99 protein-coding genes, 1 tRNA gene and 2 riboswitches (1 of these 102 running past the window's edge) are annotated in these 115,343 nt (G+C 60.9%); of the genes, 28 read left to right on the forward strand and 72 right to left on the reverse strand.

Features of this window, described 5'->3' with window-relative positions; translation table 11 throughout:
* Positions 1 to 298: 298 nt before the first annotated feature.
* Positions 299 to 541, forward strand: coding sequence for a helix-turn-helix domain-containing protein (locus tag B5F28_RS07260; RefSeq protein WP_087294783.1), 243 nt, complete (start codon positions 299 to 301; stop codon positions 539 to 541).
* Between the two features lie 59 nt (positions 542 to 600).
* Here B5F28_RS07260 and B5F28_RS07265 read toward each other — a convergent pair whose 3' ends face one another.
* From B5F28_RS07265 to ppdK, 5 genes are all read right to left on the reverse strand, one after another.
* A complete protein-coding gene (locus tag B5F28_RS07265; protein ID WP_087294785.1) occupies positions 601 to 933 on the reverse strand; it encodes a hypothetical protein in 333 nt (110 codons plus the stop codon).
* Positions 934 to 958: 25 nt separating this feature from the next.
* Positions 959 to 2,629, reverse strand: a complete 1,671-nt coding sequence (locus B5F28_RS07270; RefSeq protein ID WP_087294787.1) for a relaxase/mobilization nuclease domain-containing protein — start codon at positions 2,627 to 2,629, stop codon at positions 959 to 961.
* A 198-nt stretch (positions 2,630 to 2,827) separates the two neighbouring features.
* Positions 2,828 to 3,181 carry a TnpV protein gene (locus B5F28_RS07275; RefSeq protein WP_087294789.1) on the reverse strand — a complete coding sequence of 118 codons (354 nt, stop codon included), beginning with the start codon at positions 3,179 to 3,181 and terminating at the stop codon, positions 2,828 to 2,830.
* Between the two features lie 13 nt (positions 3,182 to 3,194).
* Positions 3,195 to 4,070, reverse strand: coding sequence for a ParB/RepB/Spo0J family partition protein (locus B5F28_RS07280; RefSeq protein WP_087294791.1), 876 nt, complete (start codon positions 4,068 to 4,070; stop codon positions 3,195 to 3,197).
* Positions 4,071 to 4,370: 300 nt separating this feature from the next.
* On the reverse strand, positions 4,371 to 7,013 hold the full coding sequence (gene ppdK, locus B5F28_RS07285) for a pyruvate, phosphate dikinase (RefSeq protein WP_275532613.1): 2,643 nt from the start codon (positions 7,011 to 7,013) through the stop codon (positions 4,371 to 4,373).
* A gap of 322 nt (positions 7,014 to 7,335) precedes the next feature.
* Here ppdK and pth point away from each other — a divergent pair, with 322 nt between their 5' ends.
* From pth to B5F28_RS07300, 3 genes are all read left to right on the forward strand, one after another.
* Positions 7,336 to 7,926 (forward strand): aminoacyl-tRNA hydrolase, encoded by a 591-nt coding sequence (gene pth, locus B5F28_RS07290; protein WP_087294795.1) that lies wholly within the window; start codon positions 7,336 to 7,338, stop codon positions 7,924 to 7,926.
* A 61-nt stretch (positions 7,927 to 7,987) separates the two neighbouring features.
* On the forward strand, positions 7,988 to 8,989 hold the full coding sequence (locus tag B5F28_RS07295) for a WG repeat-containing protein (RefSeq protein ID WP_087294797.1): 1,002 nt from the start codon (positions 7,988 to 7,990) through the stop codon (positions 8,987 to 8,989).
* Between the two features lie 90 nt (positions 8,990 to 9,079).
* Entirely contained in the window at positions 9,080 to 10,459 is a 1,380-nt protein-coding gene (locus B5F28_RS07300) for a D-alanyl-D-alanine carboxypeptidase family protein (RefSeq protein WP_143424706.1), read from the forward strand.
* A gap of 83 nt (positions 10,460 to 10,542) precedes the next feature.
* On the opposite strand, the gene B5F28_RS07305 is transcribed toward B5F28_RS07300, so the two are convergent.
* The 5 genes from B5F28_RS07305 to B5F28_RS07325 all read right to left on the reverse strand — a co-directional run bounded on the left by B5F28_RS07305 (position 10,543) and on the right by B5F28_RS07325 (position 15,806).
* Positions 10,543 to 11,286 (reverse strand): nitroreductase family protein, encoded by a 744-nt coding sequence (locus tag B5F28_RS07305; protein ID WP_087294801.1) that lies wholly within the window; start codon positions 11,284 to 11,286, stop codon positions 10,543 to 10,545.
* Positions 11,287 to 11,393: 107 nt separating this feature from the next.
* Complete coding sequence (locus tag B5F28_RS07310; protein WP_206423058.1) at positions 11,394 to 12,668, reverse strand: ABC transporter permease; 1,275 nt, start codon at positions 12,666 to 12,668, stop codon at positions 11,394 to 11,396.
* Entirely contained in the window at positions 12,665 to 13,378 is a 714-nt protein-coding gene (locus tag B5F28_RS07315; RefSeq protein WP_087294803.1) for an ABC transporter ATP-binding protein, read from the reverse strand. The genes B5F28_RS07310 and B5F28_RS07315 overlap by 4 nt, the downstream gene beginning before the upstream one ends.
* The gene (locus B5F28_RS07320) at positions 13,375 to 14,541 is read right to left on the reverse strand and encodes an efflux RND transporter periplasmic adaptor subunit (protein WP_087294805.1); all 1,167 of its coding nucleotides are present in this window, start codon (positions 14,539 to 14,541) and stop codon (positions 13,375 to 13,377) included. The genes B5F28_RS07315 and B5F28_RS07320 overlap by 4 nt, the downstream gene beginning before the upstream one ends.
* A gap of 293 nt (positions 14,542 to 14,834) precedes the next feature.
* On the reverse strand, positions 14,835 to 15,806 hold the full coding sequence (locus B5F28_RS07325; RefSeq protein ID WP_143424707.1) for an AraC family transcriptional regulator: 972 nt from the start codon (positions 15,804 to 15,806) through the stop codon (positions 14,835 to 14,837).
* A gap of 192 nt (positions 15,807 to 15,998) precedes the next feature.
* On the opposite strand from B5F28_RS07325, the gene B5F28_RS07330 reads away from it, so the two are divergent.
* Genes B5F28_RS07330 through B5F28_RS07340 form a run of 3 tightly spaced genes read left to right on the forward strand, consistent with a single transcriptional unit; the run spans position 15,999 to position 19,143 of the window.
* On the forward strand, positions 15,999 to 17,387 hold the full coding sequence (locus B5F28_RS07330) for an MFS transporter (RefSeq protein ID WP_087294809.1): 1,389 nt from the start codon (positions 15,999 to 16,001) through the stop codon (positions 17,385 to 17,387).
* Positions 17,388 to 17,413: 26 nt separating this feature from the next.
* Complete coding sequence (locus B5F28_RS07335) at positions 17,414 to 18,274, forward strand: amidohydrolase family protein (RefSeq protein WP_087294811.1); 861 nt, start codon at positions 17,414 to 17,416, stop codon at positions 18,272 to 18,274.
* A gap of 20 nt (positions 18,275 to 18,294) precedes the next feature.
* The gene (locus B5F28_RS07340; RefSeq protein ID WP_343212748.1) at positions 18,295 to 19,143 is read left to right on the forward strand and encodes a creatininase family protein; all 849 of its coding nucleotides are present in this window, start codon (positions 18,295 to 18,297) and stop codon (positions 19,141 to 19,143) included.
* A gap of 164 nt (positions 19,144 to 19,307) precedes the next feature.
* On the opposite strand, the gene B5F28_RS07345 is transcribed toward B5F28_RS07340, so the two are convergent.
* From B5F28_RS07345 to B5F28_RS07420, 17 genes are all read right to left on the reverse strand, one after another.
* Positions 19,308 to 20,300: a helix-turn-helix transcriptional regulator gene (locus tag B5F28_RS07345; RefSeq protein WP_087294813.1), complete on the reverse strand. Its 993-nt coding sequence runs from the start codon at positions 20,298 to 20,300 to the stop codon at positions 19,308 to 19,310.
* A 3-nt stretch (positions 20,301 to 20,303) separates the two neighbouring features.
* On the reverse strand, positions 20,304 to 21,170 hold the full coding sequence (locus B5F28_RS07350; protein ID WP_087294817.1) for a prephenate dehydrogenase: 867 nt from the start codon (positions 21,168 to 21,170) through the stop codon (positions 20,304 to 20,306).
* Complete coding sequence (aroA, locus tag B5F28_RS07355; protein WP_087294819.1) at positions 21,163 to 22,437, reverse strand: 3-phosphoshikimate 1-carboxyvinyltransferase; 1,275 nt, start codon at positions 22,435 to 22,437, stop codon at positions 21,163 to 21,165. Before aroA ends, B5F28_RS07350 begins: the two co-directional genes overlap by 8 nt.
* A gap of 24 nt (positions 22,438 to 22,461) precedes the next feature.
* The gene (aroF, locus tag B5F28_RS07360; protein ID WP_087294821.1) at positions 22,462 to 23,493 is read right to left on the reverse strand and encodes a 3-deoxy-7-phosphoheptulonate synthase; all 1,032 of its coding nucleotides are present in this window, start codon (positions 23,491 to 23,493) and stop codon (positions 22,462 to 22,464) included.
* 46 nt (positions 23,494 to 23,539) lie between these two features.
* Positions 23,540 to 23,983, reverse strand: coding sequence for a type II 3-dehydroquinate dehydratase (aroQ, locus tag B5F28_RS07365; RefSeq protein ID WP_087294823.1), 444 nt, complete (start codon positions 23,981 to 23,983; stop codon positions 23,540 to 23,542).
* The gene (locus tag B5F28_RS07370) at positions 23,949 to 25,217 is read right to left on the reverse strand and encodes a shikimate kinase (protein WP_087294824.1); all 1,269 of its coding nucleotides are present in this window, start codon (positions 25,215 to 25,217) and stop codon (positions 23,949 to 23,951) included. The genes aroQ and B5F28_RS07370 overlap by 35 nt, the downstream gene beginning before the upstream one ends.
* Positions 25,202 to 26,335: a chorismate synthase gene (gene aroC / locus B5F28_RS07375; RefSeq protein ID WP_087294826.1), complete on the reverse strand. Its 1,134-nt coding sequence runs from the start codon at positions 26,333 to 26,335 to the stop codon at positions 25,202 to 25,204. The genes B5F28_RS07370 and aroC overlap by 16 nt, the downstream gene beginning before the upstream one ends.
* A 4-nt stretch (positions 26,336 to 26,339) precedes the next feature.
* On the reverse strand, positions 26,340 to 27,362 hold the full coding sequence (locus B5F28_RS07380) for a 3-dehydroquinate synthase (protein ID WP_087294828.1): 1,023 nt from the start codon (positions 27,360 to 27,362) through the stop codon (positions 26,340 to 26,342).
* Between the two features lie 29 nt (positions 27,363 to 27,391).
* Positions 27,392 to 28,456 (reverse strand): prephenate dehydratase domain-containing protein, encoded by a 1,065-nt coding sequence (locus B5F28_RS07385; protein ID WP_087294830.1) that lies wholly within the window; start codon positions 28,454 to 28,456, stop codon positions 27,392 to 27,394.
* Positions 28,457 to 28,564: 108 nt separating this feature from the next.
* Complete coding sequence (locus B5F28_RS14715; RefSeq protein ID WP_158097546.1) at positions 28,565 to 28,738, reverse strand: hypothetical protein; 174 nt, start codon at positions 28,736 to 28,738, stop codon at positions 28,565 to 28,567.
* A complete protein-coding gene (locus B5F28_RS07390) occupies positions 28,735 to 29,505 on the reverse strand; it encodes a hypothetical protein (RefSeq protein ID WP_087294834.1) in 771 nt (256 codons plus the stop codon). Before B5F28_RS07390 ends, B5F28_RS14715 begins: the two co-directional genes overlap by 4 nt.
* Before the next feature lie 4 nt (positions 29,506 to 29,509).
* The gene (locus tag B5F28_RS07395) at positions 29,510 to 30,244 is read right to left on the reverse strand and encodes a lysophospholipid acyltransferase family protein (protein ID WP_087294836.1); all 735 of its coding nucleotides are present in this window, start codon (positions 30,242 to 30,244) and stop codon (positions 29,510 to 29,512) included.
* A gap of 169 nt (positions 30,245 to 30,413) precedes the next feature.
* A complete protein-coding gene (malQ, locus tag B5F28_RS07400) occupies positions 30,414 to 31,880 on the reverse strand; it encodes a 4-alpha-glucanotransferase (RefSeq protein WP_087294838.1) in 1,467 nt (488 codons plus the stop codon).
* A 22-nt stretch (positions 31,881 to 31,902) separates the two neighbouring features.
* On the reverse strand, positions 31,903 to 32,739 hold the full coding sequence (locus tag B5F28_RS07405; protein WP_087294840.1) for a carbohydrate ABC transporter permease: 837 nt from the start codon (positions 32,737 to 32,739) through the stop codon (positions 31,903 to 31,905).
* Positions 32,739 to 33,581 (reverse strand): carbohydrate ABC transporter permease, encoded by an 843-nt coding sequence (locus B5F28_RS07410; RefSeq protein ID WP_087294842.1) that lies wholly within the window; start codon positions 33,579 to 33,581, stop codon positions 32,739 to 32,741. The genes B5F28_RS07405 and B5F28_RS07410 overlap by 1 nt, the downstream gene beginning before the upstream one ends.
* A 202-nt stretch (positions 33,582 to 33,783) precedes the next feature.
* The gene (locus B5F28_RS07415) at positions 33,784 to 35,142 is read right to left on the reverse strand and encodes an ABC transporter substrate-binding protein (protein ID WP_087294844.1); all 1,359 of its coding nucleotides are present in this window, start codon (positions 35,140 to 35,142) and stop codon (positions 33,784 to 33,786) included.
* Between the two features lie 73 nt (positions 35,143 to 35,215).
* A complete protein-coding gene (locus tag B5F28_RS07420) occupies positions 35,216 to 36,220 on the reverse strand; it encodes a LacI family DNA-binding transcriptional regulator (protein ID WP_087294846.1) in 1,005 nt (334 codons plus the stop codon).
* Positions 36,221 to 36,528: 308 nt separating this feature from the next.
* On the opposite strand from B5F28_RS07420, the gene B5F28_RS07425 reads away from it, so the two are divergent.
* Complete coding sequence (locus B5F28_RS07425; RefSeq protein ID WP_087294848.1) at positions 36,529 to 37,323, forward strand: DUF624 domain-containing protein; 795 nt, start codon at positions 36,529 to 36,531, stop codon at positions 37,321 to 37,323.
* 249 nt (positions 37,324 to 37,572) lie between these two features.
* Positions 37,573 to 38,736 (forward strand): MFS transporter, encoded by a 1,164-nt coding sequence (locus B5F28_RS07430; RefSeq protein WP_087294850.1) that lies wholly within the window; start codon positions 37,573 to 37,575, stop codon positions 38,734 to 38,736.
* Positions 38,737 to 38,820: 84 nt separating this feature from the next.
* Here B5F28_RS07430 and B5F28_RS07435 read toward each other — a convergent pair whose 3' ends face one another.
* The 7 genes from B5F28_RS07435 to gpr all read right to left on the reverse strand — a co-directional run bounded on the left by B5F28_RS07435 (position 38,821) and on the right by gpr (position 52,952).
* Positions 38,821 to 43,413: a LamG-like jellyroll fold domain-containing protein gene (locus tag B5F28_RS07435; protein WP_087294852.1), complete on the reverse strand. Its 4,593-nt coding sequence runs from the start codon at positions 43,411 to 43,413 to the stop codon at positions 38,821 to 38,823.
* Positions 43,414 to 43,733: 320 nt separating this feature from the next.
* Positions 43,734 to 45,353: an amidohydrolase gene (locus tag B5F28_RS07440; protein WP_087294854.1), complete on the reverse strand. Its 1,620-nt coding sequence runs from the start codon at positions 45,351 to 45,353 to the stop codon at positions 43,734 to 43,736.
* 73 nt (positions 45,354 to 45,426) lie between these two features.
* Positions 45,427 to 46,908: an alanine/glycine:cation symporter family protein gene (locus tag B5F28_RS07445; RefSeq protein WP_087294856.1), complete on the reverse strand. Its 1,482-nt coding sequence runs from the start codon at positions 46,906 to 46,908 to the stop codon at positions 45,427 to 45,429.
* A 134-nt stretch (positions 46,909 to 47,042) separates the two neighbouring features.
* Positions 47,043 to 47,221, reverse strand: a riboswitch (Lysine riboswitch).
* 98 nt (positions 47,222 to 47,319) lie between these two features.
* Positions 47,320 to 48,915, reverse strand: a complete 1,596-nt coding sequence (locus B5F28_RS07450) for a beta propeller repeat protein (protein ID WP_143424709.1) — start codon at positions 48,913 to 48,915, stop codon at positions 47,320 to 47,322.
* Positions 48,916 to 49,174: 259 nt separating this feature from the next.
* A complete protein-coding gene (asnS, locus tag B5F28_RS07455; protein WP_087294860.1) occupies positions 49,175 to 50,560 on the reverse strand; it encodes an asparagine--tRNA ligase in 1,386 nt (461 codons plus the stop codon).
* Positions 50,561 to 50,924: 364 nt separating this feature from the next.
* On the reverse strand, positions 50,925 to 52,076 hold the full coding sequence (gene spoIIP / locus B5F28_RS07460; RefSeq protein ID WP_087294862.1) for a stage II sporulation protein P: 1,152 nt from the start codon (positions 52,074 to 52,076) through the stop codon (positions 50,925 to 50,927).
* Between the two features lie 69 nt (positions 52,077 to 52,145).
* Positions 52,146 to 52,952: a GPR endopeptidase gene (gpr, locus tag B5F28_RS07465; protein WP_087294864.1), complete on the reverse strand. Its 807-nt coding sequence runs from the start codon at positions 52,950 to 52,952 to the stop codon at positions 52,146 to 52,148.
* A gap of 180 nt (positions 52,953 to 53,132) precedes the next feature.
* On the opposite strand from gpr, the gene rpsT reads away from it, so the two are divergent.
* On the forward strand, positions 53,133 to 53,396 hold the full coding sequence (gene rpsT / locus B5F28_RS07470) for a 30S ribosomal protein S20 (protein WP_058963370.1): 264 nt from the start codon (positions 53,133 to 53,135) through the stop codon (positions 53,394 to 53,396).
* 121 nt (positions 53,397 to 53,517) lie between these two features.
* On the opposite strand, the gene B5F28_RS14880 is transcribed toward rpsT, so the two are convergent.
* The 5 genes from B5F28_RS14880 to spoVAC all read right to left on the reverse strand — a co-directional run bounded on the left by B5F28_RS14880 (position 53,518) and on the right by spoVAC (position 59,158).
* Positions 53,518 to 55,350 (reverse strand): leucine-rich repeat domain-containing protein, encoded by a 1,833-nt coding sequence (locus tag B5F28_RS14880; RefSeq protein WP_143424710.1) that lies wholly within the window; start codon positions 55,348 to 55,350, stop codon positions 53,518 to 53,520.
* Between the two features lie 152 nt (positions 55,351 to 55,502).
* A complete protein-coding gene (locus B5F28_RS07480) occupies positions 55,503 to 57,125 on the reverse strand; it encodes a Na/Pi cotransporter family protein (protein WP_087294867.1) in 1,623 nt (540 codons plus the stop codon).
* Between the two features lie 189 nt (positions 57,126 to 57,314).
* Positions 57,315 to 57,671 (reverse strand): stage V sporulation protein AE, encoded by a 357-nt coding sequence (gene spoVAE, locus B5F28_RS07485; protein WP_087294869.1) that lies wholly within the window; start codon positions 57,669 to 57,671, stop codon positions 57,315 to 57,317.
* The gene (locus B5F28_RS07490; RefSeq protein WP_087294871.1) at positions 57,668 to 58,693 is read right to left on the reverse strand and encodes a beta-ketoacyl-[acyl-carrier-protein] synthase family protein; all 1,026 of its coding nucleotides are present in this window, start codon (positions 58,691 to 58,693) and stop codon (positions 57,668 to 57,670) included. Before B5F28_RS07490 ends, spoVAE begins: the two co-directional genes overlap by 4 nt.
* A gap of 18 nt (positions 58,694 to 58,711) precedes the next feature.
* The gene (gene spoVAC, locus B5F28_RS07495; RefSeq protein ID WP_087294874.1) at positions 58,712 to 59,158 is read right to left on the reverse strand and encodes a stage V sporulation protein AC; all 447 of its coding nucleotides are present in this window, start codon (positions 59,156 to 59,158) and stop codon (positions 58,712 to 58,714) included.
* 155 nt (positions 59,159 to 59,313) lie between these two features.
* Here spoVAC and pyrB point away from each other — a divergent pair, with 155 nt between their 5' ends.
* The 5 genes from pyrB (at position 59,314) to B5F28_RS07520 (ending at position 63,931) form a co-directional block, all read left to right on the forward strand.
* Entirely contained in the window at positions 59,314 to 60,381 is a 1,068-nt protein-coding gene (gene pyrB, locus B5F28_RS07500; protein WP_087294876.1) for an aspartate carbamoyltransferase, read from the forward strand.
* A 123-nt stretch (positions 60,382 to 60,504) separates the two neighbouring features.
* Positions 60,505 to 61,428, forward strand: coding sequence for a 50S ribosomal protein L11 methyltransferase (prmA, locus tag B5F28_RS07505; protein ID WP_087294878.1), 924 nt, complete (start codon positions 60,505 to 60,507; stop codon positions 61,426 to 61,428).
* 1 nt (position 61,429) lies between these two features.
* Entirely contained in the window at positions 61,430 to 62,152 is a 723-nt protein-coding gene (locus B5F28_RS07510) for an RsmE family RNA methyltransferase (RefSeq protein WP_087294880.1), read from the forward strand.
* Positions 62,153 to 62,185: 33 nt separating this feature from the next.
* A complete protein-coding gene (locus tag B5F28_RS07515; protein WP_087294882.1) occupies positions 62,186 to 62,887 on the forward strand; it encodes a TVP38/TMEM64 family protein in 702 nt (233 codons plus the stop codon).
* 174 nt (positions 62,888 to 63,061) lie between these two features.
* Positions 63,062 to 63,931, forward strand: coding sequence for a DegV family protein (locus tag B5F28_RS07520; protein WP_087294969.1), 870 nt, complete (start codon positions 63,062 to 63,064; stop codon positions 63,929 to 63,931).
* A 53-nt stretch (positions 63,932 to 63,984) separates the two neighbouring features.
* On the opposite strand, the gene B5F28_RS07525 is transcribed toward B5F28_RS07520, so the two are convergent.
* The 3 genes from B5F28_RS07525 to dapA form a co-directional block, all read right to left on the reverse strand.
* Positions 63,985 to 64,527: a flavodoxin family protein gene (locus tag B5F28_RS07525; protein WP_087294884.1), complete on the reverse strand. Its 543-nt coding sequence runs from the start codon at positions 64,525 to 64,527 to the stop codon at positions 63,985 to 63,987.
* Between the two features lie 86 nt (positions 64,528 to 64,613).
* Positions 64,614 to 65,306, reverse strand: coding sequence for a 2,3,4,5-tetrahydropyridine-2,6-dicarboxylate N-acetyltransferase (gene dapD, locus B5F28_RS07530; protein WP_087294886.1), 693 nt, complete (start codon positions 65,304 to 65,306; stop codon positions 64,614 to 64,616).
* A gap of 78 nt (positions 65,307 to 65,384) precedes the next feature.
* Positions 65,385 to 66,272: a 4-hydroxy-tetrahydrodipicolinate synthase gene (gene dapA / locus B5F28_RS07535; protein ID WP_087294887.1), complete on the reverse strand. Its 888-nt coding sequence runs from the start codon at positions 66,270 to 66,272 to the stop codon at positions 65,385 to 65,387.
* Positions 66,273 to 66,370: 98 nt separating this feature from the next.
* Positions 66,371 to 66,541, reverse strand: a riboswitch (Lysine riboswitch).
* Between the two features lie 136 nt (positions 66,542 to 66,677).
* Between dapA and B5F28_RS07540 the strand changes: the two genes are divergently transcribed.
* The 6 genes from B5F28_RS07540 to B5F28_RS07565 all read left to right on the forward strand — a co-directional run bounded on the left by B5F28_RS07540 (position 66,678) and on the right by B5F28_RS07565 (position 74,068).
* Positions 66,678 to 67,781: an amidohydrolase gene (locus B5F28_RS07540; protein WP_087294889.1), complete on the forward strand. Its 1,104-nt coding sequence runs from the start codon at positions 66,678 to 66,680 to the stop codon at positions 67,779 to 67,781.
* Positions 67,782 to 68,096: 315 nt separating this feature from the next.
* Positions 68,097 to 69,788 (forward strand): peptide ABC transporter substrate-binding protein, encoded by a 1,692-nt coding sequence (locus tag B5F28_RS07545; protein WP_087294891.1) that lies wholly within the window; start codon positions 68,097 to 68,099, stop codon positions 69,786 to 69,788.
* Between the two features lie 194 nt (positions 69,789 to 69,982).
* On the forward strand, positions 69,983 to 70,981 hold the full coding sequence (locus B5F28_RS07550) for an ABC transporter permease (RefSeq protein WP_087294893.1): 999 nt from the start codon (positions 69,983 to 69,985) through the stop codon (positions 70,979 to 70,981).
* Positions 70,978 to 72,042 (forward strand): ABC transporter permease, encoded by a 1,065-nt coding sequence (locus B5F28_RS07555; protein WP_087294895.1) that lies wholly within the window; start codon positions 70,978 to 70,980, stop codon positions 72,040 to 72,042. Before B5F28_RS07550 ends, B5F28_RS07555 begins: the two co-directional genes overlap by 4 nt.
* Positions 72,043 to 72,053: 11 nt before the next feature.
* Entirely contained in the window at positions 72,054 to 73,133 is a 1,080-nt protein-coding gene (locus B5F28_RS07560) for an ABC transporter ATP-binding protein (protein ID WP_087294897.1), read from the forward strand.
* 2 nt (positions 73,134 to 73,135) lie between these two features.
* Positions 73,136 to 74,068 carry an ABC transporter ATP-binding protein gene (locus tag B5F28_RS07565; RefSeq protein WP_087294899.1) on the forward strand — a complete coding sequence of 311 codons (933 nt, stop codon included), beginning with the start codon at positions 73,136 to 73,138 and terminating at the stop codon, positions 74,066 to 74,068.
* 81 nt (positions 74,069 to 74,149) lie between these two features.
* Here B5F28_RS07565 and B5F28_RS07570 read toward each other — a convergent pair whose 3' ends face one another.
* The 8 genes from B5F28_RS07570 to B5F28_RS07605 form a co-directional block, all read right to left on the reverse strand.
* A complete protein-coding gene (locus tag B5F28_RS07570) occupies positions 74,150 to 75,301 on the reverse strand; it encodes a pyridoxal phosphate-dependent aminotransferase (protein WP_087294901.1) in 1,152 nt (383 codons plus the stop codon).
* Positions 75,302 to 75,410: 109 nt separating this feature from the next.
* A complete protein-coding gene (gene ptsP, locus B5F28_RS07575; RefSeq protein WP_087294972.1) occupies positions 75,411 to 77,120 on the reverse strand; it encodes a phosphoenolpyruvate--protein phosphotransferase in 1,710 nt (569 codons plus the stop codon).
* Positions 77,121 to 77,213: 93 nt separating this feature from the next.
* A complete protein-coding gene (locus B5F28_RS07580; protein WP_087181343.1) occupies positions 77,214 to 77,477 on the reverse strand; it encodes an HPr family phosphocarrier protein in 264 nt (87 codons plus the stop codon).
* Positions 77,478 to 77,563: 86 nt separating this feature from the next.
* Positions 77,564 to 79,555 (reverse strand): PTS fructose transporter subunit IIABC, encoded by a 1,992-nt coding sequence (locus tag B5F28_RS07585; RefSeq protein WP_087294903.1) that lies wholly within the window; start codon positions 79,553 to 79,555, stop codon positions 77,564 to 77,566.
* 84 nt (positions 79,556 to 79,639) lie between these two features.
* The gene (gene pfkB, locus B5F28_RS07590) at positions 79,640 to 80,542 is read right to left on the reverse strand and encodes a 1-phosphofructokinase (protein WP_087294905.1); all 903 of its coding nucleotides are present in this window, start codon (positions 80,540 to 80,542) and stop codon (positions 79,640 to 79,642) included.
* Positions 80,539 to 81,294 carry a DeoR/GlpR family DNA-binding transcription regulator gene (locus B5F28_RS07595; protein ID WP_087294907.1) on the reverse strand — a complete coding sequence of 252 codons (756 nt, stop codon included), beginning with the start codon at positions 81,292 to 81,294 and terminating at the stop codon, positions 80,539 to 80,541. The genes pfkB and B5F28_RS07595 overlap by 4 nt, the downstream gene beginning before the upstream one ends.
* Positions 81,295 to 81,494: 200 nt before the next feature.
* Entirely contained in the window at positions 81,495 to 83,123 is a 1,629-nt protein-coding gene (ptsP, locus tag B5F28_RS07600) for a phosphoenolpyruvate--protein phosphotransferase (protein ID WP_087294909.1), read from the reverse strand.
* Complete coding sequence (locus tag B5F28_RS07605; protein ID WP_087294911.1) at positions 83,120 to 84,283, reverse strand: patatin-like phospholipase family protein; 1,164 nt, start codon at positions 84,281 to 84,283, stop codon at positions 83,120 to 83,122. Before B5F28_RS07605 ends, ptsP (B5F28_RS07600) begins: the two co-directional genes overlap by 4 nt.
* A gap of 330 nt (positions 84,284 to 84,613) precedes the next feature.
* On the opposite strand from B5F28_RS07605, the gene B5F28_RS07610 reads away from it, so the two are divergent.
* Positions 84,614 to 86,716, forward strand: a complete 2,103-nt coding sequence (locus B5F28_RS07610) for a sodium-translocating pyrophosphatase (protein ID WP_087294913.1) — start codon at positions 84,614 to 84,616, stop codon at positions 86,714 to 86,716.
* Positions 86,717 to 86,859: 143 nt separating this feature from the next.
* On the opposite strand, the gene cysK is transcribed toward B5F28_RS07610, so the two are convergent.
* Complete coding sequence (cysK, locus tag B5F28_RS07615) at positions 86,860 to 87,798, reverse strand: cysteine synthase A (protein WP_087294915.1); 939 nt, start codon at positions 87,796 to 87,798, stop codon at positions 86,860 to 86,862.
* A gap of 316 nt (positions 87,799 to 88,114) precedes the next feature.
* Here cysK and B5F28_RS07620 point away from each other — a divergent pair, with 316 nt between their 5' ends.
* Positions 88,115 to 88,816, forward strand: coding sequence for an ATP-binding protein (locus B5F28_RS07620; protein ID WP_087294917.1), 702 nt, complete (start codon positions 88,115 to 88,117; stop codon positions 88,814 to 88,816).
* 53 nt (positions 88,817 to 88,869) lie between these two features.
* Here B5F28_RS07620 and B5F28_RS07625 read toward each other — a convergent pair whose 3' ends face one another.
* From B5F28_RS07625 to B5F28_RS07635, 3 genes are read right to left on the reverse strand one after another with little or no spacing between them, the layout of a single operon-like run.
* Positions 88,870 to 89,100: a DUF1653 domain-containing protein gene (locus B5F28_RS07625; RefSeq protein ID WP_087294919.1), complete on the reverse strand. Its 231-nt coding sequence runs from the start codon at positions 89,098 to 89,100 to the stop codon at positions 88,870 to 88,872.
* Positions 89,101 to 89,105: 5 nt separating this feature from the next.
* The gene (locus tag B5F28_RS07630; protein WP_087294921.1) at positions 89,106 to 90,017 is read right to left on the reverse strand and encodes a GNAT family N-acetyltransferase; all 912 of its coding nucleotides are present in this window, start codon (positions 90,015 to 90,017) and stop codon (positions 89,106 to 89,108) included.
* Positions 90,018 to 90,044: 27 nt separating this feature from the next.
* Positions 90,045 to 90,869, reverse strand: coding sequence for an MYG1 family protein (locus tag B5F28_RS07635; protein ID WP_087294974.1), 825 nt, complete (start codon positions 90,867 to 90,869; stop codon positions 90,045 to 90,047).
* Between the two features lie 175 nt (positions 90,870 to 91,044).
* On the opposite strand from B5F28_RS07635, the gene B5F28_RS07640 reads away from it, so the two are divergent.
* From B5F28_RS07640 to B5F28_RS07650, 3 genes are all read left to right on the forward strand, one after another.
* Entirely contained in the window at positions 91,045 to 93,189 is a 2,145-nt protein-coding gene (locus B5F28_RS07640; RefSeq protein ID WP_087294923.1) for an N-acetylmuramoyl-L-alanine amidase, read from the forward strand.
* A gap of 141 nt (positions 93,190 to 93,330) precedes the next feature.
* Positions 93,331 to 93,807, forward strand: coding sequence for an RNA polymerase sigma factor (locus B5F28_RS07645; protein WP_087294925.1), 477 nt, complete (start codon positions 93,331 to 93,333; stop codon positions 93,805 to 93,807).
* Positions 93,804 to 94,820 (forward strand): DUF4179 domain-containing protein, encoded by a 1,017-nt coding sequence (locus tag B5F28_RS07650; protein WP_087294927.1) that lies wholly within the window; start codon positions 93,804 to 93,806, stop codon positions 94,818 to 94,820. Before B5F28_RS07645 ends, B5F28_RS07650 begins: the two co-directional genes overlap by 4 nt.
* 75 nt (positions 94,821 to 94,895) lie before the next feature.
* Here B5F28_RS07650 and B5F28_RS07655 read toward each other — a convergent pair whose 3' ends face one another.
* The 8 genes from B5F28_RS07655 to B5F28_RS07685 form a co-directional block, all read right to left on the reverse strand.
* Positions 94,896 to 96,746 carry a peptide ABC transporter substrate-binding protein gene (locus tag B5F28_RS07655; protein ID WP_087294929.1) on the reverse strand — a complete coding sequence of 617 codons (1,851 nt, stop codon included), beginning with the start codon at positions 96,744 to 96,746 and terminating at the stop codon, positions 94,896 to 94,898.
* Between the two features lie 16 nt (positions 96,747 to 96,762).
* Entirely contained in the window at positions 96,763 to 97,029 is a 267-nt protein-coding gene (locus tag B5F28_RS14450) for a hypothetical protein (RefSeq protein ID WP_143424711.1), read from the reverse strand.
* A 127-nt stretch (positions 97,030 to 97,156) separates the two neighbouring features.
* Positions 97,157 to 98,998, reverse strand: a complete 1,842-nt coding sequence (locus tag B5F28_RS07660; protein WP_087294931.1) for a peptide ABC transporter substrate-binding protein — start codon at positions 98,996 to 98,998, stop codon at positions 97,157 to 97,159.
* 443 nt (positions 98,999 to 99,441) lie between these two features.
* Complete coding sequence (locus tag B5F28_RS07665; RefSeq protein WP_087294933.1) at positions 99,442 to 101,115, reverse strand: peptide ABC transporter substrate-binding protein; 1,674 nt, start codon at positions 101,113 to 101,115, stop codon at positions 99,442 to 99,444.
* Positions 101,116 to 101,457: 342 nt separating this feature from the next.
* Complete coding sequence (locus B5F28_RS07670) at positions 101,458 to 102,471, reverse strand: ABC transporter ATP-binding protein (protein WP_087294935.1); 1,014 nt, start codon at positions 102,469 to 102,471, stop codon at positions 101,458 to 101,460.
* Positions 102,468 to 103,472: an ABC transporter ATP-binding protein gene (locus B5F28_RS07675; protein ID WP_087294938.1), complete on the reverse strand. Its 1,005-nt coding sequence runs from the start codon at positions 103,470 to 103,472 to the stop codon at positions 102,468 to 102,470. Before B5F28_RS07675 ends, B5F28_RS07670 begins: the two co-directional genes overlap by 4 nt.
* Positions 103,473 to 103,490: 18 nt before the next feature.
* A complete protein-coding gene (locus B5F28_RS07680) occupies positions 103,491 to 104,537 on the reverse strand; it encodes an ABC transporter permease (protein ID WP_087294976.1) in 1,047 nt (348 codons plus the stop codon).
* Between the two features lie 21 nt (positions 104,538 to 104,558).
* A complete protein-coding gene (locus tag B5F28_RS07685; RefSeq protein WP_087294940.1) occupies positions 104,559 to 105,476 on the reverse strand; it encodes an ABC transporter permease in 918 nt (305 codons plus the stop codon).
* Positions 105,477 to 106,185: 709 nt separating this feature from the next.
* On the opposite strand from B5F28_RS07685, the gene B5F28_RS07690 reads away from it, so the two are divergent.
* Positions 106,186 to 106,262 (forward strand) — tRNA-Arg (locus B5F28_RS07690).
* A 461-nt stretch (positions 106,263 to 106,723) separates the two neighbouring features.
* Positions 106,724 to 107,344 (forward strand): nuclease-related domain-containing protein, encoded by a 621-nt coding sequence (locus B5F28_RS07695; protein WP_087294942.1) that lies wholly within the window; start codon positions 106,724 to 106,726, stop codon positions 107,342 to 107,344.
* 522 nt (positions 107,345 to 107,866) lie between these two features.
* Here the strand turns inward: B5F28_RS07695 and B5F28_RS07700 are convergent.
* The 10 genes from B5F28_RS07700 to B5F28_RS07745 all read right to left on the reverse strand — a co-directional run.
* The gene (locus tag B5F28_RS07700; RefSeq protein WP_087294944.1) at positions 107,867 to 108,592 is read right to left on the reverse strand and encodes a biotin--[acetyl-CoA-carboxylase] ligase; all 726 of its coding nucleotides are present in this window, start codon (positions 108,590 to 108,592) and stop codon (positions 107,867 to 107,869) included.
* Positions 108,586 to 109,074, reverse strand: coding sequence for a YfcE family phosphodiesterase (locus tag B5F28_RS07705; RefSeq protein ID WP_087294946.1), 489 nt, complete (start codon positions 109,072 to 109,074; stop codon positions 108,586 to 108,588). The genes B5F28_RS07700 and B5F28_RS07705 overlap by 7 nt, the downstream gene beginning before the upstream one ends.
* Positions 109,071 to 109,916, reverse strand: coding sequence for a 16S rRNA (cytidine(1402)-2'-O)-methyltransferase (gene rsmI, locus B5F28_RS07710; RefSeq protein ID WP_087294948.1), 846 nt, complete (start codon positions 109,914 to 109,916; stop codon positions 109,071 to 109,073). Before rsmI ends, B5F28_RS07705 begins: the two co-directional genes overlap by 4 nt.
* A gap of 35 nt (positions 109,917 to 109,951) precedes the next feature.
* On the reverse strand, positions 109,952 to 110,656 hold the full coding sequence (locus B5F28_RS07715) for a tRNA1(Val) (adenine(37)-N6)-methyltransferase (protein ID WP_087294950.1): 705 nt from the start codon (positions 110,654 to 110,656) through the stop codon (positions 109,952 to 109,954).
* Between the two features lie 161 nt (positions 110,657 to 110,817).
* Entirely contained in the window at positions 110,818 to 110,988 is a 171-nt protein-coding gene (locus tag B5F28_RS07720) for a DUF362 domain-containing protein (RefSeq protein ID WP_058963413.1), read from the reverse strand.
* Positions 110,989 to 111,144: 156 nt separating this feature from the next.
* Positions 111,145 to 111,993, reverse strand: a complete 849-nt coding sequence (locus tag B5F28_RS07725) for a PSP1 domain-containing protein (protein ID WP_087294952.1) — start codon at positions 111,991 to 111,993, stop codon at positions 111,145 to 111,147.
* A gap of 101 nt (positions 111,994 to 112,094) precedes the next feature.
* Positions 112,095 to 112,994: a hypothetical protein gene (locus tag B5F28_RS07730; protein WP_087294954.1), complete on the reverse strand. Its 900-nt coding sequence runs from the start codon at positions 112,992 to 112,994 to the stop codon at positions 112,095 to 112,097.
* The gene (locus B5F28_RS07735; RefSeq protein ID WP_058963416.1) at positions 112,994 to 113,317 is read right to left on the reverse strand and encodes a cyclic-di-AMP receptor; all 324 of its coding nucleotides are present in this window, start codon (positions 113,315 to 113,317) and stop codon (positions 112,994 to 112,996) included. Before B5F28_RS07735 ends, B5F28_RS07730 begins: the two co-directional genes overlap by 1 nt.
* Positions 113,318 to 113,458: 141 nt before the next feature.
* Positions 113,459 to 114,109, reverse strand: a complete 651-nt coding sequence (locus B5F28_RS07740) for a rhomboid family intramembrane serine protease (RefSeq protein WP_087294955.1) — start codon at positions 114,107 to 114,109, stop codon at positions 113,459 to 113,461.
* 454 nt (positions 114,110 to 114,563) lie between these two features.
* On the reverse strand, positions 114,564 to 115,343 hold the 3' portion of the coding sequence (locus B5F28_RS07745) for a YitT family protein (protein ID WP_247643432.1). The gene runs 84 nt beyond the window's last position; the window shows 780 of its 864 coding nt (coding positions 85-864); its start codon lies beyond the right edge, outside the window — the gene reads right to left on this strand; its stop codon occupies positions 114,564 to 114,566.

Below are 115,343 nucleotides of genomic sequence, written 5' to 3' on the forward strand. Positions count from 1 at the left end.
ACTGGCTCTGGGGTTCGCCGACAAAAATTGGTTAAATACTCCCGACAAAATATGGTCGTGATCTCCCGGCGCCAACAGTAACCTTATGATTTTCAATAAGATCGACCACGGCCTGTCGGATCTGGGATTTAACGGTTTCGGGACAATCGCGATGACCGAAAAAAACGCAGATTTTCTTTTCCATACGTTCCACCTCAAATATAGGCTATGTATAGCCTAATAGTAGCACGCATAGCCTATATTTAGCAACCGGGTTGTTTATCCTATATATGACAACAATTCGGAAGGGGCAAGGCGTATGGATACAGTTACTGCCGTCCGCAACCGCATACTGGAGCTATGCGGAGAGCGTGGTATCAGTATCAATAAATTAGCGACCATCTCGGCACTGCCTCCGTCCAGTATTAAAAATATTCTGTATGGAAAGAGCCAGAATCCAAAACTGATTACCATAAAGATGATTTGCGATGGTCTGGATATTACTCTGGGAGAATTTTTCTCCACACCAGAGTTTGACGGTCTGGAACAAGAATTAAAATGACAAACAGCCCCCACCTGTGCCTCAGCACAAGTGGGGGCTGTATCTATATTACATTAAACTCAATCCAATGCTTCCGCCATAACCCAGTTAATATTCCCTCTGGCGTCCTGTTCCAGTGTGCAGCGCCAGAGGCTATTGGTGGGAACCCGGGCAAAATCGATAGCAGTGCACTTCCGGGGTGCGTAGTGCTCTTTGGCGTTGCGCCAGCAGGCAAGGCGAATCTTCTCGCCGGTGTCCTCATCAGTGAAGTAACAGAACAGGCACATCCGCTTGCCCCAGGTGCGGTAATCCAGGCGCAGAATGAAGGTCCCGGCTTTCTCGGGGCGGCTGTACTGCTCCAGATTGGCTTCCATGCGTTCTTCGTAGTTGGTCATAATTCCGTAGTAGTTCATAGGCTTTTGTCCTTTCTTTTTGGGGTTATCGTTCTTCCCGGTAAGCGGCATGTTGCCGCTCCTGGGTGTTCAACAATTCAATTCTCTCCCGCATCCGGTCTGCCCGGGGCGGGATTTTTTGTGCGGTGCGCAGCTCTTTGCGTACTGCACAGATTTTTTCGGTGAGCCGGTCTTTCTCGGTATGCAGGGCGGCACATTCTGCCTGATCGCGGCAGCGGCGCAGCCGGTTTCGACAATGGGTGCGCCGGGCCTCCAGCGTTTGCAGCTCCTCGGTTTTCTGTGCGATGAATTGCTCCACTTCCTCCCGGGTTTGCAGCGAATATCGCTCCAGCAGAAGCAGCTGGGCTTCGATCTGCTCCCAGTGGCGCAGGTCCTCCCGCATGGCCGGATGGGGCGGGCGATGGTTGGGAATCTTCTCGGGCAGTCTGCCCAGCAGGTAGCAATAGTACAGATAGGTGCGGTAGATGCCCAGCGTTTTGAGCAGGGCCTTTTTGAACTCCTCCTGCTTCCACCGGTCGTGGGGATGAACCGGGGGATAGCACCTGCGGTACCGTTCCTGCCGCGTAAAGAGAGAAGAATACACAGTATTTTCGCAGACGCGGTCAAAGAGGGCCTCTTCCGTGTACCGTTCGCCCAGAGTTTTGAAGCGAACGGCATGTGCGTCGCCGGGCATTTTGATGGTGGCGTATTTGCGGTTCGGGCTGAAATTCACCTCATAGCCCATTTTACTCAGGCGGGTGGGCAGCTCCCGGAAATGGTTGCATTCAAGGACTGCCCGGTCAATGTCCTGCCGCATCACGTTGTAACGGGTGGGTTCACCCGCCTTTTCCGCCTGAAAGAGATTCCGGGGTGTGCGGTGACGGGAGGGGTCTTCCACCACCGAAAGCCCGTGCTCCCGGCAGAGCGTATCCGACGCCTTTTGCAGCGCCCGATAGGTTTTCCGGCAATCGTTGTACCGTTTGCCGTCCACAAAGGAGACGGAGTTCAGCACGAAATGATTGTGGCAGCAATCGGTATTCAGGTGAGTGGCAACCAACACCTGAAACCGGTCGCCCCAGAGCCTGCGGGCCAGCTCCACCCCGATGGCATGGCATTCTTCCGGGGTTACTTCTCCGGGCGGAAAGCTCTGGTAGGCATGGAATGCGACGATGCCTGCTGTGTCCCCAAACTGCCGTTTGGTCAGCTCCATCTGCTGGCGGGCAATCTCGGGCAGGCAGTTCACTCCGCTCACAAACAGCTGGCGATCCTGTGTTGTTTTGGAATGGTTGGCTGCGTACTGGAGCACCTCGGCCAGATCGTCCTTTGCCGGAGCCAAGCCCGTCAGGTCCGGCATTCGGGTTTTCTCTTCGTTTTCGGCGTATCGGATGAGGGAATCCAGACGGCCCCTCACCGGCCAGATTTTGGTCACGGCCACGGGCCAGCTCTCCTTTCTGGGCAGGGTAGTGGACTGGATGGCCAGCAGAGTATTCAGCAGTTCTGCCTGCACCTGCGGGGTATTCTCCCGCTGGTAAAGCTCGGTGAGCCGGGTGAGAATCTGCTGGTATTCCAGCGGCGGAGTGTGCTGGGGTACTCGTCCGCTCAACCGCATCCGCACATAGCGGGACAGGGACAATCCGCAGGCTTTGGCGGCCTGCTCAAACCGCTGTTTTTCTTCCTGGGTCACGCGGACATTCAGCTGGATGGTTCGGTTCAGCATGTGTTTTCTCCTTTGCTAATGAAAAAGGACCGGGCGGTCTGGCCCGATCCTTTTGTGTTGTTGCGTTATTGGGTTGATCGGGGGTTACAGGGGGATTTCCCCCTGTGCAGAGCAAGGCTCTGCGGCGGCGTATGGCTTCCAAAAAGCTATACAAAGCCAGTGCTCGTTCCCCCTGTGGACAGGCGTTTTTCTGTCCGGTCATTCCAGAGCTTCCGGATAGAGAAACTCCGGCAGAATCGCCTGCTCCGCAGCGTCCCGGATCAGGTTCATCCGGCGCACCCACTCCATGGGATTTGCGCGCTTGAGAGCTTCGTCCACCTGCTGCTGGTGGGCCATCCGGGCCACACATTCCTGCACTGCCTGCCGGGCCTCTTCGTCCACCTGGGACAGGTGGCGGTTGAGCCGGTCCTCCAGCAGCAACCGGTCCAGCAGGTCGGGGCGGTGGTTTTCCAGAAACTGACGGCGCATCTCGCCGTAGCGGCCAATGGGGCGGACGGTATCGGTGGAAAGTAGGTTGGGCAGCAAATATCCGTTGACGTTTGTGTATTGCATGGTAAGACCTCCGTTATCGCTCGGGTTGATTTTTGTTGTAGCCTCGTTTGTGCTGCCAGTTGCGCAGCATAAGCAGGATGGTATTGTGCATCTGTTCCGGTGTGTAGTTGGGCGGGAAGAACTTCTTCACGTCCTCCTGATTCAGAAAGAACTTCTGCCGCTGATTGGGCTTTTCCTCGGTGAGCAGATGGTGCAGGTATTCCCGCGTCAGAGTTCCGGCCTGACTCATCTGCTTGAGGATACGGGACTGGGTGAGGGAAGGCGTAGCCTGGCAGGCATCCATTTCGTCCTTCAACAAACGCTGATCTTCTTCGGTGAGATAGGAGATCTCCACCGCCGGATTGAAGGCAATTCGACCTTCGTCCACCATCTGAAGAATAGAGGGAATGAGACAGGTCAGGCGGATATACCGCTGGACGGTTCGACCGCTTTCGTTGCTTGTTTGACCAACAATGTCTGAGGCTTCCAACTTCCCGACAAGTTGTCGGGAAGTTGCCTTTCCCTGATGCTTGATCGCCTCCATCTTCATTTTGTACGCAAAGGCTTTTTCGCTGGGCAGGATATGTTCCCGCTGGATGTTGCTGTCCACCAGAAGGATGACCGCTTCATCGTCGGTCATCGGGCGCACCAGCACCGGCAGTCGGGTAATGCCCAGCGCCTCGCAGGCAGCTTTGCGGCGATGGCCGCTCACGATCTCATAACTTCCGTTCGGCAGCGGGCGGGCCAGCAGGGGAGAGAGCACCCCGTATTCCTGAATGCTTTCCTTCAGCTGGTCCATTTCGTCGTCGGTAGCCACCCGGAACGGCTGGTTCTGAAAAGGCACCAGCACCCCAGCATCCAGCATGGTAACCACCTGAGAATCGGGGGTATTTTGTGTGGTTTCGTTCATCTGTAACACGCTCCTTTCTCTGCAAAAATGATAGGTTGCAAAGGGGGAAATGGGCCCGAAAATGTACACTGCAAAGTGGGTACATTTTTGAAAATACGGGCCGTGGCCCCTAAGCCTTGTGAAAAATGGGCAGAAAAAATCCCCCTGCGCTGTTTGTCAGCGGCAGGGGGATTGGCGTATTACAGGTATACTTCCAGGTCGATGTCATGCCATCGACTGGGCTTTACCACGCAATTTCGCGCTTTCTGGAACGCATGGGCGTCCTCAAAGTGCAGCGTCAGCTGCATGAGCCCGATCGGATTACTTCCGGGGGTTCTTGATGGCTGCCTGAGCGGCGGCCAGACGGGCGATGGGTACACGGAAGGGAGAGCAGGACACGTAGTCCAGGCCAACGCCATGGCAGAACTCCACACTGGTGGGGTCGCCGCCGTGCTCGCCGCAGATGCCCAGACCCAGCTCGGGACGGGTCTTGCGGCCCAGGGTTACAGCCATCTCAACCAGCTTGCCTACGCCGTTCTGATCCAGGTGAGCGAACGGATCGTTCTCATAGATCTTGTTGTCGTAGTAGTAGTTCAGGAACTTGCCGGCGTCGTCACGGCTGAAACCGAAGGTCATCTGGGTCAGGTCGTTGGTGCCGAAGCTGAAGAACTCGGCTTCCTTGGCGATCTCGTCCGCGGTCAGAGCGGCACGAGGAATCTCGATCATGGTGCCCACTTCGTACTTCATGTCCACACCGCCAGCCTTGATCAGCTTATCGGCGGTAGCAACCACCACGTCCTTAACGAACTTCAGCTCCTTGACCTCGCCTACCAGGGGGATCATGATGTGAGGAACGATCTTCAGACCGGTCTCACGGCTTACGTTGATGGCTGCGTTGATCACAGCGGTGGTCTGCATCTCGGCGATTTCCGGGTAGGAAACGGCCAGACGGCAGCCACGATGGCCCATCATGGGGTTGAACTCATGCAGGCTGTCGATCACGTTGTGCAGGTGCTCAACGGTGATGCCCAGATCTGCGGCCAGCTCCACGATATCCTCTTCCTTGGTGGGCAGGAACTCGTGCAGAGGCGGGTCCAGATAACGGATGGTCATGGGACGCTCGCCCAGAACCTTGTACATGGCCTCGAAGTCACCCTGCTGATAGGGCATGATCTTGGCCAGAGCCTTCTTGCGGTCCACCACGTTCTCGGCCACGATCATCTCGCGAACAGCCTTGATGCGGTCGGCCTCGAAGAACATATGCTCGGTGCGGCACAGGCCGATGCCTTCGGCGCCGAACTCCACGGCCTGCTTGGCATCGCGGGGGTTATCGGCGTTGGTGAAGACCTTCAGCTGACGGGCAGCGTCGGCCCAGCTCATGAAGCGGCCGAAGTCGCCGCTGATGGAAGCGTCAACGGTGGGCAGAGCCTTTCCGTAGATGTTACCGGTGGAGCCGTTCAAGCTGATCCAGTCGCCGCGCTTGTAGGTCACGCCGCCCAGAGTGAACTGCTGCTTGTCGTATTCCACCACGATCTCGCCGCAGCCGGATACACAGCAGGTGCCCATGCCGCGGGCCACAACGGCAGCGTGGCTGGTCATGCCGCCGCGCACGGTCAGGATGCCCTGTGCAACGGCCATGCCCTCGATGTCCTCGGGGCTGGTCTCCAGGCGAACCAGGATGACCTTCTTCATCTCGCCGCTCTCAACGGCGTTCTTGGCGTCCTCAGCGGTGAATACCACCTGGCCGCAGGCAGCGCCGGGAGAGGCAGCCAGGCCCTTGCCGATCACTTCGGCATTCTTCAGAGCCTCGGGGTCGAACTGGGGATGCAGCAGGCTGTCCAGCTGCTTGGGATCAACGCGCAGAACGGCCTCGTTCTCGTCGATCATGCCCTCGTCCACCAGATCAACGGCGATCTTCAGAGCGGCAGCGGCGGTGCGCTTGCCGTTACGGGTCTGCAGCATGTAGAGCTTGCCATCCTCGATGGTGAACTCCATGTCCTGCATATCCTTGTAGTGATTCTCCAGACGGGTAGCGATGTCCACGAACTGGGCGTAAACCTCAGGCATCTGCTCCTGCAGGTGCGCGATGGGAGAAGGCGTACGGATACCGGCCACAACGTCCTCGCCCTGAGCATTGATCAGGTACTCACCGAACAGAGCTTTCTCGCCGGTGGCGGGGTTACGGGTGAAGGCCACGCCGGTGCCGCTGTTGGGGCCGGTGTTGCCGAATACCATGGCCTGCACGTTAACGGCGGTGCCCCACTCGTAGGGGATCTCGTTCATGCGGCGGTAGACATTGGCGCGGGGGTTATCCCAGCTGCGGAACACGGCCTTGACTGCCTCGATCAGCTGAACGCGGGGATCGGTGGGGAAGTCGGTACCCATGTGGCTCTTGTACAGGCTCTTGAACTTGAAGACCAGAGCCTTCATATCGTTCTCGTCCAGCTCGGTGTCCAGCTTGACGCCCTTCTCGGCCTTCAGCTGGTCGATGATCTCCTCGAACTCGGACTTGGGCAGCTCCATAACCACGTCGCTGAACATCTGAACGAAACGGCGGTAGCTGTCGTAAGCGAAACGGGGGTTGCCGGTCTTGGCGGCCAGGCCCTCAACCACTTCGTCGTTCAGGCCCAGGTTCAGGATGGTATCCATCATACCGGGCATGGAAGCGCGGGCGCCGGAACGGACGGAAACCAGCAGGGGGTTGGCAACGTTGCCGAACTTCTTGCCGGTGATGTCTTCCATCTTGCCGATGTATTCATAGATATCGGCCATGATCTCATGGTTGATCTGACGGCCGTCTTTGTAGTACTGGGTGCAGGCTTCGGTGGAAATGGTGAAGCCCTGGGGAACAGGCATACCAGCGTTGGTCATTTCGGCCAGGTTGGCGCCTTTGCCGCCGAGGATGTCACGCATGTCGCGGTTACCCTCGCTGAACAGATAAAGGTATTTTTTCTTGTTCAAAATCTTCAACCTCCAATGGTAGCACCGGGCGGGGCAGAGCCTCGGGCGATGCCGATATTCCGTTTGTGATGAACACATTATAACAGATTCGAGAAAAAAATACCAGAACTTTTTTCAGAATTTGGAAACTTTTTGTGTCAAATCACCGTAAAATCCGACACAAAACGGTGAAAAGCGGGTTTGCGGGCATAGTAAGATTGATTCCTGCACTTGAAAATTTTAAAAAAATTGGTATGCTTATAATTGGTGTAATTTTTAGATTTTCCGGCCTCGCCCGTTTATTTGTAACGCGTTCTGTTTAAGGCCGGACCTGCGAGGTCGAACTATGTTTTTCAAAAAGCAGACCGCCGGGGCCGACTGGCTGGTGGCGGGCCTTGGCAATCCGGGCAAAAAATACGAAGGTACCCGCCACAATGTGGGCTTTGATGCCATCGATCACCTGGCCAAAGAGTGGGGCGTGAGCGTGACCAAGGCCAAGTTTGAGGGCCTCTACGGGCAGGCGGCGTTGGGCGAGGGCAAGGTGCTGCTGCTCAAGCCCCAGACCTTTATGAACCTTTCCGGCCACAGCGTACAGGCGGCGGCGGAGTTTTTCAAGATTCCGCCGGAGCATGTGATCATCCTGTGCGACGATGTGACCCAGAAGCCGGGCAAGATCCGCATCCGGCCCAGCGGCTCGGCGGGCGGCCACAACGGCCTGAAGGACATCATCGGCTGCCTGGGCACCGACGGCTTTGCCCGGGTGCGGCTGGGCGTGGGCGAAAAGCCCAGCCCGGATTATGACCTGGCCAACTGGGTGCTGGGCAAACTGGGCGGCGAGGACCGCAAGGCCTTTGAGAGCCGGTTAAACGATGTGGAAGCCGCGGTGCGGCTGATTCTGGCGGGCAAGCTGAGCGAGGCGCAGAATCGATTCAATTGAGCCAGCGGGCCCGGATTTCCGGGCCCGTTTTGTTTTTATGGAACACAAAGGAGGAAGCGGCATGAAAGCAATTTCCAGAATGGCCGCGGCCGGGCTGCTGCTGGCCTTGCTGGCCGGATGCGGCGCCGGGCAGGGCAGCTATGAATGGGCGGTGGAGCCCCGGCTGCAGGCGGACAAGATCGAGCCCCTGGCGGTGAGCGGGGGAGGAATTCTGGAGGGCAGCCTGCCAAAGGACGAGGCGCTGCTTGACCTCTGTGCCGCTCAGCAGGGCGAGCTGTGGGGCCTTGTGGACGGACGCACCGGCGAGTGGGTGGTGGAACCCAGATTTTCCCAGCGTCCCACCCTGTGCCCGGACGGGCATCTGCTGGCCACCGGTCCGGATGGCGCACTGCTTTCGGACCCGGCGCTGGACCGGCAGCTGGCGGCTTATGATCCCGAGCTTCAGACCGAGCCGGGTCACGGTGGCCTGGGCGTGGAATATGTATGGGATGCGGAGTCCGCACAGGTGCGCCGCCACAGTTGGAATGAAAGCGGGGCACAGAGCCCCGTTCTGGAGCCTGAGGAAAGCGGCGAGCTGCTCCCGGTCCGAAAAGGCGTCTGGGAATATAACGAGCTGGAGGGCGCGCAGGTGATGAAGGCCAAGCCAAAAAGCCTTTATGCCGCCGCCACGGCGGACGGAAAACTGCTCACCGACTTTGTTTACGAACAGGCCCGCCCCGGCAGCGGCGGACTGATCGCGGTGGAGAAAAAGGGCAAATGGGGGTATCTGAACGGGCAGGGCGAGCTGGTGATTCCCTGCAAATACGACGGCGTCTGGAGTCAGTCCACCGACCGGGATGTGCAGGGCAACGACAGCGCGGTCTGGCAGCGGATCTGGCCCGCGCCCTGCCTGGAAGCAGGCGTGGTGGTGCGCAAGGGCGGGGAATACGCCCTGCTGAGCAGTGAGGGCAAAACGCTCATCGGCTTTGGGTCTTATCAGGCGCTGGCTCCGGCGCCGGACGGCCTGGTCTGGGCCAAACAGGGCAACCTTTGGGGGCTGCTGCGGCCGGTTTCCGCTTCCTGAACCGATCTTTCGCAAAAACATTTGCGTGCGCAGGCCTCAAGCCGGTATAATAATCGCTGGTAAGAATTCCACAGTAAGGGAGGAAGATGGTTGAAAACCAGACTTTTGTGCGCGGTGATGCTGCTGGCGCTGGCCATCGGACTGGCAACGCCCGCCGCCGCGCAGTGGGAGCCGCCCCAGGGCGCGGCGGACAAGGCTCAGGCGGTGTATTTGTATCAGCTGGACACCGAGACTCTGGTCTATGCGAAAAACGAAGAGGAGCAGCGGGCTCCCGCCAGCCTGACCAAGCTGATGACCGCGCTGCTTCTGGTGGAGAGCGGTCCGTCCCTGGACACAGCCTTCACCATTCCCCAGGACCTGCAGCCGGAGTTCAATGAGATCCGGGCCAACTACGGCACTACGGCGGGCCTGCTCTGCGGGGAAACCGTGACACTGGAGGACCTGCTCTATGGCTGTCTTCTGCCCAGCGGCAACGACGCGGCCAGCGCCATTGCCTGGTATCTGGGAAATGGAAACGAAGCCGCATTCCTGGAACAGATGAACCAGCGGGCTGCCGAGCTGGGCTGCACCGGCACTCATTTCAGCTGCCCCCACGGGCTGGACGGCATCGCTCAGGGCAACTACAGCACCGCGCAGGATATGTTCCGGATCGCCCGGGCCTGCATGGAGAATGAAACGCTGATGGAGGTCATGTGCTCCACCGACTACTGGATGCCCCTGACCGAACTCCACACCAAGGCGGACGCCGGTGCGCCGGAGGGCAAAAGCTATCAGATCCGCAGCACTGTGGTGATGCAAAACCCGGATTCTCCCCTGTACCGGGACTACATCCGGGGCATGAAGACCGGCTTTACCGATGAGGCGGGCCGGTGCTTTGTGTCCGGCGCGCAGCAGGGCGGGGCAAGCTGGCTGCTGGTGGTGATGGGCGCGCAGGACGGCCTGGCCGAGGACGGTGTGAACTACGCCTTCCACACCACGGCCAACCTGTACGACTGGGCGCTGGAGACTCTGGCCCCCACCGCCGCCGTAAATACCGAGACCCCGGAAGTTCAGCTTCCGCTGCGCTGGTGCGCGGAAAGCGACACCGTGGGCCTGTACGCCAGGGACCCGCTGGTGGTGCTGGCCGGAACCGGTTCCAACGCGCCAGAGATTCAGATCGAGACCGTTGTCGATTCCCTGGATGCTCCAGTACAGGCCGGGCAGGTGTTGGGCCAACTGACTGTGCAGGTGAACGGCGAAATCGTCGGTTCCACCGAGCTGGTTGCCCTGCAGGATTACCAGCGCAGCTTCTGGCTCTATACCGGGGACCTGCTTCGCCCCTGGCTGCCGCTGCTGGCCGCGCTGGTGTGCGTTCTTCTGATCGCGCTGGTGCTGCTGGTTCGCGTGCTCTCCCGCCGGGCGGCAGTACGCCGCAGGCGCAAAGCCATCCGTGTGGCACCGCCTCGGAACAAGCCACCGCAAAACCAATAAATAAACGTTTCCTCTTAATAAAATGAAACGCAGACAAAAACGCCCGGATTCGATGAATGATCGAATCCGGGCATTTTGCCGTTTTACTTCAAAAAATCCTTCAGGTATTCTGCGGCGCTGCGGCTCATCTCCCGGGAGAAATCGCTGCCGTATTTGCGCTGCTCAAAGGCCCTGACCCATTGATCGAAATCAAAGGTCCCGTTGCCGCCCCGGGCGGCCCGGTCCTCCAGCGCCTGCCGGTGCTGCGCGCCGGTGAAGGCGGGGTACTGATTTTCCGCCACGATGTAATTGCGGGCAAAGCGGGCGGGCTTTTTGCGCTGCTGCTGTTGACGGGTGGGCCAGCCGATCACCAGCATGGCCGCCGGAACCACCTGGGCAGGCAGGGCCAGCTCCTGGCGTGCCTGCTCGCAGTTCTCCAGAATATCACCGATGTAGCAGCTGCCCAGCCCCAGGCTCTGGGCGGCCACCACCACGTTCTGGGCGGCGATACAGGCATCCGCCACCGCCAGCAGCAGATCGCCTGCGCCGGCGGGACGAGGCTGGCATCCCGCCTCCTGATAGACCTGGGGCCAACGGGCGCAATCTGCCAGGAAAACCAGCACCACCGGGGCGGTGGCGATGAAGGGCTGATGGTCGCACAGGTCGGCCAGCCGGGCCTTGCGCTCCGGGTCGGTGATATCCAGAATGGTATACAGCTGCTGGCAGCCTGCGGTGGGCGCCTGGAACGCTGCCTCCAGCAGCTGCTCCTTCATGGCAGAGGTAACGGGCTGATCCAGAAAGACGCGCACGCTCTTGCGGTCCTGAATGGCTTGTTGAGTGGGATTCATGGGGATGCCTCCTTTTTGCAGCGGGCCGGTGCGGCCCTGCTTTTTTCTGATTATAGCACGTTCCCACACAAAAAAACACCCGGATGGCATCCGGGTGTTTTTTCTTTTTACTCGTAGCGCAGAGCCTCGATGGGGTCCAGCTTGGCGGCCTTGTTGGCCGGGTAATAGCCGAAGAACACGCCGATGGCCATGGAGAAGCCCACCGCCACCAGCACGGTGCCCAGGTCCACCCGGGCGGGCGCGCCGATGAGGGAGGCCCCCAGGCTGCCCAGACCGAAGCCCACCAGAATACCCAGTGCGCCGCCCACCAGACAGATGACCACCGACTCCACGATGAACTGGGTACGGATGGCCCCGTTGGTGGCGCCCAGCGCCTTGCGCACGCCGATCTCCCGGGTGCGCTCGGTGATGCTCACCAGCATGATGTTCATCACACCGATGCCGCCCACCAGCAGGCTGATGCCCGCGATCACCCCGATGGCCAACGAGATGGTATCCAGCACGCTGGTGATGGAGCTCATCTCGTTCTGCAGGTTATAAGCGGTGACCAGAAACTGCTCGTTGTTTTTGTAGTAGCCTTCCTCGAAGAACCGCTCACTGCGCTGCTGGAAGGCATCCGCATCCACTCCGGCGGCGGGCACCACCTCACACCAGAAATAGCTGCCGCCGGCGATGCCGTTCATCTCGTGCAGAGTGGTGAGGGGCAGATACAGGTCGGTGGTGGTGTTTTTGTTCACGGTGGCACTGCCGCCCAGCAGCGGGCTCATGGTCTGGTAGGCATACACGCCCACGATGGCAAGCTCATGCACCGCACCGCCGGATTCCGTCACCTCGATGGTCTGGCCCAGGGCCGCCTGATCGTCGCCGCCGAACAGGTTATCCACCAGCACGTCGCTCACCAGCGCCACCTGGCGCACGCCCTCCTGATCCTTTTCGTTCAGAGCACGGCCTGCCACCAGCTCGCACTTGCCCGCGTCGAGATAGCCCTGGTTCACGCCGGTGATGTTCACCTTTGCGGTTTTTGCGCCCTGCTGGATCTTGCCGGAGCCGCCGCTCTCGGTGAGTACCACCGCCTTGATCTGCTGGGCAAAGCGCTCCTCATAGGCCTGCAGCATCTCATCGCTGAGCAGGTCGCTTTCCTGATAGCTGTAGCTGTTCGGGTAGTCGCCGTTTTCGTCCGGCCGGGGGTCCACACTCAGCTGCAGGTTGTTGCCGCCCATGGCCACCAGGCTCTCGCTCACTGAGCTGGTGAGGGAATTGCCCACGGTGACGATGGCGATCACCGACCCGATGCCGATGATAATGCCCAGCATGGTAAGCAGCGCCCGCATCTTGTTGCTGCGCAGCCCGCCCAAAGCCAGCTTGATATTTTCCCAGATCATTGCGCCATGCCCTCCTTCACCTCACCGGTAATGCGTCCGTCCCGGATGGTGATGATCCGCTCGCACTCGGCGGCCAGCTCCCGGGAATGGGTGATGAGCAGGATGGTCTTGCCCTGCTCCTTGTGCAGCTTGTGGAACAGATCCATCACCACCCGGCCGGTGGCGGAGTCCAGCGCACCGGTGGGCTCGTCTGCCAGCAGCACCGCCGGGTCGTTTGCCATTGCCCGGGCAATGGCCACCCGCTGCTTCTGGCCGCCGGAAAGCTCGTTGGGCTGGTGATTCATCCGCTTTTCCATGCCCACCAGCTCCAACAGTTCTTTTGCCCGGGCTGCGCGCTTTGCCGCGCCGATGCCGTTGTACAGCATGGGCAGCTCCACGTTTTTCAAGGCGCTGGTACGACCGATCAGGTTGAAGGTCTGGAACACAAAGCCGATCTTCCGGCAGCGCAGGGCGGAAAGCTCGCCGTCCTTCGCGGCGGTCATGTCGATGCCGTCCAGCCAGTAGCTGCCCTGGGTGGGCTTATCCAGCGCGCCCACGATGTTCATCAAGGTGGACTTGCCGCTGCCGGACTCGCCCACGATGGCCACGAACTCGCCCTCGTACACATCCAGGTCGATGCCGTGCAAGATCTCCAGCTCGTTGGGCTGGCCGATGTAAAAGGTCTTTACAATATCCCTCAGCTGGATGATGGGCTTCTTTTCTCCGCTCATGCCATCGCCTCCGGGTCGGCCAGGCTGCGCAGCTCCATGCCCTCGGTCAGGCCCTCACCGCTCACCTCAACGAACAGGTCGGTCTCCATACCGGTGGTCACCGGGATGGGGGTGAAGGTCACATTGCCCTCTGCGTCGGTATTCTTCTGGTAAACCACCGCCTCGCCGTTTTCATCGGTGCCCACTGCGTCCAGCGGCACACTGAACACACCCTTCTTTTCCTCCAGCAGCACCTTGGCCTTGGCGGTCATGCCCAGCCGCAGCGCCTCGGTGGCATCGTCCACCGAAACCTTCACTCCATAGCTGGCCTCGCCGTTCTCATTTACGGTGGCCTTGGGGGCGATCCAGGTGATGGCGCCGTGGAACACATCCTTCGCGCCGGAGGTGAGGGTCACGCTCTGGCCCACCGCCAGCTGGTTGATGTCGTACTCTCGTACACTGAGCAGCGCCTCCAGAGCACTCTGGTTCTCGATGGTGGCAATGGCACCCGCCGCGCCGCCCACCACGGCCTTCACCTGGGTGACGGTGCCGGAGCAGGGGGCGGTGATGGTGCACTGTTTTTTGGCGCTCTGCAGGGTCTTCAGCTGCTGGGCCGCCGCGCTGGGGGCATCCGCCGCTGCCACTGCATTCACCAGTACGTCCTGAGCATCCTCAATGGCCAGGCTGTCCTGCCGGAGTTTGGCGTCCTTTTCGGTCTGCTCCCAGTCGGCGGTGACGCCCTCGTCAATGGCCTTCTGGTTGCGGGCATCCTCCAGGCGGCGCTGGGCCTGGGAGATGCTCAGCTCGTTCTGCTGCTTTTCCGCGGCCACTGCCTCCTGCTGGACCTTGATCTGGGCGTCCAGATCGGTGGTGTCCAGCGTGGCGAGCACATCGCCCTCGGCCACCACGTCACCCTCGCTCACCAGCACCTCAGCCACCGGGTAGGTCTGGGCCGCGGCCACCTCGGTCACCTGGGCGGACTGAATGCTGCCGCTCACGCTCAGGGTCCGGCTCAGATCGCCCTTCTCCAGCGTGAAGGTCTGCACCTGCTGGGCCGCAGCCTTTTGCGCGGCCTCGGCCGCCTGGTTCATCCGTACCCAGCCAAAGGCGCCCACAGCAGCCAGCACAACCAGCGCGATCAACGCCTTTTTATGCCTGCCAAAAAATGATATGATTCTGCTCATCCCTCATCGACTCCTCTTTCATTCCGGTGTATAATAGCCCTGAAAGGGCTGCCGTTTTGTGAAACTCCGGGCAGCGAAAAGCCCTCTCTTTTCTTTTGTTCGTCGCCAACCGGCAAACCGTTCAAAATTTTTCCCGGTGTTTTCTTTATAAACGTAAAGACGAGTTATGACCGGGAAGTTCTTCAGTCAAAGGGAAATTTTTGCATAAAAAATCCCTCCGGCAAAGCCGGAGGGATTTTCGTCAGCTTGGGCAGCGCCTTTTGTCGCGGACGGCATTTGCCCCATTGTCCGCCTTATGCTTCCGGCGGAATCGTCTGTGTCTGCTGCAATTTGCGGTATTGCGAAGGGGAGATTCCGTACTCCCGCCGGAACGCCCGGTAAAAGGTGGAATAGTCCGAAAAGCCCACCGTCTCATACAGCGTCTCCAGCTGGCGGCCTGCCAGAATCTCCGTCTTGGCGGCGATCAGCCGCCGCTGGGTAACAAACCGGTAAAAGCTGATGCCCATTTTCTGCCGGAATGTCTGGCTGATGGTGCTCTGGCTGACCAGGAATCGGCGGGCGGTATCCTCCAGAGTAATCTTTTCCGCCAGATGGACCTCCACATACTGGACCAGATCATCCAGCAGCTCATGCTGTTCCACCATGGGAGCGGGCATCTCCCCCTTGCCGCAGGCCCGATGCAGCTCCACCAGAAGCTGCATCGTGTTGCCGCACACATGCCCCTGCCAGCCCGGGGCGCCGCGCTCGGCTTCCCGGCATCCCTGGGCAAACAGGTTGCCCAGGCTTTCCCACGGGGTCCCGGCGGTGCGCAGCAGGCGGTACCCGCCCCGAAAATCCAGATCGGAACAAAACACCTGCACCTGATCCAGAAATTCCTGGCTGAACCATAGCACGTACCGCTCATAAGGCTCGGCCAGCTGCTCCAGAAACAGCGGCCGGTGGCTGATGCCCGGGGGGATTATAACCACATCGCCCCGGCGCAGCTGATACCGATCCACCCCAAGAAGGTATTGCAGGTTGCCGCTGCAGCAGTAGAGCAGCTCATAAAAGGTGTGGCTGTGCAGCCGCACCACATCCTTGGTGTAGCTGATGTCCCGGTGGGTATCCACAAAGCGGGATGCCATTTCAAGCTCTTGATAAAGGTTTTCCACCTTGGCCCCGTTCTGCCGCAGATACTCCTGCACTTCGTCCAGGCTGGGTGGGTTCTTCCTGAAGGGCTCAAGCGCCATTTGAGCCAGGGCATTCTTCAAAACGAAAAGTTCCACAAAAACCGCCTACATTCTTTGTGAATTTTATCAACATCATATCATGCATTTGTCAGATTTGCAATGTTTTTTGACGCAATAGCAATTTTCTTTGCGCTTTCGCCGGTGTATGCTATCTGTAGAAGGGAAAAGCGGAATTGGTACCACCGGTTTTCCGAGACTTCGGAATTGATTGTGTAAGGAGAATTGCAAATGAAAACCAAACCGGTACGCCCCTTTGGCTTCCGCGATGAACTGGGGTACGTTTTTGGCGATATGGCCGGCAGCTTTGTCAACCTGTTCGTAGATGCCTATTTCCTGACCTTCTGCACCTATGTGCTGGGCATCAGCCCCGCCTGGATGGCCGGGCTGTTCCTTGCGGCCCGCCTGTGGGATGCCATCAACGACCCCATCATGGGTTCTTTCCCCGACCGCTGGCACATCGGCAAAACGGCCGACAAGTTCAAGCCCTGGATCAAGATCTTTATGCTCCCTCTGGCACTGTCCGGCGTGCTGTGCTTTGCCAATGTTCCCTTTGAGGGCATCGCGCTGCATGCCTGGGTAGCCTTTGTGTACGTGCTGTACGGTATGTCCTACACCGGCACCAGCATGCCCTTCGGCGCCATGGCCAGCGTGGTTTCCACCGACCCCATCCACCGCAGCCGCCTGTCCCGCGCCCGCAGCATCGGCGGCACCGTGGTGGGCATCGGCGCACTGTCCTTCGTGCCGGTGATCTGCTTTGACGCCAACTCCAACATCATCCCCGAGCGCTTCACCCTGCTGGCCGTCATCTTTGGCGTGGGCAGCATCCTGTGCTACATGGGTCTGCTGCATTTCACCCAGGAGCGCGTGCACGAAGCGCCCAAAGGCCCCGCCGCCAAATTCAACTACGGCGAAGTGCTGAAGGCTGCCCTGCATAACCGCCCGCTGATCGGCGTTATGGTGGCCACCATCGGCAGCATGCTGTTCATCACCGGCAGCAGCCAGCTGAACAGCTACATCTACAAGGAATTCTACCAGAACACCAGCGTCATGACTGCTTCCAGCCTGGCCAATATCGTCATCATTGCCATCTGCTTCCCCCTGGTGCCCCGTCTGGTCAACCGCTTCGGCAAGCGCAACGTTATTCTGGTTATGAGCGCCTACTGCCTGGTTCTCAGCGCTTTCAAGCTGTTCGTGCAGATTGAAAACGTGTGGGCTTACACCGTTGTTTATGTGCTGGCCATGATCGGCCAGACTGCCTTCACCATGCTGATCTGGGCGCTGGTCACCGACTGCCTGGACTACAGCGAGTGGAAGCTGAACATCCGCAGCGACGGCAGCATGTACAGCCTGTACACCTTCAGCCGCAAGATCGGCAGCACCATCGCTTCCACCGGCGCCGCCTCGGCTCTGGCTGCCATCGGATATATTTCCGGCACCAATGTGGTGCAGAGTGCCGCCACCGTGAACAACATCTACTACCTGGTCAACGCCGTACCCGTAGTCACCTGCATTCTGGAGCTTATCGGCATCGGCCTGATCTTCAACCTGGATAAAAAGACCACCAACCAGATGTACACCGAACTGGCCGAGCGCCGCGCCCGGAATTCCGCAAACTGAATTCAGCCCACGCAGGAGGGAATGTTATGAAAAAAATCGATCTTCATCTGCATTGTGTACCTGAGCCTGTACCCCGCACCGACACGATGTTCGTGAGCACCGGTGCCGAGATGGTTCCTCACCTGGAGGAGCTGGGCATCGAAAAAGCCGTGCTGATGTCTGCCGGGGAGCAGGCCAGTCCCCTGGGCAGCAACGAAAGCAATCGCCGTATCTGCGCCGAAAATCCCGGCCGCTATGCCTGGATGTGCAACCTGGACCCCGCAGAGCCGGAAACCATCCGCCAGCGGCTGGCCCGGTACAAGGAGCAGGGAGCTGTGGGCATCGGTGAGCTGATGATCAACCGCCCTCTTGACGATCCCTTCCTGCGTGAAATTTTCGCCGTGGCCGGAGAGCTGGGCCTGCCGGTCACCTTCCACATGAGCCCCCAGGTGGGGTTTGGCTACGGCGTGGTGGATGACCCCGGCCTGCCTCTTCTGGAACAGACGCTGCGCGAATTCCCTCAGACCCTTTTTGTGGGTCACAGCCAGCCCTTCTGGGCCGAGATCAGCGGCGACGCCCCCACCGATCCCGAGGGGCGCAACGCCTGGGGCAAGGGACCGGTGACTCCCGGCGGCCGGGTGCCCGCGCTGTTCGAAGCCTACCCCAACCTGTACGGCGATTTGAGCGCCAACAGTGCCGGATGTGCCATCATGCGCGATCCCGATTTCGGGCTGGCGTTTCTGGAAAAATACTCGGACCGGTTGTTCTTTGCCACCGATATGGCCAACACCGAGATGGTATTCCCGCTGGGGGCCTGGCTGGATGACCGGTACGCCGAAGGGCGCCTGAGCCGTACCGCCTATGAAAACATCTGCCGTGAAAACGCTCGCCGTATCTACGGCTTGTAACCACAGGAAAGGAGACCCCCATGAACCTGCGTACCCGTATTCTGCCCCGCATGCTCAACAGCGAGGTGGAGGAATATCTTACCCGAAACGACATCATCATCGTCCCTGTCGGAACCGTTGAATTGCACGGCGGTCTGCCTCTGGACAGCGAGACCGTCATCAGTGAGGCCTTTGCTCTGAAAATGGCCGAGGCCTGCGACGGCCTGGTGCTCACCGGCCTGCCCTACTTCTACGCCGGCGCCACCGCCTCCGGGCGCGGCACCGTACAGGTCAGCATCCGTCAGGGCATCGACTACCTGGGCGCCATTGCCCGCAGCCTGCTGCGTCAGGGCTTCAAGCGGCAGATCTACATCAGCTTCCACGGCCCGGCGCACATGACCTGCAGCCCCATGGTGCGGGATTTCTTCGACGAGACCGGTGTGCCCATCCTGTACATGGACCTGACCATGCAGATGATGCAGAGCGCCCGGGATCTGTTCAAATCCATGGACAGCTTCCACGCCATCACGGTGGGTGCCTATGACATGATGGGCCGGCTGAGCGATGTGCCCCTGACCACCGAGTATCATCACAACGACCCCCAGAGCTGCGCGCCCTTCAACGACATTTTCGCCCTGGCTTACCAGAGTGCCGCCATCGGCTACTGCTTCGGGGACCACAAGGATCACATGAGCACCCCTGCCATCCCGGACGAAGCCGTGCGCGCCGCGTTGGCCGACGAGGGCCGCGAGCTCATCCAGGCGCTGGTGTCCCGCATGGACATGCCCCATGTGGTGGATCAGATGCGGAATCTGGAAGCCTACAACATCGAGGTAGCAAAAAAATTCCCCTGGGTGCCTCACGCAGGCGCGGTCAGCAGCGACTCCTGAGCATTTCTCTCTTCCCATATTTCCAAAACGCCCCCGGCACAGAGCAGTCTGTGAGCCGGGGGCGTTTGTTTCTCTGCGAAGAAGCCCCAAACAGCCGGGGCCGCGGTATTCTTTACACAAAAACAGGGCCCGGAAACCCGGGCCCGTTTGCAGTATCTTTATCCTTATTTTCCGGTCTGATAGGCAGCAGAAATGGTCTCCAGCGTCTGGCGCAGCTGCTCGCGGGCCGCCGCGGGGGAGAGCAGCTCCACCCGGCCGCCGAAGCCGCACAGCCAGCCGAAGAAGGGCGGGCTGACCACCACGTCCGCATACAGGGTGAACCAGCCGTCCGGCTGGGGCAGGATGGTCACGCCGGTGCCGAACCGGTCCAGCATGGGGCCGATGACGCTGTTGTCGCACCGCAGCTCCACCCGGCTCACCGGGCCGCCGAACATGCCGAACATGGGCTTTGCGTAGTCGCGCATCTTCTGGGGGTCAAACTCCTCCCGGCCCAGGCGGGGCTGGTCCAGCGTGGTGATGGAGGTCATCTTGTCCACCCGGTAGTGGCGCATGCCCTTGCCCTCTTCGAAGGCCACCAGGTAGTAGTTCTCCTCCTCCCAGAGCAGGGCCCAGGGGCTTACCTGATAAGCCCCGCCGCCCCGGCGGGCCACCTTCTTTTTGTCCAGGTTCCACTCCTGGTACACAAAACGGACCTGCCGGTCCGAGGCGATGGCCCGGTGCAGCGCATCCACGTTGTAATAGATGCTCTCGTTCATGCTCTTCACCCGGCTGGAGGCGAACACCTGTCGCTGCAGCTCGCTTGCCTCCCACTGGCTGGCAAACTGGCTCAGTGCGCGGATCAGCTGGTCGCTCTTTTTGCGGGTGATGAAGCGGGAGGCCTGCACCGAGTCGGCCAGCAGCTTGAGTTCAGGCAGCTGGAAGGGCCGGCTGGCCAGATAATAGCCGCCGCCCCGGCCCCGGTGCTGCACGATGTCGTAGCCCAGGGCCCGCAGGGTGGCAATGTCGTCATAGACGCTTTTGCGCTCGGCTGCTACCCCCTCAGCGGACAGCAGCTCCAGAATGCGGGGCACGTTGATCAGATGTTCTTCATCGGTGTGGCGGGCAAGAATGCGCAGCAGCCATACCAGCTTGCCCTTCTGACCTTCGCTGCGAGGCATGCCTCACTCCTCCTTTTCCTTCTTGTCAAAGGCGGCCCTGGCCCGGGTGGACTGGCGGAACATCTCCTCCAGCGCGGCCCGGTCCCCCTGCTGCAGATAGCCCTTCAGGGCCTGCAGCCGGGCGCTGAAGCCGTCGATCTCGTCGATCAGGTTTTCCCGGTTCCACAAAAACAGTTCGGCCCACATGGTCTCGTTGATGCGGGCGATGCGGGTCAGGTCCCGGAAGGAATCGCCGGTGTACTCAGCAAACCGCTCGGCCCCCGGCGCACACATCAGGCTCACCGCGATGGCGTGGGTAAGCTGACTCACATAGCCGATCATCCGGTCATGCTCGGCGCAGCTGAGCACCCGGATGTGGGCAAAGCCCAGCGCCTGGCCCAGCTGCCGGGCAAACTCCACCCCCTCGGGGGTGTTGCGCTCGGTGGGTGTAATGAGGAAATTGGCGGGGGAGAAGTCCACCAGATGGGCATTCTCCACGCCGCTGACCTCCTTGCCCGCCATGGGGTGACTGGCGATAAACTCCACCCCTTCGGGCAGAGCCGCCTGCACGGTCTCCACCAGGCCCGCCTTCACGCCGGACACATCGGTGCAGAGGCAGCCCGGGCGCAGCAGCGCCCCGTACCGGGCCACCCAGCCTTCCAGCGCGGTGGGGTAGAGGGCAAAGATCACCCGGTCCGCCGCACGCACCAGCTCTTCAAAATTTTCGGTTGCGCCATCCCGGATGTAGCCCTTATCCTGGGCAAACCGGATGGCTTCGGGGTTCGTGTCGATGGCGTAAACCTCCCCGAACCCCGCACGGGTCAGGCCCCGGGCATAGCTGCCGCCCAGCAGGCCCAGGCCCACAATGAGAAAACGGTCGTCCTTATTCATCCCGCACCTCGATCTGCGCGCCTGTACGCTCTAATACCCGGAAAAAGTCCGGCCAGCTCTTGGCCACCGCGCCCGCGTCCCGGATGGTCACCGGCACCCCGGCGCAGAGGCCCGCCATGGCAAGACTCATCACCACCCGGTGGTCATTGTGGCTGTCCAGCTCCGCCGGGGCGTACAGCGCCGCCGGGCGGATGGTCACAGTGTCCTGAGTGCTTTCAATGTCCGCGCCGAATTTGCGCAGCTCCTCTTCCATGGCGGCGATGCGGTCGCTTTCCTTGATGCGCAGCCGCCCGGCGTTGATGATTTTGGTTTCTCCTTCGCAGAAGAGGGCCAGCGTCATCAGGATGGGGCCCAGGTCCGGGCAGTCGGCCAGGTCGATAATCGTGCCGGAGAGGGGAGCCTTTTCAAAGGTCACGCTGCTGCCATCCCGTACAAAGCGGGCGCCGCAGCGCTCCAGAATGGGCAGAATGGCCCCGTCACCCTGCAAAGAGTCCGGGCGCAAGTCCTCAATGGTGATGCCGCCCAGCACTGCGCCCAGTACAGCGAAGAAGGCCGCCTGGCTGTAGTCGCCCTCCACTCGGTAGTCCCGGCCGCAGCCGCACTGGCCGCCGGGGATCAGCAGCTTCATCCGGCTCTCATCCGCCCAGTCCACCTGCACGCCGAAATCCCGCAGGGCAGCCAGCGTCAGCTCCACATAGCTGCGGCTCTCGAAGGGCGGGGTGATGGTGAGGGCGCTGTCCCCCTGCAGCAGGGGCAGGGCAAACAGCAGTCCGCTGATGAACTGGCTGGACACATCCCCCGGAATGGTGTAGTCGCCGGAGGCGAGAGGCCCGCGGATGGCAAGGCCCCCTTCGCTCTGGTCAAATTCCAGGCCCTGGGCCCGGAACAGCTTCTCGTATACGCCCATGGGCCGCTGCAGCAGCCGTCCCCGGCCGGAAAATTCCACCCGCCGGCCGCACAGGCTGAACACCGGGATCAGAAAGCGCAGGGTGCTGCCGCTCTCGCAGCAGTCCACCGGGCCGTCCGGGCAGGCCACGCTGCCGCTGCCGGTGATCTGCGCCCAGCCTTTGCCCCGCTCCACCTGCGCGCCCAGCCGGGCGGCGGCGGTGAGGGTGGCGTCCACGTCCTGGCTGAATTCCAGGTTCTCCACCCGGGAGCATCCCCGGGCCAGCGCAGCGCAGAGCACCGCCCGGTGGGCCATGCTCTTGGAGGGCGGCGCGGTGATCCGGCCGCCGATGGCGGCCGGGGCTTGGATATGGGCGATCATGGGAGTTCCTCCTTTTGGGTCTGCTCAGTCAAGGGGCTGACGCACGCCCCGGCCCAGCACCTGGGCGATCTGGCGGCACTGGTCGATGGTCTCGCGGAACTTGTCCGGCTTGAGGGTCTGGGCGCCATCGCTCCAGGCGTGCTCGGGATCGGTGTGTACCTCGATGATCAGGCCGTCGGCACCGGCGGCCACGGCGGCCCGGCTCATGCTCTCCACCAGACGCCAGTCGCCGGTGGCGTGGCTGGGGTCGATGATGATGGGCAGATGGGTCTTCTGCTTGATGATGGGCACAACGGAAAGGTCCAGCGTGTTGCGGGTGTACTTCTCGAAGGTGCGGATGCCGCGCTCGCAGAAGATCACGTTCTCGTTGCCGCCGGCCATGATGTACTCGGCGCTCATGATCCACTCCTCGATGGTGTTGGCAAGGCCGCGCTTGAGCAGCACCGGCTTTTTCATCTTGCCCACTGCCTTCAGCAGCTGGAAGTTCTGCATGTTGCGGGCGCCGATCTGCACCACATCCACGTATTCCTCGAACTCGTCGATCTTGTCCTCGCTCATCAGCTCGCTCACGATGGGCAGGCCGGTGGCCTCGCGGGCCTTCACCATGGCCAGGATGCCCTCGGTGCCCAGGCCCTGGAAGGCGTAGGGGGAGGTGCGGGGCTTGTAGGCGCCGCCGCGCAGCATGCAGCCGCCCGCTGCCTTCACGGCCTGCGCGATCTTCATGGTGGACTCGTCGCCCTCCACACTGCAGGGGCCGCCGATGACCACCAGCGGCTCGTTGCCGCCGATCTTGATGCCGTTCACATCCACAATGGTGTCGGCCTCGTGGAACAGGCGGTTGGCCTTCTTGTAGGGAGCGGACACACGGGTCACGCTGTCCACCCAGGGGTTGGCGGCAACGACCTTCTCGTTGATCTTGGTGGTGTCGCCCACCAGACCGAACACGTTGTAGTCGGTACCGCGGATCAGAGTGACCTCCAGACCCTGGCTCTCGAATTCGGAAATGATCTTCTGCAGCTCCTCCTGAGGAGTGCCGCGTTTGGTGGAGATAATCATACGCTGTTTCTTTCCCTTTCCCTATGTTTTATTTTCCTGTGGCTGGTTATTGCTTGTTTTTCTGAACGGTCTCGATGAGAAAATCCACCGCGTTCAGGTAGCCCTGCAGGCCCTGGCCGATGAAATGGCCCTGGCAGGCCATGCCCGCGTAGCTGATCTGGCGGAAGGGCTCCCGCTTGGTCACATCGGTGATGTGCACCTCCGCCGCGGGCAGTGCCACCGCCTTCAGCGCGTCCAGAATGGCCACGCTGGTGTGGGTGTAGGCACCCGGGTTGATGACGATGCCGTCGCAGTCAAAGCGGGCCTCCTGGATGGCGTCCACCAGATCGCCCTCGTGGTTGGACTGGTAAAAGCGCACCTCCACGCCCAGCTCGTCGCATTTTTTCTGAATCAGCTCCAGCAGGCCCTGGTAGTCCACCGTGCCGTACAGGCCCGGTTCCCGCACGCCCAGCAGATTAAGATTCGGCCCGTTCAATACCAAAAGCTTCATACAATGCCTCCTGCGCGGCCTTTGTGGCCCTGCTGAAGGGCTCGCCGCTGTTTTTCACGCAAAGGTCCGCTGCCGCCTCATAGAGGGGCCGGCGCTCGGCCTCCATCTGTTTCAGTCCCTCCATGCTGGTGGAGAGGGGGCGGTTTCCGCCCACCTTCAGCAGCTCCACCGGCCGGTCGATGAACACAATCACGCCGTTCTGGTGCAGCGCCCGCACGTTTTCCGGCCGTTTGACCACGCCGCCACCGCAGCTGATGATCTGGCCGCTGCCCATACCGAAGCGGGCCGCGGTCTTGGTCTCCAGCGCGCGGAAGCCCTCCTCGCCCCGCTCCTCAAAGATCTGGGGGATGGTCTTGCCCGCCGCCTTTTCGATCTCGGCGTCCAGGTCCACAAAGGGCCGGTTCAGGGCCTTGGCCAGCTGACGGCCGATGGTGGTCTTGCCGCAGCTGGGCATGCCCACCAGGCAGATGTTCAGCCGCTGGGCCCGGATGCGGCGCACAATGGGCTGGATCTTCGACGAGGGGATGCGCCGCCCGGTGAACTGCCGGGCCGCGTACAGCGCCTGAGCCACCAGCATTTCCAGGCCGCTGGCGCAGGGGATGCCCGCCTCCTCGGCCCGCAGGATCAGCTCGGTTTTGAAGGGGTTGTAGACCACGTCCAGCACCGCCTCCAGCCGGGGCAGGCCCGCGGGCTGGATGTGGCACTCGCCCGCATTCGGGTACATGCCCGCCGGGCTGGTGTTGATGAGAATCTGCACCTGGCTCCGGGCCTGGGCCTGCTCGTAGGTGAGCGCGCCGTCCTTTCCGGTGCGGCTGGCAAACAGAATCTCCGCCGCGCCCTGGTCCTTCGCCACCGCATGTACGGTGCGGCTGGTGCCGCCGGTGCCCAGAATCAGCACACTTTTGCCCTTGAAATCCACCCCGTGCTGGTTGGCCAGGTACAAAAAGCCGTCGTAGTCGGTGTTGTAGCCGTGGAGAATGCCGTCCCGGTTCACCACCGTGTTCACCGCACCGATGGCCTTGGCCCGGGGCTCCAACCAGGCGCAGTAGGGGATGACCAGCTGTTTATAGGGGATGGTCACATTGATGGCCTTGAAGGCCTTTTTCTGCAAAAATTCCCGGGCCTGCTGCTCGGTGGGCAGGCTGCACAGCTCATAACGGTAACCGCACAGTGCCTCATGGATGGCCTTGGAGTAGCTGTGGCCCAGCTTTGCGCCAATCAGTCCGTATTCCATGGTGCTTCCTCCTCTGCCTGCCACAGCGGGCCCCAGCGCTGGGTGAGCAGGTCCGCCAGCCCGAAGGCCACCGCCGCCGTCTGCACAATGGCGGCCCGATGGGCGATGCAGGGGTCGTGACGGCCCTGAATCTGCAGCTCAGCGGGCTGCAGGGTGCTCATGTCCACCGTCTGCTGAGGCTTATAGATGCTGGGGGTGGGTTTTACGGCGGTGCGCACCACCAGAGGCATGCCATTGGTGATGCCGCCGTTGATGCCGCCGTTGTTGTTGGTCGTGGTAATGACCCGGCCGTTCTTCACGGTCATCGGGTCGTTGGCCTGGCTGCCCCGCAGCCCGGCCATGGCAAAGCCCGCGCCGAACTCCACGCCCTTCACCGCGGGAATGCTGAACAGCAGGTGGGCCAGCTGGCTTTCCACGCTGTCAAAAAACGGTTCACCCGCGCCCGCGGGCAGGCCGGTGACCGCCGTTTCCAGCACGCCGCCCACGCTGTCGCCCTCAGAGGCGGCAGCCCGGATAGCCTGCTGCATGGCTTCGCCCGCGGCCTCGCTCAGCACCGGCAGGCCGGTGCAGGTGTCCAGTGCCTCCAGCTGGGCGTTCAGCTTCTCTTCCTCCAGAGCAAAGGCCTCATCCTCCACGCCCGCAATGCGCACCGCATGGGTGGCCACCCGGATGCCTTTGGCCAGCAGCATGCTCTGGCACAGCGCACCCGCCGCGCACAGTGCGGCGGTGATGCGGCCGGAAAAATGCCCGCCGCCCCGGAAGTCCTCAAAGCCGCCGTATTTCACATGGGCGGTGTAGTCCGCATGGCCCGGGCGGCACAGGCCCAGGGTCTTGGCGTAATCACCCGAGCGGGTGTTGGTGTTCTCGATCACCATGGTGATGGCGGTGCCGGTGGTGCGGCCGTTGTACACGCCGCTCAGAAAGCGCACCTTGTCCGCCTCGATGCGGCTGGTGGACAGGCCGCCCTTTTTCGCCCGCCGTTTTTCCATCTGGGCGGCGATGAATTCCTCATCCACCGGCACGCCCGCGGCCAGGCCGTCCAGCACCGCGCCGATGGCCGCGCCGTGGCTCTCGCCGAAGATGGTCAGCGCCAGTGCGCTGCCGTATGTGTTTTTCACCCAATCACTTCCCCATCAGGATCGCGTTCAGCCCGTCCGCATCCAGCTTGTCCAGCCGCCAGCAGCCCAGGCCGGGCACCTTCACCACCGTGATGCGCCCGTCGCGGAATTTTTTGTCGTGGAGCATATAGGCCCACACCTTTTCCTTGTTGTAAGCAGTGCGGGCGGGCAGGCCCAGCTTGCGGTAGACCGCCCGCACCCGCTTGGCCAGCTGCCGGTCCTCAATCATGGGCAGCAGGCCCAGCGCCACGCACTCGCCGTGGTACAGGCCATTGGTCCGGCGGCCGGTGATTCCCTTCACCGCCTCGATGCCGTGGCCCAGAGTGTGGCCCAGGTTCAGAATGGCCCGCATGCCCTTTTCGGTCTCGTCCTTTTCCACCACCTGCTTTTTGATGAGCAGGCTGCGGTAGATGATGGTCTCGATCTCCGCGTCCACATCCAGCTTTTCAAACATCTCGAACAGCTCGGCGTCGCTGGTCAGGCTCATCTTCACCGCCTCGGCCAGACCGTTGACGAAGTGGCGGCGGGGCAGGGTGGACAGGGTATCCGGGTCCACTACCACCAGACGGGGCTGCCAGAAGGCGCCCACAATGTTTTTCGCCGCGCCCAGGTCCACGGCTACCTTGCCGCCGATGGAGGAGTCGATCTGGGAGAGGGTGGTGGTGGGGCAGTTGATGAAATCCACGCCGCGCATGTAGGTGGCGGCCACAAAGCCCGCCAGATCGCCCACAACGCCGCCGCCCACGGCCACCACCAGGTCGCCCCGATCAAAGCCCAGCTCCAGCATCCGGCACAGCAGTTTCTCGTATACCTTCAGGCACTTGCTGCCTTCGCCCTGGGGCACGGTTTCAATGTGGCCCTCCCGGCACTGGGCGCGCACGATCTCGGCGTATTCGGCGGGCACGCCGCTGTCGGTCACAATGAGTACCCTCCGGTTCAGATTGGCCAGAAGGCCCAGGTTGTGCAGCGCGCCGCGCTTCAGGATAATGTCGTAGCTGCGCTCGCCCAGCCGCATGGTCAGTTTCATTCCGTTGGTACTCCTTGTCTGCTCGTTGCTCATTTTGTGTAGACCCCCAATACCCGCAGTGTGTTGCAAATCTGCCCCAGCGCCTCCAGCAGGGTCTTGCTCGCCTGCTCGCCGGGCTGGCCTTCCAGTTCCACGTAAAAATAGTATTCAAAGGGTACGCCGGGCATTGGCCGGCTTTTGATGCATTCCATATTGAACCCGGCCGCGCCGATGGCCTGGATCACCCGGGCCAGCTGCCCGGCCTTGTGATCCACCGTGAACAGCAGGCTGAACCGGTCGCCGCCGGTGGGCTTTTCCCGGGTAATGACGATGAACCGGGTGGTGTTGTCGCCGTCCGAGTTGATGCCCGCCGCCAGCACCTGCAGACCGTAAAGCTCGGCGGTCTCGGCGCTGGCGATGGCCGCCAGGGTCAGATCACCGCTCTCGGCCACCTGCTTGGCCGCCACCGCGGTGTTCAGGCACTCGGAGGAGGCAAGGCCCAGGCTGTTCAAAAACCGGGCGCTCTGGGCAATGGCCTGGGGGTGGCTGACCACCCGGCGGATGTCCGCCAGCCTTGCCCCGGGCAGGGCCAGCAGGTTCTGGCGCACCGGCAGGTCGTAGACCTTGCACACGTGCAGCTCCGGATAGGCAAAGCAGAGATCCAGCACGGCGGACACATCCCCCGCGTTGCTGTTTTCAAAGGGCAGCACACCATAGGCCGCCTCACCGCTCTGCACCGCATCGAACACCGCCGCCCAGGTGGGGTAGCTTTTTGCCCCCGCCTTGGGGAACAGCCGCCGCAGTGCGATATGGGAAAACGCGCCCTCCACGCCCTGGTAGGCCACCATGCTGCGGCCCAGCACCTCCATCTGATACTGGGCGGCCAGCTGCCGCCCGGTCTGCCAGAAGGCCCGGTAATACTTCTCCAGCGCCGGGTCCTCTTTGACCGCCTCGGCCAGCAGTTCCGGGTTTGGCGCGTCGCTGCCAAAGACCGGCTGTGCCTTACCCTGCTCCCGGGCCTCAAGAGCCGCCAGCTCCATCCGGCGGCAAAACAGCCGGGCCAGCTGGCGATCCAGCTCCTCAGCGGATTGTGTGATGCTCTGTTCCGGTTCCATGCAACGCCCTCCTGCCGCATTAATGTGATAAAGTATACCATAGACCGGGCCGCGGCACAACCGCTCCCGGCGCTTTTTTCGGTCCGGTTCGGCTTTTTTCGCCCTTTCTCAGCCCTTGGGCGGGTCCTTCTGCCGCTCCCGGGCCCGGCGGGCCAGCTCCTCAAAGCTGCGCTCGCTGGTGTAAAACCGCCGGTAGGGGTTTTCCAGCGGAGGACGGGGCGGGGGAGCCGCCTTCTTTTTGCCCGCAAGCCGGCCGGTCAGTCGGGCCCACAGCCTTTTCATCGGGCGGTTGCTCCGGCGGTGAGGGTATCAAACAGGGCATCGGCTGCGGCCAGCTCTCCCTCCTCATCCTCGGCATTGCTCCGGTGAGCCACCACAAAGCGGCTCATGTATTCCTGGCCGGATAACTTTTCGCCCGTTATGGTGGTATATTCACCCAGGTCCAGCGACGCCAGCACCGGGCAGTCGCTCCAGTTGTACCATTCCACACCGTCCAGCGGGGCCTCCTCATCGGGCACGGTGCCGTCCGCCCGGGCCAGCACGCGGTAGGCATTCTGGAAGTCCTCGGGCTCGTCCAGCAGGAAGATATATGCATCGCCGGCGGCAAGGTCCGCGGTGAGCACAGTGGACTGGGCCATCTGAACGTAGGTATCGGTCACATCATTCATGGCCGCGCCCACATCCTGGGAGGTGCTGCCGCTGGTATCCGGCTCCTTCATGCTCACCTGATAGGCGCGAATCTGGGCCAGCTTCTGACCGTCCCCGTTGGCGTCCTCCACCACACCGGCCAGCGCCTGCTCCAGCGACTCCTGCAGCTCGGTGGGCAATGCCTGCGGACTGACCAGCGCAATCTGCTCGTCCGGATGAACGGTGGTGACTGCTCCCCAGACATAATAGATCACAATCGCCGCCAGCACCGCCACCACCGCCAGAATCTTCCAGTTGTAGTGCCACCAGTTGGCCACCTTCTGCTTTTTGGTGTATTCAATGGGTTCGTCCGGCTTCATATCCTCCGGGTCGATGTTCAGGGTATAACGTGCACTTGCCATCGCTTTACGCCTCCATTTTGTCATTCAGGGCCGCACCGATCAGGGCGGCGGCCTGCTGGGGCAGCTCCTTCAGCTGCTCCCGGGTCATTGCACCGATTTCAATGGCGGGCAGGATCTGGATGGTCACATGGGTGGGCTTCATCCAGCCGCCGTTGTTCTCCATGATGTCCCGGCTGTTGTGGATGGCCAGGGGCACCAGCGGTGCGCCGGTCTTGGTGGCGATGCGGAAGGCTCCGCCCTTGAATTCCAGCAGGCTACCCTCCTCGCCCTTGTTGCGGGTGCCCTCCGGGAAGATGATCACGGAATAACCCTTTTTCACGTTGGCGATGGCCTCATTCAGCGCCTCCATGGCCTTGCGGGGGTCCTCCCGGTCCAGGAAGACGCAGTGCAGAAGCCGCATCCAGCCCCGCACCAGAGGGATCTTTGCCACTTCTTTTTTCGAGACCAGAGCATGGGGCTTGTCCAGCTGGGTGAGCACCAGCGGGATATCGTAATAGCTGCGGTGGTTGCCCACGAAGACGCAGGGCCGGCCTTCGGGGATGTTCTCCTTGCCGGTGACGGTGACGGTGACCCCGGCCAGTCGCAGCAGCTTGCCCGCCCAGTCCGGCACCCAGCGGTCGGCCAGTGCGTCGGCGGTGGCCCAGTCGCCCGCCTCCAGGGCCTTCAGGCCCCGTCGAAGAAGGGGCAGCTTAAAGAGCAGATACAACCAGAAATAAATAAACCAAACAATGGTGCGCATAGCAGTTCTCCTTGCAGTTTCGGGCAGCCCGCCGGGCCGCGTCATTACCGCTTATTGTACCATAACTGGCCCAAAAGAAAAAGCGCGCCACCCCATTCTTTGCACAAACATCACAAAACGCCTCTCCGGACGGAGAGGCGTTTGGAAGAATATTGGATGTTTTTCCAGTTTACCGGCCATACAGCTCGGTGAGGGCCGCAATGCGCCCGGCCAGCTGCGGGGTGAGGGCGCTTTGCCCCACCCGCCACTGCCAGTTTCCCCAGGGGCGGCTGGGCACGTTCATCCGCGCCTCGCCGCCCAGGCCCAGCCAGTCCTGCATGGGTACGATGGCGGTATTGCTCACGCTGGCCAGCGCCGCCCGGATAAAGCTCTCCACCAGCGGCTCGTCTACCGCGTGCAGATAGGCCCGCGCCCGGGCCACATCCTCCGGATGGGCTTCGGTTTCCCAGGCGGCGGTGGTGGTATTGTCGTGGGTGCCGGTGTAGACCACCGAGTTCTGCAGGTAGTTGTGGGGCAGATAGTCCCCGGCCTCCCGCCGGTCGAAGGCAAATTGCAGCACCTTCATACCCGGGTAGCCGCTGCCCTCCAGCAGTTCCTTCACCTGGGGGGTCAGATAGCCCAGATCCTCGGCGATGATCTGCGCGCCGGGCATGGCTGCGTGGATGGCCCCGATAAAATCCATCCCCGGGCCAGGCTGCCAGCTGCCGTTCTGGGCGGTGGTGTCCTGTGCCGGAATGGAATAATAGCTCTCAAAGCCCCGGAAGTGGTCGATGCGCACCACATCGTAGATGGTAAGCGCATGACGCAGCCGGCGCAGCCACCAGGCATAGCCGGTGGCCTTGTGATACGGCCAGTCATAGAGCGGATTGCCCCAGAGCTGGCCGTCCGCGGCGAAGGCGTCCGGCGGGCAGCCCGCCACCCGGGTGAGCCGCCGGTCCCCATCGGTCTGGAACAGCTCAGGCGCAGCCCAGATATCCGAGGAGTCCGGCGAAACGTAGATGGGAATATCGCCGATGATCTGCACGCCCTTCTGATGGGCATACGCCAGCAGTTCATCCCACTGACGATAAAACAGATACTGGATCTTCCGCCAGTAATCCACCCGGCCGGCCAGCCGCTGCCGGGCCTTTGCCAGCGCGTCGGGGCGGCGCAGCCGCACCTCGTCCGGCCAGTGGTACCAGCTCTGCTGGTCGTTTTCTTCTTTCAGCGCCATGAAGAGGGCATAGTCCTCCAGCCAGGCGCTCTGCTCCTGCTGCCAGGCGGCAAAGTCCTCATCGTCGTCCGGCAGCCGGTCCGCTGCCTTTTGCAGCAGAGTGTGACGGCTGGCATACAGTGCGCCGTAGTCCACCCGGGCCGGGTCATCGCCCCAGTCCGCTTCGGCCTCTTCCTCGGTGAGCAGGCCCTGCCGGATGAGGATGCCCGGGTCGATGAAATAGGGATTCGCCGCAAAGGCGGAAAAGCTCTGGTAGGGGCTGTCGCCGTAGCCGGTAGGGCCCACCGGCAGGATCTGCCAATGGGTCTGGCCCGCGGCGGCAAGAAAATCCACGAACCGCCGGGCCTCTTCGCCCAGTGTGCCGATGCCCCAGGGGCCCGGCAGGCTGGAAACCGGCAGCAGGATACCGCTTGCACGCTTCAACACGATCGCTCCTTTCGCTGTGTCAGCCCTTGACCGCACCGGCTGCCACACCCTTGATGATGTGCTTCTGGCAGGCCAGGTAGAACAGGATGATGGGTACGATGGCCAGCACCAGCATGGCCATCATGGCGCCCCAGTCCACCGAACCGTAGCCGCCCTTCAGGTACTGGATGGCGATGGGGATGGTCTTGTACTTGCGCAGATCCAGCACCAGGCTGGGCAGCAGGTAGTCGTTCCAGATCCACATGGTCTCCAGAATACCCACGCTCACCAGAGTGGGCTTGAGCATGGCCAGTACCACACGGAAGAAGGTCTGCAGGGGGTTGCAGCCGTCGATCATGGCGGCCTCCTCCACCTCGATGGGCACGCTGCGCATGAAGCCGGTGAACATGAACACCGCCAGCCCCGCGCCGAAGCCCAGGTAGATCAGGATGATGCCCACCGGGTTGCCCAGGCGCATGGAGTCGCTGATCTTGGACAGGGGATACATGACCATCTGGAAGGGAACCACCATGGAGATAAGGCAGAGCATGTAGATGGCCTTGGTGTACCAGGTGTGGACCCGGCTGATGTACCAGGCGCACATGGAGGTGCACAGCAGAATCACCAGCACGCTGGCCACCGTGATGAACAGGCTGTAGCCGAAGGCGCTGAAGAAGCCGGTCTTGCGCAGGCCCTCCACGTAGTTTTCCAGCCCCACGAAGGTCTTTTCATCCGGCAGCGAAAAGGGCATCCGGTTGATGTAGGCCTTTTTCTTGAAGCTGTTCATGAAGATCATCAGGATGGGCGAGATGTAAACAAGACTTACGACGGAAAAAACCAGGGTATAGAGCCATCCGAATTTCGACTTGTCGTTCATTACTGCTGCACCTCCTTTGCTCGGGTCAGGCGGTTCTGGGCCAGTGCCAGGATCGCCACCAGAATGGTAAAGATCACAGCCTTGGCCTGGCCGACGCCCTCCCAGCCGTTGCGGCCGTAGAAGGTGTTCACGATGTTCAGCGCCAGCATCTCGGTCATATCCGAGGGCTGGCCGTTGGTGAGGGCCAGGTTCTGGTCATACAGCTTGAATCCGTTGGTCAGGGTCAGGAAGGTGCAGATGGTGATGGAGGGCATGCTCATGGGCAGGGTGATGCGCCACAGGCACTGGCGGGAGTTGGCGCCGTCGATGCGGGCCGCCTCGTACAGATCGCCCGGAATGCTCTGCAGCCCGGCGATGTAGATGATCATCATGTAGCCCACCTGCTGCCAGCACATCAGGATGACCAGGCCCCAGAATCCATAGGAGGCGCTGTAAGTAAGGGTGCGGCCGAACAGGCCGAAAATGCCGTTCAGAATCAGCTGCCAGGTATAGCCCAGCACGATACCGCCAATCAGGTTGGGCATGAAGAACACGCCGCGGAAGATGTTGGTGCCCTTAAAGCTTTTGGTGAGCAGCAGCGCCACCGCGAAGGCCAGCACATTGATCAGGATCACCGTGACCACCGTGAACAGGGCAGTGAACCACAGCGAATGCAGGAAGGTGGGATCGGACCAGATACGTCCGTAGTTTTTCAGACCCACGAACCGGGCATCCGCAATGGTGGTGAATTCACAGAACGAAAGATAGACACCCTCGATGAAGGGGGCGATAAAGCCGATGACAAAAGCCAGCAGGGTGGGCAGCGCGAAGATGGGGAAGTATTTTTTGACCGCGCGTTCCATAAACAGTTTCCCTCCTTATTGTGATGGGTGAAGGTCGGATCGGGCCCGTCTGGGGCCGTCATGCCCGCCGGTCCGCCCCCCGCAGGGGCGGTGCCGCGCCGGCCGGGGGCAGACCGGCAGGTATGCGCAACAAACCGGGAAAGGGGCGGGCAGAACCTGCCCGCCCCTTCGGTTTTACAAACGATATTCAGGGAATGAATGCTCAGCCGTTGGCTGCTGCGTACTCGGTGGCCCAGCCGTCCACAAAGGCGGTCTGCACGCCGCTCCAGTCGCCGGTGCCCTGAGCGTACTCCAGCAGAGCAGCGCCCACGCCGTTCTTCCACTCTTCGGAGGGCATGGTGGTGAAGCACCAGTCCACAGTCTTGTGACCGGCGGCCACGTCCTCGTTGGCGGCCAGAACCAGCGGGTTCTCAGGCAGGTATTCATCGGTGAAGCCGGTGAACGGGCAGACAAAACCCATGTCCTTCATACCGGTCTTGCCGGTCTCGCTGGTGATGCACCATTCCACAAAGTCGATGGTGGCCTGGATGTCTTCCTCGCTGGCCTTGGCGTTGATGCACCAGTAGTTCTCGGAACCGGTGCACAAGCCCTGGTTCTCTTCGCCCTCAGCGCCGATGTAGATGGGCATCATACCCATATCCTCGTCGGCCACTTCGTAGCCGGTCACCTGGCCGTAGCCCCAGGTGCCGTTCTGGTAGAATACGGCTTCGCCCATGGCGAACTCGGCGGCTGCGTCGTCACCGGTCTTGGAGCCGATCATAGCGGGCTCGCAGGTGGCGTTGTTGATGTACAGATCCCAGACATTCTTGTAGTTGTCCAGGTAGGTGCCCTTGATGGCCTCGGTGGAGGTGATGCCGTCGGCCTGGTATTCGTAGTAAACGGGCAGGTTGGCCAGATGGGTCTTGAAGCGCCAGTCGGAAGAGGAGTCCATGCCGGCGCTGGTGAAGGCGGCAAAGCCCAGGTCATCCTTATGGGCGGTGATATCCTCGGCCACAGCCTTCAGGGTATCGAAGTTGTTGATCTCGGCAGCATCCTCGATCACCGCGTAATCCTTCGCGATGTACTCGTTCAGCAGAGCCTTGTTGTAGATCAGGCCGTAGGTCTCGATCACGTAGGCCACGCCGGCGACCTTGTCGCCATCCTTCAGGGCGAAGGAATCGCTGGTCAGCTGCTTGTACAGCTCGGTGTCGGACAGGTCATAGCAGTAGTCCTTCCAGGCGGCCAGGCCAACGGGGCCGTTCACCTGGAACAGAGTGGGGGCGTCGGTCTTGGCCATATCGGCCTTCAGGGTGGACTCATAGGTACCGGAGGCAGCGGTGACCACGTCCACGGGAACGCCGGTCTCCTCGGTGTACTTGGCTGCCAGCTCCACCCACTGGTCGGCCTGTTCGGGCTTGAAGTTCAGGTAATAGACCCTACCGCCGGAAGCGTTTCCGGTGGTGGAGGCTGCACCGGTGGAGGTGCTGCCGCTGGTTTGAGAGGTGGTCGTTCCGGAGCCGCCGCAGGCCACAAAGCTCAGCGCCATGGCCGCTGCAAGCACAAGTGCAAGTGCCTTTTTCATAATGTGTTTCTCCTTTTTTGATGTTAGATGGTTGACGATTGAAGGGCGGGCCATTCCCGCCCGGAATACAAATTTATCTGCGCTCGGCCACCGATTCACCGAACACCAGCTCCGCCTCCAGCATCCGGGTGCGGGCGGGCTGATTTTTCTCGATGCAGCCCAGCAGCAGCTCCACGCTGGTCTGGGCAATGCGATCGGAGGGCTGCCGCATGGTGCACAGCCGCGGGGTGTAGAAGTTTGCCAGCTCCACCCCGTCGAAGCCGATCACCGACACATCCTCCGGCACCCGCAGCCCATGGTCACGCAGCGCCCGGATGGCGCCGATGGCGGTGGTGTCGCTCATGGCGAACACCGCCTGGGGTTTCTGTCCCTCCTTCAGCCAGGCATCCATGGCCTGGTAGGCGGCTTCAAAGCTGAAGCTGGTCCGCAGATAGCGGCGGGGCGCCAATTCCATGCCGTGTGCGGTGAAGCTGTCGTTGCAGCCCTGCAGGCGCTTATAGCTGGGGTTGCTGTGAGCGGGGTCCGCACCCAGGATCAGAATGTCCCTGTGGCCGTTGGCCAGCAGATGGTCGATGGCCGCCGCGCCTGCCTTGCGGTCATCCACGCCCACCATGGAGAGATTGGGGAAGTCCAGCTCCTCGCTGACCACCGTGGCCAGCACACAGGGCAGGTGAATATCCGCAAAGCCCTTGCGGAAGTGTTCTGCACTGCCTCCCAGAAAGATGATTCCTCTGGGTTTTAACTCCCGGCTCAGCTGCCGGGCCAGCACCACCTCGTCGCCGTCCTCGTCCAGATACTGGACCACGCCGTCGTACCCGTCCCGGCTCACCAGCTGCTGCAGCTGAACCAGCATGCCGGCAAAGAACATGTTGGCGGTGCTTTTGACCACAAACACGATGCTTTTTGCCTCGGTCTGCTTGAGCTTGCGGGCGTTGGCATTGGGCACAAAGCCCCGGGCCTCCACAATCTGACGGATGCGGGTCTTGGCCTCCTCACTCACGTCCGGATGGTCGTTCAGCGCGCGGGAGACGGTACTGATGGCATAGCCGCTTTCCCGGGCAATGTCCTTGATGGTCATGCGCGCCGTCCTCCTCCGCAATTACTCGAAACGTTGCCGGAAACGTTTCCGACGCTTATATTATATGCTCGTTTTTTTGTGCTTTCAATGGTTTTTCGTTACTTTCATCGATATATGCACCAGTTTGTTGAAAGTTTTGTGCGCTTTGTATGTATTTTCCCAAAAATTCCCGGAAACGTTTCCGAACATTTCACACAAACAGCTCTGTCTCTGTTTGTAATCCGGCGAAAAATATGATACAAATAAAGGCAGAAGAATCAGGGCGCAGGTGCGCCCGCATGCACAATAAAAAGGAGCGATGATTCACCATGGGTCTTTTCCACCCCAACTATAACGCCCCCGGTCCCGGTGTTCGCAAGGACGAGCCCCGCAAAAAGGGTGCGGCCCGCTTTTTTGAAATCCTGGGCCGCGATTCCGGCGACCTGTTCAAAGCCAACCTGCTGTGCACGATCTGCTTTGTACCCGCCGTGGCACTGATCTTCCTGGGTATTCTGGGTCAGGCGGTGCTGGTATCAGCCGCGGGCGGTATTCTGGGCGGCATCCTGCTGGGCCCCTGCTACGCCGGCCTGCACGACACCATCCTGCGCGCTTTGCGGGATGAGCCGGGCTACTGGTGGCATACCTACAAAAAAGCCTTCCGCCACAACTGGAAGCAAAGCCTGATTCCGGGCGCTATCCTCGGCTTTCTTCTGGCCAGCCAGCTCTTTATGAGCTACTTTTTGCTCCTGGGCGGGCAGCTCGATGTGGCCAGCGCCGTGCTGATCTGCATGAGCGTACTGCTCACCGCCATGATCTTCCCCTTCCTGTTCAGCCAGCTGGTGCTGATGGAGCTGTCGCTGCCTCAGCTGTTCCGAAACAGCCTGTTCCTGGCCCTTTCCCACGCGCCCCGCAGCATCTGCGCCGCACTGGTTCAGATCGTCTACTGGGTGCTCATTCTCTCGTTCCTGCCTTACACCGCCCTGTGGGTGCTGCTGTTCGGCTTTGCCCTGATCGAGTTGATCACACTGATGATCATTTACCCGGTGCTGGACAAATGCTTCAATCTGGAGGAGCGCTTCCGCCAGCAGCAGGCCCAGCGCGACGCGGAAAACCGCGGAGAATAATCATATCCCTGAAAAGCCCCGATCGTTTTGATCGGGGCTTTTTTCTCTTCCGGACACCCCCTTGCAAACAATTTGCCGCTGTGATACAATAAAGCAAATTTCCGGGTCAATTCGCCCCGCATCAGGAGAATCTGTCTATGAACCGTCCCATCTAAACATATCTCACAGGCGTAACGGCCGCTTTGTGCAACTGTGCAAAGCGGTGTTTGCTGTGCGGTATTTTCAGACAAAGGACGGTTTTTTGTTATTATGAAAAGCAAACGGAACATCCGGCTGATGTATGCCATTGCCCTGTTGCAGGGCATGGCGTTCTACGGGCCGATCGCCACCCTGTACCGTCAGGCGGCGGGGGTGAGCGTTTTTCAGATCACCCTGATCGAGAGCATCTCGCTGGCGCTGGCGCTGGCGCTGGAGGTGCCCTGGGGCATTCTGGCCGACCGGATCGGCTATCGCCGGTCCATGATCGTATGCTGCGGGCTGTATTTTCTTTCCAAAATCGTGTTCTGGCAGGCCAGTGGCTTCGGCGGTTTTCTGGCCGAGCGGCTGATGCTCAGCGTGGTCTGCGCCGGGCTTTCCGGCCTGGATGTAAGCATCCTGTATCTTTCCTGCCCGGAAGAGGAAAGTCACCGGGTCTTCGGCATCTACAACAATCTGGGCATGGCCGGGCTGTTGACTGCCAGCGCCGTATATGCAGTGTTCGTGGGCGAAAATTACCGGCTGGCGGGCCTGCTCACCGTGTTCAGCTACGGAGCCGCGGCGGTGCTGGCGCTCTTTCTGCGGGAGGTGCATCCCAGCCAGGCGAGAACCGCCAGCCACCAGCTGGCGGATTTCGCCGCGCTGCTGAAACAGCTGGCACGCAGCCCCCGGCTGCTGCTTCTGGTGCTGGCGGCGGCATTTCTGAACGAGGCGCACCAGACCATCACCACCTTTTTGAATCAGGTGCAATATACCAGGGCCGGACTTTCGGCCAGCGCCATCGCCGTGGTCTATGTGGTCATGACGCTGCTGGGCCTGTGCGGCGGGTTTTCCGCCCGGCTCACCGGCTGGCTGGGGGAGCGGCGCACCGGCGGGCTTCTGCTGGGCCTGGCGGCTGCCGCCTGCCTGGCGCTGACGCTGACGCAGGGACCACTGGTTTCGGTGGCGGCAATTTTACTGCTGCGGGTCTGCCACAGCCTGTTCACCCCCTTGCAGACCACGCTGCAGAACCGGCAGGTGACCACCGGCGACCGGGCCACCGCGCTGAGCCTGAATGCACTGCTCATGGACACGGTGGCCGTGTTCACCAATCTGGTATTCGGCCGGGCAGCGGATGTATTTCTGCCACTGGCCATGGGCTTCGGTTTCGCGCTCTGCTTCGCCGGACTGGTGCTGTATCTGGCCAGCAGCCGCCCGAAAACCGGCAGTCTCCAATAATCAAAAAACAACCGCCCGCGCGGGATTCCGGCATAAACCGGGCCCGCGCGGGCGGTTGTTGTTTACGTTATGCGAAGGGAACGCTTATTGTTCGTTTTTGCCGCGGCGGCGGAGGAGTTCCATCGCTGCCAGGCTTGCGGCGGCGGTAACCGCCACTGCAAACGCGGCCAGCATTCCGGCATCGCCGGTCTTGGGGCTGCTGCCCTCCGAAACCACCGGCACCGGAGTAGCCTCCGGAGCAGTGGTGCCGCTTCCGTTTTCGCTGCTCTCACCGGAATCGGTCTTCTGCTCAACCCAGCCCAGACCGATGGGAGAAAGGCTCTTCACCACAAAGCGGATACCGGTCTCGGTCTCGTATACCTGGAGCGTTTCCACATCACCGGGCTTGGAATTGCCCTGTGCGGCGGTGAACATATGGGTCACCACAAAGTCGTGGGTCTTGCTGCTGGTTCCGTCGGGGTAGGGCAGCTCCACCACCACGCCGTCAGCAGGGAAGTTTTCATCCGAAACAGGAATCCACTGGCCCTGGCTGTCCTTGGTCATCAGGGTGATGTCGTAGACCTTCATGGCGTCGGACTTGAGGCCGGACAGCACGCTCGCCGCCACCCGGTACAGCTCGGCAATGATTTTTTCCGGGGTATTGAAGGCGGTGTTCTTCAGGCCGTCGGGCACGCTGGTGATACCGGGCTGAATGCTCAGTCCCTGCTCGCCGGGGGTCGGCTCCGGGGTGGGCTGGGGCTTCTCGGTGGGCTGCGGCTGAGCCTGTTTCACAGTGATGGCCAGCTGCACGCTCATGCCCTGCCAGCTCACGGTGATCACATCGTCGTTTACGGTCAGTGCGCCGCTGGGTGCCCAGGTGTAATCGGTCACCTGCTTGGAGGAACCGTCGCTGTAGGCAGCGGTGATCTCCATACCGGCGGGATCGAAGCACTCGCCCTCCTCATACACCGTTTTTGCAGGCTGCGCAGTCACAGTGATGCCGGTAAGAACGGGCTCCGCGGGAGCGTCGCTCACATTCACCCATACGGGGTTGGCGTAGAAGCTCAGATGGCTGTAGTTGTAGTCGTTGATGTAGTCAAAGCGGGCAGGACGGTCATTGGTCACCTCCCGCTCGTGGGTGACGGGGTCACCGTTGGCATCCACCTCGCTGCTGGACAGACCGCGTACACGGAAGTACATGTCCGCATCCGCCTGGGTGGTGTAGGTGAGGGTGTAGTAGCCATCCTCGCCCAGTGCCTTTTCCAGCTCGGCCTTGTCAAAGCTCCTTACGATGCTGGCGTCGGTGTTGGCCGTGCTGGAGTAGTCCTCCTGCGCCACCTTTCCGGTCACATGACCCATGATCAGGTCCACATGGTCCAGATCAGGGGTGTTGTCCACCTGGATGCCGGTGTCGGTGCCGAACAGGCTCTCGTAGTTGTTGTGCTCGGGGACCTTGAAGCGGATGGTCACGGTCACATCCTGACCCTCGTACACATCCAGATCCTGGCCTATGGCGGCGCTGCTGCCGGCACCGGAAACCGTGAAGCTCAGGTCCGAAATCAGCTCGCCGTTCACCGCGTAGCTGTTGCCGGAGCGCATGCCCTCCACCACGTCGCTGAAGGCAAACTGCTGGTCTTCGCCGGGCTCTACCCAGGTCCAGTTGCGGGAGAACTCGCTGGCCCAGTAGCCGCTGGAATACTGCTCGTTGGAGCTGATCTTGAAGTGGAAGTCGGAGTTGGTGAAGTTGTAGAAGCGGCGGCCCTCAGACAGCAGGGCATCCCACACGCCGCCGGTCACGGCGATCATCTCGTCCGCACCGGCGCGAATGTCGTCGGCGGGCAGCTCACAGGAGGGGTCCAGCTGGTTGCCGGGCATGCCCTCAAAGCCAAACACCACATCGGGTGCGATGTCGTTCATCACGCGCAGATTCTCGATGGTCACCTCGCCGTTATCCACCACATCGTTACCGTTGTTGTGGCGGGAGGGATGGTTGGGCAGGATGAAGCTGTCCGGGTAATTTTCGGCCACCCACTGCACCGCTGCATAGGTGTCGTTCACATCGCTCTTATCGTTCTGACGGGGACCGTACAGGGCCTCCTCATCGCCGAAGAAGCGGTCGGCGCTGGTGTCGTAGCTGAACAGCCACTCAAATTCCCGGATACCCTGGAAGGGAACCGTACCGGTTTCATCCAGTAGAGCCACGCTGGCGTGGTCCAGATTCATCATATCCCATTCAAAGCCGGAATAGATCAGCTTATCCTGGTACTTGCCCTGGGCGCGTAGGGATTCGATCTCCCGCTGCTGGGCGCCAATAGCGCTCCAGCGGGCAGTCTCATTTGCGGTGCCGTCCGGGTTGCGGGGGGAGTTACGCAGATGGTCGGCCAGCATGAAGTAGTCGAAGGCCTCGCCATACTGGATGTTATCCACCTTGGCCTCAGCAGGCATTTCCTCCAGATCCTCACGGAATGCCGCATTCAGGGCGTTTTCCACCGTGATGTAGGGCTCGGAGGCATCGCTGGACTGGATGCTGTGGCTGTGGTATTCGCCGGTCATCCATTTGCCCTCGGTCTGAGCCTCGGGCTCCTCCTTGGCCATACCGGCAAAGCGGGTCTCGAAATCGATGGCGATCTCGCCCTCGTTGCCGGGGCCGGTGAGGAAGTTCACATCAAAGAAGCTCTTTTCGCTCTCGTCCAGGCTGGCGGCATAGGGGGAGTAGATGGAGTAGTAGATCTTGTCCGCGTCCTCGTCAAACTCCAGATAGCGCAGCCAGCCGTTGCCGCCGTTGTAGGCAAACTGCAGGTCCGTGAGGATGGAGATCACATCCTGGCCCGCATCGTTCTGCAGCACCTCCACGCCGGAGCCGTGGCTGTGACCACCGACCATCATAAAGACCTGGGGATACTTTTTCACGATATCCCACAGCTTCTGGCCCTCGCTGCTCAGCTTGATGGCGCTGGGCTGGGTGTCGGAGCAGTTCTGGATGTCGTGTCGGGTCACGATTGTGGGGCAGTTGGGGTACTTCTGCAGCATGGATTCAAACCATTCCAGCTCACCGCTGGTGGGGTTCCAGCTGGTCTTGCCGCCCTCGCAGGCCAGCGACATGATCATGTAGGTATAGCTGCCTGCATCCACGAACATGGCGCCGCTCCAGGCCTTGGGGGTCAGATAGGAGCTGGTGAGCGTCATATATTCCTTGCTGTCCTGGCCGAAGTAGTGCCAGTAACTGGAGCCGTTGCCCGCCCAGTTGTCGTGGTTGCCGGGCTGCACCAGGAACTTCATGCCCGCCTCGGGCAGCTGATAGAAGATGTCCTTGGCGTTGTTGTACTGCACGGCATCGCCGGAATCATCCACCACGTCGCCCAGGTGAACCACTGCCTCGATGTTCAGTGCATCCGCGCTTGCGATCAGCTCGTCCACCGTGGCATCCATCACGTCCGGGCGGTACTCCACGGTGTTCTGTGTGTCCGGCATCAGCACGATGTTGTAGTTGTCCTCATCGCGCAGCTGGTAGGTGGCATTGCTGCCGAACTCGCCCACATAGTCTTCGGGATTGGGCACCAGCCAGTCGCTCTTTTCCAGAGCAACACCAGTGATGCGGATCTCCTGCAGGCTGCCCTGGAGGAATTTGTCCAGGCCGTTCCACCAGCTGGAGCCGATGCGGAACCGGCCGTCGGCAGGGTCGGCATACATGCCGTCCATGGCGTCGTTCACATAGTCACGGAAGGCCTCGCAGCCGTTCACGTAGGTGGCGATCTCGCTGCCGTCGGACACGATGGCGATGTGGTACCACACGCCGCCCTCGTCCATGCTCACGGACCAGGCCGCGCTGGACATGGAGTGGTTGCCGTCCGCATTGCCGGTGATGAACTGGATCTCCTTGCAGTTGGAGATGGAGGCATACATGGTGCCCTGCTCACCCTCCGGGTTGCCGCCGTTCTGACCCTGCCGGGCGATCAGGCTCATCCAGGAATCCGCGGCAGTCCAGTCCTCGGGGAAGTAATAGAGGAACTCCATGGTGTAGCCCTCTTCAAACTCCTGGCTGTTGATGGGAGCGCCGTCCACGGTGATAAAGTCCACGCCGGTCTTTGCGGCGCTGTCGCCGTTGAAGACCATGCTGCCGCCCTGGCCGGTCATGCTGTTGCCGGAGAAGCTCAGGTACTGGGTCCAGTCGGCGGAGCCGTAGGTTTCCATCCGCAGATCGTTGCCGTTGCCGCTCTGATCCTTCAGCACCAGGTCGCCGCCCGCAATGCTGCCGGAGGCCACACTGCTCTCGTCAAATTTCCAGTCCGCAGCCACCGGCAGCTCGCTCGCCTTGGTCTGGCTGGCCTGTACCGGCAGCTCGGCGGGCGCGGGGGTCTCGGTGGGTGCAGGGGTTTCCGTGGCCACCGGCACTGCGGTGGGCGCGGGAGTTTCGGTCACTGCGGGTGCCTCGGTCGCCGCAGGGGTTTCGGTCGCTACAGGGGTTTCGGTGGGCACCGGTGTCTCCTCAGCCGGGGCTTCGGTTTCCGCCGGGGTCTCGGTAGCCATGGGAGCCTGGGTGCTCTCCGGGGCCGGGGTGCTGACCGCCGGGGCGCTGGGAGCCATGCCGGAAGTCGGCTCCTGTGCAGATGCGCCGGGCAGCACGCTCAGCAGCATCAGGCCCGCCAGAACAGCCGCGCTGCAGCGGCGGGCAAGGTTTTTGATCCATCTGTGATGCATCATGTTCCTCCTTATGATCGGTGTGCTTCGATTCGCTGTTTTTTTCATCGTCCTTTGTCGGAGCAGATATAGTTTATCTTTCCTGCGTTTTTTGCTCTATCACATTTTCAGCAAATTTCTGTAAAGAAAACCGAACATCGTTTCAGCAAACCGCTTTATCAGCCGCGTGCTTCAGCGCTCTGATTTATGCATTTTTTCACTCTCATCAACATTTCGCCACTTTTTCGGTGGACGCCGCACTATTTTTCATTTATATTTTTCTGTTGATGTAAAAAAACCGGGAAAGACCGCTGGTCTTTCCCGGTTTCCATTTGTTGTGATTATACCCGGTGCACGCACTTGCCGCCCACATAGACGGCCTTCACCGGAATGCTCTGGATGGCGGAGGGCTCGGTGGTGAAGGGGTCCTGCCCCAGCACCACAAAGTCCGCCAGATAGCCCGGAGCGATGCGCCCCTTCTCGTTCTCCTCAAAGGAGGCATGCGCCGCGTGGATGGTGTAGCTGTCGATGGCCTGCTGCACCGTGAAGGCCTCCTCCGGACGGTAGGGACCTGCGTCGCCCTTCAGGGTGCTGCGGGTCACGGCGCACTGGATGCAGGCCAGCGCCCGGGGCAGCTCCACCGGGCAGTCGGTGCCGCTGGACACCCAGACCCCCGCGTCCATCAGGGTGCGGAAGGCGTAGCTGGTGGAGGCCAGCTCCTCGCCCACCCGGTCGGTAACCATGTGGATGTCGTAATCCAGGAAGATGGGCTGGGCATACACATGCAGGCCCATCTCCTCGATCTTTTTCAGCTGGTCGGGGCGGGTGATCTGGCAGTGCACCACACCATGGCGGTGGTCCGCCCGGGGATGCTCCGCCAGCGCTTTCTCGTAGGCTTCCAGCACCCGGTCCAGGATGCCGTCGCCGATGGTGTGCACCGCCACCTGCATGCCGTGTTCGTTGGCGCAGCCAACCAGATCGTCAAACTGCTGCTGGGTGTAGATGGCGATGCCCCGGTAGCCGGGCTTGTCCGCGTAATCCCGGCTCAGGTAGGCGCTGCGGGCGCCCAGAGAACCATCGCCCAGAATCTTCAGCGGGCCCACCTTGACCCATTCGTCGCCCCAGCCGGTGTTATATCCCTCGGCAAAGAACTCCTCCAGCGCCTTCACACTGGTGAGCTGGGCCTGTTGGTACATGCGCACGGTCATCTTGCCCTCGGCCTCCAGCTGGGCATAGGCCTCCATCACCTCCCGCCAGTCCACGGTGGCGAAGGCGTCGAAGTCGTCGGTCTGGCAGGAGGTCACGCCATAGGCGTTCAGATGCTTCTGGGCATCCAGCAGCATGGTCTTCAGATCCTCCACGCTGGGCTTGGGCAGCTTGGAATACACCAGCTCCATGCCGTTTTCCCGGAATACACCGTTGGGCTGGCCGTCCGGCCCGAGCTCAAAGCAGCCGCCCTCCGGCTGGGGGGTGGCGGCGGTGACGCCGATCATCTCCAGCGCCTTGGTGTTCACCACGCAGGTGTGGCCGCAGGTGCGCACGATGCACACCGGATGCTCCCGGCTCACCTGGTCCAGATCCTGCCGGGTGGGGAAGCGCTGTTCGTCGGTGAAGTAGTCGTGATTCCAGCCGCGGCCCCGCACCCACTGACCGGGCGCAAAGTTCTTTTCCTGCAAAAAGGCGCGCATGGTGTCCAGCACCTCGGCCAGAGAACCGGTGTGGCTGGACAGGTCCGCCACCTGCAGCGCGTAGCCGTAGTTGAGCAGATGCATGTGGGAATCGTTGAAGCCCGCGCAGACGAAGGCCCCCTCCAGATCCACCACCTGAGCGTCCGGTCCGGCCGCCAGACGGGCCTGCTCCGCGCCGCCCGCAAACACAAACCGGCCGTCCTCCACCACAAAGGCCTCGGTCAGGGGCAGCTGACCGGTGTAGACCCGTCCGTTTTCATAAAGAGTACGCATAAAAAGTTCCTCCATTGGTCAAAAGCCGGGGCCCTTTTCAGAAAGGCCCCGGCCTGCATTGCTCTGCGTTTGATTATTTCCGGGCAGCCTTTTCCATTTCCAGAGCTGCCTTCACTTCGGGCTTATCCTCGTAGAAGATGGCCATGTTCGGGTCCACCTGACCGATGTGCATGTAGCGGGCCTTGTAGTCCTTGAGCAGCTTGAAGTACTGGCCGGACAGAATCAGGATCACCGCCACGTTCACGAAGGTGGGGATGCCGCTGGTGATGTCCACCAGGGTCCAGATGCTCAGATCGCCCACATAGATCAGATAGAGGGCCAGCAGGAAGGGGGGCACCGCGTAGAAGTACTTGAACATGAGCAGCAGGTACTTCTTGACCTGGGGATGGTTCTTGGCCAGATGGCGCAGCACCACTTCGTAGTAGGCATACCAGCCGCCGGAGGTGGTGACCGAGAACACCACCATGATAAGGGTCAGGATCACGGTGCCGAACACACCGAAGTTATGGGTGAATACATTCAGCGCCAGGGTGGCGTTGGTGGCACCACTGGTCCACTCGCCGGAAACCAGCACGGTGAGGGCGGTGATGGTGCAGACCACGAAGGTGTCCACAAACACCTCAAAGGAGCCCCACAGACCCTGCTCTACCGGGTGGCGGGTCTGGCTGGAGGCGTGGATCATGGGGCTGCTGCCCCAGCCGGCCTCGTTGGAGTATACGCTGCGGGCCATACCGGTGGAGATCACCTTGGACACGCTGGCACCCGCGAAGCCGCCCAGCGCGGCAGAGCCGGTGAAGGCCTCGCCGAAGATGGCGCCCAGGGTGGGCAGCAGGTTGTCCAGATGCATGAGGATAACGATGATGCCCAGGATCAGGTAGGACAGGCTCATGATGGGAACCAGCTTGGTGAGGATCTGGCCCAGCTTTTTCACGCCGCCCCAGATCATGAAGTACAGAATCAGCACGATGATCAGCGCTGCGATGGCCTGGGGAATGCCCAGAGACTGGGCCACCACCTCAGAGGTGGTGAAGGTTGAAGCGCTGATGAAGAAGGTGGAGAAGATGCCGATGCCGAACACAAAGGCCAGCGGCAGCCACAGCTTGCCCCAGTGACGCTCCTCGCCAAGGCCCCGCTCCATATAATAGGTGGGGCCGCCGTAGGGTACGCCGTTTTCATCGGTGCGGCGGTAGTACACCGCCAGGGTCACCTCCACCTGCTTGATGAGCATGCCCAGGAAGGCGGTGAGCCACATCCAGAACACCGCACCGGGGCCGCCGGTGGTCACAGCGGTGGCCACGCCCGCGATATTGCCGAAGCCCACCGAGCCGCCCACGGCGGTGGCGATGGCTTCGTAGGGAGTGAGCAGGCCCTTTTCATCGGCGCTCTCATCGGTGCGGTGGAACAGCCGGCCCAGGGTACGGCTGAATATATAGCCCAGGTGACGCACCTGGAAAAACTTGGTGCGCAGGGTGAAGTACACGCCGGTGACGATCATCAGAATGATCAGCGGCGGGCCCCAGATGATGTTGTTCAGGGCATTCAGAAAGTTCGACATGATGTTGTGATTCCTCCTTTGTATTCCATCGGATACCATCACAACCACCCGTCACGCCCCGACCATGCCGCAAAAAAAGAGGGGCCGCGACGCCGGAATTTGCATCGCCGCCCCCCTGTGAAAGAACGGAACAAAACCCCAATAGCGCCACCACTTTGTTCAAGTGAGAGTGCGCCGCCCACTGGACGACACCCCAACAAACACCCCGCTGCCGCGCGGAAATCTGTTTCGGCAAACCGCCTCTTCCCGCAAAGATCTTTGGCCGGCAGGCCTCCCTTTGCGGTACCATACGGTTTGCGCCTCTATTGTGTGGTATTCAATTTCCTTTCCTATCATAAAACGGCGGTGTCGGGTTGTCAACCTGATTTTTCTTATTTTTATTCATCTTTTGTGCATTTTCAGCCGTTTCAATCAGCGGGAGGCCGGGTCAGGCTGTTTTGCCTGATAGATCCAGCTCCCTTCCAGCATCTGGGCAGTGAAGATAGCGCACCAGTCATACCCCTTCACGCCGGTGGGTTCCTGGGTCAGGCAGAGCTGCCAGCTTCCGTCCTCCTGCTGCCTCAGCCAGGACACCCGGTACAGAAAGCCCACGCCGTCCATCTGCGCATCCTCCCAGGGCAGCTCCAGCGCCTGCCAGCTTTCGCCTCGGTCCGGGCTGTAATAAAGGTCCGGCCAGTTGTTTTCGCCGGAGGTCTCCACTGAGATCACCAGCGCGCCTTCGGCCCCGGCCGCCGCACCGCAGATGGGGTAATGACCGTCCACTTCGGCGGGCAGGGAAAGCGCTTCAAAGCTCTCGCCGCCGGGGGAGCAGCGGAACAGCTGGGTCTTGCCGCCGGCGCCCATGCTCCAGTCGCAGCCCGCCGCCGCATAAAGGGTGCCGTCCGGCGCACCGCACAGCACTCGCCGGTCCGGCTTATGGGGATAACTGTCCATGGCCTGCTCCTGCCAGGTGGTGCCGCCGTCCGGGCTGTAGACGATCACCGGCAGATTCCCGCCCAACACAAAGCCCACCGGGCCGTCCGCCTGGGGGGAGATATACCAGCTGCTGCGGGTCACTGCAGTGCAGGTTTCGATGCATTCCGCCAGCAGGCCCTCGAACCGGCTGGGCAGGGCGCTCCAGTGCTCGCCCCAGTCCCGGGTGTAGAACAGGTGGCCCTCGTTTGTGACCCGAATGTCTGTTTGTTCATACAGCTGAGGATTGCCCAGCCAGCGGGTTTCGTCCGCCGGGGCAAAGCAGAAGCGAGCAGTGCGGGTGCCTGCCCGGTCCTCATCCCCCGCCTGGCGCACGGTGAGCATCCAGGTGGGGGAGCCATCCGCCTTGCCGTATTGCCCCGCCTGGTACAGGGCCAGATCAAAGCCCTCCGGGGCCGCCGTCATGTCCACTACGGTCTGACCGCCCTCCGGGCGCGAAAAAGCGGTGAACTCCACCAGGAGCGGCGTTCCCCGGGCCATCTGCAGATCGTCTTGAGGCAGGGCGCGTAGCCGCTCGGCCACCAGCTCCAGCCGCAGGTTGGGATTTTCCGAGGTGTCCGCGCCGGATTCGGCATCGCTGTCCATCCGGGTGCCCACATTGTTCACATCCTGATGCAGCCGGCCGGTGACTGCGTTCCATTCCATCCGGTACCCCTGGAGAAGCTGACCGTCCCGGTAGGCGTACAGATCCGCCTCCATGGTAAGGGGCAGACCGTCCGTGCCCAGAGTCAAAGCCAGAGAATGCAGGTTCCAGCTCAGGTTCTCCGCGTCCTCCAGGCCCTGGCGCAGCCATTCCTCCAGCGCATCGGTGAAGGGGCCGAAGCCCTGCTCCATCAGATCGTAGGCTTCCAGCTCCACCCAGCGGGGCTCCGGCGTGGGGGCAGGCTGGGACTCGGACCGGGCCGGGGCGGAAAACAGCTGTTCGATCTGCCACAGCGCCTCGCTGACCTGACCGGCAGCCCGCTCCAGCAGAGTACAGCCGGTGAGGCTGACCGCCAGCAGCAGGCAGAGCGCCGCTGCCATCCATCGTTTCATTCCTCGCATCCCTCCTGTTTGCATCTCCATTCGCCTTTATGATACTGCGGGCAGACCGCCCCGGCAAGCCCCGAACGATTTGGCAAAATGGAAAAAGCCGGATGCACGCAGCAAAAGCGTGCATCCGGCCTGATTGGGTTTTGTTTGTATGCCGTATCCCGTTTCCGGGCGGGTCCGTAATGGGTGTCAGCGTACCTTGCTGAGGAAAATCCGGTGCGTACCTATTTGCGTACCGAACCCGGCTGCCGGTCGAGTCCGCTCAAAAACCGCCGGCGGTGCGGGGGAAGGGCAGAACGTCGCGGATGTTGGGGATACCGGTCAAGTACATGATCAGGCGCTCGAAGCCCAGACCGTAACCGGCATGCTTGGCGCTGCCGAAACGGCGCAGATCCATGTACCAGGTGTAGTCGGTGCAATCCATGCCCAGCTCTTCCATGCGGGCCTTCAGCAGCTCGTAGCGCTCCTCACGCTGGCTGCCGCCGATCAGCTCGCCCACGCCGGGCACCAGCATATCGGCCGCGGCAACGGTCTTGCCGTCCTCGTTCTGGCGCATGTAGAAGCTCTTGATCTCCTTGGGATAATCGGTCACGAACACCGGCTTTTTGAAGATCTGCTCGGTGAGGTAACGCTCATGCTCGGTCTGCAGGTCGGTACCCCATTCCACCTTGTACTGGAACTGGTCGTTGTGCTCCTTGAGCAGCTCCACCGCGTCGGTGTAGCTGACCCGGGCAAAATCGGCGTTCACCAGAGCGTTCAGGCGCTCCAGCAGACCCTTGTCAAAGAACTGGTTGAAGAACGCCATCTCGTCGGGGCAGTGCTCCAGCACATAGCCGATCACGTACTTCACCATGGCCTCGGCGTTGTCCATGTAATCGGTCAGGTCTGCGAAGGCCAGCTCGGGCTCGATCATCCAGAACTCAGCGGCGTGACGGGGGGTGTTGGAATTCTCGGCGCGGAAGGTGGGACCAAAGGTGTAGATCTTACCAAAGGCCAGAGCCATGGCCTCGCCCTCCAGCTGACCGGACACGGTCAGGTTGGTGCTGCGGCCGAAGAAATCCTGGCTGAAATCCACCTTGCCGTCCTCGGTGCGGGGCAGGTTGTTCAGGTCCAGAGTGGTCACGCGGAACATCTCGCCCGCGCCCTCACAGTCGGAGCCGGTGATCAGCGGAGTATGCACATACACAAAGCCGTTCTCCTGGAAGAACTTGTGGATGGCATAGGCCGCGGTGCTGCGCACACGGAAGGCCGCCGCGAAGGTGTTGGTGCGGGGACGCAGATGGGGCATGGTGCGCAGGAACTCCACGCTGTGGCGCTTTTTCTGCAGAGGATAATCGGAGGGGCATACATCCAGCAGCTCCACGCTGTCGGCGTTGATCTCCAGAGGCTGCTTGGCGCCGGGGGTCAGAACCACGCGGCCCACGATCTGCATGCTGGTACCCACGCCGGCCTTGGCCACTTCCTTGTAGTTTTCCAGCTTGGCAGCCTCGAACACGATCTGCAGGTTCTTGAAGCAGGTACCGTCGCTCAGCTCAATAAAGCCGATGTTCTTGGAATCCCGCACGGTCTTGGCCCAGCCGCACACGGTCACGGTGGTGCCGTCCGCCGGGGGTGCGCTGAACAGCGCCTTGATGTCGATGCGTTTCATGTTTTCTCTCCTTTAGCAATGAAAAATCCGGCAGCGATCCCGTCCTTTCTTAGGACGAATCGCTGCCGGATCCGCGGTGCCACCTAACTTGCCGCCTGATCGCGGCCACCTTTCACGCTCAAAAATAAGCGCTGCGGCTTAACGCGCCGCCCACGGCTCACCCTACTGACCGTTGCCCGGCCAGAATCCGGCGGGCAGGCGTTGGGGCTGCAGCTCCAAAGGGTTCGTTCAGCAGGTCCTGTGCGCGCGGCTTGCACCATCCCGCGCTCGCTGGAGCCAGGGCTCCCGCTTACTTTTCTTTTTCTCAGCCATTGTAATTGGTATTTTACCCCCGCCGGTCGGGTTTGTCAACGGCCAAACGCGCCTATTGCCCGCCAAACAGCGCCGCCAGCGCCTGCCCCACCAGCCGGCCGGAATATTTGGCCTGCTCCAGGGTGTTGCCGTGACTGCCGATCTCAATGAGCAGGCTGCCGGTGGTCAGGTCCTGGTTGTAATACCGGTAATCAAACAGCACCGGCCGTGTCAGGCCCGGATACCGGCTTTCCATGGCATTCTCCCAGGCAGCGGCAAAGGCCAGGTTCTGCTGAAAGTTGGGCAGGTTGCCCCCGTTGTCCGCCCCGCAGATGATCATCACCTGGGCGGCGGTCTGGCCGTCGATCTCGGCCACCGCGCTCACCCGCTGGCCGCTGGCGGGCTCGATGGCATCCCGGTGCACATCCAGCACCACCTTGATGCTGGGATATTGCTCCAGATAGGCCCGCACGGTTTCATTGCTGCGCTCGTAGCTGCCGTTGTAGCTGGGATAATCGTGAAGGGTGGTGTCGTGCAGGGTCACGATGCCCGCCGCATTCAGCTGGGCGACGATCTCCTCACCCACCGCCGCCATGTTCACCGCAAGGTCGGTGCTGCGGCAGGTAAACTCCGGGTCGTACCAGTCCTTCTCCTCCAGCTCATAGGTCTCGGTGGTGTGGGTGTGCATGATGAGCACCTGGGGCTCGCTGCTGCCCGGCTCAACGGAGAAGGGCAGCCCCCGGGAAGCCGCATCCGCCACCTGGGCGGCGGAAAGGCTGGTGCAGTTTTTGATGGTGCCCGCTCCGCAGGGAATGTACAGCCCGCCCTCGCCCTGTTCATAATGTTCCGTCACGATCTGCCCTGCGTTCTCCGGCCGGGGCTGGGGCTGAGCAGTGGGCTGCGGCACCGGCTGCTCGCTGACAGCGGGCGGCGGCTCGGATGCAGCCGCCTGCTCCGGCGCGGCGCTCTGGGCCGCCGGGGCGGGGGTGGGCTGCGGCGAGGGCGCGGCCTCGGCAGCAACAGGCCGGGCGAGCGGTTCCTCCTGCGCCAGCTGACGCACCGCCTCCAGCGCTGCCGCCGGGTCCGCCAGGGCAGCGCCCGCCACCGTAAGGCTTGCGGTCACGCTGGGCGGGCCCAGCTGTCCGGCGGCATTCCAGGCCAGTACGCCCACTCCTGCCGCCAGCGCGCCCGCGCCCAACCGGCGCAGCCAGCTCGATCGACCCATGCCGCCGCCCCCTTTCCGTTTTGAGTCCTGCTCAAAGCATATGCACCCGGGCGGGCGGGTTATGCCTTTTCAATTGGCAAGATAGCACAACTCGGCAATGCTCATCGAGGGCTGCAGCGCCTTGTTGATGGCGGCACTGAGCAGCTCAGCGCCGCTGCGGATCACGCCGTCCAGCTGGCGGCAGGTGAGAATGAGACCCTTGCCCTTCTCCATACATCCGTCCGCCTCCATCAGGGTGGGCACACCCACCGCCAGCACCGGTACCCCCAGCATGGCCCGGGTGATGCAGCGGCCGGAATCCGGCCGGGCAGGGGAAAGGCCGGTGTCACTGATCTGAATGGTGCGCCCCAGCCGGGCCGGGTCGGAGGTGCACAGGCTGTCCACACAGAGGATGGCGGCGGGCTTCAGGGTGCGCACCAGCCCCGCCAGCAGCTGGGCAAGCGGGATGCCGGTGGCCCCGGAGGCCCCCGGGCTTACACACACCACCTCCCGCAGGCTCAGGCCCTCGGCACGCGCGTCCGCGGCCATGCCCCGGGTCACCAGTACCCCCGCGGCGGTGCGGGGGCCCAGCGCGTCCACCGTGACCCGCCGGTTGCCCACGCCCACCACCAGCACCAGCCCTGTTGCGGGCAGCATGGCCCGCAGCTCAGCCGCCACCGCGCTGATCAGTCGCTCGTCCCGTTTATCCAGCGCAGCCAGGCTGGGGGTCTCCAGAGTGGAATAGCGCCCCGCAGGGCGGGCCAGCCCCTGCCGGGTGATCTGCACCCTTGTCAGCCGGATGGGCCCGCTGCTGGCGGTGCGCACCTGCACACCGGGAGGCACCGTGCCCTTACCCGGACGAAACAGCTCGTCGGCCATGTCGGTGTATATGTTCATGCTTGTTCCTCCTTTTTTGCGGCCACGGAGGGAAAATTCTGCCCGCGGCCGGTCTTTTTTCAGTGTTGGCCGGTGATTTTCAAAAAATTCTCCGAAAAAAGTATGAAAAAAGGCTTGCAACGCCCGCTTAAATGTGCTATCATAAATTGCACTGTTATGGGTGACAAGGAGGTGGTACGAATGCCTAACATTAAATCGCAGAAGGATCGTGTCGTTCAGTCCAAGAAGGAAGCCCTTCACAACAAGGCGATTAAGTCCAACCTGAAAACAGTCGTGAAGAAGGCAGACGCTGCCATCGCTGCGAATGCAGCTGATAAGGAAGCCGTCGTTGTTGCTGCTATCTCCGCTATTGATAAGGCTAAGAGCAAGGGTGTACTGCACAAGAACACTGCTTCCCGCAAGATCAGCCGTATGGCGAAGCGCGCTAACAAGGCGAATGCTTGATTTTCGACAAAACAGAAGGGCCAGCTCATTTTGAGCGGGCCTTTTGTTTTTGCTTTTTGCAAATAATACGCCCGCCGGGAATTCCCGGCGGGCGTATTTTTCTGTTACAGTAACTCCTCAATCACTTGTTTTCTTCCTGATTTGCCGTCTCTTCCTCAGCCAGTGCACGACGGATGGCGAATACCGCGGCTGCGATCAAAAGAATCAACAGCAGAAGCAGCAGCCACCAGGCCCAGCCCTTTTCCTGCTTCTCCGTTTCCGGCACAGGTTCCTGCGTGGGGGTAGGGCTTTGCTCCGGCACGGGCGATGCAGTCGGCTGTACAGTCGGCGCGGCCGTGGGCAGCGGAGTGGGAGATGTTTCTCCGGGGAGAAGGGTCCCTCCGTTTAACGGGGTGGACGGCGGCTGTGCTGCCGGTGGAATAACCGGCACTGCAGTGGGTTTTTGGGGCATTGCAGGCTTTGCTGTGGCTGTGGGCTTCGGTGTGGCCGTGGGCTCAGGCGTAGTCGTAGGCTTCGGCGTGGCCGTGGGCTCGGGCGTAGCTGTGGGCTTCGGTGTGACCGAAGGCTCCGGCGTTGCCGTGGGCTCTGGTGTGGCCGTGGGCTCCGGTGTCGCCGTAGGCTCAGGCGTTGCCGTGGGCTCTGGCGTGGCTGTGGGCTCCGGTGTAGCCGAAGGCTCTGGCGTGGCTGTGGGCTCCGGTGTAGCCGAAGGCTCTGGCGTGGCTGTGGGCTTCGGTGTGGCCGAAGGCTCTGGCGTGGCTGTGGGCTTCGGTGTGGCCGAAGGCTCTGGCGTGGCCGTGGGCTTCGGTGTGGCCGAAGGCTCTGGCGTTGCCGTGGGCTTCGGTGTGGCCGTGGGCTCAGGCGTAGTCGTAGGCTCCGGGGTGGCAGTAGGCAGAGGTGCCCCGGTCCAGTCAAACTGTAAATGCGCGGTCAACGCAGCCCCTTCTTCGGTGTACACATAATCCACTGTGCCTTCGCCTGCGATGTCATACAGCTCATCGCCTTCCAGCCGGGCGCCGGTCATACCGCTGATCTCCTCCAGCTGCAGGGGAAGCCCCAGGCTGGCAAGGTCATAGTGGTCGGCTCCTGCGGGCAGATGGATCGCCACCGGGCGCTGGTTGCTCAGATCGGCCGTGGGGGTGGCTTTGCCCATCTCGATGCCCAGCAGCCGGTTTTCTCCGGCCAGCAGGTCAATCACCTGCGGGTTGCCGCTCAGGTCCAGAAAGGTGAACTCATTGTGCTCCAGGCCCACCGTCTGCAGATTGGGCAGCCCGCCCATATCGATCTCTGTCATGGGGGTATAACCCACCCACAGGTAGATCATTGCCTCGTTTTGCCCCAGCTCCAGGCGGGTCAACGGTCCGCCCAGATAGGTGAAATACTCCAGATTTTGATTGGCGCTCAGGTCCAGCTCCTGAATGGGGTTGTCGCCGCAGGCCAGATCGCTCAGCGCCGGATTTCCGCTCACATCCAGGCTGGTCAGCCGGTTTGCGTGGCAATGCAGAATTCGCAGCTCCGGCGCACCGGAGGTTTCCAGCTCGCTCAGGCTGTTGTCGTTGCAGAACAGCGTCTGCAGCTTCGGCACCATTGCCAGGTCCAGAGAGGTGAGTGCGTTGTTGTTGCAGTTCAGATATTCCAGGTTCGGAAACTGCTCCAGCCCCTGCAGGGATGCAATCCCCCGGTTGCGTATGTCCATGCGAACTACCTGCTCCCGCTCCGCGGCCGAAAGGCCGCCGCTGGAATCTGCATCCAGACTGCTCACGTACGTTAAAAATGCCGGATCGGGAAAAACCGAGGCCTCCAGCGGCACCTCGCCCTGCACCTGGGTAAGGGTTGACGCACCGGCCGTCAGCATACTTTCTTCGGATGCCGCTCCGGCGGGGACGGCCAGCAGCGCCGCTGCCAGGGCCAATGCCGCGATCCGGCGGCGGAGTTTGGTTGTTGGAAAACCCTTCATATATTACCTCATTTCCAGAATCATATGGGATGGTTTGCATCTTTCATGCTACGCCCTTTTGCTCTGGAATGCGGTTGTCTGCCCAACCATTGCAGCAAAAAAGGCCATCCCCGGTATTTTGCCGGGGATGGCCTTTTTTCATTTTGTTTGGTTTATGCCAGTGCCTGCGCGGTGCAGCTCAGCTCCTGGGCGATGTTCAGCACATGGTCGCCCACACGCTCGAAGTCGGTGAGGATCTCGGAATAGAGGATGCAGCCCTCGTCGCTGCACTCGCCGTTCTTCATGCGGCGCATGTGATTCTCCCGGAAGCGGGTGGTCATGTCGTCGATGGTCTGCTCCAGCTTGGCGGCATTGTCCAGCCGGGAATGGCCGTGCAGGTAGCGCAGCGCCTTGGCGCAGACGGTGCGCATCTCCATCAGCTCCTTCAGCGCCTCGTCAGACAGCTGGATGTTTTCCTTTTCCAGTCGCTGGCCATAGCCCAGAATGTTCATGGCATGGTCGCTGATGCGCTCGATGTTGCCCGCAATGCGGAAGCCGGAGGCCACCGCTGCCGAGTCCTCGGCGTTGGTCTCGCGCACCATAGCCTTGGCCACATACTGGCTGATCTCCTTGTTGAGCAGGTCCACCAGTTCTTCGGTGCGAATGGCCTTTTCGGTGCTCTCGTCCGGCCCGCTGATGACGGCCTGGAAGGCAGCGTCCACGTTTTCGCTGGCCAGATCCAGCATGCGGCCCAGCTCCTGCTGCAGCTTGCCCAGCCATACAGCGGAGGAGCCCAGAGTGGTCTTGTCCAGATAGGCAAGACCCATCATCTCGCGCTTCTCCTCTTCGGTCTTCTCGGCAGGTTCCGGCAGGATGCGCTCGGTCAGTGCGGCCATCTGAGTGCCCAGAGGCAGCAGCAGCAGAGTGGTTACGATGTTGAACAGGGTGTGCATGTTGGCGATCTGGCTGGGGATATTCTCCGGCGTGAACGATGCCACCAGAGCGGGCAGCGGGAACAGCACGCACACGATAGTGAAGATGATGGTACCGATGATGTTGAACATCAGGTGGATCAGAGTGGTGCGCTTGGCATTGCGGCTGGTGCCGATGCTGGCCAGCACCGCGGTGATGCAGGTACCGATGTTCTGACCGAACAGCACGAACACCGCGCTGGAGAAGCTGATCGCACCGCTGGCGGCCAGCGCCTGCAGAATGCCCACACTGGCGGAAGATGACTGAATCAGAGCGGTGAATGCCGCGCCCGCCAGAATGCCCAGGATCGGGTTCTCAAAGCGGGTCATCAGGGAAACGAAGGCAGGTTCATCGGCCAGAGGCTTCATGGCGGCGCTCATCATGTCCATACCGATGAACAGCACGCCCAGACCGGCCACGATGCTGCCGTAGTTGTGCAGCTTGGGGTTCTTGAAGAACACCACCAGCGCCACGCCCGCAAAGGCCATGAGCGGCGCCAGCGCGCCCACATCCAGAGCGATCAGCTGGCCGGTGATGGTGGTACCGATGTTGGCACCCATGATGATCCACACCGCCTGGCGCAGGCTCATCAGACCACTGTTTACGAAACCAACCACCATGACCGTGGTTGCGCTGGACGACTGGATTACCGCGGTGATGCCCGCACCCACCGCAACGCCCAGAAAACGGTTGGCGGTGAGCTTTTCCAGAATGCTCTTCATCCGGTTGCCGGCTGCGGCCTCCAGGCCGCTGCTCATCATGTGCATGCCGTAGAGGAAGAGCGCAAGGCCTCCCAGAAGGCTCAGAACATTTGCAAGCTGCATGATTTTTCCTCCTGCTTTTCGGGCCGGTATCCTTCCGCGCCCGTTTCGCTGTTTCTTAAATTTTACTTAGATTTTATGGGTCCATAATATAAATACCGTAAATGAAAAGCCCCGGTCAACAGACCGGGGCAAAACTTTACATAGATTTTTCATTCCGGTGCAAAAAAGCGGGATTTCTTTGCACAATCGTCAGTTCTGGTCGTGGGGATGGCCCAGCGCCGCGGCCGCCACACCGCAGATCAGACTGGCAGTCACCCCGGCCCCGGCCGCCGTAAAGCCCCCGGCCAGAATGCCCAGCAGCCCCATCCGGTCCACCGCATCGATCACTCCCTGGGCCAGCAGATGCCCGAAGCCGGTGAGGGGCACCGTGGCTCCCGCCCCCGCCAGCTCCACCAACGGGCCGTATAATCCCAGGGCGGACAGCACCACCCCGCTCACCACATAGGTCACCAGAATCCGGGCAGGGGTCAGACTGGTCAGATCGATGAGTATCTGCCCGATGACACACAGCAAACCGCCCACCAGAAACGCCCACAGATAACTCACTCTGTTTCCTCCCTTCCGGCACTCAGCTCCACCAGGTGGGCCACACCGGGGATGCTTTCGCCCTGTAAAAAGGTGATCTGGCTCATCAGCGCCCCGGTGGAAAGGAACAGCACCCGCTTCAGCTCTCCCTTTTGCAGGGCGGGCAGCACACTGGTGCACAGCACACTAGCCGAGCAGCCTGCGCCGCTGCCGCCGGCCTGCACATCCTGATGCTGCACATCATATAACGTAAGGCCGCAGTCCCGGTGATTTTTCAGGTCCACATCCTCCTTTTCCAGCAGCTCCTTCAAAAGACGGGTGCCCACGATGCCCAGATCACCGGTATACACCGCGTCAAACTGAGAGGGCGCGCAGCCGGTGTCCTCACAGTAGCGCAGGATGGTCTCGGCGGCAGCGGGAGCCATGGCCGCCCCCATATTGTTGATGTCGCAGACCTCGTAGTCCCGCACCCGACCGAAGGTCACCGCCCGCACATAGGGGCCCGGACCCCGGGGCTCCACCAGGCAGCAGCCCGCCGCGGTGGCGGTCCACTGAGAGGTGGGGGTGCGCTTGCCTCCGTAGGTGAGGGGAGTGCGGAACTGCCGTTCCGCCGCACAGAAATGGCTGCTGGCCAGCGCCGCTGCCCGCGAAACACAGCCGCCCGCTGCCAGGCAGGCGGCCAGGCCCACCGCCTCGGCCATGGTACTGCAGGCACCATATAGCCCGGCAAAGGGCGCGTCCAGCTCCCGCATGGTGTAACCGGTGGCGGTGCACTGGTTCTGCAAATCGCCTCCCAGTACCAGATCCGGCATCTGGGGGCTGCAGTGCCCCTTTTTCAGCGCCAGGTCCAGGCAATAGCGCTGCAGGCGGCTCTCGGCCTTTTCCCAGGTGAGCTCTCCCAGCGTGTTCTCCTCAAACAGCAGATCGAATTTTGCCGCCAGCGGACCCTCGCTCTCCCGCTTTCCGCCCACGGCGGCAAAGGCGGAGATACAGGGCGGGTCCCGAAAGCGGATGGTATCGCCGGTACGCACGGCGTTTGTCATGCTCCTCATTCCTTCCCCTTATATAAATGGCCGCAGCAGGTGGTAAACAAGGCCCCACACTGCGCTGGCGGCCAGTCCGTAAACCACCACCGGCCCGGCGATCAGGAACATCTTGGCCCCCACACCGGGCACAAAGCCCTCGGACCGGTATTCCATGGCGCTGCTCACCACCGAGTTGGCAAAGCCTGTGATGGGCACCAGCGTGCCCGCCCCGGCCTTTGTGGCTATCTTCTGATACCAGCCCAGCGAGGTGAGCACCGCGCTGAACAGAATCAGGGTCACGCTGGTCATGGCGGAGGCATCGCTGAGCACAAAGCCCTTTGCCAGATACGCCCGCCGCAGCACCTCGCCCACCAGGCAGATGCTGCCGCCCACAAAGAACGACCACAGGCAGTCCTTTCCCAGCTTGGAGTGGGGGCTGGCCCGCCGGTTCATTTCGTCGTATTCCCGGGGCGTGATCTTCATGGTAAACTTCTCCTTTTTCAAATGGTCTTGCCGGTAGTATTTCCGCAGCCCGGGAAGGGTATTCGTCAGAGGGCGGCAAAATTAAGGATTGACTATTGTCAGTGTCCGCCGACTGGTGTAGAATAGGAACGATAATAACAAAGGGGGACTACCTTGTGAAGAAACTGATCAGTCCGTTGGATCTTTCCACCGCCGAGATCGACCAGCTGCTTGCTCTGGCCGACCGCATCATCGACGACCCCGCCGCCTACGCCCACAAATGTGACGGCAAGATCCTGGCCACCCTGTTTTTTGAACCCAGCACCCGCACCCGCCTGAGCTTCGAATCCGCAATGCTTCGGCTGGGCGGCAAGGTGTTGGGTTTTTCTTCGGCCAATTCCTCCAGTGCCGCCAAGGGCGAAACTGTGGCCGACACCGCCCGCGTGGTCCAGTGCTATGCGGATATCATTGCCATGCGCCATCCCCGTGAGGGCGCGGCCACCGCAGCAGCCGCCAAGATCAAGTGCCCGCTGATCAACGCGGGTGACGGCGGCCACCAGCATCCCACCCAGACCCTCACCGACCTGCTCACCATCCATCGGCTGAAGGGCCGGCTGAACAATCTGACCATCGGCCTGTGCGGCGATCTGAAGTTCGGCCGCACGGTGCACAGCCTGATCCGGGCTATGATGCGCTACGAGGGCATCCGGTTCGTGCTGATCAGCCCCAAGGAGCTGATGATCCCCAGCTACATCCGGGATGACATGGCCGCTGCCGGCTTCCCCATCCGTGAGGTGGAAAATCTGGAGGATGCCATCGGCGAGGTGGATGTGCTCTACATGACCCGCGTGCAGGGCGAGCGCTTCGCGGACCAGGAGGAATACCTGCGCCTGCGGGACCGCTACATCCTGGATGCCGCCAAGATGGCGCTGGCAAAGCCGGACATGATTGTGATGCATCCGCTGCCCCGGGTCAACGAGATCGCCACCGAGGTGGACGACGACCCCCGCGCCGCTTACTTCGAGCAGGCAAACTTCGGCCGCTTCGTGCGCATGGCGCTGATTCTCACCATGCTGGAAAGCGAGACCGACAATCCGGTGATCCCGGAGCATACCGAGGTGCTGGGCGACTGCCAGAACCCCCACTGCATCACCCAGGTGGAATCCTCTCTGCCCCGGCTGTACACCCGCAACGAGAAGGGCGTATGCCGCTGCGTGTACTGCGAGCATGAATATCAGGGCTGACCGCCCCGTTTCGCCTGCCTGGCCTGGCCGGGCAGGCGTATTTTTTCATGGGCTGTTCACGAACCGGCCATAAAAAATGCTATAATATAGAATACTATATATAAGAAACTGAGGTTTTGATCTATGCAGTGGACCGACATTCGCATTACCGTACCCAAGGCCCAGGCAGATACCGCCGAGGCCATCGCCACCGGAATCTCCGGCGGCGGCATCTACATTGAGGACTATTCCGACCTGGAGACCCAGGTGGAGCAGATCGCCCATGTGGACCTGATCGAGCAGGACCTGCTGGACAAGGACCGCACCAAGGTGATCGTGCATCTGTATCTGGCGCCGGACGAGAACCCCGCCGAGGTGGTGGAGTTGGTCCGCAGCCGACTGGCCGCCGCCGAGGTGGATTACACTCTGGCCGCCGAGGGCGTGGAGCAGGACGACTGGGAGAATGGCTGGAAGGCCTATTACCACGCCCTGACCATCGGCCAGCATCTGGCCATCGTGCCCAGCTGGGAGGAGTTTGACACCGACCGTGTGGTCATCAAGCTGGACCCGGGCATGGCCTTCGGCACCGGCACCCACGAGACCACCGCCCTCTGCCTGGAGGTTCTGGACGGCCTGGTGAAGGGCGGCGAGCGGATGCTGGACATCGGCACCGGCAGCGGTATTCTGGCCATTGCCGCCCTGAAGCTGGGCGCAGTAAGCGCCGAGGGTGTGGACATCGACCCCATGTGCGTGCGCACCGCCGGTGAGAATGCCGCCCTGAACGGGGTGGACGACAAGCTGAAGGTGCTGATCGGCGATCTGTCCGACAAGGCCACCGGTACCTACAACATCATCACCGCCAACATCGTGGCCAACGCCATCCTGAGTCTGGCCCCCCATGTGCCCGCCCTGATGGCGCCCGGCGCCACCTTCATCGCCAGCGGCGTGATCGATACCCGCCGGGACGAGGTGGTGGAGGGCCTGCGCGCCGCCGGTCTGAACGTGGTCGAGGTGCGCGAGCAGAACGGCTGGGTGGCCATCCTGTGCAAAAACGGGGGCGAAGCCTGAGATGCCGCACCGCTATTTTACCAGTGAGATCAACGGCGACACTGCCTGGATCACCGGGACGGATGCCCACCACCTGGGCAAGGTGATGCGGGCAAAAACCGGCGAACAGGTGATTCTGTGCGACGGGGCAGGCTTTGACTACGACGGCGTGATCACCGCCATCGAGCCGGATGAGGTAACCCTCACCGTTTCCGGCAAGCGGCCCTGCACCGCCGAGCCAAAGGCAAAGGTCACCGTCTTCGCGGGCTACCCCAAGCAGGATAAGCTGGAGCTGATTCTGCAGAAGTCGGTGGAGCTGGGCGCCGAGCGCATCGTGCCCTTCTTCAGCCGGTTCTGCGTGGTGACCCCCAAAAAGGAGGACCAGAAGAACCAGCGCTACGCCCGCATTGCCGCCGAGGCTGCCAAGCAGTGCGGCCGGGGCATTCTGCCCGAGGTGGAGCTGCCGATGAATATCAGCCAGCTGCCCGGGCGCTTTTGTGAATTTGACGCGGTGCTCTTTTTCTACGAAAAGGGCGGCCGGCCGCTGCGTCAGTGCGTGCCCGCTGAAGGCGGCCGCATCGCCCTGATCACCGGGGCGGAGGGCGGCTTCTCGGAGGAGGAGGCCCAGGCGCTCATCGACGCGGGTGCCACTCCCGTAGGCCTTGGCCCCCGCATTCTGCGGTGTGAGACCGCGCCCATTGCCGCCCTGGCCGCAGTGATGACCCTGACCGGCGATCTGGAGTAATTCCCATTCCTTGCGAAAGGAGATCTTTGCGCTATGAACCACCCCCTTGCATCCCCCCGTGCCCGCCGCTGGGCCGCGGCCGCAGCTCTGCTGCTGGTCTGCCTGGCAGGCGGCGCGGCCGTGCTGGCGTTCCGGGACCAGCTTTGGGCCATTCTGACCAGTCAGGCTGCCCGGGACCAGTTCATCGGCTGGGTACAGAGCAAGGGGATCTGGGGCATTCTGGTATTTCTGGCGCTGCAGATTCTGCAGGTGGTGGTGGCCGTGCTTCCCGGCGAGCCGGTGGAGCTGATGGCCGGTGCCTTGTTCGGCCCGGTGGGCGGCCTGCTCATCTGTCTGGCGGGCATTTTGCTGGGCAGCATGTTCATCTATGCAGCCATGAAGGTGCTGGGCGCAAAGGCCGTGCCTGCCCAGGCCTTTCACAAGTACCGCTTTTTGCAGGACGAGCAGTGGGCGCGGCGGGCGCTGTATCTGTTGTTTTTCCTGCCCGGCACCCCCAAGGATATGCTCACCTACATCGGCCCCTTTCTGCCGGTGAAGCCGGGGGAATTCTTCTTCATCTGCACCCTGGCGCGCATCCCCAGTGTGGTCACCAGCACGGTGGCCGGCAGTAGCCTGGCAGGCGGTGGTATACTGGTGCCCATCGTGATCTTTGTGGTCATGGGCGCACTGGGCCTTGTCTGTCTGTACGGTGAGCAGCGCATTCTGAACTGGCTCCACCGCCGAAAAGAAACCTGAATCCATTTTCACCCGCCGCGGCAAATGCCGCGGCGGGTTCGTTTTTTGGCAACGCTGGAAATTCCGGCCATTGTGTGCTACAATTTTTTTAACAGTGATTCCTCGCCCTGTATCTTCTACGGGCAGTGTCACAAGCGGGCAGGAGCCCGCAAACAGGAAATGGAGTGGTTTTTCATGGCAGAATATGTGTTGTTCACCGATTCCACCACCGATCTGTCGGTGGAGCTGGTGCAGGAGATGCAGGTGGAGGTAATGCCCCTGACCTTTACGCTGGGCGGCAAAAATTACCGCAATTACCCCGATAACCGGGAGCTTTCCCCCAAGGAATTCTACGACCGGCTGCGGGCCGGTGAGGTGAGCACCACCAGCCAGATCAACCAGGCGGATTTTCTGGATGCCTTCACCCCGGTGCTGGAGCAGGGAAAGGACATTCTGTACCTGGCCTTCTCCAGCGGCCTTTCCGGCACCTTCAATTCCGCCCGTCTGGCTGCTGAGGATCTGCGGGAGCAGTTCCCCGAGCGCACCATCGAGGTGATCGATACCCTGCAGGCCAGCATGGGCGAGGGCCTGGCGGTGTATTATGCCGCCTGCCTGAAAAACGAGGGAAAGAGCCTGCGTGAGGTGGCGGACTGGTTTGTGGAAAACCGCCAGTCCATCTGCGCCTGGTTCACGGTGGATGACTTGATGTTCCTGAAGCGGGGCGGCCGCGTAAGCGGCGCCGCGGCGGTGGCCGGCACCCTGCTGGGCATCAAGCCGGTACTGCATGTGGATGAAGAAGGCAAGCTGATCCCCATGGAAAAGGTGCGCGGGCGCAAGGCCAGCCTGGACGCTCTGGTCAAGCACTTTGCCGCCAGCACCTACGACCGCAGCGAGCAGGTGGTCTTTGTGAGCCACGGCGACTGCCTGGAGGACTGCCGCTATGTGGCCGACAAGATCGCCGCCCTGGGCGTAAAGCGGGTGTGCATCTCCACCATCGGCCCGGTAATCGGCGCCCATTCCGGCCCTGGTACCGTCGCCCTGTTCTTCCGGGCGGACAAGCGATAATTTTTCCAAAACAAACAAGCGGGCGGGATCGAATGATCCCGCCCGCTTACTTTTTATTGGATGGCCGCGCCCATGGCCCGGGCCTGTTCCAGTGCCGGGTGGCCGGTCATCTCGCCAGGCCCCTGCACACCGCCCGCGAAGACAGTACCCACCAGCTCCAGATTTTCAAAGCAGTTGATCCAGCCCTGGATGCCGCTTTCCGCACGCTTGGGCACAAAGTCCTCGGTTTCGGCAGCCGCACTGAGCAGATACACCTCTCGGAAGGCGTTTTCCCGCCCATACAGCGGCTCGGTGCGGTCCAGGAAGGTTTTCAGCTGGCCGCACAGCTCGTAATAATAGATGGGCGTGGCAAAGGCCACCACCTGGGCAGCGCGCAGCTTTTCCAGCAGCGGAGCCACATCGTCCCGAATCACGCAGCTGCCGGTTTTCTGGCAGGCAGTGCAGCCCTTACAGAACCGGATGTCTTTGTCCCGCAGGCTCACCAGCTCCACCTCATGGCCCGCCTGCCGCGCACCCTCGGCAAACTGCTCGGCCAGCGCATGGGAATTGCTGCCCAGCCGCAGGCTGGCGCTGATGACCAAAACCCCCTGTTTCATTTTGATCTCCCTTTCCTGTATATTGTTCGCTTGATTATACAAAAAGTTGATCCATCAAAAAGGCCTGGCGCTGCCGGGCCTTTGGCTTACAGAGTACGCAGCGCGTCCTGCAGAGCGGTTTTCTGGGTGGTTTTTTCATCCTTCTGCTTGATGACCCGGGCGGGAACACCGGCCACCACCGCGCCCGCAGGCACGTCCTCGATGACCACACTGCCGGCGGCAATCACTGCGCCTTCGCCCACGTGCACACCCTCGATGACCACCGCGTTGGCACCTACCAGCACATCGTCCTCCAGGATCACCGGCTTTGCGCTGGCGGGCTCGATCACACCGGCCAGCACCGCACCCGCGCCCACGTGGCAGTGCTTGCCCACGGTGGCACGGCCGCCCAGCACAGCGCCCATATCGATCATGGTGCCCTCGCCGATGATGGCGCCGATGTTGATGATAGCGCCCATCATAATCACCGCCGCGTCGCCGATCTCCACCTGCTCGCGGATGATGGCGCCCGGCTCGATGCGGGCGTTGATGCCCTTCAGGTCCAGCAGGGGAATGGCCGAATTGCGGCAATCGTTTTCCACCACCATGTCCTCGATCTTATCGGCATTGGCCTCCAGAATGGGGCCAAGCTCCTTCCAGTCGCCAAATACGATCTTGGCACCGGTGCCGAACACCTTGGCGGAGCCGTAGTTCAGGGGCTCCTTTTCCTGGATGGTGATCTTCACCGGGGTCTTCTTCTCGGCGTTTGCAATGTACTGAATGATCTGTTCTGCGTTCACGTTTCTTTTCCCACCTTGTTGCTTTGTTTTTGCCGTTCTATTATGCCACATTCCCGGCCGTTTTTCAAACCCCTGTGCTCAGACCAGGCCGGCAGCCTTCAGCGCAACGGCCAGCTTGGCCTTGGCGGCCTCGCCCATGGGGCCCAGAGGCTGGCGGTAGCCGCCCACCTCCATGCCCATCTGGTTCATGGCCTCCTTCACGGGAATGGGGTTGACCTCCAGGAACAGGCCGTTGATCACATCCAGCAGGCCCAGCTGCGCCTGGAGCGCCTTGTCCCGGTCGCCGTTCAGGTAGTCCATGACCATATCGTGAGTCTGGCGGGGCAGGATGTTGGCCAGCACCGAGATCACACCGCTGCCGCCCAGCGACAGGATGGGCAGGACCATATCGTCGTTGCCGGAATAGAGGGCGAAATCCTCATTCACATAGCGGGCGATCTTGGCGGTGTAGCTCAGGTTGCCGGAGGCCTCCTTGATGCCCATGATGTTGGGATGGGTGGACAGACGGCGCACCACATCCTCGGAGATGCCGCAGCCGGTACGGCCGGGCACATTGTACAGGATGCAGGGGATATGCACCGCGTCCGCCACCGTCTTGAAGTGGTTGTACATGCCCTCCTCATTGGTCTTGTTGTAATAGGGAGTAATGAGCAGCAGGGCATCCGCACCCAGCTTTTCAAAGCTCAGGCTCTTTTCCAGCATGGTCTGGGTGCAGTTGGAGCCGCTGCCCGCGATCACCGGCACCCGGCCGGCCACCCGCTTGACCACGAATTCGCAGACCGCGTCGTCCTCCTCGTGGCTCATGGCCGAGCTCTCACCGGTGGTGCCCAGGATCAGCAAACCATCAGTGCCGTTTTCCAGGTGAAAGTCCACCAGCTGGGCCAGTTTTTCAAAATTAACGCTTCCATCCTCGTGGAAGGGGGTAATGAGGGCCACAATGGAGCCCTTCAGATTCTTTGCGGTCATAACGGCTGCTCCTCTCTATCCTTAAACTTACGAACAACAAAAAACGCGCCGGAAAGGCGCTGCGGCCTTACCGGCGCGTGGACAATACCACCGCTTACAGGTAAGATAGCGCCCCCGCGGTCCTTCCGCGGACAGTGCCGCGGGTATTCCCCGGGGCCCCATCGGCACCGCCGCGCCCGGCTGCGCCAATTCGGCGGGCTTGCCCCGCCCCACGATCTGCACCTGCCGGCTCCTGTGGGGTTCATCGCACCCGCGCCTCTATCCATATATCTGCATCATAGCACGCTATCGAAGTGAAGTCAACGGCTTTTTCCTTCTTTGCCCAAGCGTTCCCACGCTTGTGCATCCGGAGCAGAACGCTTATAATAGGAGCAAAATGTCACAAACAGAGGGGGAGAGATTTCTATGACGCAGCAGCTGCTGACCCAATACCGCCGGGACCTGCACCAGATCCCGGAAACCGATTTTGACCTGCCCGAAACCCTGGCCTATATCCGCCGGGTGCTGGAGCAGTATCCCTGCACCTTGTTTTCACCCTGCCAGAGCACCCTGTGTGCCTACTTTGACGCAGGCAAGCCCCACACCGCCGCCTTCCGGGCAGATATGGACGCTCTGCCCATCGCCGAGCGCAGCGGCTGCGACTACGCCTCCCGCCACGAGGGCAAGATGCATGCCTGCGGCCACGACGGCCACATGGCCATGGTGCTGGCGCTGGCCGGGCGGGTGAGTGAAGTGCTGGACAAGCTGCCCCGGAACGTGCTGCTGGTGTTCCAGCCCGCCGAGGAAACCACCGGCGGTGCAAAGCTGGTGTGCGACAGCGGTGTATTCGAGCAATACCACTGCGACCGGATCTTCGGCTGGCACCTGTGGCCGGATCTGCCCGCCGGAGCCATCGCCGGACGCCCCGGCCCGCTGCTGGCCCGCTCCAGCGAAGTGACCGTAACCGTAACCGGCAAAAGCAGCCATGTGGCCAAGCCCCACGAGGGCCGTGACGCATTGTATGCCGCCTCCGCCTTTTTGTGCGAAAGCTACCGGCGGCTGGAGCTGCTGGGCCGGCCGGAGGAGCCCCGCCTGCTGAAGTTCGGCAAGCTGACCAGCGGCCAGGCCCGCAACGCCATCAGCGATTCCAGCCTGCTGCTGGGCACCCTGCGGGTCTATTCCGACGAGATGTTCAACGCCGCAGAAACCATGCTGCGGGATCTGGCCAAAACCCTCGAGCGGGAAACCGGCTGCAGCTTTACCATCACCTTTTCGGCCGGATATCCGCCGGTACGCAACGACCAGACCCTGTTTGAGCAGGCCCGCGCGGCGCTGCCCCAGCTCCAGGTGCTGGACGAGCCGCTGATGATCTCGGAGGATTTTTCCTTCTATCAGCAGCAGTTGCCCGGCCTGTTTTTGCTGCTGGGCACCGGAACCGGCATCCCTCTGCATGCAGACACCTTCGATTTTGATGAGAGTGTGCTGGCCGCCGGACTTGCAGCGGATGAACTGCTGTTGTTCTTGAACTGAATACACTTTTCTCTTGAATTTCCCACGGAACCGCTTGCAATAGCAAAAGCAAGCGGTTCCGTGGGATTTTTTGCTTTTCATTCGAAGACACCTCCCAGCAAAGTGCCAGATTTCATCCGTTTTTATTTTTGCATTTTTATGCATTCCCACAAAACGCTTTCTCACTGTTTGACTTTATCACTTTCGCGCAGTATAATGCTAAACAACGACAGAGATGTCAGGGGCCGGCAAGGAGATTTCCACCGGACTGCCTGCTCTTTTTTCGTTTCAAGGGGTTTGCGAAGATCCAATCCAAAAAGAGAGGAGCACACACACATGAAACTTTGGAAACGCATGGGCGCCGCCGCACTGGCCGGTGCACTGGCGCTGAGCATGGTCGCCTGCGGCGGCGGCAACGCTGCAGCCAGCGGCACTTCCACCACGGCGTCCTCTTCCGGCACTGCAGCCGCAACCGGCAGCAACGTGCTGAATGTTATGACTGAGGTCGAGGTCGCCTCCCTGGACCCCCAGCTGGCCACCGACGGCACCAGCTTTGAGGTAATCGCCAACTACACCGACGGCCTGATGCAGATGGACGCGGACGGTCAGCCCGTTCCCGCCATTGCCGAGAGCTACGAGGTGAGCGAGGACGGCTGCACCTACACCTTCCATCTGCGTGAGGATGCCAACTGGTCCAACGGCGACCCTGTTACCGCCAACGACTTCGTGTTCGCCTGGCAGCGCGCGGCTGATCCCGCCACCGCCTCCGAATACAGCTACATGATGAGCGACATCGGTCAGATCAAGAACGCCGCCGAGATCATCGCCGGCGAGATGGATAAGAGCGAGCTGGGCGTCACTGCAGTGGACGAAAAGACCCTGCAGGTGGAGCTGACCGTTCCCGTTCCTTACTTCCTGAACCTGATGTATTTCCCCACCTTCTACCCGGTAAACCAGGCGTTCTATGAGGGCCTGGCGGAGGGCACCTTCGGCACCAGCCCGGACACCGTACTGAGCAACGGCGCCTTCATTCTGGACAGCTACGAGCCCGCGGCTCTGTCCTTCAGCCTGGTGAAAAACCCCGACTACTACGATGCCGACAAGGTCCAGCTGGACGGCCTGAACTACCAGGTCATCAAGGACAGCCAGCAGGCCTTCATGAGCTACCAGAACGGCGATCTGGACATCGTCAAGCTGAGCGGCGACCAGGTGGACCAGGTTCAGGGCGACCCTGAGCTGAGCGTACACGGCGCCGGCTACCTGTGGTACCTGACCCTGAACATGGACGGCGTACCCGCTCTGGCCAACCAGAACCTGCGTCTGGCTCTGACCCACGCCATTGACCGTACCTCCATCGTGGAGGACGTGGTGAAGGACGGCTCTCTGGCCACCTACACCGCCGTTCCCCCGCAGTTCGCCACCGGCCCGGACGGCAGCGACTTCTCGGAAGATCAGACCATGTTCCAGGATGTGTGCAGTGACGATCCCGCCAAGGCTGCCGAGTACCTGGAAGCCGCCAAGGCTGAGCTGGGTCAGGACACCTTCACCTTCCAGCTGCTGGTGGAGGACACCACCGAGTCCCAGAACGTGGCCGCCGTTATCAAGGAGCAGGTGGAGACCAACCTGCCCGGCGTGACCATGGAGATCAAGGTTGAGCCCAAGAAGCAGCGCGTTGAGGACATCCAGGAAGGCAACTACGAGGTCTGCCTGACCCGTTGGGGCCCCGACTACGCCGATCCCATGACCTACCTGAACATGTGGATCACCGATAACAACAACAACTACGGCAAGTGGAGCAACGCCGAGTACGATGCCATCATCGCCGACTGCACCACCGGCCAGTACGTGAGCGATGCTGCCGCCCGCTGGCAGGCTCTGTACGATGCCGAAAAGATCATCATGGAGGAGGCCGTCATCGTTCCCGTTTACACCAAGGCCGATGCCTGCATGATCAAGTCGGGCGTGACCGGCGTGGACTTCCACCCCGTTGCTCTGAACCGGGTGTTCAAGAGCGCCACCAAGGGCTAAGGCCCTTTGAACCGCCCGTCCTGCGGGCGGGACAATTCCGATAACCCCCTGAATCTTATGCCGCACAGCTTCCCTTGGCTTTGCAAGGCAAGGGAAGCTTGTGCGGCTTTTTTGTTTGGCGAAGCGCAATTGCGGCGCTTGCCCGTTCAGGGTTTCTTGTATCAAAAGACTGTATCAAAAGAGGGAGATCGCTTGTGAAAAGTTATATTCTGAAACGAGTGCTCATCTCGGTATTCACCCTTCTGGCCATTACGCTGGTGCTGTTCTGCCTGCTGCAGCTCATGCCCGGCTCCCCCTTCAACGACGAGAAGCTCACCGATGACCAGCGCATCGTCTTGAACGAGAAATACGGTCTGGATCAGCCGGTGCTGGTCCAGTTCGGGCGGTATGTGGCCAATCTGGTGCAGGGTGATTTCGGCGTGAGCTACAACATCAGCAAAAACACCCCCATCAGCCAGCTTATCCAGACCCGTCTGCCCATCAGCATCCAGGTGGGCGGCATGGCCGTTGCCCTGGGCGCGGTGCTGGGGCTCATTTTGGGCGTGATCGCCGCACTGAATCACAACACCTGGCTGGACAGCCTGTGCACCGCCATCTCGGTGCTGGGCGTTTCGGTGCCAAGCTACGTATTCGCTCTGGCACTCAGCTACACCCTGGGCTTCCGATTGAAATGGCTGCCCATGCTCTATTCCACAAACACGCCGTTTCTCTCCAGCGTGATGCCCAGCATCGCGCTGAGCATGTTCACCATGGCCTCCATTGCCCGCTTTACCCGCAATGAGATGATGGAGGTGCTGGGCAGCGAGTACATGCTGCTGGCCGAGAGCAAGGGCATCAACGGCGCGCCGCTGATTCTGCGGCACGCACTGCGCAACGCGCTGATTCCCATCATCACCGTGCTGGCGCCCCTGATCGTGGATCTGATGACCGGCAGCCTGGTGGTGGAGAAGATCTTCTCCATTCCCGGCGTGGGCAGCCTGCTGGTCACGGCCATCCAGTCCAACGACTACAACGTGGTCATCGCCCTGAGCTTCATCTACAGCGCCATGTACATTGGCATCATGCTGGTGGTGGACCTGCTCTACGGCGTGATCGACCCCCGCATCCGTGTAACCGGTGAGGGCGGCCGCATGGGCTTCTTTGCCCGCTGGCGGCTGGTACTGTTCGGCAGAAAGAAGGTGGCGAAGGTATGAATCAGGTACAAACCATTCCCGCGGGCACCCGGGCCGACATTCCGGACCTGCGGCCGGAGGACTTCACCCTGCGCGGCAGTTGTGAGGACCATCTGGACACAAACTTCGCCAGCCAGGGCTACTGGCACGATGTGCTGCACCGTTTTGTTTCCAACAAGGGCGCGGTGCTCGCCCTGATTCTCATTCTCATCATTGTGGTCATGGCGGTGATCGGCCCCGGCCTGAGCGGCCGCAGCTATTCCAGCCAGACCCTGAGCGAAAAGAACTTCGCCCCCCGCATCCCGGTGATTGAAAACCTGGGCATCTTCAACGGCGACGAGGTACTTACCACCACCACCGGCAGCCGCGTGGTGAACGAATACGAGGAAAAAGGCCTGACCGACACCTACTACTGGTTCGGCAGCGACACCCTGGGCCGCGACATCTTCACCCGCGTGTGGGAAGGCACCCGGGTCAGCCTGGGCATCGCCATTGTGTCCGCCGTGATCAACATGACCATCGGCATGTGCTACGGCCTGATCAGCGGCTACTTCGGCGGCTGGGTGGACACCATCATGCAGCGCTTTGTGGAGATCAACAACGGCATTCCCCGTCTGGTGATCGTGACGCTGCTGCTTCTGGTGGTCAAGCCCGGCTTCACCACCATCGTCATCGCGCTGGTCATCACCGAATGGATCAACATGAGCCGTATCGCCCGGGCCGAAATGCTCAAGTTGAAGGAGCAGGAGTTCGTTCTGGCCAGCCGCACCCTGGGCGCGGGCAGCTTTTTGATCATCTTCAAGGAAGTATTGCCCAACATCATCGGCCAGATCATCACCCAGCTGATGTTCAGCATCCCCACCGCGATCTTTACCGAGGCCTTTTTGAGCTTCGTGGGTCTGGGCATTCCCGTTCCCCAGTGCAGCCTGGGCAGCCTGATCAGCGAGACCTTCAACAGCTTCACCACTCACCCCTACCAGATCGTTCCTCCCATTGTGGTGATGTCGCTGCTGATGCTCTGCTTCAACATGCTGGCCGACGGCCTGCGGGAAGCCTTTGACCCCAAACTGAAGGAAATGTGAGGTGACAGACCATGGAAAACACTGCAAAGGAAACCGTATTGTCCATCCGGGATCTGTCCATCACCTTCAAGACCGGCGCAGGCCCGGTGAACGCCATCCGCGGCGTGAACATTGACCTGCCCCGGGGCACCACCCTGGCGGTGGTGGGCGAGAGCGGCAGCGGCAAGTCCGTCACCTTCAAGGCGGCCATGGGCATCCTGGCCTCCAACAGCGTGGTGAACAGCGGCAGCATCGTGTACAACTACCGCCACAACGACGGCACCCCCGCCACCGTGGACATTCTGAAAATGAAAACCCGCGACATCCGCCGCCACATCAACGGCAAGCGGATCGCGATGATCTTCCAGGACCCCATGACCAGCCTGGACCCCACCATGCCCATCGGCAAGCAGATCATGGAGGGCATGGTCTGGCATTACAAGACCCCCAAGCAGCAGGCCTGGGACAAGGCCGTGCGCCTGCTCACCGAGGTGGGCATCGAGGAGCCGGAAAAGCGGATGCGCCAGTATCCCCACCAGCTCAGCGGCGGCATGCGCCAGCGCGTGGTCATTGCCATCGCGCTGGCCTGTGACCCGGATGTGCTCATCTGCGACGAGCCCACCACCGCGCTGGATGTGACCATCCAGGCCAAGATCCTGGAGCTGATCAAGCGCATCCAGGCCGAGCGCGGCATCAGCGTCATCTACATCACCCACGACCTGGGCGTGGTGGCCAAGGTGGCGGACTTCGTGAACGTGATGTACGCGGGCCGCATCGTGGAGGCAGGCACCATCGACGAGATCTTCTACGATCCCCGCCACCCCTACACCTGGGGCCTGCTCAGCGCCATGCCGGATCTGGACACCGAGGACGACCGGCTCTACACCATTCCCGGCTCTCCGCCGAACCTGCTGCACCCGGTGCCCGGCGACGCCTTCGCGCCCCGGAACGCCTACGCGCTGAACATCGACGAGCGGCTGGACCCGCCCCTGTTCCGGATCAGCGAGACCCACTACGCGGCCAGCTGGCTGCTGGATGAGCGGGCACCCAAGGTGGAGATGCCGCCCGAGCTGAAGGCCCGCATTGAACGCATGAAGAAGGAGGGAATCTGACAATGGAAGAAAGAAAACCCCTTCTGGAGGTCAAGGGCCTGAAGCAGTACTTCAAGGGCAGCCACCAGTTCACCGTGAAGGCGGTGGACGGCGTGGACTTCGTGATCTACCCGGGTGAGACCTACGGTCTGGTGGGTGAGAGCGGCAGCGGCAAGAGCACCATCGGCCGCAGCGTGATCCGGCTCTACAAGCCCACCGCCGGGCAGATCCTGTTCAACGGCATGGACATTTCCGGCGATCTGAACGCCCAGCAGAACCGGCAGCTGCGCACCCAGATGCAGATGATCTTCCAGGACCCCATGGCCTGCCTGAACCCCAGAAAAAAGGTGGGGGAGATCATCGCCCAGGGTCTGGACATCCATCATCTGTATTCCAGCCGGGCCGAGCGCCAGGAGAAGGTGGCGGCAATCCTGAAAAAGGTGGGCCTGGCCCCCGAGCACGCGGACCGCTACCCCCACCAGTTCTCCGGCGGCCAGCGCCAACGCGTGGGCATTGCCCGGGCGCTGATCATGGACCCCAAGCTGATCATTGCCGACGAGTGCATCAGCGCGCTGGATGTTTCCATCCAGGCCCAGGTGGTCAACCTGATGAAGGACCTGCAGGAGGAAACCGGCACCGCCTATCTGTTCATTGCTCACGACCTGTCCATGGTGAAATACATCTCGGACCGGATCGGCGTGCTGCATCTGGGCCATCTGGTGGAGACCGGCACCACCGAGGAGATCTTCTCGAACCCGGTGCACCCCTACACCCAGAGCCTGCTCAGCGCCATTCCCCAGCCGGACCCCCGCACCGAGCGGGACCGGGTGGCCAAGAGCTACGATTACCGCACCTCCGGGGTGGATTACCTGGCAGGCAAGCAGCAGCATCTGGGCGGCACCCACTATGTGCTGGCCACCGACGAGGAGCTGGCCCGCTGGACCGCCCGCGCCTGATTTTCATTTTGCGATCCTCTCTTTTGATACAAATGCAGGACCGGCCGGCCCCGATCATGGGGCCGGCCGGTCCTGTGTTTTTTATTGTTTTTCTTCTTTCAGCCTGTTCAAGAAGGCCTCCAGACGATCAAGGCCCTCCTCCAGCTGGTCCTGTGCGCAGCAGTAGGAAAGCCGCACATAGCCCTCCGAGCCAAAGCAGCTGCCCGGCACCAGGGCCAGACCGCCCTCCTGAATCAGCCGGGTGCAGAGCTCCTCGCTGCTCATGCCAAACTGGCGGATGCAGGGGAAGATGTAGAAGGCGCCCTCCGGCTTGTTCACCGGCAGGCCCATGCTGCACAGCCGCTGGTACACATAATCCCGCCGCTGCCGGTAGCTCCGGCGCATGGCGCTCACATCGCTTTCCAGCGCGGTGATGCAGGCGGTCTGGGAAAAGCTGGTCACGCTAACCACGCTGTACTGATGCACCTTCTGCAGCTGCTGCTTCACCGGCGCATCCGCCGCCAGCCAGCCCAGCCGCCAGCCGGTCATGGCATAGGGCTTGGAGAAGCTTTCCACCACGATAATGTTCTCCCGCAGGTCCGGATAAAGGGCGGCAAAGCGGCCGAAGGAATCGGTGTAGCACAGCTGCCAGTACACATCGTCGCAGATCACATAGATGCCGGCACGGCGCACAAGCGCTGCCACCGCGTCCAGGCTTTTCTTCGTATAGACACAGCCGGTGGGGTTGTTGGGGCTGGTGAGGATGATGGCCTTGGTACGCTCGCTCACAGCGGCGTTCAGCGCCTTTTCGCTGAGCTGGAAGCCGTAGGGCTCGGTGTCCACCGGCTTGTACACACCCCGGCACAGGCCGATCAGAGATTCATACAGGCCGAAGGCGGGGATGGGCACCAGCACCTCGTCGCCCACATCCACCACACCGGACAAAGCGCACAGCAGCGCCTCGGTGGCTCCGCAGGTGACCACAAATTCCTCCGGTGCATAGTGCAGGCCCTGCTTTTCGCTGAAGGCGGAAAGAGCCTCCAGCAGCTGGGGCCGGCCGTTGTTGGGCGGGTAGTGGGTATCGCTCTGCTCCAGCGCCTGCTGCGCAGCCTGCCGGATGGGCAGGGGAGTGTCGAACTCCGGCTCGCCCAGGGTCAGCTTCACACAGCCGGGGGTCTGGGCGGCAAGGGCGGTGAACCGGCGGATGCCGGAAAGGGTAAGGCCGGTAACGGCCGGATTCATGGGCAGACGCATGGGTAAACTTCTCCTTCAAACGATTCGCTTTTGTATGTTACCAGTATAGCACAACAGGGCGTTCGCAGCAAAAAAATGCAGGCCTTTTCAGACCTGCATTTTTTGAAAATTACTTCTTGATCATGGAAGCCAGATAGCCCTGGATGCCCTTCACGCTGGAAAGGTTCATGGCCTCGGCCTGCACGTCGTCCGCCTCCTGCTGGCTCCACAGGCTGATGGTGCGGCGGGTGGCCAGCACGGCGCTGGCGCTCACGCTGAACTCATCCAGGCCCCAGCTGAGCAGCAGGGGAATCAGGGCGGGATCGGCGGCAGCCTCGCCGCACATGCCCACCGGGATGCCCGCGGCCTTGGCGGCCTTGATCACGTTGGCAATGCTGCGCAGCACAGCGGGATGGAAGTGGGTGTACAGGGATGCCACATCCGGGTTGCCCCGGTCCACTGCCAGGGTGTACTGGGTCAGGTCGTTGGTGCCGATGCTGAAGAAGGCGGCCTCCTGAGCCAGCAGATCGGCGATCTGGCTGGCGGCGGGGGTCTCGATCATCACACCCAGCTGAGCATTGGCGTCAAAGGGCAGGCCCTCGGCGGCCAGCTCCTTCTTGGCCTTTTCCAGCATGGCCTTGGCGGCACGAATCTCCTCCAGGCCGGTGACCAGCGGCAGCATGATCTTGATGTTCTTGTGGTCCGCACCGGCGCGCAGCAGAGCGCGCAGCTGGATCATGTAGGTCTCGGGGTTGTCCAGGCAGTAGCGGATGGCCCGGTGACCCAGGAAGGGGTTCTCCTCCTTCTTCATGTGCAGGTAGTCGATCTCCTTATCGCCGCCCACATCCAGGGTGCGGATGATGACCTCCTTGCCTGCGAACAGCGCCGCCACCTGACGGTAGGCGTTCATCTGCTCCTCCTCGGTGGGCAGGCTGTCCCGGTCCATGAACAAAAACTCGGTGCGGAACAGGCCGATGCCCTCGGCGCCCTTCTCCAGGGCGGCCTGGGCGTCCTCCGGCTTGCCGATGTTGGCATACAGGCCCACGGCACGGCCGTCCGCGTTCACGGTGGGCTTGCCCAGGTAAGCCTTCAGCATCTGGCGCTGATGCTCAAACTCGGCGCGGCGGGCCTCGTAGTCCTTCAGGGTCCGCTCGTCCGGGTTCACATATACGTGACCGTACTCGCCGTCCATGGCAACGGCATCGCCGTTCTGGATGGCGTCGGCCGCGCCGGGCACGCCCAGCACCGCGGGGATCTCCAGCGCGCGGGCCAGAATGGCGGAATGGCTGGTGCGGCCGCCGATCTCGGTGATGATGCCCACCACGTTCTCCCGGCTGATGCCCACGGTCATGCTGGGGGTGAAATCCTTGGCAACGATCACGGTGCCGGCGGGGGCATGGGCCAGATCCACATCCGGCAGACCCAGCAGCTGCTTGAGCAGGCGGGCGCGCAGGTCACCGATATCGGTGGCGCGCTGGCGCATCAGCTCGTCCTCCATGCCGCTGAACATGGCAATGAAGGTCTGGCAAACGGTATCCACCGCAGCCTCGGCCACGTTGCCCGCAGCGATCTGCTCCTCCATCTGGCCCATCATAAACGGGTCGTTCAGCATCATGATCTGGCCGGACAGGATCTCGGCGGCGTGCTCGCCCACCTTCTCGGTCATCTCGGCCGCCATGGTGCTCAGCCGCTGGCTCACAGCGGAGGCAGCCGCCTTCAGGCGCTCGGTTTCCTGCTGCTGACCCGCGAACTGCACCGCGGAATAATCCAAATTCTGCTCTTTTACCACCAGCGCATGGCCAATGCCCACACCGGCGGACGCTCCTGTACCCTTTAACATGGTCTTTGTGCCCCTCTCGTCGGCTTTTTTATCAGGCGCGCCCCGGCCCATCAGATGGACCGGGGCGCCGCGTGTTGTCTGCTCGTTGGCTGCTTACTCGCCCAGACCGCTTTCGATCAGGCCCACAGCCTTGTCCAGGGCGGCCTGCTCGTCGTCACCGGTGCAGCGAACTTCCAGCTCGCTGCCGCACTTGATGCAGGCGGCCATCAGGTTCATGATGCTCTTAGCGTTGATCTCCTTATCCTTGAACACCAGCACCACGTCGCTGTTGAACTTCATCATCTCCTGAGCGAACATACCGGCGGGACGCATGTGCATGCCCATGGGGTTTACGATCTTGGTCATCTTGCTTACCATAACAGTTATCTCCTTTTGTTCGTTTTATGAATGATTGTGAAGCGCCCGCGCACCGCGCGGGCGGCATTGCGTACAACGGTTTGTGATTACTGCTCCTTGTTCTTCTTCAGAACACCCAGCAGCAGCATACCCACCAGGCTGCCCACCACCAGGCTGATCACGTAGCCCAGCACATTGGTGACCACGGGGAACACGAAGATGCCGCCGTGAGGAGCCATCAGGCTGCAGCCGAAGAACATGCTCAGCGCACCGGCAACGGCACTGCCGACCACGCAGCTGGGAATCACGCGCAGGGGATCGGAGGCAGCGAAGGGAATCGCGCCCTCGGTGATGAAGCACAGACCCATGATGTAGTTTACCACACCGGACTTGCGCTCATCCTGAGTGAACTTCTTCTTGAAGAAGGTGGTGCACAGAGCGATGGCCAGCGGGGGAACCATACCACCCACCATAACGGCGGCCATCATCTGGTACTCAATGGCACCCTGCGCAGCGCCCGCGGCAGCGGCGGTGGCAATGGCACCGGTACCGGTCACGTAAGCAGCCTTGTTGAAGGGGCCGCCCATATCGATGCTCATCATACCGGCCAGAACAGCGCCCAGCAGGATCTTGCTGGTGCCGCCCAGGCTGTTCAGGAAGGCGATCAGACCGTTGTTGATGGCGCCCATGATGGGGTTCACCAGGCACATAAACAGGCCCATGAACAGCACGCCGATCACAGGGTACAGCAGGATGGGCTTGATGCCCTCCAGGCTGTCCGGCAGCTTATCGCAGACCTTGCGCAGGCCCAGCATGAAGTAGCCGCCCACAAAACCGGCCAGCAGAGCGCCCAGGAAGCCGGCGGGGATCGCAGCGACGCTGGGGTCCAGAATGGTGGCAAAGCTGGTGCCCACGGCTGCCAGGCTGCCGCCCACAAAGCCCACGGCCAGACCCGGACGGTCGGCGATGCTCATGGCGATGTAGCCCGCCAGAATGGGCAGCATGAAGTTAAAGGCAACGCCGCCAACGGTCTTGAAGAAGGCCGCCACGGGGGTGTTCATACCAAAGTTTGCGGGATTGATGGAGTAATCGTCCAGCAGGAAGGCCAGAGCGATCAGAATGCCGCCGCCGATGACGAAGGGCAGCATATGAGAAACGCCGTTCATCAGGTGCTTGTACAGCTGACGGCCGATGCTCTCGTTCTTGGCGGTATCGGTGGTCTCCACCGCGCCGGAGTAGTGGTAGATGGGAACCTGCTTCTCCGCGATCTTGCGGATCAGCTCCTCCGGATGATGGATGCCCTCGCTCACGGGAACAAACAGCACGCGCTTGCCGTCAAAACGGGCGGTGTCCACGTTCTTGTCAGCGGCCACGATGATACCGTCGGCAGCGGCGATCTCCTCGGCGGTCAGCACATTCTTGGCGCCGCCGGAGCCGTTGGTCTCGGCCTTCAGGGGGATCTCCATCGCCTTACCGGCCTTCTCCAGAGCTTCGGCGGCCATGTAGGTGTGGGCAATGCCGGTGGGGCAGGCGGTAACCGCCAGCACCCGGTAGCCCTCAGCCTTCTTTTCCTCAGCAGGCTGTGCGGGAGCGGAAGCATCATCGTTCACGGTCTCCACCTTGGGCAGCTTGGTGTCGCCGTATTTGGCGCTCTCGGCATCGTCGATAGCCTTCATGAACTCTTCCACAGTGGAAGCGGCCCGCAGCTTGGCGGTAAAGTCGCCATCCATCAGCAGAACCATCAGGCGGCTGAGGATCTCCAGGTGCAGGTTGCCGTCCATGGGAGCGGCGATCATAAAGAACAGATCGCTGGGCTTCTTGTCCATGGCGCCGTAGTCCACACCGTCGTACAGAGTCATGGCCGCCAGACCGGGGCGCTTGACTGCCTCGCTCTTGGCATGGGGAACCGCGATGCCTGCCTCGATGGCAGTGCTGCTCTGGGCCTCGCGGGCCAGAATCGCCTTCTTGTAGGCCTCCACATCGGCCAGATTGTCGCCAGCCACGTGCAGGCTGATCAGCTTATCGATGGCCGCATCTTTGTTCGCTGCGCTGGTGTGCAGCTCTACGCTTTCCGGTCTGAGCAAATCCGTAATACGCATGATACTCGATTCCTTTCTCTTATTTTTTCAAATGGGGATACGATCTATTTGCAGGCGTGCGGTTTTGGGTTCCGCGATGCACGCTTATGCCTGATTCAGAAGAGTCTCGATCTCGGGCCAGGTAGCCAGCACATCCGAGAAGGCAGTGGCGCTGCCCGCGGCGCTGCCTACGCGCAGCGCATGGGCATAATCGCCGGTATCCAGATAACCGGCCAGGAAGCCTGCCACCATGGAATCGCCCGCACCCACCGAGTTCTTTACCTTGCCCTTGTAGGCGGTAAGGCGGTGGCAGCCGCCGTTCTCATCCAGCAGCATTGCACCGTCGCCGGCCATGCTGACCAGCACGTTGCGCGCGCCCTGCTGCTGCAGCTTTTCGGCGCACTCTCGAATCTCTTCGTCGGTGTTGAGGACCCGGCCGAAGATCTCGCCCAGCTCGTGATTGTTGGGCTTGATCAGGAAGGGCTTGTACTTGAGCACGTTTACCAGCAGGTCCCGGGTGGCATCCACCGCGCAGAGAACCTTTTTGCCCTCCAGACGGGCCAGAATGCTTTCGTACACATCGCTGGGCATGCTTGCGGGAATGCTGCCGGCCAGAACCAGCACATCGCCCTCACCCAGAGCATCCAGCTTGCACAGCAGCTCCTCCAGCGCCTCGGCGCTGATGTCAGGGCCCTTGCCGTTGATCTCGGTCTCCTCGCCGGCCTTCAGCTTTACATTGATGCGGGTGAGACCGGCGGGCAGGTGGATGAAGTCGGTGGCGACACCCTTGGCGGCCAGACCGTCCTCAATGGCCTTGCCGGTGAATCCGGCCACAAAGCCCAGCGCCACATTTTCATGGCCCAGCTCCCGCAGCACCCAGGACACGTTAATGCCCTTGCCGCCCAGCTGTACATCCTCGCTGACAGTGCGGTTCACCTGGCCCAGGGTCAGCGCATCCATGCGCACCACGTAGTCCAGCGCGGGATTGAATGTAACGGTGTATATCATAACCCTTCTACCTCCTTGATCACTGCATGCTTGCGATAGCTCTTGTCCGGCAGATGATCGGTGACGATGCAGGCCTGGTCGATGGGAGCCACCGTGACCGCCGACACCCGCCCGAACTTGGACGAATCCGCCAGCACATATTTGATATAGGCCTGTCGCAGCGCCATCGACTTAACCTGGGCTTCCTCCACATCCGGCGTGGTGTAGCCCTGGCCCACGGTGATGCCGTTGATGCCGATAAAGGCCTTGGTAAAGTTGTAATGGCTCAGGGACTGCACGGCGCCCGCCCCAACAATGGCTTCGGTGCCGGTCTTGAGCATGCCGCCCAGGATGTAAGCCTTGAACCCCTTGTTTACCAGCCGCTGGGCGTGCAGAATGCCGTTGGTCACGATCAGCAGCCCGTCGCTGGGCTCCATGTATTCCAGCATCCGCAGAGTGGTGCTGCCCGCGTCCAGGAAAATCACATCGTCCGGCTGGATCTGGGCCGCCGCATAGCGGGCGATCTGATCCTTCTGGGCCTGATTGAGATGCTCCTTTGCGCTCATGGTGGGCTCGCCGCTCTCGAAGGTGGCATCCACTGCGGTGGCACCGCCGTGCACCTTGTTCAGCTTGCCCTGCTCGGCCAGGATCATCAAATCCCGCCGCACGGTGGATTCCGAAGTGTCCAGCCGCTGAGCCAGCTCGGTGACGGTTGCCGCCCGGCGCTTTGCCAGCACATCCAGAATTACCGCAAACCGTTTTTCTGCCAGCATTTCGCCGCCCCCTTTGCCTGTATCTCTCGTTCTGGTTTCACTATAGCACAGTCATTTGGCGAATTCAAGCATTTTCTATCAAAAACAATCAAATTTCTGCATTTTATTTTGAGTCGCCTGCGCATGTTTGCGCAAATTCGCGCAAACAAGCAAAAAACCCCTGCGCCGCGGGTTGCGGAACAGGGGATTTTTTATCTGTGCTATCGCTGGAAGCGAGGTGGCTCATTCAGATCCAGCTCCAGCAGGTGAGCCTTGATCTGCATCAGACTGCGCGCCTCCATGCACAGTCCCCGCACGCCCTGGCGGATGAATCGCTCGGCAGTATCCGGATCAGTGGCACTCACGCCGCAGATGGTAACCGGCAGCTCCTGGCTCCAGGCGGCCGCCACCACCATGTCGATCAGGCGGCCCACCGCGTGGGGCCAGCCGGTAAAATAGCCGGACATCCGGCTGTCCCGCCGGTCGGCCGCGTAGGTGTACTGGGTCAGATCGTTGGTACCGATGTGCACGAAGGAGCAGCGGTCTGCCAGAATCTCATCGGCCAGCAGGGCAGCGCTGGGCACCTCGATCATTGCACCCAGCGGAACCTTTTCATTGAAGGGCACGCCTTCCCGGCGCAGCTGGCTCTTGGCCACCTCCACCAGCTCCAGGGCTTCCTTCCAGTCCGCCGGGCCGGTAATCATGGGGAACATGATTCGCAAATCGCCCTTGAGCGCGGTACGCAGCAGCGCCCGCATCTGGGTGACGAACAGCTCCGGGTGGCTCAGCTGAAGCCGCACACCTCTCATCCCCAGCGGGGAATAATTGATGGTATCCTCCAGCTCCGCCACCCGCTTGTCCGCCCCGATGTCAAAGGTGCTGATGATTACCGGACGACCGGCAGCCGCTTCCAGGCAGGTCATATAATAATAGTATTGCTCGTCCTCGCCGGGAATGTGATCGCCGGTAATAACGAACTCGCTGCGCAGCAGTCCCACGCCATCTGCACCCGCGTCCATGGCGGCCCGAATGTCGGTGGGACTGGAGCAGTTGGCCATCAGGGTCACAGCGGTGCCGTCCTTGGTCACGCAGGGCTGGTCCTTCAGGAAGGCCATCCGCTTTTTCAGCATACCCTCGCCCACAATCCGCCGCTGGGCGTGGCGCACCGCGTCCGCGTCCGGCTTGACGATCATGTCACCGTTATAGGCATCCAGAATGGCGGCCTGCCCCTCGCTGTAATCCAGCATCTCATTGCCCAGCTGCACCACGGCGGGAATGTCCATGGTACGGGCCATAATGGCCGCGTGGCTCTGGATACTGCCGCCGCTGGTGGCAAAGCCCAGAATCTTGGCCCGGTCGATGCTGATGATGTCGCTGGGGAAGATGCGCTCCCCCACCAGAATGCAGGGGACCTCCAGCTCGGGAGCCTTGCGGGGCTCGCCGTCCAGAATATTCACCACCCGGCGGCAGACATCCAGCACATCCACCGAGCGCTGGCTCATGTATTCATCGTCCAGATTTTCCAGGGTGGCGGCATAGTGCCTGCCCACCCATTCCATGGCGGCGGCCGCGCCATCGCCGTCCGCGATGCGCTGGGCCACCTGCGTCAGCAGACCTGCATCTTCCAGCATCATCCGCTGGAACATGAGAATGGCCTGCTGGGTGCCGTCGGTTTTTTCCTCCAGAACGCGCAGCTCCTCTTTTGCCAGGATCACAGCCGCATCGAACAGGGCCTGCTCACGCACCGGAAGACCGACCACACGCGCCAAGCCGGCAGTGCCGTGGTGCAGCCGGTGGACCGGCCCCATGACCAGCCCTTTGGATGCGCTGATGCCTGTGAATCTTCTCATGGAACCTCACCTCCCTGGGATCTGTGCAGGCTTGCCGCCACAAGCGCCTGCAGAAACTCTCCGGGGGCGGCTGCCGCCTGGGCGGACTCCCGGATACAAATACCCGCCCCCTCTTCAAACAGGGGCGCAAACCGCAGGCAGATCTGAGGGTCCACCTGCTGCAAAAATTCGTCAAACAACTGCCGGGCGGTGTAGACCGGCTCCGGTGCCACACCGGCCAGCTCACAGGCCCGCTCCAGCGGAGCCAGTGCCCGGGCTGCGGCCGTGGTCGCCAGCTTTTCCAGCCCGCCCAGCGCCGCCTGTTCCGTAAAGGTAAGCGAGGGGTTTGCTCCCATGACCCGGCGCAGCAGTTCGGCATAAGGGCGGATAAAGTTCTCGGTGAGCACCCGTTCCTGCCCGGCCTGGATGCTGTAAGCAATGCCCAGGATACGGCCGAAGGCCCGATAGGTATCGTTGTAGCCCAGGGCAATGTTCTGTGCGGCCTGGCAGGGATCGAAGGTCAGGATCGCGCCCAGCTCCCAGTGACTGCGAACCAGAATGACCGGGATATCCGCTGGCAGCCGCCGCATCACGCCGATGCCGTCCACATCCACGGCCACAACTTCCTCCGCGCCCATGCGGCGCGCCAGGCCCACCGGCATATTGTCGGCATAGCCGCCATCAATGAACTCCTTGCCCTCAATGGCCCGGGGCCGGAAGGCAGGGAAACAGGCAGCGGAGGCAAGAAGGTAATCCTTCATCTGTCCCTGCGGGATCTCCTGTGCGGTGAGCTCCAGCGGGCGCAGGGTCCGTTTGTTCACGGTGACCAGCCCGAATTCAATGGGGGAGGTTCGCAGGGCCTCCTCATCCAGCACCCGGTCCACGATCCCCTCCAGCGGGGTCACATCCAGTCCGCCGCAGCGCACCGTCTCCTGCCAGAAGTTCAGCATTCCCTGATCCGGGTCCGGAGGGTCTGTAATCACCTGGCGGGTATCGATGGTCAGCCACATATCCCGGGCGGTGGCCCACTGCCCGGTGGCGAACATGGCCCCGTTCAAACAGCCCACCGAGGTGCCGGTGATCACATCCGGCCGCCAGGCAAGCTCGGTCAGTGCCTGGTAGACCCCGACCTGGTAGCTGCCCCGGGCACCGCCGCCCGCCAGTACAAGCCCTCGCTTCATGCTGTCCCGCCCTTTCTCACTTTATCAAATTGTAGCAAAAAACTTTTGGGGGATGCAACCTTTTTCCAAGAAAAAACGGCTGAATCGCCTAATCATCCATTGTGTTTAGTCTATTATAATCCTTTCGTGTGATAAAGGAAATACGTTTTCAACTATTTTTACAAAATATTCTACAAAGCAAAAAATATTTTGTGCATCATTCTTGTTTTTCCGGGTATTTCGTTCTATAATGAAGGCAACGGTGAAATTTGGATTTCTTTTCCGGGAATCGGTTTTACCCTGTATCTCCCGGCCTGCCGGGCTTTTGGAACAAGGAGGGATCATTCGATCATGAGCGCGATGTATTTTGTTGCAGCAGGCTCTGTGCTTGCCTTGTTGTTCGCGGCGACCATGTTCGCCCGCGTCAAAAAAGAGCCGCAGGGCACACCCCAGATGGCCAAGATCTCGGCCGCGGTGAGCAATGGTGCGACCGCCTACTTAAAGCGTCAGTATAAAGGCGTGGCCATCTTCTTCGCCGTGGTCTTCGTGATCCTTCTGATCATGGCATTCCTGGGCTTTTTGAGCTTTTTCACCCCCTTCGCATTCCTGACCGGCGGCTTTTTCAGCGGCCTGTCCGGCTTTATTGGCATGCGCACCGCCACCATGGCCAACTGTCGCACCGCCAACGCTGCCTCCAATAGCCTGAACAAGGGCCTGCGGGTGGCCTTCAGCGCCGGCTCGGTCATGGGCTTCACGGTGGTTGGCCTGGGCCTGCTGGACCTGAGCATCTGGTACTTTTTCCTGCATTTCTGGTACACTGCCATTGATCCGGTGGCCAGTCAGGAGATCCTGATCCAGAACATCACCTCCAATATGCTCACCTTCGGCATGGGCGCCTCCTCCATGGCGCTGTTTGCCCGTGTGGGCGGCGGCATCTTCACCAAGGCGGCGGACGTTGGCGCCGACCTGGTGGGCAAGGTGGAGGCGGGAATCCCCGAGGACGACCCCCGCAACCCCGCCGTTATCGCCGACAACGTGGGCGACAACGTGGGTGACGTGGCCGGCATGGGTGCCGACCTGTATGAGTCCTATGTGGGCTCCATCGTTTCCACCAGCGCGCTGGCCGTAGCCGCAGGCTTCGACATGCAGGGCGTGGGCGTTCCCATGCTGCTGGCCGCGCTGGGCGTGCTGTGCTCCATTCTGGGCACCTTCTTCGTTAAAACCCAGGAGGGCGCCAGCCAGAAAAACCTGCTGGCCGCCCTGCGCACCGGCACCTACATCAGCAGCGTGTTGATCGCCATCTGTGCCTGGTTCGCCATCCACTGGCTGCTGCCTGCCGAGCACGCCACCGGCGTGTTCATCGCGGTGATCAGCGGCCTGGCCGCCGGTGTGATCATCGGCGCGCTCACCGAGTACTACACCTCGGACAGCTACTCGCCCACCAGAAAGCTGTCGGCCTCCAGTGAAACCGGCAGTGCAACCGTTATCATCAGCGGCCTGTCGCTGGGCATGCTCTCCACCGTGGCCCCCGTTGTGATCGTGGGCATTTCGGTGCTGCTGAGCTACTTCTGCAGCGGCGGTGCGGAGGACTTCAACATGGGCCTGTACGGCGTGGGTGTTTCCGCCGTGGGCATGCTGAGCACCCTGGGCATCACCCTGGCCACCGACGCCTACGGCCCCATTGCGGACAACGCAGGCGGCATTGCCGAGATGACCCACATGCCCGCACAGGTGCGCCAGCGCACCGACGCGCTGGACAGCCTGGGCAACACCACCGCCGCCACCGGCAAAGGCTTTGCCATCGGCTCCGCGGCGCTGACCGCCCTGGCCCTGATCGCCTCTTACATTGACAAGGTCCACCAGATCGATCCGGACATCGTGCTGGATCTGTCCATCACCAATCCCACCACCCTGATCGGCCTGTTCATCGGCGGCATGCTGCCCTTCCTGTTCGCGGCCCTGACCATGGACGCAGTGGGCAAGGCAGCCCAGAGCATCGTGGTGGAGGTCCGCCGCCAGTTCAAGGAGATCAAGGGCCTGATGGAAGGCAAGGCCGAACCGGACTATGCCTCCTGCGTGGATATGTGCACCCGCAGTGCCCAGAAGCTGATGCTGGCCCCCGCCCTGATCGCGGTGATCGTGCCTGTTGTTGTAGGCCTGATCCTGGGCGTGGAAGGCGTGGCCGGTCTGCTGGCGGGCACCACCGTTACCGGCTTTGTGCTGGCCGTGATGATGGCCAACTCCGGCGGCGCGTGGGACAACGCAAAGAAGTACATCGAGAGCGGCGCCCATGGCGGCAAGGGCAGCGACTGCCACAAGGCCGCCGTGGTGGGCGACACCGTGGGCGATCCCTTCAAGGACACCAGCGGCCCCTCCATCAACATCCTGATCAAGCTCACCAGCATGGTTTCCATCGTGTTCGCCGGTCTGGTGATCGCGGTACACCTGCTGTAAGCTTATCCTTCCCATTTTCTCTCTTTTGCCCTAGGGCCCGTCAAAAGACCTCCTGGCCGTTTGTGTGTGGCGGGCCATTTGGACCAAAAAGGGGAGAGCGTTTTCAACGCTCTCCCCTTTTTGTTGTGGAAAAATTCGTATGCTTATTCCTGCGCCGCGAACAATCCGGTGGACAGATACCGGTCGCCGGTGTCCGGCAGGAGGGTCACGATGGTCTTGCCTGCGTTCTCCGGCAGCCGGGCCAGACGGACGGCACCCGCCAGCGCCGCGCCGGAGGAAATGCCTGCCAGCACGCCTTCGGCCCGTCCCAGCGCACGGCTGGCCTCAAAGGCCTGCTCGGTGGTCACGGTGAGCACCTCGTCGTAGGCCTGCTGGTTCAGCGCGGCAGGCACAAAGCCCGCGCCAATGCCCTGAATCTTGTGAGGGCCGGCCTTCCCGCCGGACAGCACCGGCGAGTCCGCAGGCTCCACCGCGGCCACATGGATGGCCGGGTTCTGCTCCTTCAGATAGCGGCTCACACCGGTGATGGTACCGCCGGTGCCCACGCCTGCCACGAACAGGTCGATCTGGCCGTCGGTATCCTGCCAGATCTCGGGACCGGTAGTGCGGTAGTGGGCATCCGGGTTTGCCGGGTTTTCGAACTGGCCGGGAATAAAGCTGCCGGGAGTTTGGCTGGCCAGCTCCTTTGCCTTTTCAATGGCGCCGGTCATGCCCTTCGCGCCGGGGGTGAGCACCAGCTCGGCCCCGTAGGCCATCATCAGCTGCCGCCGCTCCACGGACATGGTGTCCGGCATGACGATGATCACCCGGTAGCCCCGGGCCGCGGCCACCGAAGCAAGGCCGATGCCGGTGTTGCCGCTGGTGGGCTCGATGATGGTGCCGCCCGGGCCGATCAGTCCCTTGGCCTCGGCATCGTCCAGCATGGCCTTGGCCACCCGGTCCTTCACCGAACCGGCAGGGTTAAAGGATTCCAGCTTTGCCAGCAGCACAGCGTTCAGGCCCAGCTGTTGTTCCAGGCGGGTGAGGCGGAGCAGGGGAGTGCGGCCGATCAGCTGGTCCGCCGCGGTATAGATCTTGGACATGGTTCATTCTCCTTTATCTGTTGTGTGATGTATTTTTCTGCATCCGGGGATGGGGGCTTCCACCCTGCCCGGTCAACATCGCACCAGGCCCCCGGCCGCCATGCAAACGCACAACTGCTTCATTGCATATGCCGCCTTTCTGTAAAATGAGGATAGGGGTATCATACACCATATTCCCTATCTAGTCAATAGGATATCTTATCTTTTTTCGTTTTGTTGGTTTTCAAACATATCCTCATATATTCCTATGGTATACTGAGTCCAGAAGCTGTTTGAGAAACCGCCCCGCCGGGGCATACAAGGAGGATACACTGCTATGATCCGCAGAATCATTAAAATCGACGAAGCCGCCTGCAACGGCTGCGGTGCCTGCGCTGCTGCCTGCCACGAAGGGGCCATCGGAATGGTAAACGGCAAGGCCCGCCTGCTTCGGGACGACTACTGCGACGGCCTGGGTGACTGTCTGCCCACCTGCCCCACCGGCGCCATCTCTTTTGAGGAGCGGGAAGCCGCTGCCTACGATGAAGCCGCTGTGCTGGCCAACAAGGCCAAACAGGGCGCACCTGCTCACACCGGCTGCCCCGGCAGCCGCAGCCGGGTACTGAACACCCAGCCCGCCGCCGCTGTGCCCGGCCAGGAGCCCTCCAGTTGCCTGCGTCAGTGGCCGGTTCAGATCAAGCTGGCCCCGGTGAACGCCCCCTATTTTGAGGGGGCGGACCTGCTCATCGCCGCCGACTGCACCGCCTATGCCTATGCCGGACTGCACAGCCGGTTCATGGCCGGCCGGGTGACCCTGATCGGCTGCCCAAAGCTGGACATGGTGGACTACTCCGAAAAGCTGGGGGCCATTCTGGCCGCCAACAACGTGCGCAGCCTGACCGTGGTGCGCATGGAGGTACCCTGCTGTGGTGGAATGGAATACGCCGTGCAGCGGGCGGTGGCCGCCAGCGGCAAGCCGCTGGACGTGAAGGTGGCCGTGATCAGCACGGACGGTCGCATCCTGAAGGAATCGGTTTGACAAAAAGCGCAAAAGCCATTTTGGCTTTTGCGCTTTTTTCTTTCGGGCAGAGCTCAGTCTCCGACCCGCTCAAAGCGCCAGGTCTGGTCCGCATCCGGGTATTTTTCCCGGTCCACCGGGCCTGCAAACATTTCATAGGGGCGCACCCACAGGCCACCCTCCCCGTACAGCGGCCGGTACACCACAAGCTGCTCCTCGGTCTCGCTGTGGCGGGCAACGCCCACCACCTGATAAAAGTTGCCTTTAAAATGCCGGTAACGCCCCGGCGTGATCTGACGTTCCATTCAATTCATTGCTCCTTATCTTCCTCAGGCTGTACCAGCCCGGCCATTTCCCGCCAGTCAGCCCCTCTCCGGGCCCCGGCAGCCAGAGCCGCCAGCTCCCCGGGCAGCGGCGCACGGGGCTCCGCTTCGGGCGGGTCGGTGCGGCCGGGGGCCAGGTCCATGAGCCAGTAACTCACGCCCTGCCAGCCGTTTTTCAGACCGCAGCGGGCCTGCCGCCCCTCACACACAAAGCCGAACCGCTGATGAAAGGCCTCGCTGGCCGGATTCGGGTCCGCCAGCACCGCATAGGCATTCCAGTAGCCCAGGCGGCACAGTGCTGCCAGCAGCGCATGATACAGCATGCTGCCCACACCCAGCCGCCGGGCCTCGGGGTCCAGATAGATGGTAGTCTCAGTGTCCCAGGCATAGGCGCCGGTGCCATAGCGCCAGGGATGGGCGCAGGCATAGCCCAGGGGCTGGCCCAGGGCGTTTTCCGCCAGAAAGAAGGGCAGCTTCCGGCACAGGTTACGCATCTCTTTGCGGTAATCCTCCAGCTTGGGCGGCTGGTACAGAAAGGACGCGGTGGAATTCAGTACATAATGGCTGTAGATCCCCAGCACGGCCTCAGCGTCTGCCGGGCGTGCGGGGCGCAGCAGCACGAAGCGGGCCGGGTCGAATCCGGCGGCCAGCGCTTCTTTTTCCTCTTTTGTGCACTTTTTCAGCGCCACCTCCCGGCGCAGCGCGGCGCTTTTGCTCTCCAGCAGCTCCGCATAGGCCAGTGTTTCGCCGCCAAAACCTCGGGTATATTTCGCACCCTTGCCGCCCGCGTGAGCACGCAACCGGCGCAGCAGGTCGTTGGTCCAGCCGGTGTACAGCGCACCGTTGGCGCAGCGCATCATATACACATAGGCGGGAGCCGCTACAGTTCGTTCTTCCATGGCTGTTTCATCCCTTATGTTGCAATGTTACTTTTTGCCGCCCCGCAGCACAAAATAGCAGGCGGCGATGGCATCCTCTTTGGTTTCCGCGGTGATCAGAAACCGGCTGGCGTGGCAAAAACGCAGGCTGGCAATGTCCGAGGACTTGCGCAGATGCTCCTCCGGCTGGCCTGCCCAGCCCATGGGGAAGGGCTTCTTGGGCCGCTTGGTGAGCCGGTCGTTCACGCACTGAGCCGACCAGCCGCCCCGCTGGCTGGGATACACCACAAACAGCGCATCGCTGCGGTAGAGGGCGTTCTTCCAGGGGGCGTAACAGGGCAGGATCACAATGCCGTCCCGGCTTTCCTCATAGGCCTTCTGCACCAGTGCATCCGCCCGGTTCACAGCCCGGGCCGCCTCGATGTTGTTCTCCAGAATCACCTGGGCAAAATCCACCGCCCGGGCAAAGCAGGCATCCGGGTCCTGGGGCTGGTCCCACAGGGGATTGAAGCCGCCGATGGCATCCGCCAGCAGGCAGCTTTCGCCGGTGTTGTCGTTCAGATCCAGCGGCTGCACAAAATTCTCATCCAGCAGGCGGGCCTGGTTTTCTCCCACCAGCTGGGCGCCGAACTCCTTCCACAGCAGGCCGAAGGCCGCATAGGGAATCCCGTTGGGGCGCTCAGCCCGGTCCGCCGCGTGATGGTCGAAGGGACCGTTGCCGATGTCGTACACGATGCCGTCAAAATTCTCCGGCACCGAAAAACCACGGGTCACGGTAAAGTCCGGCCGCAGGATGCGCAGCAGCGCGGTGCTGAACACATCGTCGGCGTGAAACTTACCGCCGTGGGTAAATCCGTTTTTGGGTACTTGCATGCTCATGGAATCCATCCTCACACTTCTTGTTGTTATACCCTTTCAGTATATCACATCCCCGCAAGCCCCTGCGCAAAAATTGGCAGATGCTTTTCCTGTGCAGTCCCCTGCAAACGTGTTATAATGAGGGCAAAGCCCCGCCGGGCGGGGCAGCCAAGAGAGGGGGACCCATCCTATGCCCGTAAAAACCAAGCGTCCCTTTGCATTGGGGATGATTCTACTGGCCATCGCCGCGCTGGCGGCGCTGATTTTCGCCATTGTTCTGCTGATCCGGGGTGTTTCCGGCCTGGCCATGCCCCACATGACGGCCCCGGAGCAGATCCGGGCGGTGCTGCTGGACGACGCCTGGGCCGGATATTTTGACGAAAGCCATACCCGTGAGGAGCAGGAGGCCTTTCTGACCAGCACGCTGGACGAGGCCACTGCTCAGGGTGCCAACACCGTGCTGGTGGCCGGGTCCGTACCCGGCGGCGGCGTGCTGGCCCGAAAGCTGGAGACCGCCGAAGCCGCGCCCATGGTGAGCGAATCCGACGGGCTCTTCTCCTCCTTTGACCCCATCCGGATCCTGATGCAGCAGGCCGCCAAACGCAATATGCTGGTGGCCCTCTACCAGCCGGAGGGAGTCTCCCTGAAGGACTGGATGACCGAGGCCGCCGACCGCTATGGCCTGACCTTATACACCCTGAGCGGCGAGGGCGTCGATGCCCGCTACACTGCCGCGGACCAGCCGGAGCTTGTCCTGGCCCAGGAAAGTCCGGCGCTGGCCGCCGCTGTGTGCCAGCTGCAGCCGGGTACCGGCGTGGTGCTGGGCAGTCTTGCCGGACTGGTGAACGGAAAGGAAAGCGCAGCTGTGACCCTGCAGTATCTTTCCGGCGACGGTCTGCCCGACATCGCCCAGCAGCAATTCAGCCAGACTCTGGCCATCGTCTCCCCGGACCCGGCCAGCAAGGTCTACACCGACACCATCTTTCTGATGGGCACCTCCGATCCCAGCCAGCCCCTAACCGTGAACGGCCAGGAGGTACAGCGCTACGGCTCCTACGGCATGTGGGGGCTGGAGGTAAGCCTGACCGAGGGCGACAATGTGTTCACCGCCCAGCAGGGTGAGGCTACCGCCTCCATCACCCTGACCAAGCCCGCGCCCAGCACCGGGTCCGGCGGCTCCGGCAGCAGCCAGATTGTTTCCGACGGATCGGTGGCAGCCCAGCCGGGCCAGCTGCTGCGGGTGACCTCCACCCTGGCCAGCGCCCTTTCCGATTATCAGAACACCAGCGCCATTGCCATGACCGCCTACGAGGGTGCCGTGGCAGAAGTCGTGGACAGCGTCTCCTTTGTGAGCGGAACCAAGCGCACCTACGCCTACCAGCTGCCGGACGGCAACTACATAAAGGCCTCGGACTGTGAGCTTTTAGAGGAGGGGACCGCTCAGGCCGCCTTCACCGGGCTTTCCGCCGGCGAGGAGAACGGCATCGAATCCCTGACCTTCGCGGGCAGCGGCACGCCCTATTACAGCCACACCTGGGAGGGCAACGAATTCACCCTGCATTTTTATTCTGCCTCCTTCTCCGGCCAGGCTCCTCAGGACATCGGCTTTGAAGGAGCCAGCGTGACTGTGGAGCCGGAGGAAAACGGCTTTGCCATGCATATCACCTTCCAGGACAGCGACCCGCTGTGGGGATATTTTGTGGATTACACCCCGGAGGGCGGCACCCGCATCGCCCTGAAGCATCAGCCTACGCGCAGCAGTGACCCGGCCCTTCCGCTGGCGGGCGTGACCGTTCTGCTGGACCCGGGCCACGGCGGGGATGACATGGGCGCACCCGGCTCCCCGGTGGAGGATTTCCCCCAGGAGAGCGAGCTGAACCTTTCCGCCGCACTGGCGGCCAAATACCGGCTGGAGCAGCTGGGGGCAACCGTGACCATGACCCGGGATACCGATGTATTCTACACCCTGGCTGAGCGGATGGAGATGCTCAACAGCCAGAAGCCGGACTTCTTCATTGCCATCCACCACAACAGTGCCGCCATGAACGCCGATCTGAATCAGGTGGGCGGCACCGAAGCCTACTGGTTCTACACCGAGGGCAAGTCCCTGGCCACCGCCCTTTCGGCCAACGTGAGCCTGACCACCAGCCGCAATGACCGGGGGCCCAAATACTCCGCGTTCTATGTGACCCGCTCCAACATCTGCCCCGCGGTGCTGCTGGAGCTGGGCTTCGTGAGCAACCCGGCAGAGTACGAAAGCTGCGCCACCCTGGAAGGTCTCTGGGCCGAGGGTGGTGCCATCGCACAGGCTGTGCTGGACAGCATTCCCGACTGATTCGCTTTCTTTTTCATTCCCGCTGCGAAGGCAGCGGGAATTTTTTTGCCCGGCTGAAAGATAACCGCCCCCTCAGTCGTATTCCCGGTGAAAGCGCTTTTTCACACCACAGCAAAGGAAGTGAGCGATACGAATACTCCCATGGACCGCCGCCAGGCAGAGCGGCTGGTAAACACCTATTCCGATCTGATTCTGCGGCTGAGCTACACCTATCTGAAAAGCACTGCCGATGCCCAGGACATCTGCCAGACCGTTTTTCTCAAGCTGCTCACCAATCCCCGGCGCTTTGACAGCCCGGAGCACGAAAAGGCCTGGATCATCCGCACCACCGCCAACGCCTGCAAGGACCTTCTGAAGAGCCACTGGCGGCGCACCACCGTGACCATGGACGAGGCCGCTCCGGTGCCCGCACCGTCGGTGGAGGAGGGAAGCCTGCTGGCTGCCGTGCAGCTGCTGCCGCCCAAATACCGGGCAGTGATTTATCTGTATTATTACGAGGGCTATGCCGCCAAGGAGATCGCCCGGCTGCTGGGCGAAAACCCGGCCACCATCTCCACCCGGCTGAACCGGGGCCGGGCTCGGCTGCGTACCCTGCTGGAACAGGAGGAACTGGCATGAAGACTTATCGGGAATCCATGAACGAGCTGCAGTTTTCCCCGCAGCAAAAACAGGAAATGATCGACCGCCTGATGACCCAATCCACCCGCCCCCCCAGAGGGCACGCCATCCCGCTGCGGCGGGTCTGTGCGCTGGGAGCGGCGGCCGTTCTCACCGGCGCTCTCTGTCTGGGAGCCGCAGCCAGCGGTGTGCTGAAGCCCGTTGCCCAGGCCTTCGGCGCGGTGTTTGGTACCGCGCCCGCCCAGACCGAGATCATCGACCGGATCGGATACCCTCTGGATGCCAGCGCCACTGTGGACGGGGTCACCGTGCAGGCCAACGCCATCATCGGCGATACCTACAGCTACGCCATCGTCTATTCCATCTACCGGGAGGATGGCCAGCCCATCACAGCGGACCCGGACCCCAACCGGGATGGCGCCCTGGCCCTTCGCTTCGGGGAATGGGACACGGATGTGGGCCATATGGGCGGCATGCATGGTACCGCCTGGTTCTTCGATGAGGACCCGGCCGACAATGCGGTGCAATTCGTTCAGCTACTCACCGCCGATGCCCCGCTGGAGCCCGGCACCGCCACCGTACACCTGGCCGACCTGAAACAGGGGATCGGCGAGGACGCGGTGATGCTGGCCGAGGGCAGCTGGGAGCTGCGGTTCGCTTTTGCCTTCGAGGACAGCTCGCTGGAGCTGCCGGGCGGCCAGAGCTTCACCGCAAACGGAGAAACCGCGGTGCTGAACAGCATATCCATTTCGCCCTTGTCTTTTCGGATCGACTACACAGTGGACACCGCTCTGCAGCCGGACAAAAATTCCACTGCACTTACCCCCCAGTCGGTTTATCTGACCCTCACCGACGGCAGCCGCATCGACCTGACCGGCTTTGGCGGCGGCGCCCGGCCGGAGGGAGACACCACCCGCTGCGAGCTCAGCGGCGTATTTGACCAGATCCTCCCGCTGGATACCATCGAGAGCATCACCATTGGAGAAGCAACCATTCCGGTGAACGGCCGGTAATTTGATACAGACCCGATACACAAAAAAGGACCTGCCCGTTTGGGCAGGTCCTTTTGATTTGCTTTTTTGCCTTGATCAGGCGGCAGTGGAAGCGCTCTCAGCAGCTTCGGAGGAAGCAGCCTCGCTCACAGCGCTCTCAGCAGCCTCGGAGGAAGCAGCCTCAGAGGAAGAAGCCTCGCTGGCAACGCTCTCGGCAGCCTCAGAAGAAGCGGCCTCGGAAGCGGTGCTCTCAGCGGCGGTGCTGTCGGCTACGCTCTCGCTCTCGGCAACGGTGCCCTCAGAGGGCTCGCCGATGTAGGCGTACTGCAGGTACCAGTAGCCGTAGGGGCTGTGCCAAACGCCCTGCAGATCGGTGCTCTGCAGCCAGAAGTCGCTGTTGTGGGCGATGGGAATCATCGCGTACTCGCTCATCAGCAGCTCCTCAGCAGCGTGCAGGTTGGCAAAACGCTGCTCCACGTCGGCGATGTTGGTGTTGTTCATCAGCTCGTCGTACTTAGCGTTGGAGTACTTACCATCGTTGTTGCCGTTCTCGGTCATGAACAGCTCCAGGATGTTGGAGGGATCGTTGTAGTCGAATACCCAGCCGTTGCGGGCCATCTCGTAGTCACCGGAGCGGCGCAGCGGGGTGAAGGAAGACCATTCCACGATCTCGATCTCCAGGTTGATGCCCAGAACTTCCTTGTAGCACTGCTGCATGTACTCAGCAACAGCCTTGTTGTAGCCGGAATCGTTGGTGGTGTAGGTGATGGTGGGGAAGCCCTCGCCATTGGGGTAGCCAGCAGCAGCCAGAGCCTCCTGAGCCTGCTTCTTGGACTCCTCGTAATCGGTGGGGATCCAGTTCTTGCCGGAGTTGTCCATGTAGGAGGTGGTGCCGTCAGCATCGGTGATGCCGGGGCCGGTCAGCTCGTAAGCAGGCAGGTAGGTACCCTGCTGCACGGTGTTGGCGATGTAATCGCGGTCCAGAGCCAGGCTCAGAGCCTTACGCACGTTCACGTCCTGGAACAGCTCGTTCTGCAGGTTCATGCTCATGTAGGAGGTGCCCATGATGGGGTCCACATGGAACTCAGGCGTGCCGGTCAGGCTGGGGATCTCCTCGGTGGGCACGTCACGAACCAGAGAGGCCTGGCCGGTCTGGAACGCGGTGTAGGCAGCGGTGGAGTCCTCCATCAGCAGGAAGGTGATGGTGTCGGTAACGATCTTGCTGGAATCCCAGCCGCCGTTGTAGTAGGGGTTCTTGGTGAGCACGATCTGCTGGCCCACAGTCCAATCGGTCATGTAGTAGGGACCGTTGGAAACGTAGGTCTCAGGAGTAGTAGCCCAGGCATCGCCGTTGGCCTCGATGGTCTCCTGCTGCACAGGGCTCAGGGTGGAGAAGGCAGCGATCTTATCGAAGTAGGTGCAGGGATGAGCCAGGGTCACCACGAAGGTGTTGGCATCGGGAGCGGACACCTGCAGAGCGTCCGGATTGCCGTTCATGGCTTCCTCGTAGCCGGCAACCATACCCACCACGGTGGCGGAGTAGGGAGCAGCGGTAGCGGGATCGGCCACACGCTTGAAGGTGTAAACGAAGTCGTTGGCATCCAGATCGGTGCCGTCGGACCACTTCAGGCCCTCACGCAGATGGAAGGTCCAGGTCAGACCGTCCTCGCTCACTTCCCAGCTCTCGGCCTGGCCGGGCTGAACCTCGTTGTTCTCGTCAATGATCAGCAGACCCTCGAAGGTGGTCAGGATCAGGTTGCCGCCATCGATGGCGCTGTTCAGAGCGGGGTCCAGAGTCTCGGGGTTGGGGCCCAGCTGAACGGTGATGTTGCTGCTGCCGGTGGCAGTGCCTTCAGCGGCGCCGCTGGTGGCAGTCTTGTTGCCGCCGCAAGCGACCATGCTGAACGCCATGGCAGCGGCCAGCACCAGTGCTAACACTTTTTTCATGTTGCGGTTCCTCCTCTTACAGATAAGCAAAGTTTCTCTGTGCCGGTTTTGCTCCCCCCGAAGGGAACAGACCGGCCAACACACATGCCGTTTCGGGTTTGCAGGTTCCAGATACAAACCCCGGCCCCGCCGCTTGTCCGTTCATTGCATACAACAGTCCGCAGCAGGTGTCTTGAACGCATTGTAGCACTTTAGCCCAAAAAAGTTCAATGGCGCTTGTAAAATTGTAAAAAATTTGTTTTCTTTTATGGAAAAGTTCTCTACCAATCGATTCTTTTTTCACACCTCTTTTATATACTTTTCACAACTCATTGTTTGTTTGAACAAGAGCCATACTGTTTTTTGCCAACAGCGCCCCTACATAAAAGAAGAGCCCTGCAAGATGCAGGGCTCTTCTTTCTTTCTGTTTTTCAGGCCTCGCTGGCGGAATCACTGGCAGCGGCTTCGCTGGCAGTGCTCTCGGCAGCCTCGGAGGAAGCAGCCTCGCTGGCAACGCTCTCGGCAGCCTCAGAAGAAGCGGCCTCGGAAGCGGTGCTCTCAGCGGCGGTGCTGGTGGCTACGCTCTCGCTCTCGGCAGCAGTATCCTCAGCAGGCTCACCGATGTAGGCATACTGCAGGTACCAGTAGCCGTAGGGGCTGTGCCAGGTGCCCTGCAGGTCGGGGCTCTGCAGCCAGAAGTCGTTGTAGTAGGCCACGGGGATCATGGAGTAATCCTCCATCACGATCTCCTCAGCGGCATGCAGGTTGGCAAAACGCTGCTCCTTGTCGGCGATCTTGGTGTTCTCCATCATCTGATCAAACTCAGGGTTGGAGTACTGGCCGTCGTTGTTGGCGTTGCCGGTCATGAACAGCTCCAGCATGCTGGAAGGATCATTGTAGTCGAAGGACCAGCCGTTACGGGCCATCTCGTAGTCACCGGCGCGGCGCATCGGGGTGAAGGAAGACCATTCCACGATCTCAATCTGCAGGTCGATGCCCAGAACTTCCTTGTAGCACTGCTGCAGGTACTCGGCCACAGCCTTGTGGTAACCGGCATCGTTGGTGGAGTAGGTGATGGTGGGGAAGCCCTCGCCATTCGGGTAACCGGCCTCAGCCAGAGCCTCCTGGGCCATGGTCTTGGCAGTCTCGTAATCCTCGGGAATCCACTCGCCGCTGGACTTGTCCATGTAGGCGCTGCCGTCCGCATCGGTGATGCCGGGGCCGGTCAGCTTATAAGCGGGGGAGTAGGTGCCCTGCATCAGGGTGTTGGCGATGTAATCACGGTCGATGGCCAGGCTCAGAGCCTTACGCACATTCACATCGTTGAAGGGCTCGATGGAGTCGTTCATGGTCAGGTAGTAGGTGCCCATGACCGGGTCCACATAGAACTCGCCGCCATCCTCGGCCTTGGTCAGGCTGGGGATCTCCTCGGTGGGAACATCCTTGATCAGCTGGGCCTGGCCGGTGGTGTAAGCGGTGTAGGCAGCGGTGGAGTCCTCCATCAGCAGGAAGGTGATGGTGTCGGTAACGATCTTATCGCTGTCCCAGCCGCCCTTATAATAGGGGTTCTTGCTGAACACGATCTGCTGACCAACGGTCCACTCGGTCATGTAGTAGGGACCATTGGACACATAGGTCTCGGGAGCGGTGGCCCAGGCATCGCCGTTGGCCTCAATGGTCTCCTGCTGCACGGGGCTCAGGGTGGCGAAAGCAGCCAGCTTATCGAAGTAGGTGCAGGGGTAGCTCAGGTGCACGATGAAGGTGTTGGCATCGGGGGCTTCCACCTGCAGGGCATCCGGGTTGCCAGCCATGGCCTCGTCGTAACCGGCGATCATGCCCACAGCGGTCTGGGAGTAGGGAGCAGCGGTGTCGGGATCGGCAACGCGCTTATAAGTATACACAAAGTCGGTGGCATCCAGATCGGTGCCGTCGGACCACTTCAGGCCCTCGCGCAGGTGGAAGGTCCAGGTCAGACCGTCCTCGCTGACCTCCCAGCTCTCGGCCTGGCCGGGCTGGACCTGATTGTTCTCGTCCACGATCAGCAGGCCCTCAAAGGCAGTGATCAGTATGTTGCCGCCATCGATGGTGCTGTTCAGCGCCGGGTCGATGGATTCGGGGTTGGGTCCGATCTGTACGGTCACATTGCTGGCGGTGGCGCTTCCGGAAGCGGAGCCGGTGCTGCCGGCGCTGGCAGTGGAAGAGCTGCTGCCGCCGCAAGCCACCAGGCTGAATGCCATCACGGCAGCCAGCACCAGAGACAAAGCTTTTTTCATGGTTGGTGTTCCTCCTCAAGCAGTTTGCAAAGTTTCTCCTGCGGCCGGTCGGCGTGCTCCGCGGTAAGCCCACGTTCCCGGCTGCAAAGCCGCCCTTTTCCCGCAGATTCCAGATGCGGGCAGCGGCCGTTTCCCCCTGATCGATTTGAATAAATATTCAAATTTATTGGGTGTTTATTCGGATTGTAGCACTTTACCCAAAAAAAGTGCAATGGGTATGTGCAGTTTGTAACCCTTTTGTTTCTTTCCTTCGTCAAACTGTATTTCTCTTGTTTTGGAACGCGTTCTGATTTATGCATCTTCCACAATCCTTTGTCCTTTTGGACAAAGGAGTCAATCAAGCCAAACAACAGAAAAAGACCCCGGATATTTCCGGGGTCCTTCTCTTCTGTGTGTTGAACAGAGAAACTTTGCTCTCTGGAAGAGCCGAGGCTCATACAGTCTTACTCAACGTAAGCGTACTGCAGGTACCAGTAGCCGTAGGGGCTGTGCCAGCTGCCCTTCAGGGAAGAGCTCTGCAGCCAGAAGTCATTGTAGAAGGCCAGGGGGATCATGGCGTAATCTTCCATGGCGATCTCTTCTGCGGCGTGCAGGTTGGCAAAGCGCTCGTCCTTATCAGCGATCTTGGTGTTGTCCATCATTGCATCGTATTCGGGGTTGGAGTACTTACCATCGTTGTTGCCGTTGCCGGTCATGAACAGCTCCAGCATGCTGGAGGGATCGTTGTAGTCGAATACCCAGCCGTTACGGGCCATCTGGTAATCGCCAGCGCGGCGCAGCGGGGTGAAGGAGGACCATTCTACGACCTCAACCTCCAGGTTGATGCCCAGAACTTCCTTGTAGCACTGCTGCAGGTATTCCGCCACAGCCTTGTGGTAGCCGGAATCGTTGGTGGAGTAGGTGATGGTGGGGAAGCCTTCGCCATTGGGGTAACCAGCCTCAGCCAGAGCCTCCTGGGCCTGCTTCTTGGCTTCCTCGTAATCGGTGGGGATCACGTCGTAATCGGAATTGTCCATGTAAACGCTGCCGTCCGCATCGGTGATGCCAGGGCCGGTCAGCTTGTAGGCGGGAGAGTAAGTACCCTGCATCAAGGTGTTGGCCACGTACTCACGGTCGATGGCCAGGCTCAGAGCCTTACGTACATTCACATCGTTGAAGGGCTCGACCTGATCGTTCATGCTCAGGTAGTAGGTGCCCATGATGGGATCAACATAGAAGTCGCCGCCATCCTCGGCTTTGGTCAGGCTGGGGATTTCCTCGGTGGGAACGTCCTTGATCAGCTGGGCCTGGCCGGTGGTGTAAGCGGTGTAAGCAGCAGTGGAATCCTCCATCAGCAGGAAGGTGATGGTCTCAGAAACGATCTTGCTGGTATCCCAGCCGCCCTTGTAGTAGGGGTTCTTGCTGAACACGATCTGCTGACCAACGGTCCACTCGGTCATGTAGTAGGGGCCATTGGAGACATAGGTCTCGGGAGCGGTGGCCCAGGCATCGCCGTTGGCTTCGATGGTTTCCTGCTGCACGGGGCTCAAGGTAGCGAAGGCAGCCAGCTTATCGAAGTAGGTGCAGGGGTAGCTCAGGTGTACCACGAAGGTCTGAGCGTCGGGAGCTTCCACCTGCAGGGCATCGGGATCACCGTTCATGGCTTCATCATAGCCGGCGATCATGCCCACAGCAGTGGCGGAGTAGGGAGCAGCGGTGTTGGGATCAGCAACGCGCTTGTAAGTATAAACGAAGTCGTTGGCGTCCAGATCGGTGCCGTCGGACCACTTCAGGCCTTCACGCAGGTGGAAGGTCCAGGTGAGGCCATCCTCGCTGACCTCGTAGCTCTCGGCCTGGCCGGGCTGAATCTGGTTGTTCTCGTCCACGATCAGCAGGCCCTCGAAGGCGGTGATCAGAATGTTGGCGCCGTCGATGGCGCTGTTCAGCGCCGGGTCGATGGATTCGGGGTTGGGGCCGATCTGAACGGTAACGCCGGTAGCGGCAGTGGCAGAGCCGCTGGCCGCGGTGGAGTCGGTACTGGTAGCGCCACTGGTTGCAGTGGAGCCGGAGCCGCCGCCGCAGGCAGCCATGCTGAAGGCCATCACGGCAGCCAGCACGAGAGCTAACATCTTTTTCATGGTTGCTTTCCTCCTGAATTTGGTTTTACCCTTTTCCGCCCTGGCCCCACAAGGACCGGAGCGAAGTGTTTTTTCACTGCGAACAATTGTGTCCGCTGCGATTGGCTTGCTAACATTGTAGCACTTTAGCCCAAAAAAGCGCAAGTACAATTTTGCCTTTGTAAGAATTTTGTCTTTTTTCATGAATTTTTCATGGGTCTATCACATCTTTTTGCAGCAATTGTACGACAGATTCCCCGCATTTGGACAAAAATCTTTAGATTTCGCAAAACTGTTTGTAACTTTTTCGGGCGCAGAAAAAAGAATCCCCACCGCAATGCGGTGAGGATTCTTCAAATGCACTTATTTCACCCGATCCAGGTGGTGGCAGGCAGCCCAGTGGCCGGAGGAGACCTCCTTGAACTCGGGCACCTCGCAGGCGCACTGCTCGTCTGCATAGGGGCAGCGGGTGCGGAAGCGGCAGCCGGAAGGGGGATTCAGCGGGCTGGGTACATCGCCCTCCAGCACGATACGCTTGGATTCCCGGGCGGCCTTGGGGTCCGCGATGGGAATGGCAGAGATCAGGCTGCGGGTGTAGGGATGCACGCTGTGGAAGGTCAGCTCATAGCTGTCGGCCAGCTCCACCAGCTTGCCCAGGTACATAACGCCGATGCGGTTGGAGATGTGCTTCACGATGCTCAGATCGTGGGCAATGAACAGATAGGTCAGGCCCATCTCGCTCTGCAGGTCCTCAAACATGTTGACTACCTGCGCCTGGATGGATACGTCCAGAGCGGAAACAGGCTCGTCACACACGATGAACTCGGGGTTTACCGCCAGGGCACGGGCAATGCCCACGCGCTGACGCTGACCGCCGGAGAACTCGTGAGGATAGCGGTTGGCGTGCTCAGAGTTCAGACCCACGCGCTGCAGCATGCTGATGATGCGGTCGTGGCGATCCTTGTCATTCGCGGCCAGCTTGTGGATGTCGATGGCCTCGCCCACAATGTCGCCGATGGTCATACGGGGGTCCAGAGAAGCATAGGGGTCCTGGAACACGATCTGCATCTTGCGGCGGTAGGGCAGCATGTCCACCGCGATCTTCTTCTCGGAATCAGGCAGCTTGCCGGAATCGTAGATCACGTTGCCGTCGTAGATGATACGGCCGTCGGTGGGCTCGTACAGGCGCAGCAGGGTACGGCCGGTGGTGGTCTTGCCGCAGCCGGACTCACCTACCAGACCCAGGGTCTCGCCCTTGTTGATGAAAAAGCTCACGTCGTCCACAGCCTGGACGTAGCGGCGGTTCTTGCCGAAGCCGCCTGCGTTGAAGTACTGCTGGAGGTGCTGGACCTCAACCAGTTTTTTCTGCTCGCTCATTCAGCTTTTCCTCCTTTGCCTTCAAACTCGGCCTTCTGCAGCAGCCAGCACTGGGTGTAATGGGTATCGCTCAGGTCAGTGCGCGGGGGCATCTGACGCAGGCAGATCTTCATGCAGCTCTTGCAGCGGGGCGCAAAGGGGCAGCCGGCAGGAGGATTCAGCAGGTCCACGGGGCTGCCTTCGATGGGCACCAGACGCTCCTTCTCCTTCTGGTTCAGCTTGGGGATGGAGTTGATCAGGCCCTTGGTGTATTCGTGCTTGGGGTTGTAGAAGATCTCGTCGGTGGTGCCGTACTCAACGATCTTACCGGCGTACATAACAGCGATCTTCTCGCACATGCTGGCCACAACACCCAGGTCGTGGGTGATCATGATGATGCTCATGCCCAGCTTTTTGCGCAGCTCCATCATCAGCTCCAGAATCTGGGCCTGGATGGTCACGTCCAGAGCGGTGGTGGGCTCGTCGGCGATGAGCAGCTTGGGCTCACAGGCCAGGGCGATGGCGATCATCACGCGCTGACGCATACCGCCGGACAGCTCGTGCGGGTACTGCTTCAAACGGCGCTCGGGCTCGTTGATGCCTACCAGCTCCAGCAGTTCCTTGGCGCGGGCATAGGCTTCCTTCTTATCCTTGTTGGTGTGCAGACGCACCATTTCCACGATCTGGTTGCCGATGGTGTACACCGGGTTCAGGCTGGTCATGGGGTCCTGGAAGATGATGGAGATCTCCTCACCGCGCATTTTGCGGAATTCCTTCTCGGTCATCTTCTCCACTTCGTGGCCATTGAAACGCAGCTCACCGCCGATCAGCTTTCCGGGGTAAGCGGTCAGGCCCATCAGGGAGTAGGCGGTTACGGACTTACCGGAGCCGGACTCGCCCACGATGCCCAGAACCTCGCCCTGCTTCATGGAGAAAGACACGTTGTTCAGTGCCTTCACCTCGCCCGCGGGGGTGAAGAAGGAGAGGCGTTCGTTTTTGATATCAAGCAAAAGATCACTCATGGTTCGCTTCTCCTTTCGTTAGTTTTTCAGCTTCGGGTCGAAGGCGTCACGCAGGCCGTCGCCCAGCAGGTTGAAGCTCAGGATGATGATGCTGATGATTGCAGCAGGCAGGAACAGCAGGTGAGGATAGGTGTTCATGCCCTTCAGCGCATCAGTAGCCAGGCTGCCCAGGCTGGGCAGGGGAACCGCAACGCCCATGCCCAGGAAGCTCATGAAGCTCTCGGTGAAGATGGACGAGGGGATCTGCAGAGTGGTGGTAACGATCAGGGTACCGATGCAGTTGGTGAGCAGGTGCTTTTTGATGATGCGGCCGTTGGAGGCACCCAGGGCCCGGGCGGCGGTGACATACTCCGCCTCCTTCAGGGTCAGGATCTGGCTGCGCACGATACGGGCCATGCTGACCCAGTACAGCAGGGCGAACACGATGAAGATACTTACCAGGTTGGGGCCCAGGGTCTGCAGCCAGCCGAAGCCGGGGGCATTGGCCAGAGTCTCCAGCGGGGCCTTCAAGGCAAAGCCCAGCAGAATAATCAGCAGAATATCGGGGATGGTGTAGATGATATCGGTGATACGCATCATGATCATATCCACCCAGCCGCCGAAGAAGGCGGAGATGGAGCCGTAGATGGAACCGATAACCAGAATCATGGCGCTGGCCACGATACCGACCAGCAGACTGATCCGGGCGCCGATCATCAGACGGATGGCGTAGTCACGGCCCAGCTTATCGGTACCTGCAATGTGGGGGAACACGCTCTCACCGGCGGCGATGCGCTCCAGCTCCTGGGCGGAATACTCCATGGGAGCCAGGTTCTCGCTGCCGCGTACCTGCTGCTCATAGCTGTAGGGGTAGAACATGGGCACGATGAAGGCGAAGAACATGATGATAAGGATGACCACCAGGCTGACCATGGCGATCTTGTTTTTGCGGAAACGGCGCAGGCCGTCCTTCCAGAAGCTCACGCTTTCGCGCATGACCACCAGGCTTTCCTGCTCATCCTTGGAGGCGGGCAGAAAATCTTCCGGCTTCAGGTCCAGCTGAAAGCTCAAAGGATTCTTTTGCATATCCATTTTTCTGTATCCTCCTTACTTCAGCTTGATGCGCGGGTCGATGATCTTGTACAGGATATCGACAACCACGTTGATGGCGATAACCAGAGCCGCCAGGAAGATGGTGGTGCCCATGATCATCATGTAGTCACGGTTGGTGATGGCGGAAACGAACTCACGGCCCAGACCGGGGATGGTGAAGATCTTTTCCACAACGAAGGAACCAACCAGCAGACCGGCCAGCATGGGACCAACATAGGTAACAACCGGCAGGATGGCGTTACGCAGGGCATGCTTGAACAGGGTCTTGAAGCCGGACACACCCTTGGCACGGGCGGTACGCATGTAATCCTGACCCATAACATCCAGCAGGCTGGAACGCATCAGACGGGCAATGTAAGCGGTGGGATAGAAGGCCAGAGCGGTCACCGGCATGATATAAGATGCCGGCGAATCCAGGCCGATGGTTGGCAATAGCTGAAGCTTTGAACCAAATGTATAGATCAGCACCGAGCTGGTAACGAAGCTGGGTACCGCGATGCCGCAGGTGGCAAAGAAAATGATCAGGTTATCGGCCCACTTGCCGCGGTGATAAGCAGCCAGACAGCCCATGGGGATACCCACGACCAGAGCAACCACCACAGCGGTGCCGCCCAGGCTGGCGGAAACCGGGAACTTGGTGGCGATGATGTCGCTCACGTCACGGCCGCGCTGCTTCAGGCTGGGACCGAAGTCACCATGCAGGGCGTTGACCAGGTAGTTCTTGTACTGCACCAGGACCGGCTGATCCAGGCCGTATTTTGCTTCCAGCGCGGCCATAGCCTGTGCGCTGATGGCTTTTTCCGACATGAAGGGACCGCCGGGAACGGCCTGCATGAGGAAAAAGGTGAGGGTCGCCACGATGAACAGGCTCAGAAGACCCATGGCGATGCGCTTGATGGCGTATTTTACCATCTCTTTCACTCCTTATCATCTTTAACCTTTGCCCGCGTGCTGCGGGTAAACGCTCGAATCAAAATACGCGCAGAACTGACCGTCTCTCAAAAACAAGCGCCCCCGGCACACAGCTTTTTCACTGTGCGTTTGCTGAGAACGCCGTGCTGTTTGTTCGATGGCATTTGGAACTGCGCGTACACAGATACAAAATATATACTACTTTATTCCGCTAAATTTGTCAACGCTCTTTTTCAAATTTACGCTGTATTTCTTTGAAAAACGAGCCTTCTTTTCCCATTGCAAGGCCATTTTCCCAGCCACTGTATATCTTTTTGTCTTTATTATAGTAGCATAAGCGCAGAATTTGTATGCGCATGAAATACATATTTTTTCATTCTGCACAAAATCGGAGCTGTTTGCTTACTGACAACACTTCTTTCCGGGGCAAGCCGAAAAAAATGTGAAAAAAAGGTGAAAACCCGAATTTCACATCCTTTATGGGCATCTGCCGCAGCAAGCCCCCGCAAAAAAGGGGAATCATCCAATTCCGTACAGCGCAGCCTCACCACCTTGGGAATACGCCGGAAACTTCGTGAGATAAGGGGGTAAAAAAGGGGCAAATCAGAGCCTCCAAAAAAATTTAAAAAATTTCAAAAAAAGCGTTGACAATCGGAAGGTTATCTGATAATATATTTCTTGCACCGCACAAGACGGTTGCAAACGAGATGCGCTGGTAGCTCAGTTGGATAGAGTGTCTGACTACGAATCAGAAGGTCAGGGGTTCGAATCCCTTCCAGCGCACCATCAGAACCTGTAAGTCGAAAGGCTTGCAGGTTCTTTTGTTTTTCACCAAGCTTTCCGGGGATTCGAACCCGAAAGGGTGCACGGCGTGAAGAAAACCTGCCGGTGGCAGGTTTTTAGCCGGGCTGCGCGCAGAAGCTACGCTTCAAGCGCCGCAGGGGTTTCCCTACGGGGAAAGCCCTGCTAAATCCCTTCCAGCGCACCATCAGAACCTGCAAGTTGAAAAGCTTGCAGGTTCTTTTGTTTTTACCAGGCTTTCCGGGGATTCGAACCCGAAAGGGTGCACGGCGTGAAGAATTGCTGCGGGCAAACCAGCCCGCAGCTTTTTTATTCCGGCATTTCTCGCCCAGCCGCCGGGGAACAGGGGAGCCGTTGCAATTAGGGCGTGCCTTTGCTACAATAGAAATATTCTGATGCAAATCAGGCGCGGGTGCACCGCGCCATGAAAAAGGAGTGTTTCGATCATGACCCCTGAACTGATCATTCAGATCGTGGCAGTGGTGGTGGTAATTGCGATTTTCGGCGTTGCCGTGTATCTGCTGAGCCCCGCCCGCAAAACCGAGAAGGCCGCCAAGGCCGGCCCTATCCCGGACGATGAGCACGCAAACGCCGAAGCGGTGCTGCGGCAGCTGCGCCGGTATGCGGCCACCAATGAATTCCGCGTGGTGGAACCGGTTCACATTGAAAATTCCAAGGCCAGTGCGGATCTGGATGCGCTGCTGGTGGGCTGGTTCGGCGTTCTGGGTGTGAAGTGCCTGGGTTACGGCGGAACCATTTACGGCCAGGCTTCCGACGCGGAATGGGTGCAGGAGATGAACGGCCAGCGCCGGACCTTCACCAATCCCCTGAAGCGGGCCGAGCAGAGCGCCCGTGCAGTACGGCAGGCTCTGTTTGAGGCCAAGATCAAAAATGTTCCGGTGGAGACCGTTGTGGTATTCACCGGCAAAAAGACCCAGTTGGCACTGCCTCGCTCCTGCGGGCACTACACCATCGAGCAGTTCTCCACCTATTTGAAGTCCGTTCATTTTGAAGAGGACAAAAAGGTGGAGGTTGAGCCGGTGGCCGCTGCGCTCAGCGCCAAGTAATTCCATACCAAAGCATTTCAGCCGGTGTGCAGCGCGCACCGGCTTCTTTTTATCCAAATTATTCCCGCTTTGCAATTTACAAAATGTTCATAGTGCTTTAAAACTTCTTCCGCAACTTACGGGTATACTAAGAATCACAGAACAGCGGAGCCGCAACCGAGGTTCTGTACATGATTCCTCCTCACACCAAAGCGATACCCCTTACACCCCTCCGTGGTCCGCAAGCACGGAGGGGCATTTTTTTACCTACCCGACCGGTGGCCGGAACGAATACGCTTATCCTTATGCACCCGGTTTTCCTCAGCAAGCACCGCCAGCACCCTTTTTTATCGACCCGACCGGTGGCCGGAACGGATACGCTTATCCTTATGCACCCGGTTTTCCTCAGCAAATATCGCTGACTGCCTTTTGCCTGCCCGACCGACAGCAATACCATATAAAACTTAATTCCAAAAGCAAAACAGCCTATGGATGAGCAGCATCTCTTTTTGCTGCCCATCCATAGGCTGTTCTTATTTTCCGTCATTTGACGCCGTAGATGCCCTGCACGGTTACCTCTCCGGTGAATACTGCCTGTTTTCCTTTTCCGGTATCCACCACCAGACGGCCTGTTTCGTCCACGTCCACCGCCCGGCCTTCGCCGCCGTCAAACTGCACCCTGCGGCCCAGATTGGCACAGCGGGACAGATACTCCTCCCGCACCGCTGCAAAGCCCTGACAATAAAAATCCTCCAGGCCTTCGGCAAAGATCTCGCTCATCGTCTGCGCCAGCCGTTCCGGCGTGTCCGCACCCGGCATACGCCCCAGAATCTGTGCCGCTGAAACACCATGCACCAGCCCGTTTTGGGCAAAATACGCCTCATCCTGCATCAGATTGATCCCGATGCCGCAAAGGATTGCTCCCTGGGCCGCTTCACACAGAATTCCGCCCAGCTTTTTTCCCTGCCAGACAAGGTCATTGGGCCATTTTACCTGGCAGCGCACTCCCAGCTGTTCCTCCAGTGCGTGTACCGCTGCCAGACTTGCCGCCAGCGGAAGCGCCGCCGGGTCTGCCATGGGGCGTTTGCATACGATCGTATAATACAGGCCCTGACCCGGCGCGTTGGCCCAGGCCCGGCCGCGGCGGCCCCGCCCTGCGGTCTGGCAGATGGTATACACCGCAAAGCCGTCCGAAAGTTGGTCCAGCTGCCGTCGGCACCAGCTGTTGGTGCTGTCCGTCTCGGAAACAAACCGGGGAGCGCTTACCATATGATCAGTTCCTTGTGCTGGAGATTGGCCTCGCCGTTCTCATACAGCTCCAGAATGCCGTAGCTGGGCCCGCCGAACCGGGGTGCGCCGATGCTGCCCGGGTTGAACAGGGTCACGCCATCCCGCTGCTCCAGAGTGGGCAGATGAGTATGACCGAACAGGCCGATGGCTGCGCCCCGGTCCTTTACCGCCCGGGCGTAATCATCCAGCGTATATTTCACCCCATAATGATGACCATGGCAGAAAAAGATCAGATTGTGTTCAAACACCTCCAGGGCTTCCGCCGGGTACAGCGAGGAAAAATCGCAGTTTCCCCGCACCGCGTAAACCGGCAGGCTGCAGCCCTCCGCCTGCAGACGCTCAATGTCCTTCAGACCATCCCCCAAAAAGATGATGCCTTTGGCATGGGGATGAGCCTCCACTGCTTTTTGCACCAGCGGATAACAACCGTGACTGTCGGATAAAATCAGGATCTCTTTCATTCCGCATCCTCCTTGATCAGCAGGCGATAAACCTGGCTTTTGGAAAAGGCCGTGCCCTGGGCGGCCTGTTTTGCCGCCGCGCTGGGCGGCATTCCCTGTTCCATCAGCCTGCGGGCAGCCTGGGCAGCCTGCTCCAGCGTGATCTGCTCCTGAGGCGCAGCGGTCTCCTCGCCGCCTGCCACCACCAGCACATACTCGCCCCGGGGCGCATTCTCCCGGTAGTATGCACAGGCCTCGGCCAGTGTGGTTTTGCGGATCTCCTCATGCAGCTTGGTCAGCTCCCGGGTCAGGGTGATGCTTCGCTGCCCGCCGAAGGTTTTTTCCAGATCCTCCAGCGTACCCTTTAATTTATGAGGAGCTTCATAAAAAATCATGGTGCGTGTCTCGCCTGCAAGGCTTTCCAGCCGCTGCTTGCGGGGCTTTGCCGCCACCGGCAGAAAGCCTTCAAATACAAAACGGCTGGTATCCTGCCCGGAAACAGCCAGCGCCGTGACACAGGCGGAAGCCGCCGGGACCGGGACCACCGGAATGCCCTGAGCCAGCGCGTCCCGCACGATCTCCTCGCCCGGGTCCGAAATGGCAGGCATGCCCGCGTCGCTACACAAGGCGCAGCTTTCACCGGCCGCGATCCGGTCCAGGATATACTGGCCTTTTTCCTTTGTGTTGTGCTCGTAGTAGCTCACCAGCGGCTTTTTCAGTCCCAGATGATTGAGCAGCTTCAGCGTAACGCGAGTGTCCTCAGCGGCAACAAAATCCACGCTGCCAAACGTAGCGGCGGCGCGGGGTGTCATGTCGTTCAGGTTACCGATGGGCGTTGCCACGATATACAGTGTTCCGGCCATAAATGGCTCCTCCTTGGGTTGCTCTCGGCAGCGCTTCACATGCCCTGCCGGTAGATGGCCTGCAGCTGCAGGCTGGGGCGGCCGGTCTCGTCGGCCATATAGATATCCGGCTCAAAACGAAGGCCGGGTTTTCGGTTTTTCTGTGCTTCCAGCAAAAACAGCCAGGGTGCATCCTTCGGCGTCTGCTTGGCAAATACCAGCCGCTTGGGCTCGAGCCCCGCGGCGCTCAGAATGCAGCAGGTACGGGCCAGATGCTCCGGCCGGTTGCACATTGCAAAACGCCCGCCGTCCCGCAGCAGGCGTGCCGCGGCAGCAGCTACCTGCTCCAGTGTGCAGCCGCCCTCATGGCGGGCAGTGGCCCGCGCGGCCTCCGGGCTCACATAGCCTCCGGTGAAGTAGGGAGGATTGGCCGCCACCAGATGATAGCCGCCGTCCGCCGCCAGGTCGTTCAGGTCCCGGTTCAGCGGGCGGATGTGAGCGCATTCCGGCTGAGCTTCCACGGCCTGCTCCAGCAGGCCGGTACCCTCGGCATCCAGCTCCACCGACAGGCACTCGCCCCGGTGGCCCAGGTCATGCCAGCGCAGCGCCACGATGCCGCAGCCACTGCAAAGATCCACCACACGCTCCGCCCGCCGGGGCCGGCAAAAGCCGGACAGCAGCATGGCGTCGGTACCGAAGCGGTGGTTCTCGCTGATGAAGACCTTGGTCCCATTATACAAAGTTTCGGCGGAATGTGCCATAGAAAAACGCTCCCTGAAAATAAAATAAGGGGAAGAATAACCGGAATGACACATGAAACCGGCTTTTCCCCCTGCCTTGAAAAAACATGGCCCACAACAAAAAAGCGGCGGGCCGAAAAGCCACGCCACTTTTTGTTCTTTGCCAGTGCAAAAAGAGCAGATTAGCCCTCTTCGATCGCACCAACAGGGCAAGCGCCGGCGCAGGTGCCGCAGGAAATGCAGCTGTCAGCGTCGATCACGTACTTGCCGTCGCCCTCGCTGATAGCGCTGACAGGGCACTCGCCGGCACAGGTGCCGCAAGAAACGCAAGAATCGTTGATAGAGTAAGCCATGTTTCATCTCTCCTTTATCTCTGCACTTCTTTCCACAGGCGCAATGCGCCCCATCCGTGCAGAGAATGCAGCGCAGCCCTGAAAGAGCGAACTCTTTCTTGGGTTTATTGTAGCATAAATTTGCAAAAGTTCAAGTGGTTGGCCTGGATTTCCGTCTCACTCCTGGTCCGGATCGGGGGCCTTGGGTGCCCGTTTTCCGCCCCGCAGGTAGACACATTCGCTGCGCCGGAAATACTTGGGCGCCAGCGATTCGTTCAGCGGACGCACCTTGAGCATACCGCTCACCGGGTTCGCCTCCACCACGATACCCTCAAATTCCGGGGTACGCACCACGCTGCCGTTCATGGGGGTGATGCTGTTCAGGTATTCATAGGCCTTCTGCTCGTAGGCAAGGCAGCACATGAGGCGGCCGCAGCTGCCGCTGATCTTGGTGGGGTTCAGGCTCAGGCCCTGCTCCTTGGCCATCTTGATGCTCACCGGCTGGAAATCCTTCAAGAACCGGCTGCAGCAGAAGGGCTGGCCGCAGATGCCCAGACCGCCCAGCATCTTGCTCTCGTCACGCACGCCGATCTGGCGCAGCTCAATACGGGTGTGGAACACGCCCGCCAGGTCCTTGACCAGATCCCGGAAGTCGATCCGGCCGTCCGCCGTGAAGTAGAACACAATCTTGGTGCGATCCAGATTATACTCGGCCTCCACCAGCTTCATCTCCAGCTTGTGGGCGGCGATGCGCTGGGTGCAGATCTCAAAGGCGGTCTTTTCGTCCGCCCGGTTCTTCTCCATGCGGCGGATGTCCACCGCGTCGGCCATGCGCTTGACAGTCTTCAGCTCCCGGACCACCTGGCTGTCCGGGATATCCTTGGGGCCGGCCACCACCTCGCCGCACTCGATGCCGCGGGCAGTCTCCACGATCACGTGGTCGCCGGTCTTCACATCCAGATCCGCCGGGTCAAAATAGTAGGCCTTTCCGCCTGCTTTAAAACGAACGGAGATCACTTTTTTCATAGTTTGTTTCTCACTTTGCCCTGCCGCGCCGGGCGGATGGTGTCACGTCTTTTGCCTGCGGCTTTGGTTTGGGCAAAAGGTTCAAAAGGGTAGGGAAGGGCTCACCGGGCGATGCGCGCCGCCAGAATGGTGAGCAGCAGCTTCTGGTTCAGGTTGCGGTTCATGTTCTGCAGCGTCTCGCCGCACTGGCTGGCAGTACGTGCTGCCTGATGGGCGCTCATGCCGAAGCGCCCGGCCCCCGCCAGCTCGGCGGCGGCCACGCTGGCCAGATCCGCCAGCAGCCGGGCGGCGGCGGGTTTATCCTTTTCATATCCGGCCAGAAGCTGCATCAGCCGGTAGCGGTCGCCCTTTGCCACCGCCTGGGCCAGCTGGCAGGCAGTTTCAAAGCTCTGGGCCGCCTGAGGCTCCCGCGCAGCAGCGGCAGCCCGGCCGATGTGGCCGTCATACACTGCGGCCAGCAGTTCCGGGTCCTTGCAGTCCGGGCAGTTCTCCCGCAGCCACGCCACGCATTCCTGCCGGGTGACCGGAGCAATGGGGTAGATGGCGCACCGGCTTCGAATGGTGGGCAGCACCGCCGCCGCACTGGTGGCGGTGAGCACGAACAGCACCCCCTCCGGGGGCTCCTCCAGCACCTTCAGCAGCGCATTCGCACTGGAGGCGTTCATCTTCTGGGCGCCGTAAAAAATCACCGCCCGCCCGTTTGCGGACAGCGCGGTCTCGAACACCTTGCGGCGCACCTGGCGCACCGCGTCAATACGGATCTCGCCGGAGGCCCCTTCGCCCCGCACCTCGATGCATTCGGCGGCCCGGCCTTCCAGCACCGCATTCGCCTGCGGTCCGCCCTCGGGGTAGAGGTAATCGGCGGCAAGGCACCGGGCGGCGAAGCCGGAGCCGCAGCCCGCCTCGCCGCACAGCAAAACACTATGAGAAAGCCGCCCTGCACGCAGGGCGGCCTGCAAACTTTCTTTCAGGGCCTGGTTGCCCCGAAACGCATCCAGCATCACAGCTTCTCGAAGCGCTCCACATTGGTCACAAAGACGGTAGCGCCGCCCACGGTGACCTGCAGCGGATAAGCGGTGGCTACGCCGATGCCGTAGCTGGCGGTGCTGGGAACGACCTCGGTGCGCTGCTTGCAGCACTTGGAGATCAGGCCGATGCACTCATCCACCTTCTCATCGTCGGTACCGATCATCAGGGTCATATTGCCCGCCATCAGAAATCCGCCGGTGGTGGACAAACGGGTAACGGAAAAACCAGCCTTGATGAGCTCGTTACAAACGTTCTTGGAGTCCTCTTTATTTACAATGGCAGTGATCATTTTCATAACAGCAGTTCCCCTTTCGGCAGGCCCGCGCGGTTTGTTTGGGCAGTGGTTCCGCCCGGCGCATAAAATATGGGCCTGTTTTTCTAATTATAGCACGACGCTTTTCAAATTGCCACAAAGCAGCTCCAGTTTTTCTCGGTTTTATTGCCGCCACTGGTTCTGCCAGGCCTTGCGGCGGCGGTAATCAGTGACCTTCTGGCGCAGCCGGCCAATGCCGCCCTTGCCGAAGAAGATCCAGAAGCCCAGAAGGCCCGCCAGCATGGCCAGCTTCTGGCCAAGAGGTGCGGTGACCCACTGGAACAGATACAACGCCGCTGAGATCCACCCCAGCCATTTCACCTTGACTGGCAGCACAAAGAAGAGCAGAAGCTGAGTCTCCGGATAAAGATAGGCAAAGGCAAAGAACAGGGAATAGTACAGCGCTGTATTGCCGGCCGAACCGGTGATCAGACAGCCCAGCCAGGCACCGACTATCCCCAAAAGGAAATAGACCGTAAATTTGAAGCTGCCCCAGGTCCGTTCCAGTGCAGATCCCAGCCAATACAGCAGATAAATCTCCAGCGCCACATAAATGGGATTGGTGGTCAGCGGAGGAAGGAATACAAAGCTCACCAGCCGCCACACCTGCCCGGCTAACAGCCCGTTCCGATTCAGGGACAGCAGGAAATACAACGGATAATATGCAAACATGATCACCAGCCAGACAATCGCCTGACCGGCTGCCACATACAGCATCAGATTCGGAATCCCGAAACGGCCAAAGCGCCGCTCCAATTTATAAAGCCAATTCATGCGCAGCACGCTCCTTTTTGCTCAGTTTCGTTTACTTTACCAGAAAATAATCCATTTGAAAAGTCTTTTGGGGCGAATGATTTGTTTTTGTTGTACGAACGCCCGTTGAAAAGTTTTCAACGTTTTCCACCGAGATTCCAACATTCACTCCCCTCCCATTCAACGAAACGTTGAACTCAACGGCGCTTTCCACCGGTTTTGTTGAAAACTTAAGACTTTTCACCGGGTTTTAAACACTTTCAACATACTTTTCAACATCGTCTCAAAAACTCTTCGTATAACCATTGGGGAAAACTATGTTTATTTTTCGCTGAAAATTCGCTTTCCGGTCTTATGGAATGGATTTTTCGCGCAAATTCGCATTCAAATCAAATTTTTCTCTGCTCAAAAAACAGGCTGCCATTCCCGCCGGAACAGCAGCCTGAATCTATAAAAACTCGCCTTGTGTGTCCTCTCAGTGCTTTTCCTCCAGTGCGTGGAAGCCCTCGCCGAAGACCTCGTTTGCCTCGCAGATCATCACCATGGCCCGAGGGTCCACCCGGTGAGCCGCCTGGCGCACCTTGAACACCTCGTTATTGGAGCAGGCACACAGCACCATATCCTTTTTTGCACCGGAATAGCTGCCGGTCACATCCACCAGAGTAGCACCGCGCTCCACCGCCCGGTCGATCTCCTTGGCCACCTCCCGGCCGTAATCGGTGATGATCATAGCCAGCTTACCACTGCCTGCGCCGTACATGATCTTATCCATCACGATGGTGAGGGCAAACACCGAAATCATGCCGTACAGCGCCGAGTCGATGTCGCCGAAGGCGGGCACACCCAGAAAGATGATGACCGCATCCATGATCATGCTGATCTGACCAAAGCTGAAATGGGGTGCCTTGCGCTTGGCTGCGTGAATCAGAAAATCCGCGCCGCCGGTGGAGGAGTTGCGCATATAGATAATGGCCAGACCTGCACCCATCAGAATACCGCTGAATACCGCCGCCAGCAGGCGGTTGCTGTCGTAAACAGGGAAGAGGGGCAAAATACCGTCGATGATGATGGTGCTGATGATCATGGTACGCAGGCTTTTCAAAAAGAATCGCCGGCCCAAAATGCGGAAGGTACCCAGAATGATGGGGATATTCAGCACCAGAGTCATGGTACCGATGGGCAGCCCGGTAAGGAAATTAATAATCAGTGCCAGACCCGAAAGTCCGCCGGGTGCGAAGCCGCCCTTTGCCGCAAA

The organism is Gemmiger sp. An194, from assembly GCF_002160145.1.
GTDB lineage: Bacteria > Bacillota > Clostridia > Oscillospirales > Ruminococcaceae > Allofournierella.

Coding starts and splice junctions, on each gene's coding strand:
- B5F28_RS07260 (WP_087294783.1), top strand. CDS start 299: ATGGATACAGTTACTGCCGTCCGCAACCGCATACTGGAGCTATGCGGA.
- B5F28_RS07265 (WP_087294785.1), bottom strand. CDS start 933: ATGAACTACTACGGAATTATGACCAACTACGAAGAACGCATGGAAGCC.
- B5F28_RS07270 (WP_087294787.1), bottom strand. CDS start 2,629: ATGCTGAACCGAACCATCCAGCTGAATGTCCGCGTGACCCAGGAAGAA.
- B5F28_RS07275 (WP_087294789.1), bottom strand. CDS start 3,181: ATGCAATACACAAACGTCAACGGATATTTGCTGCCCAACCTACTTTCC.
- B5F28_RS07280 (WP_087294791.1), bottom strand. CDS start 4,070: ATGAACGAAACCACACAAAATACCCCCGATTCTCAGGTGGTTACCATG.
- pth (WP_087294795.1), top strand. CDS start 7,336: ATGTTTTTCAAAAAGCAGACCGCCGGGGCCGACTGGCTGGTGGCGGGC.
- B5F28_RS07295 (WP_087294797.1), top strand. CDS start 7,988: ATGAAAGCAATTTCCAGAATGGCCGCGGCCGGGCTGCTGCTGGCCTTG.
- B5F28_RS07305 (WP_087294801.1), bottom strand. CDS start 11,286: ATGAATCCCACTCAACAAGCCATTCAGGACCGCAAGAGCGTGCGCGTC.
- B5F28_RS07310 (WP_206423058.1), bottom strand. CDS start 12,668: ATGATCTGGGAAAATATCAAGCTGGCTTTGGGCGGGCTGCGCAGCAAC.
- B5F28_RS07315 (WP_087294803.1), bottom strand. CDS start 13,378: ATGAGCGGAGAAAAGAAGCCCATCATCCAGCTGAGGGATATTGTAAAG.
- B5F28_RS07320 (WP_087294805.1), bottom strand. CDS start 14,541: ATGAGCAGAATCATATCATTTTTTGGCAGGCATAAAAAGGCGTTGATC.
- B5F28_RS07330 (WP_087294809.1), top strand. CDS start 15,999: ATGAAAACCAAACCGGTACGCCCCTTTGGCTTCCGCGATGAACTGGGG.
- B5F28_RS07335 (WP_087294811.1), top strand. CDS start 17,414: ATGAAAAAAATCGATCTTCATCTGCATTGTGTACCTGAGCCTGTACCC.
- B5F28_RS07340 (WP_343212748.1), top strand. CDS start 18,295: ATGAACCTGCGTACCCGTATTCTGCCCCGCATGCTCAACAGCGAGGTG.
- B5F28_RS07345 (WP_087294813.1), bottom strand. CDS start 20,300: ATGCCTCGCAGCGAAGGTCAGAAGGGCAAGCTGGTATGGCTGCTGCGC.
- B5F28_RS07350 (WP_087294817.1), bottom strand. CDS start 21,170: ATGAATAAGGACGACCGTTTTCTCATTGTGGGCCTGGGCCTGCTGGGC.
- aroA (WP_087294819.1), bottom strand. CDS start 22,437: ATGATCGCCCATATCCAAGCCCCGGCCGCCATCGGCGGCCGGATCACC.
- aroF (WP_087294821.1), bottom strand. CDS start 23,493: ATGATTATCTCCACCAAACGCGGCACTCCTCAGGAGGAGCTGCAGAAG.
- aroQ (WP_087294823.1), bottom strand. CDS start 23,983: ATGAAGCTTTTGGTATTGAACGGGCCGAATCTTAATCTGCTGGGCGTG.
- B5F28_RS07370 (WP_087294824.1), bottom strand. CDS start 25,217: ATGGAATACGGACTGATTGGCGCAAAGCTGGGCCACAGCTACTCCAAG.
- B5F28_RS07380 (WP_087294828.1), bottom strand. CDS start 27,362: ATGAAACTGACCATGCGGCTGGGCGAGCGCAGCTACGACATTATCCTG.
- B5F28_RS07385 (WP_087294830.1), bottom strand. CDS start 28,456: ATGGAACCGGAACAGAGCATCACACAATCCGCTGAGGAGCTGGATCGC.
- B5F28_RS14715 (WP_158097546.1), bottom strand. CDS start 28,738: ATGAAAAGGCTGTGGGCCCGACTGACCGGCCGGCTTGCGGGCAAAAAG.
- B5F28_RS07390 (WP_087294834.1), bottom strand. CDS start 29,505: ATGGCAAGTGCACGTTATACCCTGAACATCGACCCGGAGGATATGAAG.
- B5F28_RS07395 (WP_087294836.1), bottom strand. CDS start 30,244: ATGCGCACCATTGTTTGGTTTATTTATTTCTGGTTGTATCTGCTCTTT.
- B5F28_RS07405 (WP_087294840.1), bottom strand. CDS start 32,739: ATGAACGACAAGTCGAAATTCGGATGGCTCTATACCCTGGTTTTTTCC.
- B5F28_RS07410 (WP_087294842.1), bottom strand. CDS start 33,581: ATGGAACGCGCGGTCAAAAAATACTTCCCCATCTTCGCGCTGCCCACC.
- B5F28_RS07415 (WP_087294844.1), bottom strand. CDS start 35,142: ATGAAAAAGGCACTTGCACTTGTGCTTGCAGCGGCCATGGCGCTGAGC.
- B5F28_RS07420 (WP_087294846.1), bottom strand. CDS start 36,220: ATGACCATCAAGGACATTGCCCGGGAAAGCGGCTATGCCATCAGTACC.
- B5F28_RS07425 (WP_087294848.1), top strand. CDS start 36,529: ATGGGTCTTTTCCACCCCAACTATAACGCCCCCGGTCCCGGTGTTCGC.
- B5F28_RS07430 (WP_087294850.1), top strand. CDS start 37,573: ATGAAAAGCAAACGGAACATCCGGCTGATGTATGCCATTGCCCTGTTG.
- B5F28_RS07435 (WP_087294852.1), bottom strand. CDS start 43,413: ATGCATCACAGATGGATCAAAAACCTTGCCCGCCGCTGCAGCGCGGCT.
- B5F28_RS07440 (WP_087294854.1), bottom strand. CDS start 45,353: ATGCGTACTCTTTATGAAAACGGACGGGTCTACACCGGTCAGCTGCCC.
- B5F28_RS07445 (WP_087294856.1), bottom strand. CDS start 46,908: ATGTCGAACTTTCTGAATGCCCTGAACAACATCATCTGGGGCCCGCCG.
- B5F28_RS07450 (WP_143424709.1), bottom strand. CDS start 48,915: ATGAAACGATGGATGGCAGCGGCGCTCTGCCTGCTGCTGGCGGTCAGC.
- asnS (WP_087294860.1), bottom strand. CDS start 50,560: ATGAAACGCATCGACATCAAGGCGCTGTTCAGCGCACCCCCGGCGGAC.
- spoIIP (WP_087294862.1), bottom strand. CDS start 52,076: ATGGGTCGATCGAGCTGGCTGCGCCGGTTGGGCGCGGGCGCGCTGGCG.
- gpr (WP_087294864.1), bottom strand. CDS start 52,952: ATGAACATATACACCGACATGGCCGACGAGCTGTTTCGTCCGGGTAAG.
- rpsT (WP_058963370.1), top strand. CDS start 53,133: ATGCCTAACATTAAATCGCAGAAGGATCGTGTCGTTCAGTCCAAGAAG.
- B5F28_RS14880 (WP_143424710.1), bottom strand. CDS start 55,350: ATGAAGGGTTTTCCAACAACCAAACTCCGCCGCCGGATCGCGGCATTG.
- B5F28_RS07480 (WP_087294867.1), bottom strand. CDS start 57,125: ATGCAGCTTGCAAATGTTCTGAGCCTTCTGGGAGGCCTTGCGCTCTTC.
- B5F28_RS07490 (WP_087294871.1), bottom strand. CDS start 58,693: ATGACAAACGCCGTGCGTACCGGCGATACCATCCGCTTTCGGGACCCG.
- spoVAC (WP_087294874.1), bottom strand. CDS start 59,158: ATGAAGATCACGCCCCGGGAATACGACGAAATGAACCGGCGGGCCAGC.
- prmA (WP_087294878.1), top strand. CDS start 60,505: ATGCAGTGGACCGACATTCGCATTACCGTACCCAAGGCCCAGGCAGAT.
- B5F28_RS07510 (WP_087294880.1), top strand. CDS start 61,430: ATGCCGCACCGCTATTTTACCAGTGAGATCAACGGCGACACTGCCTGG.
- B5F28_RS07515 (WP_087294882.1), top strand. CDS start 62,186: ATGAACCACCCCCTTGCATCCCCCCGTGCCCGCCGCTGGGCCGCGGCC.
- B5F28_RS07520 (WP_087294969.1), top strand. CDS start 63,062: ATGGCAGAATATGTGTTGTTCACCGATTCCACCACCGATCTGTCGGTG.
- B5F28_RS07525 (WP_087294884.1), bottom strand. CDS start 64,527: ATGAAACAGGGGGTTTTGGTCATCAGCGCCAGCCTGCGGCTGGGCAGC.
- dapA (WP_087294887.1), bottom strand. CDS start 66,272: ATGACCGCAAAGAATCTGAAGGGCTCCATTGTGGCCCTCATTACCCCC.
- B5F28_RS07540 (WP_087294889.1), top strand. CDS start 66,678: ATGACGCAGCAGCTGCTGACCCAATACCGCCGGGACCTGCACCAGATC.
- B5F28_RS07545 (WP_087294891.1), top strand. CDS start 68,097: ATGAAACTTTGGAAACGCATGGGCGCCGCCGCACTGGCCGGTGCACTG.
- B5F28_RS07555 (WP_087294895.1), top strand. CDS start 70,978: ATGAATCAGGTACAAACCATTCCCGCGGGCACCCGGGCCGACATTCCG.
- B5F28_RS07560 (WP_087294897.1), top strand. CDS start 72,054: ATGGAAAACACTGCAAAGGAAACCGTATTGTCCATCCGGGATCTGTCC.
- B5F28_RS07565 (WP_087294899.1), top strand. CDS start 73,136: ATGGAAGAAAGAAAACCCCTTCTGGAGGTCAAGGGCCTGAAGCAGTAC.
- B5F28_RS07570 (WP_087294901.1), bottom strand. CDS start 75,301: ATGCGTCTGCCCATGAATCCGGCCGTTACCGGCCTTACCCTTTCCGGC.
- ptsP (WP_087294972.1), bottom strand. CDS start 77,120: ATGTTAAAGGGTACAGGAGCGTCCGCCGGTGTGGGCATTGGCCATGCG.
- B5F28_RS07580 (WP_087181343.1), bottom strand. CDS start 77,477: ATGGTAAGCAAGATGACCAAGATCGTAAACCCCATGGGCATGCACATG.
- B5F28_RS07585 (WP_087294903.1), bottom strand. CDS start 79,555: ATGCGTATTACGGATTTGCTCAGACCGGAAAGCGTAGAGCTGCACACC.
- pfkB (WP_087294905.1), bottom strand. CDS start 80,542: ATGATATACACCGTTACATTCAATCCCGCGCTGGACTACGTGGTGCGC.
- B5F28_RS07595 (WP_087294907.1), bottom strand. CDS start 81,294: ATGCTGGCAGAAAAACGGTTTGCGGTAATTCTGGATGTGCTGGCAAAG.
- ptsP (WP_087294909.1), bottom strand. CDS start 83,123: ATGAGAAGATTCACAGGCATCAGCGCATCCAAAGGGCTGGTCATGGGG.
- B5F28_RS07605 (WP_087294911.1), bottom strand. CDS start 84,283: ATGAAGCGAGGGCTTGTACTGGCGGGCGGCGGTGCCCGGGGCAGCTAC.
- B5F28_RS07610 (WP_087294913.1), top strand. CDS start 84,614: ATGAGCGCGATGTATTTTGTTGCAGCAGGCTCTGTGCTTGCCTTGTTG.
- cysK (WP_087294915.1), bottom strand. CDS start 87,798: ATGTCCAAGATCTATACCGCGGCGGACCAGCTGATCGGCCGCACTCCC.
- B5F28_RS07620 (WP_087294917.1), top strand. CDS start 88,115: ATGATCCGCAGAATCATTAAAATCGACGAAGCCGCCTGCAACGGCTGC.
- B5F28_RS07625 (WP_087294919.1), bottom strand. CDS start 89,100: ATGGAACGTCAGATCACGCCGGGGCGTTACCGGCATTTTAAAGGCAAC.
- B5F28_RS07630 (WP_087294921.1), bottom strand. CDS start 90,017: ATGGAAGAACGAACTGTAGCGGCTCCCGCCTATGTGTATATGATGCGC.
- B5F28_RS07635 (WP_087294974.1), bottom strand. CDS start 90,869: ATGCAAGTACCCAAAAACGGATTTACCCACGGCGGTAAGTTTCACGCC.
- B5F28_RS07640 (WP_087294923.1), top strand. CDS start 91,045: ATGCCCGTAAAAACCAAGCGTCCCTTTGCATTGGGGATGATTCTACTG.
- B5F28_RS07645 (WP_087294925.1), top strand. CDS start 93,331: ATGGACCGCCGCCAGGCAGAGCGGCTGGTAAACACCTATTCCGATCTG.
- B5F28_RS07650 (WP_087294927.1), top strand. CDS start 93,804: ATGAAGACTTATCGGGAATCCATGAACGAGCTGCAGTTTTCCCCGCAG.
- B5F28_RS07655 (WP_087294929.1), bottom strand. CDS start 96,746: ATGAAAAAAGTGTTAGCACTGGTGCTGGCCGCTGCCATGGCGTTCAGC.
- B5F28_RS07660 (WP_087294931.1), bottom strand. CDS start 98,998: ATGAAAAAAGCTTTGTCTCTGGTGCTGGCTGCCGTGATGGCATTCAGC.
- B5F28_RS07665 (WP_087294933.1), bottom strand. CDS start 101,115: ATGAAAAAGATGTTAGCTCTCGTGCTGGCTGCCGTGATGGCCTTCAGC.
- B5F28_RS07670 (WP_087294935.1), bottom strand. CDS start 102,471: ATGAGCGAGCAGAAAAAACTGGTTGAGGTCCAGCACCTCCAGCAGTAC.
- B5F28_RS07675 (WP_087294938.1), bottom strand. CDS start 103,472: ATGAGTGATCTTTTGCTTGATATCAAAAACGAACGCCTCTCCTTCTTC.
- B5F28_RS07680 (WP_087294976.1), bottom strand. CDS start 104,537: ATGCAAAAGAATCCTTTGAGCTTTCAGCTGGACCTGAAGCCGGAAGAT.
- B5F28_RS07685 (WP_087294940.1), bottom strand. CDS start 105,476: ATGGTAAAATACGCCATCAAGCGCATCGCCATGGGTCTTCTGAGCCTG.
- B5F28_RS07695 (WP_087294942.1), top strand. CDS start 106,724: ATGACCCCTGAACTGATCATTCAGATCGTGGCAGTGGTGGTGGTAATT.
- B5F28_RS07700 (WP_087294944.1), bottom strand. CDS start 108,592: ATGGTAAGCGCTCCCCGGTTTGTTTCCGAGACGGACAGCACCAACAGC.
- B5F28_RS07705 (WP_087294946.1), bottom strand. CDS start 109,074: ATGAAAGAGATCCTGATTTTATCCGACAGTCACGGTTGTTATCCGCTG.
- rsmI (WP_087294948.1), bottom strand. CDS start 109,916: ATGGCCGGAACACTGTATATCGTGGCAACGCCCATCGGTAACCTGAAC.
- B5F28_RS07715 (WP_087294950.1), bottom strand. CDS start 110,656: ATGGCACATTCCGCCGAAACTTTGTATAATGGGACCAAGGTCTTCATC.
- B5F28_RS07720 (WP_058963413.1), bottom strand. CDS start 110,988: ATGGCTTACTCTATCAACGATTCTTGCGTTTCTTGCGGCACCTGTGCC.
- B5F28_RS07725 (WP_087294952.1), bottom strand. CDS start 111,993: ATGAAAAAAGTGATCTCCGTTCGTTTTAAAGCAGGCGGAAAGGCCTAC.
- B5F28_RS07730 (WP_087294954.1), bottom strand. CDS start 112,994: ATGCTGGATGCGTTTCGGGGCAACCAGGCCCTGAAAGAAAGTTTGCAG.
- B5F28_RS07735 (WP_058963416.1), bottom strand. CDS start 113,317: ATGAAAATGATCACTGCCATTGTAAATAAAGAGGACTCCAAGAACGTT.
- B5F28_RS07740 (WP_087294955.1), bottom strand. CDS start 114,109: ATGAATTGGCTTTATAAATTGGAGCGGCGCTTTGGCCGTTTCGGGATT.